Origin of the sequence: Pseudocitrobacter cyperus (assembly GCF_039889165.1) — a bacterium.
Lineage (GTDB): Bacteria > Pseudomonadota > Gammaproteobacteria > Enterobacterales > Enterobacteriaceae > Pseudocitrobacter > Pseudocitrobacter cyperus.
Map to the genome: position 1 here is coordinate 1,146,375 of NZ_JAYMYY010000001.1, position 112,271 is coordinate 1,258,645.

120 protein-coding genes and 4 pseudogenes (2 of these 124 cut by a window edge) are annotated in these 112,271 nt (G+C 53.8%); 50 read left to right on the plus strand and 74 right to left on the minus strand.

Features of this window, described 5'->3' with window-relative positions:
• The 7 genes from potH to VSR74_RS05580 all read right to left on the minus strand — a co-directional run.
• On the minus strand, positions 1-14 hold the 5' end (the start) of the coding sequence (potH, locus tag VSR74_RS05550; protein WP_347793789.1) for a putrescine ABC transporter permease PotH. It extends 940 nt beyond the left edge of the window; 14 of the gene's 954 nt are visible here — the first part of the coding sequence; it begins with the start codon at positions 12-14; the stop codon falls past the left edge of the window.
• 9 nt (positions 15-23) lie between these two features.
• Positions 24-1,157 (minus strand): putrescine ABC transporter ATP-binding subunit PotG, encoded by a 1,134-nt coding sequence (gene potG / locus VSR74_RS05555; RefSeq protein ID WP_347793790.1) that lies wholly within the window; start codon positions 1,155-1,157, stop codon positions 24-26.
• A 101-nt stretch (positions 1,158-1,258) separates the two neighbouring features.
• A complete protein-coding gene (gene potF, locus VSR74_RS05560) occupies positions 1,259-2,371 on the minus strand; it encodes a spermidine/putrescine ABC transporter substrate-binding protein PotF (protein ID WP_347793791.1) in 1,113 nt (370 codons plus the stop codon).
• 403 nt (positions 2,372-2,774) lie between these two features.
• Positions 2,775-3,257 carry a type III secretion system chaperone family protein gene (locus VSR74_RS05565; protein WP_347793792.1) on the minus strand — a complete coding sequence of 161 codons (483 nt, stop codon included), beginning with the start codon at positions 3,255-3,257 and terminating at the stop codon, positions 2,775-2,777.
• Positions 3,258-3,375: 118 nt separating this feature from the next.
• Positions 3,376-4,278: a 30S ribosomal protein S6--L-glutamate ligase gene (gene rimK / locus VSR74_RS05570; RefSeq protein ID WP_347793793.1), complete on the minus strand. Its 903-nt coding sequence runs from the start codon at positions 4,276-4,278 to the stop codon at positions 3,376-3,378.
• An 81-nt stretch (positions 4,279-4,359) separates the two neighbouring features.
• The gene (gene nfsA, locus VSR74_RS05575) at positions 4,360-5,082 is read right to left on the minus strand and encodes a nitroreductase NfsA (RefSeq protein WP_347794359.1); all 723 of its coding nucleotides are present in this window, start codon (positions 5,080-5,082) and stop codon (positions 4,360-4,362) included.
• On the minus strand, positions 5,066-5,356 hold the full coding sequence (locus VSR74_RS05580; RefSeq protein ID WP_347793794.1) for a DUF1418 family protein: 291 nt from the start codon (positions 5,354-5,356) through the stop codon (positions 5,066-5,068). Before VSR74_RS05580 ends, nfsA begins: the two co-directional genes overlap by 17 nt.
• Positions 5,357-5,558: 202 nt before the next feature.
• Between VSR74_RS05580 and VSR74_RS05585 the strand changes: the two genes are divergently transcribed.
• Entirely contained in the window at positions 5,559-5,822 is a 264-nt protein-coding gene (locus VSR74_RS05585; RefSeq protein WP_347793795.1) for a GrxA family glutaredoxin, read from the plus strand.
• Between the two features lie 29 nt (positions 5,823-5,851).
• Here the strand turns inward: VSR74_RS05585 and VSR74_RS05590 are convergent, their stop codons facing one another.
• On the minus strand, positions 5,852-6,226 hold the full coding sequence (locus tag VSR74_RS05590) for an inner membrane protein YbjM (protein WP_347793796.1): 375 nt from the start codon (positions 6,224-6,226) through the stop codon (positions 5,852-5,854).
• Between the two features lie 274 nt (positions 6,227-6,500).
• Between VSR74_RS05590 and VSR74_RS05595 the strand changes: the two genes are divergently transcribed.
• A complete protein-coding gene (locus VSR74_RS05595) occupies positions 6,501-8,186 on the plus strand; it encodes an aspartate:alanine antiporter (RefSeq protein WP_347793797.1) in 1,686 nt (561 codons plus the stop codon).
• A 160-nt stretch (positions 8,187-8,346) separates the two neighbouring features.
• Here VSR74_RS05595 and VSR74_RS05600 read toward each other — a convergent pair whose 3' ends face one another.
• Positions 8,347-8,895: a TetR/AcrR family transcriptional regulator gene (locus tag VSR74_RS05600; protein ID WP_347793798.1), complete on the minus strand. Its 549-nt coding sequence runs from the start codon at positions 8,893-8,895 to the stop codon at positions 8,347-8,349.
• Between the two features lie 75 nt (positions 8,896-8,970).
• Here VSR74_RS05600 and VSR74_RS05605 point away from each other — a divergent pair, with 75 nt between their 5' ends.
• Together VSR74_RS05605 and VSR74_RS05610 are read left to right on the plus strand one after the other, a co-directional pair.
• Positions 8,971-10,179 (plus strand): MFS transporter, encoded by a 1,209-nt coding sequence (locus VSR74_RS05605; RefSeq protein ID WP_411914226.1) that lies wholly within the window; start codon positions 8,971-8,973, stop codon positions 10,177-10,179.
• A complete protein-coding gene (locus tag VSR74_RS05610; protein ID WP_347793800.1) occupies positions 10,176-10,988 on the plus strand; it encodes a Cof-type HAD-IIB family hydrolase in 813 nt (270 codons plus the stop codon). Before VSR74_RS05605 ends, VSR74_RS05610 begins: the two co-directional genes overlap by 4 nt.
• Before the next feature lie 35 nt (positions 10,989-11,023).
• Here the strand turns inward: VSR74_RS05610 and VSR74_RS05615 are convergent, their stop codons facing one another.
• On the minus strand, positions 11,024-12,256 hold the full coding sequence (locus tag VSR74_RS05615) for an MFS transporter (RefSeq protein ID WP_347793801.1): 1,233 nt from the start codon (positions 12,254-12,256) through the stop codon (positions 11,024-11,026).
• Positions 12,257-12,522: 266 nt separating this feature from the next.
• On the opposite strand from VSR74_RS05615, the gene ybjG reads away from it, so the two are divergent.
• Positions 12,523-13,131, plus strand: a complete 609-nt coding sequence (ybjG, locus tag VSR74_RS05620) for an undecaprenyl-diphosphate phosphatase (RefSeq protein WP_347793802.1) — start codon at positions 12,523-12,525, stop codon at positions 13,129-13,131.
• 69 nt (positions 13,132-13,200) lie between these two features.
• Entirely contained in the window at positions 13,201-13,959 is a 759-nt protein-coding gene (gene deoR / locus VSR74_RS05625; protein ID WP_347793803.1) for a DNA-binding transcriptional repressor DeoR, read from the plus strand.
• Positions 13,960-14,030: 71 nt separating this feature from the next.
• Here the strand turns inward: deoR and VSR74_RS05630 are convergent, their stop codons facing one another.
• From VSR74_RS05630 to dacC, 3 genes are all read right to left on the minus strand, one after another.
• On the minus strand, positions 14,031-14,243 hold the full coding sequence (locus VSR74_RS05630; protein WP_347793804.1) for a hypothetical protein: 213 nt from the start codon (positions 14,241-14,243) through the stop codon (positions 14,031-14,033).
• On the minus strand, positions 14,240-14,452 hold the full coding sequence (locus VSR74_RS05635; protein WP_347793805.1) for a DUF4177 domain-containing protein: 213 nt from the start codon (positions 14,450-14,452) through the stop codon (positions 14,240-14,242). The genes VSR74_RS05630 and VSR74_RS05635 overlap by 4 nt, the downstream gene beginning before the upstream one ends.
• Positions 14,453-14,629: 177 nt before the next feature.
• Positions 14,630-15,832, minus strand: coding sequence for a serine-type D-Ala-D-Ala carboxypeptidase (gene dacC / locus VSR74_RS05640; protein WP_347793806.1), 1,203 nt, complete (start codon positions 15,830-15,832; stop codon positions 14,630-14,632).
• A gap of 240 nt (positions 15,833-16,072) precedes the next feature.
• On the opposite strand from dacC, the gene VSR74_RS05645 reads away from it, so the two are divergent.
• Positions 16,073-16,699, plus strand: coding sequence for a glutathione S-transferase family protein (locus VSR74_RS05645; protein ID WP_347793807.1), 627 nt, complete (start codon positions 16,073-16,075; stop codon positions 16,697-16,699).
• Between the two features lie 46 nt (positions 16,700-16,745).
• Here VSR74_RS05645 and VSR74_RS05650 read toward each other — a convergent pair whose 3' ends face one another.
• Both VSR74_RS05650 and VSR74_RS05655 read right to left on the minus strand, forming a co-directional pair.
• Complete coding sequence (locus VSR74_RS05650; RefSeq protein ID WP_347793808.1) at positions 16,746-17,858, minus strand: PQQ-dependent sugar dehydrogenase; 1,113 nt, start codon at positions 17,856-17,858, stop codon at positions 16,746-16,748.
• 108 nt (positions 17,859-17,966) lie between these two features.
• Positions 17,967-18,350 (minus strand): biofilm formation regulator BssR, encoded by a 384-nt coding sequence (locus tag VSR74_RS05655; protein ID WP_347793809.1) that lies wholly within the window; start codon positions 18,348-18,350, stop codon positions 17,967-17,969.
• Between the two features lie 229 nt (positions 18,351-18,579).
• On the opposite strand from VSR74_RS05655, the gene rimO reads away from it, so the two are divergent.
• The 3 genes from rimO (at position 18,580) to VSR74_RS05670 (ending at position 21,145) form a co-directional block, all read left to right on the plus strand.
• Positions 18,580-19,887 (plus strand): 30S ribosomal protein S12 methylthiotransferase RimO, encoded by a 1,308-nt coding sequence (gene rimO, locus VSR74_RS05660; protein WP_347793810.1) that lies wholly within the window; start codon positions 18,580-18,582, stop codon positions 19,885-19,887.
• A 192-nt stretch (positions 19,888-20,079) separates the two neighbouring features.
• Complete coding sequence (locus VSR74_RS05665; protein ID WP_347793811.1) at positions 20,080-20,562, plus strand: cold-shock protein; 483 nt, start codon at positions 20,080-20,082, stop codon at positions 20,560-20,562.
• Between the two features lie 43 nt (positions 20,563-20,605).
• The gene (locus VSR74_RS05670) at positions 20,606-21,145 is read left to right on the plus strand and encodes a DUF2058 domain-containing protein (protein ID WP_347793812.1); all 540 of its coding nucleotides are present in this window, start codon (positions 20,606-20,608) and stop codon (positions 21,143-21,145) included.
• Positions 21,146-21,242: 97 nt separating this feature from the next.
• Here the strand turns inward: VSR74_RS05670 and VSR74_RS05675 are convergent, their stop codons facing one another.
• From VSR74_RS05675 to iaaA, 6 genes are all read right to left on the minus strand, one after another.
• The gene (locus VSR74_RS05675; RefSeq protein ID WP_347793813.1) at positions 21,243-22,478 is read right to left on the minus strand and encodes a hypothetical protein; all 1,236 of its coding nucleotides are present in this window, start codon (positions 22,476-22,478) and stop codon (positions 21,243-21,245) included.
• A 343-nt stretch (positions 22,479-22,821) separates the two neighbouring features.
• Entirely contained in the window at positions 22,822-23,733 is a 912-nt protein-coding gene (gsiD, locus tag VSR74_RS05680) for a glutathione ABC transporter permease GsiD (RefSeq protein ID WP_347793814.1), read from the minus strand.
• A complete protein-coding gene (gene gsiC / locus VSR74_RS05685; protein ID WP_347793815.1) occupies positions 23,734-24,654 on the minus strand; it encodes a glutathione ABC transporter permease GsiC in 921 nt (306 codons plus the stop codon).
• Between the two features lie 51 nt (positions 24,655-24,705).
• Positions 24,706-26,244, minus strand: a complete 1,539-nt coding sequence (gsiB, locus tag VSR74_RS05690) for a glutathione ABC transporter substrate-binding protein GsiB (protein ID WP_347793816.1) — start codon at positions 26,242-26,244, stop codon at positions 24,706-24,708.
• Positions 26,245-26,276: 32 nt separating this feature from the next.
• A complete protein-coding gene (gene gsiA, locus VSR74_RS05695; protein ID WP_347793817.1) occupies positions 26,277-28,124 on the minus strand; it encodes a glutathione ABC transporter ATP-binding protein GsiA in 1,848 nt (615 codons plus the stop codon).
• Between the two features lie 12 nt (positions 28,125-28,136).
• The gene (gene iaaA, locus VSR74_RS05700) at positions 28,137-29,075 is read right to left on the minus strand and encodes a beta-aspartyl-peptidase (protein WP_347793818.1); all 939 of its coding nucleotides are present in this window, start codon (positions 29,073-29,075) and stop codon (positions 28,137-28,139) included.
• Positions 29,076-29,238: 163 nt separating this feature from the next.
• Between iaaA and moeA the strand changes: the two genes are divergently transcribed.
• Together moeA and moeB are read left to right on the plus strand one after the other, a co-directional pair.
• On the plus strand, positions 29,239-30,474 hold the full coding sequence (gene moeA, locus VSR74_RS05705; RefSeq protein ID WP_347793819.1) for a molybdopterin molybdotransferase MoeA: 1,236 nt from the start codon (positions 29,239-29,241) through the stop codon (positions 30,472-30,474).
• Positions 30,474-31,223, plus strand: a complete 750-nt coding sequence (moeB, locus tag VSR74_RS05710) for a molybdopterin-synthase adenylyltransferase MoeB (protein ID WP_347793820.1) — start codon at positions 30,474-30,476, stop codon at positions 31,221-31,223. Before moeA ends, moeB begins: the two co-directional genes overlap by 1 nt.
• Before the next feature lie 44 nt (positions 31,224-31,267).
• Here moeB and VSR74_RS05715 read toward each other — a convergent pair whose 3' ends face one another.
• From VSR74_RS05715 to VSR74_RS05740, 6 genes are all read right to left on the minus strand, one after another.
• Positions 31,268-31,948: an oligogalacturonate-specific porin KdgM family protein gene (locus VSR74_RS05715; RefSeq protein WP_347793821.1), complete on the minus strand. Its 681-nt coding sequence runs from the start codon at positions 31,946-31,948 to the stop codon at positions 31,268-31,270.
• A 335-nt stretch (positions 31,949-32,283) separates the two neighbouring features.
• On the minus strand, positions 32,284-33,441 hold the full coding sequence (locus VSR74_RS05720) for an alginate lyase family protein (RefSeq protein ID WP_347793822.1): 1,158 nt from the start codon (positions 33,439-33,441) through the stop codon (positions 32,284-32,286).
• A 5-nt stretch (positions 33,442-33,446) separates the two neighbouring features.
• A complete protein-coding gene (locus tag VSR74_RS05725; RefSeq protein WP_347793823.1) occupies positions 33,447-34,538 on the minus strand; it encodes an ABC transporter ATP-binding protein in 1,092 nt (363 codons plus the stop codon).
• A gap of 10 nt (positions 34,539-34,548) precedes the next feature.
• Positions 34,549-35,388: a carbohydrate ABC transporter permease gene (locus tag VSR74_RS05730; RefSeq protein WP_347793824.1), complete on the minus strand. Its 840-nt coding sequence runs from the start codon at positions 35,386-35,388 to the stop codon at positions 34,549-34,551.
• 9 nt (positions 35,389-35,397) lie between these two features.
• A complete protein-coding gene (locus VSR74_RS05735; protein ID WP_347793825.1) occupies positions 35,398-36,339 on the minus strand; it encodes a carbohydrate ABC transporter permease in 942 nt (313 codons plus the stop codon).
• Between the two features lie 11 nt (positions 36,340-36,350).
• Entirely contained in the window at positions 36,351-37,640 is a 1,290-nt protein-coding gene (locus VSR74_RS05740) for an ABC transporter substrate-binding protein (protein WP_347793826.1), read from the minus strand.
• 506 nt (positions 37,641-38,146) lie between these two features.
• Between VSR74_RS05740 and VSR74_RS05745 the strand changes: the two genes are divergently transcribed.
• Complete coding sequence (locus VSR74_RS05745) at positions 38,147-39,376, plus strand: alginate lyase family protein (protein WP_411914227.1); 1,230 nt, start codon at positions 38,147-38,149, stop codon at positions 39,374-39,376.
• A 19-nt stretch (positions 39,377-39,395) separates the two neighbouring features.
• Positions 39,396-41,387: a heparinase II/III domain-containing protein gene (locus VSR74_RS05750; protein ID WP_347793827.1), complete on the plus strand. Its 1,992-nt coding sequence runs from the start codon at positions 39,396-39,398 to the stop codon at positions 41,385-41,387.
• A gap of 40 nt (positions 41,388-41,427) precedes the next feature.
• Here the strand turns inward: VSR74_RS05750 and fsa are convergent, their stop codons facing one another.
• Entirely contained in the window at positions 41,428-42,090 is a 663-nt protein-coding gene (fsa, locus tag VSR74_RS05755) for a fructose-6-phosphate aldolase (protein WP_347793828.1), read from the minus strand.
• Between the two features lie 133 nt (positions 42,091-42,223).
• On the opposite strand from fsa, the gene VSR74_RS05760 reads away from it, so the two are divergent.
• The 5 genes from VSR74_RS05760 to VSR74_RS05780 all read left to right on the plus strand — a co-directional run bounded on the left by VSR74_RS05760 (position 42,224) and on the right by VSR74_RS05780 (position 49,006).
• Positions 42,224-43,123, plus strand: a complete 900-nt coding sequence (locus VSR74_RS05760) for a glycyl-radical enzyme activating protein (RefSeq protein WP_347793829.1) — start codon at positions 42,224-42,226, stop codon at positions 43,121-43,123.
• A gap of 4 nt (positions 43,124-43,127) precedes the next feature.
• Complete coding sequence (locus VSR74_RS05765; protein ID WP_347793830.1) at positions 43,128-45,560, plus strand: formate C-acetyltransferase/glycerol dehydratase family glycyl radical enzyme; 2,433 nt, start codon at positions 43,128-43,130, stop codon at positions 45,558-45,560.
• 188 nt (positions 45,561-45,748) lie between these two features.
• Positions 45,749-46,687: an Rpn family recombination-promoting nuclease/putative transposase gene (locus tag VSR74_RS05770; RefSeq protein WP_347793831.1), complete on the plus strand. Its 939-nt coding sequence runs from the start codon at positions 45,749-45,751 to the stop codon at positions 46,685-46,687.
• Positions 46,688-46,776: 89 nt separating this feature from the next.
• The gene (locus VSR74_RS05775) at positions 46,777-47,592 is read left to right on the plus strand and encodes a Cof-type HAD-IIB family hydrolase (protein WP_347793832.1); all 816 of its coding nucleotides are present in this window, start codon (positions 46,777-46,779) and stop codon (positions 47,590-47,592) included.
• A 148-nt stretch (positions 47,593-47,740) separates the two neighbouring features.
• Positions 47,741-49,006 (plus strand): DUF1479 domain-containing protein, encoded by a 1,266-nt coding sequence (locus tag VSR74_RS05780; RefSeq protein WP_347793833.1) that lies wholly within the window; start codon positions 47,741-47,743, stop codon positions 49,004-49,006.
• On the opposite strand, the gene VSR74_RS05785 is transcribed toward VSR74_RS05780, so the two are convergent.
• Positions 48,973-50,076 carry a LacI family DNA-binding transcriptional regulator gene (locus VSR74_RS05785; protein WP_347793834.1) on the minus strand — a complete coding sequence of 368 codons (1,104 nt, stop codon included), beginning with the start codon at positions 50,074-50,076 and terminating at the stop codon, positions 48,973-48,975. The two genes, VSR74_RS05780 and VSR74_RS05785, sit on opposite strands and share 34 nt — an antisense overlap.
• A 297-nt stretch (positions 50,077-50,373) precedes the next feature.
• Here VSR74_RS05785 and VSR74_RS05790 point away from each other — a divergent pair, with 297 nt between their 5' ends.
• Together VSR74_RS05790 and VSR74_RS05795 are read left to right on the plus strand one after the other, a co-directional pair.
• Positions 50,374-51,675, plus strand: a complete 1,302-nt coding sequence (locus tag VSR74_RS05790) for an MFS transporter (protein WP_347793835.1) — start codon at positions 50,374-50,376, stop codon at positions 51,673-51,675.
• A gap of 14 nt (positions 51,676-51,689) precedes the next feature.
• Complete coding sequence (locus tag VSR74_RS05795; RefSeq protein ID WP_347793836.1) at positions 51,690-54,059, plus strand: glycoside hydrolase family 31 protein; 2,370 nt, start codon at positions 51,690-51,692, stop codon at positions 54,057-54,059.
• A gap of 456 nt (positions 54,060-54,515) precedes the next feature.
• On the opposite strand, the gene VSR74_RS05800 is transcribed toward VSR74_RS05795, so the two are convergent.
• Positions 54,516-56,300, minus strand: coding sequence for a M48 family metallopeptidase (locus VSR74_RS05800; RefSeq protein ID WP_347793837.1), 1,785 nt, complete (start codon positions 56,298-56,300; stop codon positions 54,516-54,518).
• Positions 56,301-56,641: 341 nt separating this feature from the next.
• Entirely contained in the window at positions 56,642-58,234 is a 1,593-nt protein-coding gene (locus VSR74_RS05805; RefSeq protein WP_347793838.1) for an ABC-F family ATPase, read from the minus strand.
• A gap of 217 nt (positions 58,235-58,451) precedes the next feature.
• On the opposite strand from VSR74_RS05805, the gene ldtB reads away from it, so the two are divergent.
• On the plus strand, positions 58,452-59,372 hold the full coding sequence (gene ldtB / locus VSR74_RS05810) for a L,D-transpeptidase (protein ID WP_347793839.1): 921 nt from the start codon (positions 58,452-58,454) through the stop codon (positions 59,370-59,372).
• A gap of 148 nt (positions 59,373-59,520) precedes the next feature.
• Here ldtB and VSR74_RS05815 read toward each other — a convergent pair whose 3' ends face one another.
• The 4 genes from VSR74_RS05815 to mntR all read right to left on the minus strand — a co-directional run bounded on the left by VSR74_RS05815 (position 59,521) and on the right by mntR (position 63,331).
• Entirely contained in the window at positions 59,521-60,237 is a 717-nt protein-coding gene (locus VSR74_RS05815) for a GntR family transcriptional regulator (RefSeq protein ID WP_347793840.1), read from the minus strand.
• A 20-nt stretch (positions 60,238-60,257) separates the two neighbouring features.
• Positions 60,258-61,634: a glycoside hydrolase family 1 protein gene (locus tag VSR74_RS05820; RefSeq protein WP_347794361.1), complete on the minus strand. Its 1,377-nt coding sequence runs from the start codon at positions 61,632-61,634 to the stop codon at positions 60,258-60,260.
• 108 nt (positions 61,635-61,742) lie between these two features.
• Entirely contained in the window at positions 61,743-62,861 is a 1,119-nt protein-coding gene (locus tag VSR74_RS05825) for an anion transporter (RefSeq protein ID WP_347793841.1), read from the minus strand.
• Positions 62,858-63,331, minus strand: coding sequence for a manganese-binding transcriptional regulator MntR (mntR, locus tag VSR74_RS05830; protein WP_347793842.1), 474 nt, complete (start codon positions 63,329-63,331; stop codon positions 62,858-62,860). The genes VSR74_RS05825 and mntR overlap by 4 nt, the downstream gene beginning before the upstream one ends.
• A 181-nt stretch (positions 63,332-63,512) precedes the next feature.
• On the opposite strand from mntR, the gene mntS reads away from it, so the two are divergent.
• Together mntS and VSR74_RS05840 are read left to right on the plus strand one after the other, a co-directional pair.
• Positions 63,513-63,638 carry a manganase accumulation protein MntS gene (gene mntS / locus VSR74_RS05835; protein WP_347793843.1) on the plus strand — a complete coding sequence of 42 codons (126 nt, stop codon included), beginning with the start codon at positions 63,513-63,515 and terminating at the stop codon, positions 63,636-63,638.
• 282 nt (positions 63,639-63,920) lie between these two features.
• A complete protein-coding gene (locus VSR74_RS05840; RefSeq protein WP_347794362.1) occupies positions 63,921-65,504 on the plus strand; it encodes a phosphoethanolamine transferase in 1,584 nt (527 codons plus the stop codon).
• A gap of 91 nt (positions 65,505-65,595) precedes the next feature.
• Here VSR74_RS05840 and ompX read toward each other — a convergent pair whose 3' ends face one another.
• Positions 65,596-66,108, minus strand: a complete 513-nt coding sequence (gene ompX / locus VSR74_RS05845; protein ID WP_015965202.1) for an outer membrane protein OmpX — start codon at positions 66,106-66,108, stop codon at positions 65,596-65,598.
• Positions 66,109-66,462: 354 nt separating this feature from the next.
• Between ompX and rhtA the strand changes: the two genes are divergently transcribed.
• From rhtA to ybiO, 6 genes and pseudogenes are all read left to right on the plus strand, one after another.
• Positions 66,463-67,350, plus strand: coding sequence for a threonine/homoserine exporter RhtA (gene rhtA, locus VSR74_RS05850; RefSeq protein WP_347793844.1), 888 nt, complete (start codon positions 66,463-66,465; stop codon positions 67,348-67,350).
• 115 nt (positions 67,351-67,465) lie between these two features.
• A complete protein-coding gene (gene dps / locus VSR74_RS05855; protein ID WP_347793845.1) occupies positions 67,466-67,969 on the plus strand; it encodes a DNA starvation/stationary phase protection protein Dps in 504 nt (167 codons plus the stop codon).
• 363 nt (positions 67,970-68,332) lie between these two features.
• Positions 68,333-69,079, plus strand: coding sequence for a glutamine ABC transporter substrate-binding protein GlnH (glnH, locus tag VSR74_RS05860; protein WP_347793846.1), 747 nt, complete (start codon positions 68,333-68,335; stop codon positions 69,077-69,079).
• A gap of 102 nt (positions 69,080-69,181) precedes the next feature.
• A complete protein-coding gene (gene glnP / locus VSR74_RS05865) occupies positions 69,182-69,841 on the plus strand; it encodes a glutamine ABC transporter permease GlnP (RefSeq protein ID WP_347793847.1) in 660 nt (219 codons plus the stop codon).
• Positions 69,838-70,560 (plus strand): glutamine ABC transporter ATP-binding protein GlnQ, encoded by a 723-nt coding sequence (gene glnQ / locus VSR74_RS05870; protein ID WP_347793848.1) that lies wholly within the window; start codon positions 69,838-69,840, stop codon positions 70,558-70,560. The genes glnP and glnQ overlap by 4 nt, the downstream gene beginning before the upstream one ends.
• A gap of 138 nt (positions 70,561-70,698) precedes the next feature.
• Positions 70,699-72,345 (plus strand): annotated as a pseudogene (gene ybiO / locus VSR74_RS05875) (mechanosensitive channel protein); the annotation flags it as partial.
• Between the two features lie 78 nt (positions 72,346-72,423).
• On the opposite strand, the gene VSR74_RS05880 reads toward ybiO, so the two are convergent.
• Complete coding sequence (locus VSR74_RS05880) at positions 72,424-73,005, minus strand: recombinase family protein (RefSeq protein ID WP_109549650.1); 582 nt, start codon at positions 73,003-73,005, stop codon at positions 72,424-72,426.
• On the opposite strand from VSR74_RS05880, the gene VSR74_RS05885 reads away from it, so the two are divergent.
• Positions 72,995-73,693 (plus strand): glycine-rich domain-containing protein, encoded by a 699-nt coding sequence (locus tag VSR74_RS05885; RefSeq protein WP_347793849.1) that lies wholly within the window; start codon positions 72,995-72,997, stop codon positions 73,691-73,693. The two genes, VSR74_RS05880 and VSR74_RS05885, sit on opposite strands and share 11 nt — an antisense overlap.
• A 141-nt stretch (positions 73,694-73,834) precedes the next feature.
• On the opposite strand, the gene VSR74_RS05890 is transcribed toward VSR74_RS05885, so the two are convergent.
• The 33 genes and pseudogenes from VSR74_RS05890 to VSR74_RS06045 all read right to left on the minus strand — a co-directional run bounded on the left by VSR74_RS05890 (position 73,835) and on the right by VSR74_RS06045 (position 96,723).
• Positions 73,835-74,266: a tail fiber assembly protein gene (locus tag VSR74_RS05890; RefSeq protein ID WP_347793850.1), complete on the minus strand. Its 432-nt coding sequence runs from the start codon at positions 74,264-74,266 to the stop codon at positions 73,835-73,837.
• 3 nt (positions 74,267-74,269) lie between these two features.
• Positions 74,270-75,124 (minus strand): gp53-like domain-containing protein, encoded by an 855-nt coding sequence (locus VSR74_RS05895; RefSeq protein ID WP_347793851.1) that lies wholly within the window; start codon positions 75,122-75,124, stop codon positions 74,270-74,272.
• Between the two features lie 2 nt (positions 75,125-75,126).
• Entirely contained in the window at positions 75,127-75,705 is a 579-nt protein-coding gene (locus VSR74_RS05900; protein WP_032636409.1) for a phage tail protein I, read from the minus strand.
• Positions 75,698-76,801, minus strand: coding sequence for a baseplate assembly protein (locus VSR74_RS05905; protein WP_057057553.1), 1,104 nt, complete (start codon positions 76,799-76,801; stop codon positions 75,698-75,700). The genes VSR74_RS05900 and VSR74_RS05905 overlap by 8 nt, the downstream gene beginning before the upstream one ends.
• Positions 76,792-77,139, minus strand: coding sequence for a GPW/gp25 family protein (locus VSR74_RS05910; protein ID WP_347793852.1), 348 nt, complete (start codon positions 77,137-77,139; stop codon positions 76,792-76,794). The genes VSR74_RS05905 and VSR74_RS05910 overlap by 10 nt, the downstream gene beginning before the upstream one ends.
• A 54-nt stretch (positions 77,140-77,193) precedes the next feature.
• Positions 77,194-77,706 carry a phage baseplate assembly protein V gene (locus VSR74_RS05915; RefSeq protein ID WP_347793853.1) on the minus strand — a complete coding sequence of 171 codons (513 nt, stop codon included), beginning with the start codon at positions 77,704-77,706 and terminating at the stop codon, positions 77,194-77,196.
• On the minus strand, positions 77,706-78,875 hold the full coding sequence (locus tag VSR74_RS05920) for a phage late control D family protein (protein ID WP_064352616.1): 1,170 nt from the start codon (positions 78,873-78,875) through the stop codon (positions 77,706-77,708). The genes VSR74_RS05915 and VSR74_RS05920 overlap by 1 nt, the downstream gene beginning before the upstream one ends.
• Complete coding sequence (locus VSR74_RS05925) at positions 78,863-79,075, minus strand: tail protein X (protein WP_021544461.1); 213 nt, start codon at positions 79,073-79,075, stop codon at positions 78,863-78,865. The genes VSR74_RS05920 and VSR74_RS05925 overlap by 13 nt, the downstream gene beginning before the upstream one ends.
• Positions 79,075-79,959 carry a phage tail protein gene (locus VSR74_RS05930; RefSeq protein WP_347793854.1) on the minus strand — a complete coding sequence of 295 codons (885 nt, stop codon included), beginning with the start codon at positions 79,957-79,959 and terminating at the stop codon, positions 79,075-79,077. The genes VSR74_RS05925 and VSR74_RS05930 overlap by 1 nt, the downstream gene beginning before the upstream one ends.
• Positions 79,959-80,222: pseudogene (locus VSR74_RS23230) on the minus strand (phage tail tape measure protein); the annotation flags it as partial. The gene VSR74_RS05930 and the pseudogene VSR74_RS23230, both read right to left, overlap by 1 nt.
• A gap of 129 nt (positions 80,223-80,351) precedes the next feature.
• Positions 80,352-82,625: pseudogene (locus VSR74_RS05935) on the minus strand (phage tail tape measure protein); the annotation flags it as partial.
• 92 nt (positions 82,626-82,717) lie between these two features.
• Entirely contained in the window at positions 82,718-82,855 is a 138-nt protein-coding gene (locus VSR74_RS05940; protein WP_094948383.1) for a GpE family phage tail protein, read from the minus strand.
• A complete protein-coding gene (locus tag VSR74_RS05945) occupies positions 82,821-83,135 on the minus strand; it encodes a phage tail assembly protein (RefSeq protein WP_000084225.1) in 315 nt (104 codons plus the stop codon). The genes VSR74_RS05940 and VSR74_RS05945 overlap by 35 nt, the downstream gene beginning before the upstream one ends.
• A 98-nt stretch (positions 83,136-83,233) precedes the next feature.
• Entirely contained in the window at positions 83,234-83,515 is a 282-nt protein-coding gene (locus VSR74_RS05950) for a hypothetical protein (RefSeq protein ID WP_032438844.1), read from the minus strand.
• Positions 83,505-83,798, minus strand: a complete 294-nt coding sequence (locus VSR74_RS05955) for a Gp49 family protein (RefSeq protein ID WP_347793856.1) — start codon at positions 83,796-83,798, stop codon at positions 83,505-83,507. Before VSR74_RS05955 ends, VSR74_RS05950 begins: the two co-directional genes overlap by 11 nt.
• A 2-nt stretch (positions 83,799-83,800) precedes the next feature.
• Entirely contained in the window at positions 83,801-84,325 is a 525-nt protein-coding gene (locus VSR74_RS05960) for a phage major tail tube protein (RefSeq protein ID WP_162837902.1), read from the minus strand.
• Positions 84,322-85,749 carry a phage tail sheath subtilisin-like domain-containing protein gene (locus VSR74_RS05965; RefSeq protein WP_095908143.1) on the minus strand — a complete coding sequence of 476 codons (1,428 nt, stop codon included), beginning with the start codon at positions 85,747-85,749 and terminating at the stop codon, positions 84,322-84,324. Before VSR74_RS05965 ends, VSR74_RS05960 begins: the two co-directional genes overlap by 4 nt.
• Positions 85,739-85,990, minus strand: coding sequence for a hypothetical protein (locus VSR74_RS05970; protein ID WP_181654693.1), 252 nt, complete (start codon positions 85,988-85,990; stop codon positions 85,739-85,741). The genes VSR74_RS05965 and VSR74_RS05970 overlap by 11 nt, the downstream gene beginning before the upstream one ends.
• Entirely contained in the window at positions 85,990-86,454 is a 465-nt protein-coding gene (locus VSR74_RS05975) for a Gp37 family protein (RefSeq protein ID WP_347793857.1), read from the minus strand. Before VSR74_RS05975 ends, VSR74_RS05970 begins: the two co-directional genes overlap by 1 nt.
• Positions 86,454-86,900: a gp436 family protein gene (locus VSR74_RS05980; RefSeq protein ID WP_006687293.1), complete on the minus strand. Its 447-nt coding sequence runs from the start codon at positions 86,898-86,900 to the stop codon at positions 86,454-86,456. The genes VSR74_RS05975 and VSR74_RS05980 overlap by 1 nt, the downstream gene beginning before the upstream one ends.
• 1 nt (position 86,901) lies before the next feature.
• Positions 86,902-87,258 carry a DUF2190 family protein gene (locus VSR74_RS05985; RefSeq protein ID WP_347793858.1) on the minus strand — a complete coding sequence of 119 codons (357 nt, stop codon included), beginning with the start codon at positions 87,256-87,258 and terminating at the stop codon, positions 86,902-86,904.
• 10 nt (positions 87,259-87,268) lie between these two features.
• Entirely contained in the window at positions 87,269-88,222 is a 954-nt protein-coding gene (locus tag VSR74_RS05990; RefSeq protein WP_123360484.1) for a hypothetical protein, read from the minus strand.
• 13 nt (positions 88,223-88,235) lie between these two features.
• Positions 88,236-89,333 carry a peptidase gene (locus tag VSR74_RS05995; RefSeq protein ID WP_347793859.1) on the minus strand — a complete coding sequence of 366 codons (1,098 nt, stop codon included), beginning with the start codon at positions 89,331-89,333 and terminating at the stop codon, positions 88,236-88,238.
• Between the two features lie 214 nt (positions 89,334-89,547).
• On the minus strand, positions 89,548-90,006 hold the full coding sequence (locus VSR74_RS06000; protein ID WP_000135510.1) for a phage virion morphogenesis protein: 459 nt from the start codon (positions 90,004-90,006) through the stop codon (positions 89,548-89,550).
• Positions 90,007-90,008: 2 nt separating this feature from the next.
• Positions 90,009-90,830, minus strand: coding sequence for a phage head morphogenesis protein (locus VSR74_RS06005; protein WP_347793860.1), 822 nt, complete (start codon positions 90,828-90,830; stop codon positions 90,009-90,011).
• The gene (locus VSR74_RS06010) at positions 90,811-92,307 is read right to left on the minus strand and encodes a DUF935 domain-containing protein (RefSeq protein ID WP_347793861.1); all 1,497 of its coding nucleotides are present in this window, start codon (positions 92,305-92,307) and stop codon (positions 90,811-90,813) included. The genes VSR74_RS06005 and VSR74_RS06010 overlap by 20 nt, the downstream gene beginning before the upstream one ends.
• Positions 92,307-93,830 carry a hypothetical protein gene (locus VSR74_RS06015; RefSeq protein WP_023304065.1) on the minus strand — a complete coding sequence of 508 codons (1,524 nt, stop codon included), beginning with the start codon at positions 93,828-93,830 and terminating at the stop codon, positions 92,307-92,309. The genes VSR74_RS06010 and VSR74_RS06015 overlap by 1 nt, the downstream gene beginning before the upstream one ends.
• Positions 93,827-94,372, minus strand: coding sequence for a DUF3486 family protein (locus tag VSR74_RS06020; RefSeq protein ID WP_000124057.1), 546 nt, complete (start codon positions 94,370-94,372; stop codon positions 93,827-93,829). The genes VSR74_RS06015 and VSR74_RS06020 overlap by 4 nt, the downstream gene beginning before the upstream one ends.
• A complete protein-coding gene (locus VSR74_RS06025) occupies positions 94,372-94,683 on the minus strand; it encodes a hypothetical protein (protein ID WP_048822605.1) in 312 nt (103 codons plus the stop codon). Before VSR74_RS06025 ends, VSR74_RS06020 begins: the two co-directional genes overlap by 1 nt.
• Complete coding sequence (locus VSR74_RS06030) at positions 94,676-95,008, minus strand: hypothetical protein (RefSeq protein WP_322837701.1); 333 nt, start codon at positions 95,006-95,008, stop codon at positions 94,676-94,678. Before VSR74_RS06030 ends, VSR74_RS06025 begins: the two co-directional genes overlap by 8 nt.
• Positions 95,005-95,619: a hypothetical protein gene (locus VSR74_RS06035; protein WP_411914228.1), complete on the minus strand. Its 615-nt coding sequence runs from the start codon at positions 95,617-95,619 to the stop codon at positions 95,005-95,007. The genes VSR74_RS06030 and VSR74_RS06035 overlap by 4 nt, the downstream gene beginning before the upstream one ends.
• 28 nt (positions 95,620-95,647) lie before the next feature.
• On the minus strand, positions 95,648-96,370 hold the full coding sequence (locus VSR74_RS06040; protein ID WP_347793863.1) for a transglycosylase SLT domain-containing protein: 723 nt from the start codon (positions 96,368-96,370) through the stop codon (positions 95,648-95,650).
• Positions 96,371-96,372: 2 nt separating this feature from the next.
• Positions 96,373-96,723, minus strand: coding sequence for a putative holin (locus VSR74_RS06045; RefSeq protein WP_016191696.1), 351 nt, complete (start codon positions 96,721-96,723; stop codon positions 96,373-96,375).
• A gap of 179 nt (positions 96,724-96,902) precedes the next feature.
• Between VSR74_RS06045 and VSR74_RS06050 the strand changes: the two genes are divergently transcribed.
• Entirely contained in the window at positions 96,903-97,160 is a 258-nt protein-coding gene (locus VSR74_RS06050) for a hypothetical protein (protein ID WP_347793864.1), read from the plus strand.
• A gap of 20 nt (positions 97,161-97,180) precedes the next feature.
• Here the strand turns inward: VSR74_RS06050 and VSR74_RS06055 are convergent, their stop codons facing one another.
• Positions 97,181-97,741: a DUF2441 domain-containing protein gene (locus VSR74_RS06055; protein WP_120262320.1), complete on the minus strand. Its 561-nt coding sequence runs from the start codon at positions 97,739-97,741 to the stop codon at positions 97,181-97,183.
• A gap of 249 nt (positions 97,742-97,990) precedes the next feature.
• Here VSR74_RS06055 and VSR74_RS06060 point away from each other — a divergent pair, with 249 nt between their 5' ends.
• Positions 97,991-98,761 carry a DNA adenine methylase gene (locus tag VSR74_RS06060; RefSeq protein WP_347793865.1) on the plus strand — a complete coding sequence of 257 codons (771 nt, stop codon included), beginning with the start codon at positions 97,991-97,993 and terminating at the stop codon, positions 98,759-98,761.
• A 59-nt stretch (positions 98,762-98,820) separates the two neighbouring features.
• Here VSR74_RS06060 and VSR74_RS06065 read toward each other — a convergent pair whose 3' ends face one another.
• A complete protein-coding gene (locus tag VSR74_RS06065) occupies positions 98,821-99,252 on the minus strand; it encodes a hypothetical protein (RefSeq protein ID WP_347793866.1) in 432 nt (143 codons plus the stop codon).
• A gap of 35 nt (positions 99,253-99,287) precedes the next feature.
• Entirely contained in the window at positions 99,288-99,698 is a 411-nt protein-coding gene (locus VSR74_RS06070; RefSeq protein ID WP_057060452.1) for a helix-turn-helix transcriptional regulator, read from the minus strand.
• An 89-nt stretch (positions 99,699-99,787) separates the two neighbouring features.
• On the opposite strand from VSR74_RS06070, the gene VSR74_RS06075 reads away from it, so the two are divergent.
• The 14 genes and pseudogenes from VSR74_RS06075 to VSR74_RS06140 all read left to right on the plus strand — a co-directional run.
• The gene (locus VSR74_RS06075) at positions 99,788-100,012 is read left to right on the plus strand and encodes a helix-turn-helix domain-containing protein (protein WP_032636378.1); all 225 of its coding nucleotides are present in this window, start codon (positions 99,788-99,790) and stop codon (positions 100,010-100,012) included.
• Positions 100,009-100,314: a helix-turn-helix domain-containing protein gene (locus VSR74_RS06080; RefSeq protein ID WP_020803508.1), complete on the plus strand. Its 306-nt coding sequence runs from the start codon at positions 100,009-100,011 to the stop codon at positions 100,312-100,314. The genes VSR74_RS06075 and VSR74_RS06080 overlap by 4 nt, the downstream gene beginning before the upstream one ends.
• Before the next feature lie 9 nt (positions 100,315-100,323).
• Positions 100,324-101,235, plus strand: a complete 912-nt coding sequence (locus tag VSR74_RS06085) for a DUF3102 domain-containing protein (RefSeq protein ID WP_347793867.1) — start codon at positions 100,324-100,326, stop codon at positions 101,233-101,235.
• Positions 101,236-101,238: 3 nt separating this feature from the next.
• The gene (locus VSR74_RS06090) at positions 101,239-103,008 is read left to right on the plus strand and encodes an integrase (protein WP_347793868.1); all 1,770 of its coding nucleotides are present in this window, start codon (positions 101,239-101,241) and stop codon (positions 103,006-103,008) included.
• A 10-nt stretch (positions 103,009-103,018) separates the two neighbouring features.
• Positions 103,019-104,185, plus strand: a complete 1,167-nt coding sequence (locus tag VSR74_RS06095) for an ExeA family protein (protein ID WP_347793869.1) — start codon at positions 103,019-103,021, stop codon at positions 104,183-104,185.
• 2 nt (positions 104,186-104,187) lie between these two features.
• Entirely contained in the window at positions 104,188-104,457 is a 270-nt protein-coding gene (locus VSR74_RS06100; protein WP_347793870.1) for a hypothetical protein, read from the plus strand.
• Positions 104,458-104,474: 17 nt separating this feature from the next.
• The gene (locus tag VSR74_RS06105; protein WP_006118595.1) at positions 104,475-105,086 is read left to right on the plus strand and encodes a DUF3164 family protein; all 612 of its coding nucleotides are present in this window, start codon (positions 104,475-104,477) and stop codon (positions 105,084-105,086) included.
• 79 nt (positions 105,087-105,165) lie between these two features.
• Complete coding sequence (locus VSR74_RS06110) at positions 105,166-105,354, plus strand: hypothetical protein (RefSeq protein ID WP_055312239.1); 189 nt, start codon at positions 105,166-105,168, stop codon at positions 105,352-105,354.
• A complete protein-coding gene (locus VSR74_RS06115) occupies positions 105,351-105,647 on the plus strand; it encodes a nucleoside triphosphate pyrophosphohydrolase family protein (RefSeq protein WP_032438819.1) in 297 nt (98 codons plus the stop codon). Before VSR74_RS06110 ends, VSR74_RS06115 begins: the two co-directional genes overlap by 4 nt.
• Complete coding sequence (locus VSR74_RS06120; protein ID WP_055312237.1) at positions 105,634-106,323, plus strand: DUF2786 domain-containing protein; 690 nt, start codon at positions 105,634-105,636, stop codon at positions 106,321-106,323. The genes VSR74_RS06115 and VSR74_RS06120 overlap by 14 nt, the downstream gene beginning before the upstream one ends.
• Positions 106,320-106,535 (plus strand): hypothetical protein, encoded by a 216-nt coding sequence (locus VSR74_RS06125; RefSeq protein WP_347793871.1) that lies wholly within the window; start codon positions 106,320-106,322, stop codon positions 106,533-106,535. The genes VSR74_RS06120 and VSR74_RS06125 overlap by 4 nt, the downstream gene beginning before the upstream one ends.
• Positions 106,525-106,953, plus strand: coding sequence for a gp16 family protein (locus VSR74_RS06130; protein ID WP_347793872.1), 429 nt, complete (start codon positions 106,525-106,527; stop codon positions 106,951-106,953). The genes VSR74_RS06125 and VSR74_RS06130 overlap by 11 nt, the downstream gene beginning before the upstream one ends.
• The gene (locus VSR74_RS06135) at positions 106,950-107,339 is read left to right on the plus strand and encodes a Mor transcription activator family protein (protein WP_001281697.1); all 390 of its coding nucleotides are present in this window, start codon (positions 106,950-106,952) and stop codon (positions 107,337-107,339) included. Before VSR74_RS06130 ends, VSR74_RS06135 begins: the two co-directional genes overlap by 4 nt.
• Before the next feature lie 161 nt (positions 107,340-107,500).
• Positions 107,501-108,079: pseudogene (locus tag VSR74_RS06140) on the plus strand (mechanosensitive ion channel domain-containing protein); the annotation flags it as partial.
• On the opposite strand, the gene rlmF reads toward VSR74_RS06140, so the two are convergent.
• Entirely contained in the window at positions 108,076-109,002 is a 927-nt protein-coding gene (gene rlmF / locus VSR74_RS06145; RefSeq protein WP_347793873.1) for a 23S rRNA (adenine(1618)-N(6))-methyltransferase RlmF, read from the minus strand. The pseudogene VSR74_RS06140 and the gene rlmF overlap by 4 nt on opposite strands.
• Positions 109,003-109,096: 94 nt before the next feature.
• Here rlmF and VSR74_RS06150 point away from each other — a divergent pair, with 94 nt between their 5' ends.
• The 3 genes from VSR74_RS06150 to VSR74_RS06160 form a co-directional block, all read left to right on the plus strand.
• The gene (locus VSR74_RS06150; protein ID WP_347793874.1) at positions 109,097-109,714 is read left to right on the plus strand and encodes a flavin reductase family protein; all 618 of its coding nucleotides are present in this window, start codon (positions 109,097-109,099) and stop codon (positions 109,712-109,714) included.
• A gap of 160 nt (positions 109,715-109,874) precedes the next feature.
• Entirely contained in the window at positions 109,875-110,138 is a 264-nt protein-coding gene (gene mcbA / locus VSR74_RS06155; protein ID WP_347793875.1) for a DUF1471 family periplasmic protein McbA, read from the plus strand.
• A 292-nt stretch (positions 110,139-110,430) separates the two neighbouring features.
• Positions 110,431-112,271, plus strand: partial view of a catecholate siderophore receptor Fiu gene (locus VSR74_RS06160; RefSeq protein WP_347793876.1) — the 5' portion only. It continues 445 nt past the right edge of the window; only the first 1,841 of its 2,286 coding nucleotides appear in the window; it begins with the start codon at positions 110,431-110,433; the stop codon falls past the right edge of the window.

A 112,271-nucleotide genomic window follows, 5' to 3' on the forward strand; every position in this document is an offset into this window, starting at 1 on the left:
TCTAAAGCACCCATTCGCCCTCCTTACACCGTCAGAACGACACAGCTATCAGCATCCCAGCACAGACGTACTTCATCGCCCCAGGTCGGTAACCCTTTCCGGTAGCGATGCGCATTCTGTAGCTGCGCGCTGATCATCTGCCCGCTTTTCAAACGCACATGATAAATAGAGAGGTCGCCGAGGTAGGCAATGTGCACCACTTCCCCCACGGCAAAGTTGTAGCCACTGGCAGGTGGCGTCTCGCAAAGCATAATTTTTTCCGGGCGCAGCGCGACGTAGACCGGCACGTTGTCTACCACCGAGGCATCAACGTCCACCTTCAGCGGATGCACCAGCCCCGGAGAGTCAATCACCAGGCCATCCTCTTCACGCACTTTCAGCAGTCCCTCAAAGACATTCACCGAGCCGATAAACTCCGCGCTATAGCGGGTAGTCGGATGCTCGTAAATCTCCTCAGGCTCGCCTATCTGCACAAACTTCCCACGATTCATGATGGCGATACGTCCGGCCATCGTCATCGCCTCTTCCTGGTCATGAGTCACCATCACACAGGTGGCGCCGACGCGTTCCAGAATATCGACAACTTCCAGTTGCATGCGGTCACGCAGCTTTTTATCCAGCGCGCCCATGGGCTCATCAAGCAACAGCAATTTAGGCCGTTTGGCGAGGCTTCTTGCCAGCGCCACGCGCTGACGCTGGCCGCCGGAAAGCTGATGCGGCTTGCGTTTGGCATACTCCTGCATATGCACCAGCGCCAGCATTTCGGCGACGCGGGAGTTTATTTCCGCTTTTGGCAATTTGTCCTGCTTCAGGCCAAAGGCAATGTTCTGCTCTACCGTCATATGCGGGAACAGCGCGTAGGACTGAAACATCATGTTGATCGGACGCTGATACGGCGGAACATGCGCGAGGTCGACGCCATCAAGCATGATTTGCCCACTGCTCGGCTGCTCAAAACCCGCCAGCATACGCAGAAGCGTCGACTTTCCGCAGCCGGAAGCGCCCAGCAGTGCAAATATTTCGCCTTTGTAAATGGTGAGACTGACGTCATCAACGGCGTGCTGGCCATCATAGGATTTCGTCAGATTACGGATCTCCAGCAGCGGGGTAAGCGCTTTACGGATTTTCGCCTGTGGGAGGGGGGTCGCGTCGTTCAATGGGTGCTCTCCGGCATAAAAACATACTCGATATGGCCCGGTCGCCATACGAAAAACGGCTTTGTCACCCGCCCGACAGCGCACATCGGGCGGGTATCGTCTTATTTACCGCTTTTAACTTTAGTCCACGCGCGAGTACGCACGCGGTCGATCTTCGGCTCCTGTACCTTCAGGGTGAAGAGCCTGGCGAAAACATCCGGTGGCGGATAAATACCAGGATTATTACGGATAGCCTCACTGACCAGCGGCGTGGACGCTTTATTGGCGTTAGCGTAGAACACATGATCGCTGATATGCGCCACGACTTCCGGTTTCATCAGGTAGTTGAGGAACTGATAAGCTTCTTCTTTGTTTTTAGCATCGGCAGGCATCGCGAAGACATCAAAGAAGGCCATCGCCCCCTCTTTCGGGATACTGAACGAGACGTTTACGCCATTCTTCGCTTCTTTTGCGCGGTTAGCCGCCTGCCAGACATCACCCGCCCAACCAATGGCGACACAGATGTCGCCATTGGCCAGGTCATTGATGTATTGCGAAGAGTGGAAGTAACGAATATTCGGGCGCAGTTTGAGCAGCAGATCCGTCGCCGGGCCGGTGTAATCATCCGCTTTGGTGCTGTTCGGATCTTTGCCCAGATAATTCAGCACCGTGGCGAACACCTCTTCAGGCGCATCGAGGAAAGAGACGCCACAGCTCTTCAGCTTTTCCAGATTTTCGGGTTTCAGGATCAGATCCCAACTGTTTACCGGCGCATCCGCGCCCAGCGCTGCTTTCACTTTATCGACGTTGTAACCAATACCGGTGGTTGCCCACATATAGGGCATGGCATATTTGTTGTCCGGATCGTGCTTCGCAACCAGCTTCAGCACTTCCGGGTCGAGATTTTTCCAGTTGGGGAGTTTACTTTTGTCCAGCGGCTGGAAGACGCCCGCCGTTAACTGACGCTCCAGAAAGCTTGCCGACGGCACGACCAGGTCAAAACCGGTACTGCCCGCCATCAGTTTCCCTTCCAGAACTTCGTTGGAATCGAAAACATCATAAACCACTTTAATTCCGGTCTCTTTTTCAAAATTCGCCACCGTATCCGGCGCGATATAGTCAGACCAGTTATAGATATGCAGCGTTTTTTGTTCCGCAGCGAGCGCACTGGCCGTGGTGGCCATCAACACCCCCGTGACCAGACCTGTTAACCATTTTTTACTGAAAGCGGCCATATCTCTTTTCCTTCTCAACGTCCGTTAACATTTGGACCAAAACTACGCAGTCGGAGGCATGCAAAATTCATGCATATTTTTTGTACTGCATTGAAGAAGAAAAAGATCCTCTCGCTGCAGCCATTGCTCGCTTAACGGATGCAAAAACCTCGCCAGATCGGTAAAAATTCTGGTCTCTGAGGGGGATCATCCGGGTATCGCAAGAATAACTGTAGCCAGAGATAGAGGCCATAGCTCGGCGTTAAAAACGCCTTTTATCAATTTTTTATGCAAGATCACTTTATCTGATAGGCCAAAAGGCGCCTTCAGGTAGTGAATGAAACTTTAAATTAAGGTTACAGACGGGATAAAAGAACGTGATACGCAGCCCCTCTGGCAGTGGCTGCGTTATTCCGTGGCGGGATCAGTGAAGAAAGTGGTATTGAACCTCTTCCGCAGGTTGCTCTTCCTCTTCTTCTGCTTTAAACAGCAACTGCTGGGCAAAAGCTTCCAGGATGACCATCGACACCTGCTCCTCGCTCTGACGCATAAACGCGACGAACTGCTCGTAAGTGACGCCCACGGTCGCCGATAAAGACTGGCATACGACCAGTTTTGGCAAATTATCATCCTGTATATCGATGAATGCTTTGACCGTCAGCGAGCTGGCGTTGATCGCCGAGAGATCCGCCGACATGGCTAACAGAGCTGAAGGGCGAATTTCCGCCAACGCAGAAAAGAGGATCGTGTTATCAATAAGGTCGATTTTCGCGTCAAAAACGCCATCAAAATTTTGCATATGCGGCAGGTGCAACGCCTGACAGGTATCGCACTCAAAGAAGCTAATGCCTGATTCGTCGAGCCACTGACGTAACGTATCCAGACCCGGGACGACGAGAGAATCCATATGACCTATGACCTCATGCGGTATAAAACAGAAGAATGCCAGGCTGTATACCCGGCACAGATTGGCTATAGCTTACTCAAAAATGAATCCGCATACCACGAAAGCTGCAAAAACAGCCTTAGCCGCCCATTTTCAGACAAAAACCAGGATGCGCCTGACGCTCAATCCACTCGATCATTTTGCCCGCAATATCAACGCCGGTGGTCGTTTCGATACCTTCCAGCCCCGGAGACGCGTTGACTTCCATCACCAGCGGGCCACGTTTAGCGCGCAGAATATCTACCCCCGCCACATCCAGCCCGAGCGTTTGCGCTGCCTGCACGGCTATCTCACGTTCACGCGGGGTAATATCCGCCACCGTCGCCATCCCGCCACGATGCAAATTAGAGCGAAAATCGCCCTCTTTCGCCCGTCGTTCAATGGCGGCCACGACGCGATCGCCGACCACGAGACAGCGAATATCACGGCCTTTCGCCTCTTCGATATACTCTTGCACCAGAATATGCGCGTTCAGGCCGCGAAAGGCATCAATCACGCTTTCCGCCGCCTGGCGCGTTTCCGCCAGCACCACACCAATCCCCTGAGTGCCTTCCACCAGTTTCACCACCAGCGGCGCGCCGCCTACCATCGCGATCAAATCGCTGGTGTCATCGGGGGAGTGGGCAATGCCGGTCACCGGCAGGTCGATACCCTGGCGCGCCAGCAGTTGCAGCGAACGCAGCTTGTCGCGCGCGCGAGTGATGGCAACAGATTCATTAAGCGGATAGCTGCCCAGCAATTCAAACTGACGCAGCGCCGCCGTACCGTAAAAGGTGATAGCCGACCCCACCCGCGGGATCACCGCATCATAATGGGGAAGCTTGCGCCCTTTATAGTGAATCGAGGACGCTGACGGACTAATGTTCATATAACAGGAGAGCGGGTCGAGTATTTCGACAATATGACCACGCTTCATCGCTGCTTCACGCAGACGCTTACAGGAATAGAGCGTTCCATCCCGGGACAAAATGGCAATTTTCACCCTTTACCTCGCTAAAAACCCTGAATAACCCCGAGTATGATACACATGCCGCCAGGCCGAATATATGCGGATTTTTATCGCTTAACGCGTCGCCCACCCCTGCTTGTGCAGGTAGTCGAGAATAAACGGGCGGTTCTCTTTAATGATGGTGCGACGAATATGATCGCTCCAGGTATCACGACGATTATTGCTGCCGCGAGACAGGTAATACTCCGCAAGCTGCTCGTCATACTTCGCCAGTTCGCCTGCGTCCAGCGGCTGATAGTGATTTTCATGCACCACAATCGAGGCCGGTAAGCGCGGCTTAATGTCCGGATTGCTGTCCGGCCAGCCAAGGCACAGGCCAAACAGCGGCAGCACATGTTTTGGCAGCTTCAGCAATTCAGTTACCGCCTCAATACTGTTACGAATGCCGCCGATATAAACGCCGCCCAGCCCCAGTGACTCCGCCGCGGTGAAGGCATTTTGCCCCATCAGCGCGGTGTCGACGACGCCCAGCAGCAGTTGCTCCGCCAGGCCCAGTTGCGCATCCGGACAGATTTGCAGGTGACGATTGAAATCAGCGCAAAATACCCAGAACTCCGCCGCCTGTGCCACATGCTGCTGACCGCCGGTCAACTCAACCAGTTGCGCGCGCATCGTTTTGTCCGTAATGCGGATAATCGAGCTGCATTGTAAAAAGCTGGAACTGGAAGCCGCCTGAGCGCTGGCAATAATTGCTGCGCGTTGCTCATCGCTGATGGGCTTATCGGTAAACTGGCGAATAGAACGATGGCTGAGAAGCAGATCAATGGTCGGCGTCATCATGTTTTTCCTTATCTGGCTTAGGAGGCGTTTTGGTATTACGCCCCATCAGTTGTGGTGCAACGGTTTGCGCCATGCCCCAAAACAGGGCAAAGGCGGCGGGGAGCATCAGGATTATTCCGGCAAAAATCATCACCACCGCCGCCCCCTGGCTGGAGACGGGCGCAGGCAACGTGACATAGTCGTTGAGCGAGAGCCACGCGGCTCCCAGCAACACCATGCCTATCGCTTCCAGAATTAAAACGCTTTTGGGTAACGACCCGAGCGAACGCATGCGTCCTCCGCTTAACCGTGCTGAAATGTCAGAACTCAAGTCTATCTCAGCCGCCGCGATTGTTGCAGGGCATTTCGCCACACATAGTCAGAATGAATTGAAGCAACAGGCAGAATCTTCTTTCCCATTACGCGTAAGGGCGTCATGATGACGCCCTTCGCCGTCAGGCTGAAATGATATTTTTAAGTTGAGGAGAGAAACGATGTTCACCGTAATTTTTGGTCGCCCGGGTTGTCCGTACTGTGTTCGCGCAAAAGAACTGGCTGAAAAACTGACGCAGGAACGCGACGACTTCAACTACCGCTACGTTGATATTCACGCGGAAGGCATCAGCAAAGCTGACCTGGAAAAAACAGTAGGCAAACCGGTTGAGACTGTGCCGCAGATCTTCGTCGATCAGCAACACATTGGCGGGTGCGCAGATTTTGAAGCCTGGGCAAAAGAGACGCTGGGTCTTTACGCCTGATTTCCCGACGCCCATCAACAGGGTGGGCGTCAGGCATTACGATTTTTCAGCCGTAATAGCGCAGTCACAAACAGAAAGCACAGCGCACCCAGCGCGCACCAGAACACCGCACTGAATAACCACGCCAGCTCCTGCCAGAACGAACGCTCAGAGTAGAAAAACAGCCGCATCATCACCAGACACAAAGGTGCCGCAAGGATCGCCCCGACCAACGGCCGCAACAACCGTCTTCCAGGAGAGATAAAGCTCGCCACCGCGCCGGGGATCAAAAAGAACAATAACCCCAGTTCAGGCGCACCAGAGGCACGAAACGCCCCTTTCATGTGCAACAGCAATGAAAAGAAAACCACGATAAAAAGCAGGAAACAGCAGATCACGCCGGTCCAGCCGCGTTCAGATCTCAAAAGATCCTCCTGAAAAATTCTCTATCAAACTCAACATTTCACCCGTCGGGCGCCCAGTCAGATAAAGCATCTGGCATTCCGTGCCAAAACACTTAAGTACAAAAAGCGATTGTTGCTAGCCGAAGTGATAAGGAACGATTAAACTAACGGCTTCAATTTTTTGGTTATTTTGTAGGTACAGAACAGAGGCATTTACGCGGCTGTCTGAACCAAAACATTAGACTAAATAACCATCTCTTTCAACAAGTTACTGGTAAACAAGAAGTTAGTCTCCGTGAATATAAACGTCGCAGATTTGTTAAATGGGAATTACATCCTGTTATTATTCGTGGTGCTGGCACTTGGCCTTTGCCTGGGGAAATTACGTCTGGGTTCCGTTCAACTCGGTAATTCTATTGGCGTTTTAGTCGTCTCCCTGTTATTAGGCCAGCAGCATTTCAGTATTAACACCGATGCGCTCAATCTCGGCTTTATGCTGTTTATTTTCTGCGTTGGCGTAGAAGCCGGGCCTAACTTTTTTTCAATTTTCTTCCGCGACGGCAAAAATTATCTGATGCTGGCGCTGGTGATGGTCGGCAGCGCGCTGCTGATCGCCCTGGGTCTGGGTAAGCTGTTCGGCTGGGACATCGGCCTGACGGCGGGCATGCTGGCTGGCTCAATGACGTCGACGCCAGTGCTGGTTGGCGCAGGCGATACGCTACGCCACTCAGGGATGGAACCCGGGTTGTTGGCCATTGCCCAGGATCACCTGAGCCTCGGCTACGCCCTCACCTATCTGATTGGCCTGGTGAGCCTGATTGTTGGCGCGCGCTATCTGCCTAAACTGCAACATCAGGATCTGCAAACCAGCGCCCAGCAAATTGCCCGTGAACGTGGGCTGGATACAGACAGCAACCGTAAAGTCTATCTCCCGGTTATTCGCGCCTATCGCGTTGGCCCGGAACTGGTGGCGTGGGCTGACGGCAAAAACCTGCGCGAACTTGGGATCTACCGCCAGACCGGCTGCTATATCGAGCGCATCCGCCGCAACGGTATTCTGGCAAACCCGGACGGCGACGCTGTTCTGCAAATGGGCGACGAAATTGCCCTCGTCGGTTATCCGGACGCCCACGCGCGTCTCGACCCAAGCTTCCGTAATGGTAAAGAGGTCTTCGACCGCGACCTGCTCGACATGCGCATCGTGACTGAAGAGATCGTCGTTAAGAACCACAATGCCGTCGGTCGCCGCCTGGCACAGCTCAAACTGACCGACCACGGTTGCTTCCTTAACCGCGTGATCCGCAGCCAAATCGAAATGCCTATCGACGACAACGTCGTACTGAACAAAGGTGACGTCCTTCAGGTCAGCGGCGACGCGCGACGCGTGAAAACAGTTGCCGATCGCATCGGCTTCGTCTCTATTCACAGCCAGGTCACCGACCTGCTGGCCTTCTGCGCCTTCTTTATCGTTGGCCTGATGATCGGCATGATCACCTTCCAGTTCAGCAACTTTAGCTTTGGCATCGGCAACGCCGCGGGCCTGCTGTTTGCCGGCATCATGCTCGGTTTCCTGCGTGCAAACCATCCGACTTTTGGTTACATCCCGCAGGGCGCGCTGAATATGGTAAAAGAGTTCGGCCTGATGGTGTTTATGGCAGGCGTCGGCTTAAGCGCAGGCAGCGGTATCGGCCATAGTTTGGGTGCCGTCGGCGGGCAGATGCTGATTGCCGGGCTTATCGTCAGCCTGGTTCCGGTAGTGATCAGCTTCCTGTTTGGCGCATATATCCTGCGAATGAACCGCGCCCTGCTGTTCGGCGCGATTATGGGCGCACGTACCTGTGCACCGGCAATGGAAATCATCAGCGATACAGCCCGAAGCAACATTCCTGCGCTCGGCTACGCCGGAACCTACGCCATCGCTAACGTATTGTTAACCCTGGCAGGTACGCTAATTATCATCATCTGGCCTGGGCTAGGATAATTCTTAGACTTAATTGTTTAGAAAAATTTTTGGGGATACAGAGAACTTTTCGCATAAGCGTCAGTCATAACTTATGCCACTGCTTTTCTTTGATGTCCCCATTTTGTGGAGCCCATCAACCCCGCCAGATTTGGTTCAAGGTTGATGGGTTTTTTGTTTTCTACATCCCCTCTCCCGCAATCCGCCCCACCTTCTCCCGTATCTGCGCCTTCGTCAGCGGCTGGCGGTCGGTGACGAAATGCAGCGTCATGCCTTCAATAAAGGCATCCAGCGCGCGGGCGGTGGCCGGGTCGAACCACTGTTCCAGCGTTTGCTGGCTGCGCTGCATCCAGTTTTGCATTACGCCTTTTAAGGCGGGTCGGTTGCTGGCGAAAGCATACAACTGATACATCAATGTCATATTACGCGGCGTCGTCACTTCACTGCTGAAGATAAGCTGGGTGATGGCGTCACAGGCCTGCGCTCGGTTCTCCACTTTGCGGAAAAAGTCGCGATACTCCTGCGACATACGCTCGGTAAATACGGTGAATGCCTCCACCAGCAGCGCCTCAATGCCGTCGAAGTAATAGGTCATCGAGCCCAGCGGGACGTCCGCATAACTGGCAATCTTGCGGTGCGTTACCGCGCTGATACCATGGGCAGAAATCGTTTCCAGCGTGGCGTCCAGGATATGTTCCCGACGCTGCGGGTCGTTGGGTCGGCGAGCCATATTTCTCCTCGTTTGTTTATGTACAAATGTACATAGCCTTGCTAGTGTTGTCGCATTATTTCTTTATTTATGCGAATGGATAACCACGTGACGCCCCGCAAAGCCCTTCAGTTGCGCATGTATGCGCTGTTTATGTTCTTCTTTTTACCGGGTTTACTGATGGCTTCCTGGGCCACGCGCACGCCTGCTATCCGCGATATTTTATCGCTGTCGACGGCTGAAATGGGCATTGTGCTGTTCGGGCTGTCGGTCGGGTCGATGAGCGGTATTCTGTGTTCAGCCCCGTTAGTGAAGCGTTTTGGTACACGTAAGGTGATCCGTACCACCATGTCCTGCGCGGTCATCGGGATGTTTATTTTAAGCATCGCGCTCTGGTTCAGCTCCGCCTGGATCTTCGCGGCCGGCCTGGCCGTATTTGGCGGGAGTTTTGGCGCAGCAGAAGTGGCGATTAACGTCGAAGGGGCGGCCGTAGAACAGGAGATGCAAAAAACCGTGCTGCCGATGATGCATGGTTTTTACAGCTTCGGCACCCTGGTGGGCGCAGGTGTCGGGATGGCGCTTACCGCCTTCGGTTTGCCCGCCATGTTGCACATCGGGCTGGCGGCGTTAGTGGGGATTGCCCCCATCGCCATTGCCATTCGGGCGATCCCGGATGGGACAGGCAAAAACGCCGCCGATGGTACGCAGCATAACGAAAAAGGTGTCCCTTTCTGGCGTGATATGCAGTTGATGCTGATTGGCGTGGTTGTGCTGGCGATGGCGTTCGCCGAAGGTTCTGCAAACGACTGGTTGCCGTTACTGATGGTTGACGGGCACGGTTTTAGCCCAAAATCCGGTGCGCTGATCTACGCCGGTTTCACACTGGGGATGACCATTGGGCGTTTCACCGGCGGTTGGTTCATCGATCGCTACAGCCGTGTAACGGTCGTCCGCGCCAGCGCGCTGATGGGTGCACTCGGCATTGCGCTAATTATCTTTGTGGATGTTGACTGGGTAGCGGGTGTATCGGTCATTCTGTGGGGGCTGGGCGCATCGCTGGGCTTCCCGTTAACGATTTCCGCGGCCAGCGATACCGGCCCCGATGCCCCGACGCGCGTCAGCGTGGTGGCCACGACAGGTTATCTTGCATTTCTTGTCGGGCCGCCGCTGCTGGGATTCCTCGGTGAACATTACGGTCTGCGCAGCGCCATGCTCGCGGTACTGGCGCTGGTACTGGTTGCTGCCCTGGTCGCACGAGCGGTCGCCAAACCTGAACCCAACGTTGTGATGGAGAATAATGGATGAGTATTAAACTAATTGCAGTCGACATGGATGGCACCTTCCTCAGCGATACAAAAACGTATAATCGCGAGCGCTTCCTTGATCAGTATCAGCGTATGAAACAACAGGGGATCCGCTTCGTCGTCGCCAGCGGTAACCAGTACTATCAGCTCATCTCTTTCTTCCCGGAGATAGTCGATGAAATTGCTTTCGTTGCCGAAAACGGCGGCTGGGTCGTCGACGCGGGGGAAGATATCTTCAATAGCAGTATCCCTTCACGCCACTTCCGGGATGTAGTCCGTTTTCTGCAAACCCATACTGAACTGGAAATCATCGCCTGTGGTAAACAGAGTGCCTATACGCTGAAAAGCTATAATAATGGGTTTAAAGAAATCGCCGCTCGCTACTATCATCGTCTTGAACAGGTCGATAACTTCGACAATATTAACGACACTTTCCTCAAGTTTGGCCTCAACGTACCCGACACGCTGGTGCCTGAGATGCAAAAACTGATTCATGCGGAAGTGGGCGATATGCTCACCGCCGTCACCACGGGTCACGGCAGCATCGATCTTATCGTTCCGGGCGTCCACAAAGCGAACGGGCTGCGACTGCTTCAGGCGCGCTGGGGAGTGGATGACAGCGAAGTGCTGGCCTTTGGCGACAGCGGCAATGACATTGAAATGTTGCAGCAGTCCGGTTACGGCTTTGCGATGGCCAATGCTTCCGACGTGGTGAAATCCGTCGCAAAATATCGTGCGGCGCATAATAACGAAGAAGGCGTACTGGACGTTATTGAAAAAGCACTTAACGGTGAAGCGCCGTTCGCCTGAAAGATGCCCGGCAGAATAGCCGGGCACAGATATGATTACGGCTGGTTGCTACTACCTACGTTCCGATCCTTAAGAAAGAACACAACCGCCACCAGCCACAGCACGCCGTTCGCCAGGTTAAAGAGGCTGAACAGGCCATTTCCGCCCTGCAGGTACATATGCTTGCTCAGTTCAATGCCGACAGTAAAAATCAGCATCTGCAACATGCCCATCGCCGCAGAGACGGTGCCTTTACTCATATCGCTTGCAAATAAGGTCAAACGCACCAGCCCCGCATTTGCCACACCAATACCAAATGCATAAACACTCAGCCCCGCCGTCATCCACAAATAGGCGTGGGAGGAGACCACCGTTGCCGCCGCAGCAAGAATGAGCCCGGCCATAATCGGCCAGCCGCCCATGATGATCAATGAACGCACGGAACGACGTGACGTCAGGCGCGCGAGTGTCAGATTACCGGCAATCAGCGCGCCGAAAATAGGCACCTGCAACAGGCCGTACTCATAACTGCTGGCCTGCTCGCCGCTGATAATAATCACCGGCGACTGCGCAATCCACGCCAGTAGCGGCAGGCTGACGAACCCCGTCGCCAGCGCCCCGGCGAGGAAACGTCCGTTCTTCAGCACCTGCGCATAATCACGCCCCAGCTCACCCAGAGAGAGTTTTTCACCAATACGTGTCGCCGTTTCCGGCATTGCGCGGAACAAGCCGCCAAAAGCGACAACAGAAAGTAGCGCGAACAGCACGAACATGCCTTCCCACGGGGCAACATGAACCCACGCCGCCCCGACCAGCGGGCCGAGTAGTGGCGCAATCAACGCCACGTTCGCCATCAGCGCGGTGATTTTAATACAGGTTGCTTCGTCGAAGGATTCCTGAATCGCTGCGTAGCCCACTGCGCCGATAAAGCACAAGCTGACTCCCTGCAGGAAACGCAGGAAAATAAACTGTTCAATGTTCTGCACCAGCAGCGTGGCAAGACAGGTGACGATAAACCAGACCACGCCGGTTAACATCACCGGACGACGGCCAATACGATCCGACAGCGGCCCAAGCAGCCACTGTAAGAACATCCCACCGGCCATATAGGCTGTCATCGAGGTGGGAACCCACTCATTGCCCGCATTGAATTGATCCACCACAGCCAGCATGCCCGGCTGGATCATATCGTTGCCGATATAGGTAGAAAATTCGTACAGCACCAGACAGAGCGGAAAAAGCAGCGCCTGACGGCCCAGACGTTTGCCGGAAAGAGAGGTATGACTCATTGCGAATAGCTAACTCAGTATAAAAGAGGCGCAGTTTAATCAAAGCCACGTAGTGACGATAGTAAATTATCGCTCACACGTAATATTTTCGCACATTTTCACTCGTTTAAGGTTTGCTTAACCTTGCCTGCGTATACTGAGGCAAATTCAAAGAGTTAGTTTAAATTGCTCGCAAGCGCCGGTGGAATTAAGACAATCCCCCTTTACCGCTGCGGTTAAGCTTTTTAAGGTATCGGTCATTAATCTGTCATAAAAGTCTGGATGTTATGCTGGAAACCCTGAATCACGAACTCTTTGCGCTGATTAATGCCACGCCGGCTTCAGCGCAATGGCTGATAGCCCTCGCGACCTTTATCGCCCGCGACCTCATCTCAATCGTCCCCTTTCTGGCCGTTGCGCTCTGGCTATGGGGGCCGAAGCAGCATGTCTGCGCGCAGCGCCAGTTGGTGGTAAAAACTGCGCTGGCGATTGCCGTCAGCCTGACGCTTTCATGGGTTATCGGTCATCTGTTCCCGCACGATCGCCCCTTTGTCGAGGGCATGGGTTACAACTTCCTGCCCCATGCGGCAGATGATTCTTTCCCAAGCGATCACGGCACGGTGATTTTCACCTTTGCGCTGGCATTCCTGCTCTGGCATCGTCTGTGGTCTGGCGCAGTACTGATGGCAATTGCCTGCGCGATTGCCTGGTCGCGCGTTTATCTGGGCGTTCACTGGCCGATGGATATGCTCGGCGGTTTCATCAGCGGGCTTATTGGCTGCCTGACCTCACAGATGCTCTGGCACCGTTTTGGCGCACAAGTATACCTGCGTCTACAATCGCTCTATCGCATGCTGTTTTCCCTGCCCATCCGTAAAGGCTGGGTGCGTGACTAAGCCGTCAGGCGCAGGTAATATGGCAGGCTGACTCCGGCGCCCTGCCGGAGCTGGCCCGGTAGAGGAAACATGGAAACACGACGCGACGATCGGATTGGTCAACTCATTCAGGCATTAAAGCGCAGCGATAAACTGCATCTTAAAGAAGCCGCAGCACTGCTGGGCGTTTCAGAAATGACGGTTCGCCGTGACCTGAACAGCCAAAGCGGGCCTGTCGTGCTGCTTGGCGGATATATTGTTCTTGAGCCGCGCAGCGCTTCACATTATCTGTTAAGCGATCAAAAAACGCGTCTGGTGGATGAAAAGAAGCGCGCGTCCCAGCATGCTGCGCAGTTGTTGAAAGCACACCAGATGGCCTTTTTTGACTGCGGTACGACGACACCGTGGATCATTGACGCTATTGATAATGAGCTGCCTTTTACCGGCGTTTGCTATTCACTGAATACCTTTCTGGCGTTGCAGGAAAAACCACACTGTAAGGTCATCCTCTGCGGCGGTGAATTTCACGCCAGTAACGCGATTTTTAAACCGCTAAGTGAACAGGATACGCTGACCCATCTCTGCCCGGATATCGCCTTTTATTCAGCGGCTGGCATCGACATTGTTCAGGGTGCAACCTGCTTTAATCTCGAAGAATTACCAGTAAAACACTGGGCGATGCGTCAGGCGCGCTACCACGTGCTGGTGGCGGATCACAGTAAATTTGGTAAGGTACGCCCGGCAAGAATGGGGGCGCTGGAGAAGTTTGATGTACTGGTAAGTGATGCAGCACCGGAACGGGCTTTACTGGATTACTGCAAAGAAAAGAATATTGAAATGGTGTGGTAAACGTGAGAGTTAGCATCATACGGATGACACCGTATGATGCTAATTACGCGTTCAGGTGACGAATAATATATTTAGTCTATATATCCATCGTCTTTCATTTTGGTGTTTTCACAATATTCTCGTCGACATAAACCGACAACCAATACCACGACATCCAGTACGCCAGCGGTGATGGATATTTTAATAAATGTCCAGCCATTAAGCGGGACGAACCATAACTGAATCAGCGCCAGACATGACCATGCCACCAAAATTACCAGACAGACAATGATGGTTTTTTTCATATGTCTCTTTCAAGAATAATGACATAAGCTTCACGCATAAAAAATAGCAGCATGCGGCGATTATCCTTTTCCATCGTCACGACTCGCCAACCCTCTTTGGCATTTTTATTCAGAAAATCACTTAATTTAACAGGATTGACTTTTGAACCACCCAGAAGCAGGCTTCCCAGCATACCCTCTTGATATATAACAGCTTTATATTCCTTCACGAGCGTCTCTCTAATAAAAATAAATAATAGTCGGAAATTCTCTTATTCACTAAAAATAAGAATGTGCCAACCTAATGGCCGTACTATTATCGGGGTGAGTCAACGAGAGACAATTTAGAAAATCTTAATGACATGTTAAGAAAAAACGGGCGAAGAATTTCGCCCGTTTTGAAGGGATTAAGAGAACCAGCTACCAAACCATTCGTGGAATTTCATCAGCACGAAGTCGAGTATCCGGTTAAAGAAACCGCCCTCTTCCACCGCTTCCATAACAATCAGCGGACGCTGTTCGATGGTTTTGTCATTCAGTTTGAAGTCGATAGTACCGACCACCTGGCCTTTGGTCAGCGGCGCGGTCAGTTGCGGTTGCGTCAGGGTATAACTGGCTTTCAGGTTCTTCAGTTGCCCTTTCGGGATGGTGATCGAGCCTGCTTCACCGGCGCCAAGTTTTGCCTCACGAGTATCGCCGTACCAGACGCGTTGGGTGATAAAAGTAGCATCCGGTTTAATCGGCGTCACCGTTTCGAAGAAACGGAAGCCCCAGGTCAGCAATTTTTCCGACTCATTAAAACGAATACGATCCGTTTTCGTGCCAAGAACCACCGAAATCAATCGCATTTCCCCCTGATTCGCGGATGCGACCAGGTTATACCCCGCCCCTGCCGTGGTACCGGTTTTCACGCCATCCACGTTCAGGCTTGAACTCCACAGCAGACGGTTACGGTTCGGCTGGCGGATGTTGTTAAAGGTGAACTCTTTCTCTTTATGAATCGCATACTCTTCCGGCACATCGTGGATCATCGCTTTGGTCAGCAATGCCATGTCGCGCGCGGTACTGAACTGCCCCGGTGCATCAAGGCCGTGCACCGTTTTAAAGGTGGTATTAGTGAGGCCAATTTTCTGCGCATAGCTATTCATCAGACTGACGAAAGAGTCCTGGCTGCCCGCCACAAAGTCGGCGATAGCGATACTGGCGTCGTTCCCGGACTGGATAATCACCCCTTTATTGAGGTTCTCAACCGAGACCTGTTCGCCAGGTTTCAGGAACATCACCGATGAACCACGTAGTGCCGGATTACCCGTCGCCCATGCGTCTTTACCGATAGTCACCATATCGGTCGGTTTAATTTTCCCCGCCTTCAGCGCCTGGCCCACAACATAGCTGGTCATGATTTTGGTCAGACTTGCCGGATCCAGCTTTTCGTCCGCGTTCCCTTCGGTCAACACTTTACCGCTGGAGTAGTCCATCAGGATCCACGCTCGCGCATCAATTGACGGCGCGTCGGGAAGTTGTTCCGCCGCCTGCACCGCAGGCGCGACAAGAAGTAAAAGAGCAGAGCCCGTCACCAGGCCACGAAGGGAAAAAGCATTACGCGTCATAAAAGCCACCCAAGTATCCATTCCAAAAAAACACGCCACTACCGTAACCGTGCTGCACCAGGCGGTGAGTAATAACGTACAAACTCTCTTAAAGAAACAGTAAGTTGGTAAAGTTTTTTAAGTTTACGCAAGATCCCGGCGATGTGCGAAAAACCTGAACAATTTTTTGATCAAGATTGCCTAACGCGCAAGTTTGAATCACCATGCTGATACGTACAAATACGAAATGCAGGGGTGGTTATGATTACGCTGTGGGGAAGAAATAACTCAACAAACGTGAAAAAAGTTCGCTGGTCGCTGGAAGAACTGGAGCTGCCTTATCAGCAGATTATGGCGGGCATGGAGTTTGGCTTAAATCACGACGCCGAATTTCTGGCACTCAATCCCAATGGGCTGGTGCCGCTACTGAAAGATGATGAAGCCGGAATTGTACTCTGGGAGTCCAATACCATCGTGCGTTATTTAGTGGCGCAGTATGGTCAGGGGCGTCTCTGGCAGAACGCCCCGGTAAAACGCGCACAGGGTGAGAAGTGGATGGACTGGGCCAATGGCACGCTTTCCCCCACACATCGTCTGATTCTGATGGGCCTGGTGCGCACTCCGCCGGAAAAGCGCGACCAGACGCTGATTGATAAGGCCATCGCCGAATGTGAACCGCTGCTGACTATCCTCGATGCTGAACTGGCGAAACACAACTGGTTATCCGGCGATGAATTTGGCGTGGGCGATATCGCCGTCGCACCGTTCATATACAACCTGCTGGAGGCCGTGAAAACCTGGCAGCCGCATCCGCATCTGACACGCTGGTATCAACAACTTGCTGAACGCCCGGCATTTCAGAATGTGGTGATGATCCCCGTTACCTGATGTCGCTCAGGTGACGAGGCTACGGGAAACGCCGCCACATCATGCGTTAATGTTGAGGACTCACTTTTAGCAACTCGCCGTCGGACTCATCGGTTAAGACATAGAGATAACCATCGGGCCCGACGCGAACATCACGGATGCGCTGTTTGCGATCGCCGAGTATCCTTGACTCCTCAGTCACCTTATCGCCCTCAACCTGCATAACAATCACTGATTCATCCTTCAGCGCGCCAATAAACAGCCTGTGCTGCCATTGGGGAAAGGTCTTCGCATCGTAAAACGCCATGCCGCTCAGTGCGGGAGATTTTTTCCAGACAAACAGCGGCGGCTCTGTTCCGGCGGCCGTTTCCCCTTTCGCTTCAGGGATAGGCAACCCGCTGTAGTTAATGCCGTGCGTCGCCAGCGGCCAGCCATAATTTTTCCCCGCTTGCGGAATATTGATTTCGTCCCCACCACGCGGGCCATGCTCGTTCAGCCACAACGCATCACTCCATGGGTTCATCGCCATTCCCTGCGGATTACGGATACCGTAAGACCAGATTTCCGGGCGCGCCCCGGGTTGCTTCACAAATGGATTGTCCTCGGGCACCTTGCCGTCTTCCGTCAGACGCACCACTTTGCCCTGCAATTTATCGAGATCCTGCGCGGTGCTACGCTGGTTATTTTCGCCAAGACCAATGAAAAGATGGCCTTTGCCGTCAAATACCAGTCTGCCACCGAAATGATTGCCGGTAGAGAGCTTCGGCATCTGGCGAAACATGACGTTAAAATCGGTCAACCGTTGGTTATCTTCGCTTAATTTACCGTAACCCACGGCCGTTCCTGCGTTACCGTTATCATCCGCTTCTGCAAAACTCAGCCAGACGCGACGTGATTGTGCAAAATCGGGCGCCAGCACAACATCCAGCAACCCCCCCTGGCCATTCGCCCACACCTGCGGCACGCCCGCTATCGGCGCAGAAAGCCCTTTTCCCGCCTGCCAGTGTCGTAACTCGCCGCCGCGTAGTGTAATCAACAGTCCGCGATCATCGGGCAAAAAAGCCAGCGACCAGGGATGATTCAGCTTGTTCTGAAGCACTTCGACATTCACCCCCGCAGCCTGAACGGAAGTCACATAAAGCAGAGAACTCAAGGTAAGAGAAAGAAAAACCCGCCGCATAGCCCACTCCGGTTGCCGCCATTGTTTGGCTTAAGGGTAGACAACGTCATTGATAATGCGGGGATTTTTACAAAACCTTTAACAGGGGGGTATCTCTCCCCCCTGAGGTCAGGCGTGCAAATGATGGGTGTGACCATTCATATTTCGAATGCTTTCACTCAACGTGGTCAAACAGCGTTCGAGCGATTCCACGTTCACGGCGATGGAGGTCGGGCAGTCATGGTGCCCGGTCATCAAACACACAGCCGCAGAAGCGATAGCCTCGCCTGCCTGCCGCAAAGCATCCCTTTCTTTTGGCGTTGCGGACTGTATCAGATGTGGTGCCTTGCTGCGCAATTCACCACATAAATCAAACAAGTTAGTACGCAGATGCTCGTTGTCGCTGACTGACATATATCCCTTCGCTTTTCTGAGTTGCAGGTAAGCGTCGAGATCGATGCGCGCATTGATGATTTTACTCACCATATTGCGTTTCAGCGTCATTACACTCATGTGATTTCCTCCCCTCCTCATCCATTTGGCATATTTATTATAAGGTCATTTTTTGTACAGAATGATGCGTGAGGTCAATAATTGAATCACGAATACGCCACAAAAACATTTTCTCTACAGCACCACTCTTCCCCTCTCTACCGGTCAAAAAATGGTGGATAACGTCTCTGGTCGTCCCGCTGCGCCGTATGTATAATCTCCCGATTCCGAGCAATGAATAGTATATAAAATGAGCAAAATTGGTTTTGTATCGTTGGGCTGCCCGAAAAACCTGGTGGATTCCGAACGTATTTTAACGGAGCTGCGTACTGAAGGTTACGACGTGGTGCCCAGCTATGATGATGCTGATATGGTCATCGTCAATACCTGCGGTTTTATCGACAGCGCCGTCCAGGAATCTCTGGAAGCGATTGGCGAAGCCTTAAAAGAGAACGGCAAGGTTATCGTCACCGGCTGCCTGGGCGCGAAAGAAGACCAGATTCGTGAAGTGCATCCAAAAGTGCTGGAAATCACCGGCCCGCACAGCTATGAACAGGTACTGGAGCACGTCCACCACTACGCGCCAAAGCCGCAGCACAACCCGTTCACCAGCCTGGTGCCGGAACAGGGCGTGAAGCTGACGCCGCGCCACTATGCCTATCTTAAAATTTCCGAAGGCTGCAACCACCGCTGCACCTTCTGTATTATTCCGTCCATGCGTGGCGATCTTGACAGCCGCCCAATCGGCGACGTGCTCTCTGAAGCCAAACGTCTGGCTGACGCGGGAGTAAAAGAGCTTCTGGTCATTTCTCAGGACACCTCCGCTTATGGCGTCGATGTAAAACATCGCACAGGTTTCCACAACGGTTCTCCGGTGAAAACCAGCATGGTTAGCCTGTGTGAAGAGCTGGCAAAACTGGGCATCTGGGTGCGTCTGCACTATGTCTATCCGTATCCGCATGTCGACGACGTGATCCCGCTGATGGCGGAAGGCAAAATCCTGCCGTACCTCGATATTCCTATGCAGCACGCCAGCCCGCGGATTCTGAAACTGATGAAACGTCCGGGCTCCGTCGACCGCCAGTTGGTACGCATCAAACAGTGGCGTGAAATCTGCCCGGAACTGACCCTGCGTTCGACCTTTATCGTCGGCTTCCCGGGTGAAACGGAAGAAGATTTCCAGATGCTGCTCGATTTCCTGAAAGAAGCGCGTCTCGATCGCGTCGGCTGTTTCCAGTACAGCCCGGTTGAAGGCGCCAGCGCCAACGATCTTCCGGATCAGGTGCCGGATGACGTGAAAGAAGATCGCTGGAACCGCTTTATGCAACTGCAACAGAAAATCTCAGCAGAGCGTTTGCAGGAAAAAGTGGGCCGCGAAATCATGGTCATTATCGATGAAGTCGACGAAGAAGGCGCGATTGGCCGCAGCATGGCCGATGCCCCGGAAATCGACGGCGCAGTCTATCTGAACGGTGAAACGAAGGTGAAACCGGGCGACATTATCCGCGCAATGGTGGATAACGCCGACGAATATGACCTGTGGGCTAGCCGGGTTTAAGCATCTTTCAGAAAGAACCAAAGCCAGGCTCCAGCGCCTGGCTTTTTTATTTTCCTGACAGAAAGCAACAGTTAAAATTCCACCTTCTGGCCTTTCTCAGCCAGACTTAACTTAAGGCATGGTCTGCGCAGGCAATGTGCATTAAACTGCGCGCTGCAAAAATTGAGTAGATAAACGATTAATCAGGCGGTAATGGCGATGAACGGAACAATCACAACGTGGTTTCAGGATAAAGGTTTTGGATTTATCAAAGACGAGAACGGCGACAATCGCTATTTTCATGTGATTAAGGTCGCCAATCCTGATCTTATTAAGAAAGATGCAGCGGTAACCTTTGAGCCTACAACCAATAACAAAGGGCTCTCCGCCTACGCGGTCAAAGTCCTCCCGGAAAGCAAATATATCTACATTGCAGGCGAACGCCTGAAGCTCACCTCTATCAAGTCTTACGTGGTGTTCAGCGAAGATGTGCCTGCCGATACCCGTATCGATAAAGAGAACGCCGTGCTCTCCGTAGGCCTGCTGATGAACAGTATTCGACCAAAATCAGAATCAAAGCCCGGTGAAACGCGTTCACTGAAAAAACTGGCCATCACCACCTTTCAGGGAACGACGCACATCTTCTCGGCAGATGAAATTGATATCGATGCCACGGTGAAAATGCTGAAGGTTTAAGCCTTACACGCATCCCCTGATACTTAACGGATTGATAAGCAAGATGACGAAACTTACCTTACAAGAGCAGATGCTTAAAGCGGGCTTAGTGACCAGCAAAAAAATGGCCAAAGTCCAGAGAACGGCAAAGAAATCACGCGTTCAGGCGCGTGAGGCTCGTGAAGCGGTTGAAGAAAACAAAAAAGCGCAGCTTGAGCGTGACAAGCAGCTTAGCGAGCAGCAAAAACAGGCGGTTTTATCGAAAGAGCTTAAAGCTCAGGTGAAACAACTGATTGAAATGAACAGAATTACCATTAATAAAGGTAATATTGATTTTAACTTTACCGACGGCAATCTGATTAAAAAAGTGGTTGTCGATAAAGTGACGCAAACTCAATTGATTAATGGCCGTCTCGCGATTGCACGTCTGGCGGCAGATAACAATGGCGAACCGCAATACGCGATTATCCCGGCAAGCGTGGCGGATAAAATCGCCCAGCGTGACGCCGGAAGCATTGTGTTAAACAGCGCGCTGAGTCAGGAAGAGCAGGATGAAGACGATCCGTATGCTGATTTTAAAGTGCCTGATGATCTGATGTGGTAAGAGTCAATTAAACCATGTCGTTAAAAAAAGAAAGCCCCGCAGGGCTTTCTTTTAACCTGCCAACAGTCGGCAGGTTAACATTTTTCGCAACGCCGTATCAGAATGAACGGTGGAAGTTAACCAGCGGCAGCACCGGTACCGTTGCGTTCATCGCCACGTTGATCACCCCAATCTGCAGACCTTCCAGGTGTTTCGTGGCGTTAATCAGGCCAAACTGGAAGTTAGTGGTATCCGCATAGTTAAAGGCACCAAAATCGCTGGAGCTACTGCCAGAAGTGACGTTGATAGCACCGATGTTAGAACCGGTTACGTTTTCGGAAGTCACGTTGACGGCACCCATGTTCAGGCCATTAACGCTCCCGCCGTTGAAGTTAACCGCCCCCAGGTTCATACCGGTAACATTGTTCGCAACGTTAAAACCACCCAGGTTGAAACCGGTCATATCGTTAGTGCGGTTGAACGCAGCCATATTAAAACCAGTGGTGTTTTCAGACCAGTTGAACGCTGTAATATTAGCCCCGACCGTTTCTTTCGATTTGTTAAACGGGGCAATGTTAAGACCGGTCATATTTTCAGATACGTTGACGGCGGCCACGTTCATCCCTTTGATGTCGCCTTCGCTCCAGTTGGCAATACCACCGACGTTCAGGCCTTCAACATTTCGGCTGTGGTTCGCAATAGTGACGTTGGCACCGGTAATATCTTTCTCAACCCAGTTGAATGGGCTGACGTTAAAACCTTTCATGTCGCCGCCGATATAGTTACCAATACCCGCAACGTTCATCCCTCTCATGGTGCCTTCGGTATAGTTACCCAGCCCCGCAATATTCAGCCCGTACATACGGCCTTTATTATAGTTGCCAAGCGCGGCAACGTTCATGCCGTTAATATCGCCAGTGCCATTCAGGTTTCCTGCTGCCGTCGCCGCGCCAATATTCAGGCCGTTAATCTCGTCAGCAGCGCTATAGAGACCGACACTGGCGCCGTTCATCACGCCGACCTGGTTTGCCAGGCTGATGTTCAAACCGTTGTCTTCACCACCGTGCCAGTTGAATAAGCCAATAGCGGCACCATTCACACCATTACGAACATGAGAGCCCGCAGCAGCACCGAGCTGGAAACCATTGACCTGATCCATTTCCGTATAACCGAGAATCGGCAGATCGAAACCGTTTACCGTACCGGTGTCGCTGTAGAATAAAGAGCTCTGGAAGCCGTTAACTTCAGCATCGGTAGAGAGATTTTTTACCGATGCTAATTGTACCGGGGTAGCAAAACTTGCCGTAGAAAACATTGCGCATGAAATAAATAGAGCGAGAGTTGAACGTTTCATTTTGTACTTCCTTTGTTTCAACATAAAAGCCGCTTAGCGGCATCATAATTCAGACAAAACTTATTCTTAATATAATGTTGACTTAGTAAGCTAAGGAAATATTTGCGAAATGTGCTTTAAAACATGCAATTAGTGCTCTATCAAATGTAACAAAATAATAATAAATATGTCACCGAGAATTTTTTAACTTATTAATCAAAGCACCTTTCACAAAAGGTGCTGATTAAAATAAAAAAATCAACAATCATTATTTTACATCAATCTTTTTACATGCATTTAAAATAACGCATGGTGAGTAAATAGTTTCTAATAATAACGCAGCCTATTTTATTTCCCGGCTAAATTATCCCTTTATTTTTGGATCCAGCGCATCGCGCAGTCCGTCACCAAGCAGGTTAAACGCCAGCACCGTCAGGAAGATGGCGATTGCCGGGAAAAGTGCGACGTGTGGTGACATCACCATATCGGCGCGTGCTTCGTTGAGCATCGCTCCCCACTCCGGCGTCGGCGGCTGCGCGCCGAGGCCGAGGAACGAGAGGCTGGCGGCGGAAATAATCGACACGCCGATACGCATGGTGAAATAGACCACAATCGACGACACCGTGCCCGGCAGAATATGGTGAAAAATGATGGTCATATCGTTCGCGCCAATACTGCGCGCAGATTCAATAAACGTCTGCTGCTTAAGCACCAGTGTATTGCCGCGTACCAGGCGGGCAAAGGCGGGAACAGAAAAGATAGCCACGGCGATAATCACATTGGTCATGCCGCTTCCCATCACCGCCACCACCGCAATCGCCAGTAAAATCCCCGGAAAGGCGAACAGCACATCGCAGATCCGCATGATCACACGATCCCACCAGCCTTCATAATAACCCGCCAGCAGCCCGAGAACGGTACCTGCCAGTGCGCCAATCAGCACGGCAAATACGCCCGCCGCCAGCGAGATCTGTGCGCCGACCAGCACACGGCTGAAGATATCCCGCCCCAAAGAATCGACCCCGAACCAGTGCATCAACGACGGCCCTTCATTAAGCCGATCATAGTCAAAGTAGTTTTCCGCATCGAAGGGGGCAATCCATGGCGCGACCAACGCCACCGCAATCAACAGCAGAATAAAGATACCCGCCGCCATCGCCACCGGCTGATGACGGAAACGACGCCAAAATTCACGCCACGGCGTGCGGGGTTGCATAGCGCCGATGGTCGGCATGGCATTCATCGCGGCCTGACGGCGCCAGTTCAGTAATCGCACTTATTTATACCTGATAGCCGGGTTAATGGCGGCGTAGAGCACATCCACCACTAAGTTGATAAGAATAAATTCCAGCGAAAAGAGCAGTACTTCCGCCTGGATCACCGGGTAATCGCGCATTTCAACCGAGTCGACCAGCAGACGCCCAAGCCCTGGCCAGTTAAAGACTTTCTCCACCACGATGGAGCCGCCAAGCAGAAAGCCAAACTGTAATCCCATCATCGTGACCACCGGGATCATCGCATTGCGCAAGCCGTGTTTGAGCACCACCTGCCGTTCGCTAACACCTTTGGCGCGCGCGGTGCGCATATAATCTTCGTTAAGCACATCGACAAACGAGGCGCGGGTAAAGCGCGCCATCACCGCAGCCACCGCCGCACCAAGCGTCAGCGAAGGCAGAATGTAATGTCGCCAGCTATCCGCCCCCACCGTGGGGAGCCACCCAAGTTCGACGGAGAAGATCTGCATCAGCAGCATCCCCAGCGCGAAGGCCGGAAAAGAGATCCCGGTGACGGCAATCGCCATGCCGAGACGATCCGGCCAGCGGTTGCGCCATACAGCAGCGACGATGCCCATCGCCATACCGAAAATAACCGCCCAGACCATACTGGCGAGCGTTAACCACAGGGTCGGCATAAAGCGGCTGGCAATCTCTTCCGAAACCGGACGGCGTGAGACCATCGACAGCCCAAAGTCGCCCTGAACCGCGTTAGTGATGTAGTGCCAGAACTGCACATACAGCGGCTGATCGAGCCCCAGTTGTTGGCGCACCAGCGCAATCACTTCGGCGTCTGCTTCCGGCCCGGCAATCAACCGCGCCGGATCGCCCGGCAGCATATGAACAAAAAGAAACACCAGCACCGCCACAATCAGCAGCGTCGGGATAAGCCCCAGCAGGCGTTTAATCACATAGTTGAGCATGACTCTCCTTGCGCTCTGCCCCCTGCGCCGTTCAGGCACAGGGGGCAGGCCTTACTTCAAATCCGCCTCATCGAAACTAAACCCGGTATCCGGCATGATATAGAAACCAGTCAGCTTTTTGCTGTGCGCGGATACCAGTTTCTCGACCACCAGCGGCACCCACGGCGACTCTTTCCAGATAGTGTCCTGCGCCGCTTTATAGAGACTCGCTTTCTGCTGGTTATCCGTGGTTTTCAGCGCGTCGGTCAGGTCTTTATCCACCTGCGGATTGCTGTAAAACGCGGTGTTAAAGAGCGTTGGCGGCCAGTTCTGCGAAGCAAACAGCGGTGACAGCGCCCAGTCAGCTTCTCCGGTTGAAGCCGACCAGCCCGTGTAGAACATACGCACACCGCTCTCTTTCTGCCCTTTTCCTTCAACTTCCGCAGCTCGCTGCCCGGCATCCATCGCCGTGACCTGCGCTTTAATGCCCACCTGCGCCAGTTGTTGCTGAGTAAACTGCAACACTTTCTGCGCGGTACTGTGATTATGCGATGACCACAGCGTAGTACTGAAGCCGTTCGGATAGCCCGCTTCTTTCAGCAGTTCACGCGCTTTCGCAGGATCGTACTTCCACGGCTGATAACTTTGCGCATAAGCAATCGACGGCGGTACTACGCCGGTTGCAGGCGTGGCGTAGCCCGCAAAGGCCACCTTCACCAGCGCCTGGCGGTTAATCGCGTAGTTAATCGCCTCGCGCACCTTCGGGTTATCGAAGGGTTTCTGCGTCACGTTCATGCTGATATAGCGCTGCATAATCGACGGGCTGGCCACCAGTTCGAGACTGGCGTTTTTCGCCAGCAGCGGCGCCTGTTCGTAAGGGATCGGGAAAGCAAACTGTGCTTCACCCGTTTGCAGCATCGCCGCGCGGGTATTGTTATCGACCACCGGTCGCCAGGTGATGGAATCCAGCTTCGGTAGCCCTTTCTGCCAGTAATCGGCAAATTTCTTCACCTTGACAAAATCGGTCTGATTCCAGGTTTCAAGCTGGTACGGGCCGGTGCCGACCGGATGGAAACCAATCTCATTGCCATATTTTTTCAGCGCCGCCGGAGAGATCATCGCCGTCGCCGGGTGAGCAAGGATATTGATAAACGCCGAGAATGGCTGCTTCAGGGTGATTTTGACGGTGTTTGCATCCACCGCCTCGGTTTTGGCGATATTTTTATAGAGGTTATAACGCTTGAGATGATTTTCCGGGTTGCTGGCACGGTCGAGGTTGGCCTTTACCGCTTCAGCGTTGAAATTGGTGCCATCCTGGAACTTCACGCCTTCACGAAGCTTTAGGGTGTAAATCAGGCCGTCGTCGGAAACCGTGTAACTTTCCGCCAGCACATTCTGCACTTTCATCTCTTTATCAAGGCCAAACAGCCCCTGATAGAAGGATTTCGCCACCGCCTGCGACAAAGTGTCGTTGGCGTCATACGGATCGAGGGTGGTGAAGTTGGAGCCAACGGCGACCACCACATCTTTGGCAGCAAACACCGGAGAGGCAGCCAGCGCGGAGGCCACGCCCAGCGCCAGAAGCCATTTACCTGATACACGTTGTGTCATGTTTTTCTCCTGAAGTACCCTGTCTGTCGTTTTTATCCTCGCAGGAGCGCATTCGCCGCCGGTTCGCAGGCGACAAAATGCCCTGGCGAAACCTGCTGCAACGGAACGCTCACCACCGCTTCTCCCCGCTTATAGATATTTCCCGGTAATTCGTCTGAGAGCAGCACGCGCTGCGGACGACGATGCGCGGGGTCTGCAACCGGAACGGCATCCAGTAATTTGCGGGTGTAAGGGTGCTGCGGATTTTCAAAGACGGCGCGCCGGGGGCCAATTTCAACAATTCTGCCCCGGTACATCACCGCTACACGGTGGCTGATGCGCTCCACCACCGCCATATCATGTGAAATAAACAGAAACGCGATGCCCATCTCCCGCTGTAAGGAAAGCAGAAGATTAATAATTTGCGCGCGAATGGAAACGTCCAGCGCTGAAACCGATTCGTCAGCAATCACCACTTTTGGCTCCAGCGCCAGTGCGCGGGCGATACAGATACGCTGCCTCTGGCCGCCGGAAAATTCATGCGGATAGCGCCAGGCGTGTTCCGGCTGTAACCCTACGCGCTCCAGCAGCCAGGCGACGCGTTGCTGCGCGGCTTCGCCCTCCAGCTTTTTGTGGATACGCAGCGGCTCCATAATTGAGAAGCCCACCGTATGGCGCGGGTCGAGCGAGGCGTAGGGATCCTGAAAGATAAACTGAATATCGCGGCGCAGCGGCTGAAGCTGATGCGCCGACAGCGTATCAATTCGTTTACCGTCAAAGGTAATGGTGCCGCCCTGCGTCTCCACCAGCCGCAACAGTGCGCGTCCGGTGGTCGACTTCCCACAGCCAGATTCGCCGACCAGCGCCAGGGTTTCACCCGGCCAGAGGTCGAAACTGACATCCTCCACCGCATGCACCTCGCGGGTGACGCGGTTAAGCCAGCCGCTGCGCAAATCGAAGCGCGCGACCAGATTACGCACCTGCAGGATAGGGTCGCCCGCCACTACCGTGTTTTGTTCCACTGGCGGGCGTTGCAGCGCATCAGGCTCAGGGAAATGGCGCGGTAAATCGCTGCCGCGCATTTCACCCAGTTTCGGTACCGCCGCCAGCAGCTTGCGGGTATAGGGATGCTTCGGCGCGGCGAAGATTTCCGCCACGCTGCCGGTCTCGACCGCCTCCCCCTGATACATCACCAGCACCCGGTCGGCAATTTCCGCCACCACCCCCATGTCGTGGGTAATAAAGATGACCCCCATCGACATCTCTTTTTGCAGCACGTCGATAAGCTGTAAAATTTGCGCCTGAATAGTGACGTCCAGCGCCGTTGTGGGCTCATCGGCAATCAGCACCGCCGGGCGACAGGAGAGCGCCATCGCAATCATCACCCGCTGGCGCATGCCGCCGGAAAGCTGATGCGGATAACGCCCCAGCATTGTCTGCGCTTCGGGAATGCGCACCTGTTCGAGCATTTTTTTCGCTTCCACCAGCGCCTCGACGCGCCCCACGCCCTGATGCAGGCGGATAGACTCGGCAATCTGTTCGCCAATCGTGAATACCGGGTTGAGCGAGGTCATCGGCTCCTGGAAAATCATGACGATATCCGCGCCGCGTATTTTGCGCATCCGGGTTGCCGACTGCTCTGCTATCTCAATGACGTCACGGCTGCGGCGACGCAGCAGCATCTGTTTACTGCGAACGCGGACGTTTTCCCCGCCCAGCAGGCGCATCAACGCCAGCGCCGTCACCGATTTTCCGGAGCCCGACTCCCCGACGATCGCCAGCGTTTCTCCGCGCTTAAGCGTAAAGCTAAGCTGGCGAACGGCCTGCTGTTGGCCAAACGCCACGTTAAGATCCTGGACGCTCAGCACATTTCCCGCGTCAAGGTGTTCAGAGTGCGGCAAGCAACGTCCCCTCTATTCCCGATAAATGCCAATAGTCGGCGTATCGCCCGCATAAGCCCAGGCGCGATACATACCTTCACTGTTAAACGGCAGTGCGACGTTGCCTTCGCTATCAATAGCGATCAGGCCGCCGCTGCCGCCGAGCGCGGGCAATTTTTCCATCACCACGCGTTCACAGGCGTCGTGCAAACTTAAGTGGGCATATTCCATCAACGCTGCAATATCGTAGGCCGCCTGCGCGCGGATAAACACTTCCCCGGTGCCGGTACAGGAGACCGCAACGTTAGCGTTATTGGCATAACACCCGGCGCCGACCAGCGGGCTGTCACCGACACGCCCTGGCTGTTTGTTGGTCATGCCGCCCGTCGAGGTGGCTGCCGCCAGGTTGCCGTGTTTATCAAGCGCCACAGCGCCGACGGTGCCCATTTTCGTGCGCTCATCAAGCGGAGCATCATGGTCGAGACTGATTGCCCCTTGCATTTTCGCGTCCTGTAACTGCTGAAAACGTTCCGCTGTGGAGAAGATAGCATTTTCCACTAATGCCATACCCTGTTGCGTGGCGAACGCTTCAGCGCCTTCGCCAATCAACAAGACGTGCGGGCTCTTTTCCAGCACCTGACGCGCCGCCAGCACCGGGTTACGCAGATGTTTTACCCCTGCCACCGCACCCGCGTTGAGCGAATAGCCGTCCATCACGCAGGCATCCAGCTCATGAGTTTCATCGGCAGTAAACACCGAGCCGATTCCGGCGTTAAACAGCGGGCACTCTTCCAGTTGGCGCACGGCTTCAGTCACAACATCAAGGGCGCTTGCGTCTTCTTCCAGCATTTTCTGCGCATGTTCAACGATAAGAGATAGCGCCTCGACATACTCCAGTTCCTTCTGCGCCGAAAACTGCGAGCGGGTAATCGCTCCAGCCCCGCCATGAATCGCAATCACTGCCTTTGCCATGGATTCTTCATTGCCTATCATTAAAAAACTTTATCTATAAATATCATTATAGTGGCAGCAAACCTATTCGATTTTTGAATAAAGATACGCCTCTGGTGGAATACAGCGGGGCGCGCTTTTCTGCCATAATGGGCGGATTCGATGTTTTCCCAGGAGTTTACCCATGGATTTTACTGCCGGCCTAATCCCGCTTGATGCGGCGCTGAGCCAGATGCTCGAAAGAATTACGCCGCTTAATGCGACAGAGTCCCTTCCTCTTGTTCAGGCCTTTGGCCGCATCACGGCACGCGATGTCATCTCGCCGCTCGATGTCCCGGGTTTCGATAACTCCGCGATGGACGGTTACGCCGTGCGCCTGAGCGACCTCGCCACCGACGCACCGCTGATGGTCGCGGGTAAAGCTTTCGCCGGTCAGCCGTATCACGGCGAATGGCCTGCCGGAAGCTGCATTCGCATTATGACCGGTGCGCCGGTTCCTGCGGGCTGTGATGCCGTGGTGATGCAGGAAGAGACGGAACAAACCGACGCGGGCGTGCGTTTCACAGCCCCGGTTAAAGCGGGCCAAAATATCCGCCGCCGCGGTGAAGATATTGCAGACGGCGCGGTGGTTTTCCCGGCAGGCACCCGCCTGACGGTCGCGGAGCTGCCAGTGCTGGCGTCGCTCGGCATTGCCAACGTTGAGGTAGTACGCAAAATCCGCGTCGCGCTGTTCTCCACCGGTGATGAACTACAACTTCCCGGCCAGCCGCTGGGCGATGGTCAGATTTATGATACCAATCGTCTGGCTGTGCATCTGATGCTCGAACAGCTTGGCTGTGACGTCATTAACCTCGGTATTATCCGCGACGATCCGCAGCAATTACGCCAGACGTTTATCCAGGCCGACCGCGAAGCGGATGTCGTGATTAGCTCCGGCGGCGTTTCTGTCGGCGAAGCGGACTACACCAAAACGATTCTCGACGAACTGGGCGAAATCGGTTTCTGGAAACTGGCTATCAAACCGGGCAAACCCTTCGCCTTTGGCAAACTGAGCCAGAGCTGGTTCTGCGGCCTGCCGGGCAACCCGGTTTCGGCTGCCCTCACCTTCTATCAACTGGTTCAGCCACTGCTGGCAAAACTGAGCGGTTTTACCGGCTCAACTCAGGCGCCGCGTCTGCGTGTGCGCGCTGCGTCACGGCTGAAAAAATCACCGGGACGACTCGATTTCCAGCGCGGTATTTTGCAGCGCGACGCCAGTGGCGAGCTCACCGTCACCACCACCGGTCATCAGGGTTCACATATTTTTAGCTCCTTCAGCCAGGGCAACTGCTTTATCGTGCTGGAGCGTGAACGCGGCCATGTGGAAGCCGGCGAATGGGTGGAAGTGGAACCCTTTAACCATCTGCTGGGAGGCCTGTGATGGCAGCGGAACTCAGCGATGCGGAGATGATGCGCTATAACCGGCAAATCATTCTGCGCGGCTTTGATTTCGACGGCCAGGAGCGGCTAAAAGAGGCGAAAGTGCTGGTCGTGGGTCTGGGCGGCCTCGGATGTGCGGCGACCCAGTACCTCGCCGCTGCGGGCGTCGGGCAACTGACATTGGTCGATTTCGATACCGTCGCCCTCTCAAACCTTCAGCGTCAAACGCTGCACAGCGACGCCACTATTGGCCAGCCCAAGGTAGATTCCGCGCGCGATGCGCTCTCGCGCATCAATCCCCATACAGTACTGGTGACGCATAATGCGCTGCTTGATGATGAGGCGCTGTGGGCATTGATTGCGCAGCACGATCTGGTGCTCGACTGCACCGATAACGTCGCGGTGCGTAACCAGCTCAATGCAGGCTGTTTTCGCCACAAGACGCCGCTGGTTTCCGGCGCGGCAATCCGCATGGAGGGGCAAATCAGCGTCTTTACCTGGCAGGAGGGTGAGCCCTGCTATCGTTGCCTGAGCCGTCTGTTTGGCGAGAATGCCCTCACCTGCGTGGAGGCGGGCGTGATGTCGCCGCTGATTGGCGTGATAGGTTCGTTACAGGCGATGGAAGCCATCAAAGTGCTGACCCACTACGGCACACCTGCCGCCGGAAAAATCGTGATGTATGATGCGATGACCTGTCAGTTTCGTGAAATGAAGCTGATGCGTAACCCCGGCTGTGAAGTGTGCGGTTAGGCACACGGCGTGTCAGGCAAGCCCTTGCCTGACACGCGCCTGGTTTAGAACGAGTACTGGATCCCAACACGGTAACGAGTCTGGCGTTCATCCGTACTCGAACGCACTGACACATTCCCCAACTGTACGTATGGCTTCCAGTTTTTATCGATACTGTAAGCAACTTTTAAGTCCAGCTCATAATCGTCTTTGCCATTATTAAAGCGATCATAGTCGTCGCTCTTTTTATATAAGTAGTTGCCTTCAAACGTCCACTCTTTGATCTTATACCCCAGCCACAGGTCGCCACGGTTGACATGTTCGTCCTCTTTGCCTGAGGAAGTATCGCGGGTATATTCGTAGCGATAACGCGCGGCGACATAAAAGCCATTATCAAACGTATATTGACCACGAATATAAGGCTTATAAATCGCTTTTGACGATGATGTTTCCAGGGCAAAACCAGGCTGAACGGTAAAACCTGGCGCAGCAGTAAACTGATAGCTCACGACATATTCATCACCATTATCGACAACATCGGTATATGCTTTATTTGGCTGATCGCCGCCCGATTTCACTTTCCCCTCAATCGAAATACCGAAGCCATTGGCAAAGCGGTGAGAGATTAACAGACGATCTTTCTGCACCTTACTGTCATCGGTATATTCATGGCGATAATCAATAGTGACGGCACTTGCTGACGCGCTCACCAGGGCAAGCGCAATAAGGGTTGCAACTTTTTTCATTCAATAATCCTCTGGGTATAAAAATAAGCGGCTAATATATTTTTTTTAAAGTAATAAATCCCTATTACCTAATGTGAAGACACTAAGTATTCCGCAGACATTTATCCTGTACTACAAGACCGATGTTAAATACAAAAAACACCCTTGTCATTGCACTAGAAATAAAAATGAGATCGCTATCAACTTAAAATGAAATATTATTTCATTTTAAGTTAGTTGAAAAATACATAACTCGAAATGATTTATAATCATTACCCATAAGAATTTTATAAGATACAAAAAAAGAACCCGGATTAACCGGGTTCTTTAGTAGATTAACGAAAGACTTGTAAAAATCAGCTCCTGCGTATCGGCGGGCACCACATCAAATGCTCTTTCAGGCTCAGTGTTTCCTGTGGAAATGTCGTCAATAAATCGCGATATTGCTCGGCATATTTATGATAGCCCCGCAACGTCTGTAGCAGAACGCGTGTTGCACTATCCCAGACGATACCCTGTAGATCGCTGTATGGCCATAAATCCGGCTCGCGAATGAACGGTACCAGATAATCGATACCCTTTTTCACACCTCGCCCATCGCGAATATGATTCCAGCGATCGATTTCCACATGTTCCGCATATCGGTTCAATAACAAATGCGCTTCCAGATTAAACAGCGAATAATGGAAGGGAATAGTACGTTCCAGTTCCATGGTCTGCTTCCCATCCTGATCTATCTGCGCGGCCATTCGCTGAGTGAATCCTTGCTCGATAATCCGCGCCACCAGCCCCTTATCACCATAAAACAGCGCATTCACCGTCCGCTGCACGTCATACCAGGTACCGTGATTGTTATGCCAGACATATTCTGAATGTCCGATATCGCTGTAATACATCCAGTGGTTGAAATCGCGGAACCACTGGTGCAGCCCGATAATATCGTCCGTATCCAGCACCCCGGCTGGCGATATCAGGCCAATCGTATCTATCACCATCCATAACAGCCGCGTATCAATAAGCCCGGTTCCTCTGCCGGAAACCACGCCGGGAATGGCCTGTCCATAATTGAGATGCGGCGTCATCCGCGTATCGCTATCAAGGAACCAGCAGCGAATCTGTACTGCTGCGGCCTGAGCGTACTGTTTTTGCCCGGTGAAATACCAGGCGAGCCCCAGCGTCAGGCAACGCTCGCACATACGTATAATACGCGTGGTATCCGTATCATTATTTTCGCACTGTGGATTCGTATGCCCATCACGACGGATATAAGGCAGACCATTCGGCCTGCGCGGATTGGGCCACCAGTAGGTGCCCAGGCTGTAGTAATCATGGGCATCGCCGCTCGCCGGACGTAACTTTTTATGCACCACACTCTCTGGCGCCAGGCGCTTTAAACCGTCCGCATCGCTTACCAGCCGGCTAAGCGCTAGCTGAAGCGGTGAAAAAGGCTGCTTCAACCCCTGCCGGGCATTCTCCAGGCAGGTTTCGTCAAGGGTGTAGAGTTTTATCGCCACGGTGCTTATTCCCCCTTGTCGGCAATACGTTCACCCGATGCCGCATCAAACAGATGCACCCCGGAAAGCTTTGGCTGCAACCACACTTTGTCCCCCTCTTTTACCGCCAGACGCTGCTTGAACACCGAGGTAAATGCGCCTCCGCCGGTATCGCAGAAGAGCTGCATATCTGAACCGGTATTTTCAATGGCCGTGATTACCGCACCCAGGGCATCTTCCTGCTCCTGGTTGACCACATTCACCTGCTCCGGGCGAATGGTATAGACCACCTGTTGACCATTTTTCACCTTGAGTGAGCCTGGCAAACGCAGTAATGAACCATCACGCAGGCGCAGTTGAGCGATATCGCCGTTAAGCACAATTTCACCTGGCAACTGATTAATTTCTGGCGAGCCGATGAAACCGGCAACAAACAAATTTGCCGGGCGATCGTAGAGTTCCAGCGGTGTCCCGGCCTGCTCAATACGCCCATCGCGCAATACCACAATCATTTGTCCCATGGTCATGGCTTCTATCTGATCGTGGGTGACATAAACAGAAGTGGTTTTCAGACGGCGGTGTAGTTCGCGGATCTCACCGCGAACCTGAGTACGCAATTTGGCATCCAGGTTAGAGAGCGGTTCATCGAACAGGAAAACCTGCGGTTTACGCACGATAGCGCGCCCCATCGCGACACGCTGCCGCTGCCCGCCGGAGAGATCTTTCGGCAAACGCTCCAGCAGCGGCGTTAGGTTCAAAAGTTCTGCTGCCTCTTCAACCTTCTGATTAATTTCTGTTTTCGGCAACTTCGCCATTTTCAGTGCGAAGCCCATGTTTTCGCGTACCGTCATTTGTGGATAGAGCGCATAGCTCTGAAAAACCATCGCGATGTCACGCAGTTTGGGTTCCACATCGGTTACGACACGTTCATTGATGTGGATATCGCCTTCGGAAATCTCCTCCAGCCCGGCAATCATGCGCAGCAGCGTCGATTTCCCGCAGCCGCTTGGCCCCACCAGCACGCAGAACTCGCCATCCGGAATCGTCAATGAGACATTTTTAATCACATGCGCATCGCCATAAGATTTACGAACATTGTTCAGAACAACCGATCCCATTGCAGACTCCTTATCCTTTAACCGCGCCGGACATAATCCCGCGGTTGAAATGTTTTTGCAGACCCAGATACACGATGATGCTCGGCAACATAGCCAGCAGCGTAATGGCGATGAAAATGTTCGGCGTGATACTTTCATCCGTGCGCAGCGACCCCAGAATCACCGGAATAGTGTTCAGGCTGTCCTGGTTAATGACAATCAGCGGCAACAGATACTGATCCCAAATCATGATGAAACCAAAAGTCACCACCGTGCCCAACGCCGGTTTCACCAGCGGCAGGATGACGTGGAAAAAGATTTGCCATTCATTCGCACCGTCGATACGCGCGGCTTCTTCCAGCTCTTTTGGGATGGCCGACATAAATTCAGTCAGTACGAAGATTGAGAATGCCCAGCCCACCACCGGCAGGATCATGCCCAGGTAACTGTTGTACAACGAGGCATCAATCAGCGGCAGGCGCCAGTTGATTATCATATACAACGGAATAGCGATGACCTCTTCCGGCAACATCATCGTCGAGAGAATAATCAGGCTCACCAGCGCCACGCCGCGGAATTTTTTTCGCGCCAGCGCGTAAGCCGCAAGGGCGCTGACGGAGACCTGCAAAATCGTGCCGAAAAAAACCACCAGAATAGAGTTCAGCAAATATTGCCAGACGCCGATGTCTTGCCAGGCGAAGATAAAGTTCTCCAGTGAGAAGGATTTCGGCCAGGCTAATAGTTCGCCGGGTTTCACCGGCGCACCGCTGAATGCCGTGGCAACAATGCCCCAGAAGGGCCCAACAAAGACGATCAACAGCAACAGATAGATACACCAGCGCCCTGCCGTGTCCCAACGCTTACTTAACATGCTGTCTCCTTAGTAACGCGCAATGCGTTTCTTTAACGTCAGGTGGCAAATCGTCAGTACCACGGTAAAGGCGAACAGCAGGAACGATACGGCGGAGGCATAGCCATAGTCGAACTGCTCAAAGCCCAGTTTGTAGATATGCGTCATGATCATTTCGGTGGCGTTAGACGGCCCGCCGCCGGTGGTGGCATAGACCTCAGCAAACACGCGAAAACCGCGGATAAACGACAGCATCAACACCACCGATAGCGCGGGGATCATCCCCGGCAGCGTGACATAGCGCAGGCGATTCCACCAGTTTGCGCCATCGACATTCGCCGCGTCGTACAGGTCTCGGCTGATGCCCGCCAACCCGGCAATGAAAATCACCATGTTATAGGGCACGGCTTTCCAGATATGCAGCAGCATGATGACCCACAGCGCCTGGTCACTGCTGGCGAGGAACCCTTGATCCGCCACGCCAAACCAGCTCAGGATGTGGTTCACCACCCCATTTGGCGTGGGGTTAAACAGAATGCGCCACATCTCAGCCACGATCGCCGCACTGGTCACTGCGGGTAAAAAGATGGCGGTTCGGATGAAGCGTAAATGGCGCGCGGGGCCTTCAAGCAGCATCGCAAGAAAAAAAGCCAGCACGGCGGCAACGACCATCGTTACCAGCACGTACAGGAAGGTATTCGCCACAGCGGCATGCAGTTCGGCATCAGCAAATGCGCGGGCGAAGTTTGCCCCACCGACCCACTCATTAGGCTGGTTGAAATTCACCTTATAAAAGCTCATCACCAGCCCCTGAATCATGGGGATGAATTTAAACCAGGTGAAAATAATCAGCGCCGGAGCAAGGAAGAGCCAGGGAATAATTGCCCGTTTACGTGCGGGCGTCAGCCACAAGACGCCGTCACCGGCGTCTTTCCTTTGTGGTGTCGCCATTTTACTCTCATGTAATGTCATTGACCGCGACCTCAATTAGCCAGCACATTTTGTTTCGCCAGTTCCTGATTAAGCTTCTCGTTCATGACCGTCAGTTCTTTATTAATGTCGCCTGAACAATCGGAGAAAATACGGTTAAAGCCTTCCGCCGTCACCTGACGCGCAGGCGTCCAGTTAGGGATTTGCGGGACATAGCGGCCATGGCTGCTATAGAGTGCTGCAAATGTGTTCCAGCGCGGATCCTGATAGACCTGCTCAACGTTGACGTTTTTATTCACCGGCAGACGTACCACAGGAATATTCTTTGTGCCTTTACCCATGCCGATCTCCTGGCCTTCACGGGAGATCATAAATTCAATAAATTTACGCGCGTCCTCTTTTTGCTGGCTGCTTTTCATCATAAAAACGGTGGTACCTTCAGCCAGCGTGGCTTCATTTTTGGGGCCCTGAAGCGTGACGATTTCGTAGTTATCTTTGCCGGGGTCTTTATCCATCAGCGCAATATGATAAGGGCCGGTGAAAAACATACCGGACTGTCCGGAGCGGAACGAGGGGATCACATCCGCCGTTGTCGCATTGATAGCCCCAGGCTGCGTGACTTTCTCGCACAGTAACGTGCGAATAAACTGTGTCGCCTGCGCGACCTGCGGGGTATTCATCGTGGCAGTAAATTTATCGCCTTTTTTCGCCACATAATCACCGCCCGCCTGCCAGATAAAGCTGCTCATAAACCAACTGGCATACCCACGCGTCGTGGAGCCGGGGACGATGAACCCATAAGTATCCTGCTTACCGTTGCCATCGGGATCCTGGTGAGTGAATGCTTTCGCCAATGCCAGAACATCGTCCCAGGTTTTTGGCTGCGGAAGGCCCAGCTTTTCACGCCAGTCTTTACGAACCATCAGGGCGAAAGTTTGTGCCGAGGTGGGTACCCCGTAATACTTTCCGTCAGCATATCGGGTGCTCTCCCAGGCCGTTGGAAAGAGATCCTGACTGCCCTTGATGGACTCGGGTTTGATCTCGTCAACGATGCCCAACTGGATAAACTGCCCGAGCGCGGTCGCGTCATTAAAGATAAGATCGGGTAAAGCGTTTCCCGCCGCCGCCCGCGCCAGACGTTGTTCAAAATCGGTCGTTGCGTTGAAATACTCAATTTTGATCCCGGTTTTCTTCTCAAAGGCTTCCGCCTCATTTTTATAGATATTTTTTGAGTCATTACTCGCACGGATCCAGACATTCAGCGTTGTGCTGGCAAAGGTCTGCCCACAACCCAGACCTAATGCTGTTAACAAAAGTAACGAGCGGAGTTTATTTCCAGACATTTTCATATCCTTTTATTGTAGGTCGATGAGGTATTATCGATTCGCTTATAACATGCGAAACAAATATTACCCCTCATTTAATAGAATGCTTTTTTCAAACACAACGGGGCAAAATAGAAATAGCGTTTCGAAATTAAAAAATTAGCTTTGGATCACACAAAAATATGGTTAAATTTTAACCAATAAAAAATAGGTGATACTTATCAGTAACATACAAAATAACGCATTTAATTTAAATTTTTTAATTTTTTTGATATTCGCGATATTACGTGATGCAAGCCGCATTTCTCTCGCCATTTTCGTTCTCTTGCACCAGTAAAGATCTACATCACATTTTTTCCCGCAAGCTCTTTTACACTGCGAAAAATTAATTCCGCAACATTGTTTTATGCAGCATTTAAATACTGCACAGCATTTTTTTGTATTTTTTTTACAGTGACGCTTTGATGGGGTTGAAAAATATTTTTTTCGGCCACTATCCCGACATTAACCAGAGGTATAAAAGAATGAATATCGCAAAATACAGTGGGGCTTTAAGTTTGACAGTGCTGTCACTCGCTATCAGCACTTCGCTTTATGCTGCAACGGTAATAAAACCCGCCATCCTGTCGCCGGACGAACTGGCGTACAGCCAACAGCAGATTACGGCTCAAGCTCCGGCCTTCGTCCATGCCCGCGATGCGCTGGTAAAACGTGCCGATGCCGCGCTGACGCACCCTTTATTTTCCGTCATGGACAAAACGTTAGTCGCCGTAAGCGGCGATAAACACGACTACTATAGTTTTCCCCCCTACTGGTGGCCCGATCCGGATAAAAAAGACGGCCTGCCTTATATCCGCAAAGATGGCGAAACAAACCCTGCGGCCAACAGCGACGCCACGGATAAAAATCGTCTGGTAAAAATGAGCAACGACGTTTACACGCTCACACTTGCCTGGTACTTCACGCAGGATAAACGCTACGCCGAAAAAGCGACCGCGCAAATCAATAGCTGGTTCCTTAACCCGCAGACGAAAATGAATGCCAGTCTGCAATATGCGCAGGCCATTCCGGGGATCAACAACGGGCGCGGCATTGGCATTATCGATAGCCGTGCGCTGGTCGATGTGGTCGATGCCATTGAACTGCTGCACGGCACACAACAGCTTTCCGACGCCGATTATCGCAAACTTCAGTCGTGGTATGGCGATTTCTGGCACTGGATGATGACCAGCCAGAACGGTTTCGAAGAGCAGAACTGGCATAATAACCATGGCACCTGGTTTGACCTTCAGGCAGCCACCTTCGCCTGGTTTAGCGGGAAACCCGAAGAGGCGAAAAAGCAACTGCAAATCACCCAGCTTCGCCGAATCGCCGGACATTTCGACATGCAGGGCCGCCAGACGGCCGAACTCGAACGGACTCGCCCATGGCACTACAGCAACTTTAATCTTGAGGCCTACAGCCGCTTAGGACGTCTGGGCGAAAAAGTGGGGGTCGATATCTGGAACTTCACCCTCGACGATCACAGCCTGCGCAACGGCTACGCGTATATCGCACAGTTTGTCGATGGCACAACGGCCTGGCCGTGGAAAGACATCGACAAGTGGGATGATAAAAAAGCCCTGTTTAATGTTTCTACCGCTGCTCACGCCTGGCCTGACGATACGACATTCTCCCAAAAGGCACGCTGGCTGCAGGCGAAATACCCTGACGATATCACCACCCTAACCAGCCCACTGCCGCTTGCTCATTGATGTAAAGGATAAGCCGACTATGAAGCAATTTATTCATCGCTGGGATGCGATCCGCGAACGAGCCTTACGCAGTTCCCAGGTTGAAGCGTTAATCGAGCGTCTGGAACCTGTTCTCAGCGCCCCCGCACAGGTGCCAGAAACGGGGATAGCCAGTTGGAACCTCTACTATTTTTGCCCCGATCACGGCGTCAGACTGGTTTGGGATCGCCACTCCCCCACTCAACATCGCTGCCCCATTGATGACGTTCTGTTTAGCGGCGAGCCTTACGACAGCGCATGGTGGCGCGAGATGAACGGGCGTAACGCCCGGATGTGTTATCAGTCTGGCCTGCTGTGGCGGCTGACTGGCGAACACCGCTATATGCAGCGAACGGCGGAAATACTCTCCCGCTATGCGGATTACTACCCGGGCTATCAGGTGCATGGCAACATACCGCATAACGGCCCAGGAAAGATGAATGCGCAAACCCTGTGCGAAGCCAACTGTTTACTGGATATGGCGCTGGGCTACGATTTTATCGCCGATGCGCTATCGCCCACCGAACAGCAGCATATTTGTCAGCAACTGCTGCGCGAAGCCGCCACCTTTTTAATGGCCCATCGCAGCCCGCAAATGCATAACCACGAGGTGAAAATTAGCGCCGCAATTGCGGTTATCGGCTTTATCCTTGAAGACGATGCGTTGATTGATTTTGCCGTCAATCAACCTTACGGCCTGCGCTGGCAGCTTGAGCATGGCCTGCTGAAGGAAGGGTTGTGGTTCGAAGGCTCTATTCATTATCACTACTATGCACTTCAGGGATTTATAGCCTTTGAAAAACTGGCCCACGACACCCGCTGGAGTTTACAGCACCTTCCGTACTATCGGCAGATGCTGGATTTCCCCCTTACCCTGCTTATGCCGGATGGCACATTCCCCCGCCTGAATGACTGTATCGCGGGCCAGGAAACGCTGCATCATCGCGATATTTATGAGTTTGCCTGGTTTTTGTATCACGCGCCGCGCTATGCCCAGGTGCTGAACTTCCTCGGCGAAGAGACGCAGGATATGGACACCGTGCTGTGGCGCGACACCGCGTTACCTGACCTGTGCGAACCGCTGATTCCGGAGCGCTCGATCTATGCCCCTGGTGCGGGAATAAGCCTGTGGCGAAAACCGCAGAATGGCCAGGCGGTGCTGATCAAACATTCACCCTATGGCGGCGAACACGATCATTACGATCGCCTGAGCGTGTTGATTTGGGATAAGCACTTCCCCCTTCTGCCGGATCTCGGTACCACCGGATACGGGGCGAAAATGCATTATGCCTACTACAAGAACAGCGCGACGCATAACACTCTCAGCGTAAATCAAACCAATCAACCCCCCGCCACACCGCAGATCTCCGGCTGGCACCAGGGAGAAGATTACTTCTGGCTGGATAGCCACGTTGACTGGCGACAACCCGCGCCGCAGCTCAATAGCCATACGCGCGTGGAATGGGATAGCGATGCCTGGAAAGATATTCAGTTCAGGCGGCGGATTTTATGGGTGGGAAATACGCTGGTTGACCTCTCTACGGTAGAAAACCCGCACCAGCAACAGCTTGACTGGGCATTGCATCTGGATGCGCAGGCGATTGATCCACAAGGGCAATCGGCAACATTCGCCACAACAGGCCCCCTCAGCATCCTGCGCAATAGCAAGGTTCTCCCCCTTGTCGGTTTTCAGCGTTGTTTATTTGCCCACAGAAAGGGAGAGGTCGCATTGTGGCTGGCAGGAGACGGAGAGCGCTGGCAGGGTAACGCGCCAGGCAACCCGGCGATTAGCGATCTGAGCTATGTGATATTACGTAGCCGACAAAAAAATGCGCAGTTTGTTGCTGTGTGGGATTTTGATACAACCCGCCCAATCACAGAGCTTAAACTCAGGCAAGACGAAGAAGGCTGGTATCTGACCTGCTGGCGGGGAGAAACCGTCAGCCAGTTTATGCTACCTGCCTCTGCGGGGCGTGATCCAGCCCTGGAATGACAAGATATCCTCCCGACAGCGCCCGCCGTCGGGAGTAAAATCACAAGGACGTGCGGCCAAACGCCGATTGCCAGTCCTGTTCAAATTTCGCCACCGCCGCGTCAACAGCCGGATAGCTGATGAGCTGCTGAGCGACATCCAGCGGCAGAGTGACCGATTTACAGCCAGCCAGCAGGCAATCCAGCGCCTGACGCGGCGTTTTAAAACTGGCCGCCAGCACTTTTGCCCGCGGTGCATGCAGCGTCAGCAGTTCCTGTAATTCACATACGGTTTGAATACCGTTACCGCCCTGAGCATCGATACGGTTCACATAGGGGGCGACATACTCCGCGCCCGCCAGCGCCGACAGCAACCCCTGCGCCGCACCGTAAACGGCGGTACCGAGCGTCGGAATACCCTCTTCTTTCAGCAGTTTAATCGCTGCAAGGCCTTCTGCCGTTACCGGCACTTTCACAACCAGATCCGGGATAATGGCCCGCAGTTTATGGGCATCCGCCACCATGCCATCGGCGGTGGTTGCCATCACCTGCGCAAACAGGCGGCCTTTCCCCTCCATCGCGTCGTACAACTCCGGCAGCAAAACATCGAGCTGTTTCTTTCCTGCGGCAACAATACTTGGGTTAGTTGTCACCCCCGCCAGAGGGAAAATTCGCGCCAGTTTTTTAACTGCCGCTACATCAGAAGTGTCGAGATAGAGTTCCATCGCCGTTCCTTAAATCGTGACATTTAGCATGCTTTAACACTACCACGAGGATACCTCTCCTTTAGTTGATTTACGTCAAAGAGACTTTCATTCGAAAGTCATTTAATCTTTATACGAAACACGAGGGGAATGTATGATTTTCAATATTCAGCGCTATTCTACCCATGACGGCCCAGGCATCCGCACCGTGGTATTCCTCAAAGGATGCTCACTCGGCTGCCGCTGGTGCCAGAACCCCGAGAGCCGCTCACGGCAGCAGGATCTGCTGTTTGATCCACGCCTGTGTCTGGAGGGTTGCGACCTCTGCCAGCAGGCCGCTCCGGCGGTGATTGAACGTGCGCTGAATGGGTTACTCATCCACCGTGAGAAGCTGACTGAAACGGATCTTGCCGCACTCAACGACTGCTGCCCGACGCAGGCGCTGACGGTTTGTGGCGAGGAGAAAAGCGTCGAAGAGATTATGGCGAGCGTTCTGCGTGATAAACCCTTTTACGATCGCAGCGGCGGCGGGATGACGCTTTCCGGCGGCGAGCCGTTTATGAATCCGGAACTGGCGCTGGCGCTCCTGAAAAATGCCCACCAGCAAGGCATACACACTGCTGTGGAAACCTGCCTGCATGTACCATGGCGCTACCTCGAACCCGCGTTGCCATACATCGACCTCTTCCTTGCTGACCTTAAACATGTCGACGACGCGCGCTTCAAAACATGGACTGATGGTTCCGCCAGACGTGTTCTTGATAACCTGCAACGCCTCGCCGCCGCAGGCAAAAAAATGACCATCCGCGTTCCGCTGATTCAGGGGTTTAACGCCGATATCGATTCCATTAAAGCCATTACCGAATTTGCTGCCGACAAACTGAGCGCGCAGGAGATTCACTTTTTGCCGTATCACACGCTGGGCATCAATAAATATTCGCTGCTCGGCCAACCCTACAATGCCCCCGACAAGCCGCTCGACGACCCGGAATTGCTGGATTTTGCCCTGCAGTATGCCCGCGAAAAAGGCTTAACGGCGACCCTACGAGGATAATCTGATGACCACTCTGACTCTCGATAAACTCACCGACCGTATCAAAACGCACAAATCTGCACTGATAAATATCGTTAAACCGCCGGTCTGTACCGAACGCGCGCGCCACTACACTGAAGCTTATCAGCAACATCTGGATAAACCGATTCCGGTACGCCGCGCGCTGGCGCTGGCGCATCACCTGGCGGAACGCACCATCTGGATCAAGCATGACGAATTGATTATCGGTAATCAGGCAAGTGAAGTGCGAGCGGCGCCGATCTTCCCGGAATATACCGTAAGCTGGATCGAGAAAGAAATTGACTCTCTGGCGGATCGCCCGGGGGCAGGTTTCGCGGTCAGTGAAGAAAACAAACGCGTGTTGCATGAAGTATGCCCCTGGTGGCGCGGCCAGACGGTACAGGATCGCTGCTACGGCATGTTCACCGATGAGCAAAAAGCGCTGCTGGCAACCGGGATAATCAAAGCGGAAGGCAATATGACCTCCGGCGACGCCCACCTGGCGGTGAATTTCCCGCTGCTGCTGGAAAAAGGCCTCGACGGCATGCGCGCAAAAGTGGCCGAACGTCGCTCGAGAATTAACCTGACCGTGCTGGATGACCTGCACGGCGAACAGTTTCTGAAAGCGATTGATATCGTACTTGACGCCGTCAGCCTGCATATCGTTCGCTTTGCCGAACTGGCGCGCAAGATGGCGGCAGAAGAAACCCGCGAAAGCCGCCGCGACGAACTGCTGGCGATGGCGGAAAACTGCGATATCATCGCCCACCAGCCGCCGAAAACCTTCTGGCAGGCGCTACAACTCTGCTACTTCATCCAGTTGATCCTGCAGATCGAGTCCAACGGGCACTCCGTCTCCTTTGCCCGTATGGATCAGTATCTCTATCCCTACTACCGCCGCGACGTCGAACTGGAACAGACACTGGATCGCGAACACGCCATTGAACTGTTGCATAGCTGCTGGCTGAAGCTGCTGGAAGTTAACAAAATCCGCTCCGGCTCCCACTCCAAAGCCTCTGCCGGAAGTCCGCTGTATCAGAACGTCACTATCGGCGGGCAAAAACTGGTCAATGGCGAAGCGCAGGATGCGGTCAACCCGCTCTCTTATGCGATCCTGGAATCCTGCGGCCGCCTGCGCTCCACCCAGCCCAACCTGAGCGTGCGCTATCATGCGGGGATGAGCAACGATTTCCTCGACGCCTGTGTACAGGTGATCCGTTGCGGCTTCGGCATGCCAGCGTTTAACAACGATGAGATCGTTATTCCGGAATTTATCAAACTGGGCGTTGAGCAGCAGGATGCGTATGACTATGCGGCGATCGGCTGTATCGAAACCGCCGTCGGCGGCAAATGGGGCTATCGCTGCACCGGCATGAGCTTTATCAACTTCGCTCGCGTGATGCTGGCGGCAATGGAAGGCGGCCGCGACGCCACCAGCGGCACGGTGTTCCTGCTGCAGGAGCATGCGCTATCGAAAGGTAATTTCAGCAGTTTCGAACAGATGCTTGCCGACTGGGATACGCAAATCCGCTACTACACCCGTAAATCAATTGAGATTGAGTACGTGGTCGACACCATGCTGGAGGAGAACGTTCATGACATCCTCTGCTCGGCGCTGGTGGATGATTGCATCGAACGGGCGAAGAGCATCAAACAGGGCGGTGCGAAATATGACTGGGTTTCCGGCCTTCAGGTAGGCATCGCTAACCTTGGCAACAGCCTGGCGGCGGTAAAAAAACTGGTCTTCGATCAGGGGCTGATTGGCCAGCAGGAACTGGCGAAAGCGCTGGCGGAAGATTACGAAGGGCTGACGCATGAACAGCTTCGTCAACGCCTGATCAACGGCGCGCCGAAGTACGGCAACGATGACGATAGCGTCGATACCCTGCTGGCGCGCGCCTACCAGACCTATATCGACGAACTAAAGCAGTATCACAACCCGCGCCATGGTCGCGGCCCGATTGGCGGCAACTACTACGCAGGCACCTCGTCCATCTCCGCGAACGTGCCGTTTGGCGCGCAGACGATGGCAACACCGGATGGGCGTAAAGCCAAAACCCCGCTGGCAGAAGGCGCAAGCCCGGCCTCCGGTACAGACCATCTCGGGCCGACCGCAGTAATTAGCTCCGTCGGAAAACTGCCGACCTCAGCTATCCTCGGCGGCGTGTTGCTGAATCAGAAGCTAAACCCGGCGACGCTTGATAATGAGAGCGATAAGCAGAAACTGATGGTGCTGTTACGTACTTTCTTTGAAGTACATAAAGGCTGGCATATCCAGTACAACATCGTCTCCCGTGAAACGCTGCTGGAAGCCAAAAAACATCCGGAGCAATACCGCGATCTCGTGGTGCGTGTCGCCGGCTACTCAGCATTCTTCACCGCCCTGTCGCCGGACGCTCAGGACGACATTATTGCCCGTACTGAGCACACGTTATAAATCAATTCTGCCCGGTAGCACTACGCTCACCGGGACTACCGCCGGGTAAAGGCTTATCGCCGCCCGGCGTTTTTATGTTCGTTGAGGGAGGTTTTCCGAGCATCCTCGCAGGAAAGAGCACGCAAAATCACACTTCATTTCGCAGATGTTAGAGTCTGTCCATCTTAATCAAACAGGCACGGACAGCCATGAAAGCCAAATTTCCCTCAACACCTCACGATGCCATCTTCAAGACGTTTTTGCGCCACGGTGAAACCGCGCGTGATTTTCTGGAAACGCATCTGCCACCCTTTTTGCGACCACATTGCGATCTCGATACCCTGAAACTGGAACCAGAAAGTTTTCTTGATGAGAAACTGCGATCCCGCTATTCCGACGTGCTCTACTCCCTGCAAACCGGAAATGGCGCAGGATACATCTATGTCATCATCGAACACCAAAGCTCTCCTGACGATCATATGGCTTTTCGCCTGATGCGCTATGCCGTCGCCGCCATGCAGCGCCATCTGGATATCGGCTATAAAAAGATTCCCCTGGTGATCCCGATTTTGTTCTATCACGGTGAGGAGACGCCCTATCCTCATTCAATGGACTGGACTGATGAATTTGACAATCCTGAACTGGCCCGCCAGATCTTCTACCGCGCATTTCCGCTGGTGGACATCACTGTCACGCCCGATGACGCTATCATGCAACATCGCCGAATCGCGCTACTGGAACTGCTGCAAAAACATATTCGCCAGCGCGATCTCACAGGTTTACTTGAGCAACTGGTCACCCTTTTATTGTTGGGATACACTACCGAAACGCAGTTGAAAGCGTTAGTTAACTATATGTTCCTCGAAGGAAATACCGAGAACTGTAGCGCATTGCTGGAAAAGCTGGCGCAGCGTGCGCCGAAGCATAAGGAGACGTTGATGACAATCGCAGAACAGCTTGAGCAAAAGGGACGACAGCAGGGGCTTAAAGAAGGCAGAGAAGAAGGAAGAGAAGAAGGAAGAGAAGAAGGCCAGCATATCGCCTCCCTGCGCATCGCGAAAAAACTGCTAAAAGAGGGGCTGGATATACAAAAAGTGAGTTTGATTACCGGCCTCGCTCCGGAAGAATTTAAGACCTGTAGCCATTGATGTTTTACTTTCATATGAAATAAATTTGTGGATGCGGTCACATTGTAATTAGAATGTTTCTGGTCGCAGTTACATCAGGAGCACTGAGTATGACCGTAAAAGTGATCGTCACCGATATGGACGGAACTTTTCTTAATGACGCCAAAAAATACGATCGTGACCGTTTTCTGGCGCAGTTTGAACAGCTTCAACAGCGTGGTATTGAGTTCGTCGTCGCCAGCGGAAATCAATATTATCAGCTTATTACCTTCTTCCCGGAAATTCAGAATCGCATCTCTTTCGTCGCCGAAAATGGCGCACTGGTGTATGAGCACGGGCAACAGCTTTTCCACGGTGAGCTGACGCACCACGAATCACAAATCGTGATTGCTGAACTACTGAAAGACAAGACGCTGAATTTCGTGGCCTGTGGGCTGGAGAGTGCTTATGTCAGCGAGGACGCCCCGGAGGCGTTCGTCGCGCTGATGTCAAAGCATTACTATCGCCTGAAGCGCGTGGCGAGCTATGCGGATATCGACGATAAGCTATTTAAATTCTCGCTTAACCTGTCCGATGAACAGATCCCGTTGCTGATTGATAAACTGCGCGTCGCGCTCGACGGCGTGATGAAGCCTGTCACCAGCGGCTTTGGCTTTATCGACCTGATTATTCCCGGCCTGCACAAAGCCAACGGTATCAGCCGCCTGCTTAAGCGCTGGGATATCTCGCCGCAATCATGTGTGGCCATCGGCGATAGCGGCAACGATGCCGAAATGTTGAAGCTCGTTAAATATTCGTTTGCCATGGCGAATGCGGGTGAAGCAATCAAAACAATCTCACGCTATGCCACTGACGACAATAACCATGACGGTGCGCTGAATGTCATTCAGGCGGTACTGGACGGTCACTCCCCCTTCGATAGCTGATCCTTTGCGCCGGGTCTGACCCGGCGTTGCTCTCCCTCTTCATCGCTTTGTGCCACTCCTCATTTTTTAAACTTGCATTAACTAAATTTTAACTTAAAGTATCACTTGTAATCATTTTTACTTTCGAATGAAAGATTGCGAGGTTGATATGGCTCTTACCTTTACCCACGACACACTGCCTGCCGATCCCAAATCGGCTATCCGCCAGATGAAAGCCGCCCTGCGCGCGCAACTCGGCGATGTACAGCAGGTGTTCAACGAACTGACTGCAAAAATTGAAGCCCGTGTTGCTGAAATAGAAGCAAGAAAAGCGCAGGGTTTACCGGTATGGCCGGAAATTTCCTTCGCGGATATTGCATCCGGTACCGTCAGCGAAGCGACTCGCGCCGAAATTAAACGCCGGGGTTGCGCCGTCATCAAAGGCCACTTCCCGCGTGAACAGGCGCTGGCATGGGATCGTTCAATGCTGGATTACCTCGATGCCAACCACTTCGACGATATCTATAAGGGGCCTGGTGATAGCTTCTTCGGCTCGCTGGAGGCCTCGCGCCCGGAAATCTATCCCATTTACTGGTCACAGGCGCAAATGCAGGCAAGGCAGAGCGATAGCATGGCTGCGGCGCAGTCCTTTCTCAATCGCCTGTGGCAGGTTGAAGGGGGAGGAAAAAAGTGGTTTAACCCCGATATCAGCGTGATCTACCCGGATCGCATCCGCCGCCGTCCGCCAGGCACCACGTCTAAAGGGCTTGGCGCCCACACGGATTCCGGCGCGCTGGAGCGCTGGTTACTGCCCGCTTATCAGCAGGTGTTCGCCAGCGTCTTTAACGGCAATATCGAGGAATACGATCCCTGGAACGCCGCACACCGAACTGACGTCGAAGAATACACTGTGGATAACACCACCAAATGCTCTGTTTTTCGTACTTTCCAGGGCTGGACGGCGCTCTCCGATATGATCCCGGGTCAGGGTCTATTACACGTGGTGCCAATTCCGGAAGCGATGGCGTATGTTCTGCTACGCCCACTGCTCGATGATGTGCCTGAAGATGAACTCTGCGGTGTTGCGCCAGGTAGAGTGTTGCCTATTTCAGAGAAATGGCATCCTCTGCTGCTCAAAGCGTTGACGTCCATTCCGGCACTGGAAGCCGGTGACTCAGTATGGTGGCACTGCGATGTCATTCACGCCGTCGCGCCGGTCGAAAATCAGCAAGGCTGGGGGAACGTGATGTATATCCCCGCAGCGCCAATGTGCGAGAAAAACCTCGCCTACGCCCATAAAGTGCGCGCCGCGCTGGAGACGGGCGTGTCACCCGGCGACTTCCCCCGGGAGGATTATGAAGCCAACTGGGAGGGACGCTTTACGCTGGATGATTTAAACATTCACGGCAAACGGGCGTTAGGCATAGAGGAGTAGTTGTCATACAGCCCTTCGTTCTCCACGGCGGAGTGCCCTTTCCCGGGTCGCACCCGCCGTACTGATTCACGTACTGCCAAACGCCCATGCAGCAGCAATGACCCCACCGGCGCATCCGGGCGGATCAGCCGCTGTTGCAGCATTTGTACCGCTTCACTGCCCAACTCATCACGCGGCACATGCACCGCCGTCAGCGGTACATCTTCAATGGCCGCCAGATTAAAACCATCAATGCTCATTACCGAGATATCTTGTGGCACACGCAGCCCTCGCTGAGTCAGCGCATTAATGGCCCCCGCCGCCATGAAATCACTGCCGACCAGTAGCGCGCTCGGCAAGGCCTGCCCTTTTCGCGCATCCAGCCAGTCGCCCACTTTCTCTTCCGCCGCTTTGGCGCTGAAACTGTGGATATTCAGCAGGTCTCTGTCACGGTCAAAGTTCAGGTTATGCTGCGCCCATGACTCGCGGATCCCTGCCAGGCGTTGCTCCATTGTGTACCGACGCAAGCACATCACATTCAGCACTTCCCGATGCCCCATCTCAAACAGATAGCGGGCGGCAAATGCGCCAATCATGCGGTGATCCGGGGCAATCGCTGGTAAACGCATACGTTCATCGCGACAGTTGATCAGTACACAGGGTTTGCCAAGATCGGCGGCGAGATCGTGAATATGCGGATCGTCAATACCGAGCAGGATCGCAGCTTGTGTTTCCACCTCGTTCATCCGCGAGAGAAATAGCGTCGGGTCGCTATCATTTTCTTCCAGCGGACAGTAGCGCAGCCGCACTTCATGCGGGGCAAGCGCTTTGCTGATGCTCTGAATCACGCGGTAGTAAAAAATATCCGAACGTTCATCGAATGCCCTCGGTGGCGCGAACACCAGCAGGCTGTTAAGCAACAAACGCCCCGCCGCCATCCCTTCCATCACCCCCAGTTCACGCGCAGCGGTAAGTACCTGTTCGCGCGCTCGCACGCTGGTATTGGCCTTTCCCGCCAGTACGCGTGAAACGGTGCTGGCAGAGAGTCCGGTTCGCCCGGCAATCTCGGCAATTTTCAGCTTCTTTTCCATTTTGTGATCCGTTTCAAATTCGCAAATGAAAGAATTTTCATAAAGCACAAGCCCTATGTAATAAGGCTTAAGGCAAGCATGGGTAATGTATCTCAGAGTTTTATGAAAAAACGTGCACAAAACCTCCTTTCCCTGGCTTTTTTTGTCTCTTAGTCTGAATTGGTAGAACAACTTCCATACAAGAATAGCGGAAGCTTCTAAAACTAAATAATAAACATATCAAAGGTTAACAAGATTGGTGTGACAACTCTCCACGGAGTTGCCCACCTTATCCTACAAAATTCTGTGGAGATCCCCATGAGTCAGGGCATCAATAACGATATGACCGTCAGCAAAACCCGCCGGGTGGTGAAAAACCTGCGCTGGTGGATGCTTATTCTCTTTTTACTTGGCGTTACCGTTAACTACATCACCCGTAACTCGCTGGGTATTCTGGCGCCGGAGCTGAAAACCAGCCTCGGGATCACAACCGAACAATACTCCTGGATTGTGGGTGCCTTCCAGATTGCCTATACCCTGTTTCAGCCTCTGTGTGGCTGGTTAATTGACGTTATTGGCCTGAAACTTGGCTTTATGATTTGTGCCTCACTATGGGCGCTGGCTTGCTTGCTGCATGCCGGAGCGGGAAGCTGGCTACATCTGGCTATCCTGCGTTTCTTTATGGGGGGCGCGGAAGCGGCGGCTACCCCGGCAAACGCCAAAACCATCGGCGAGTGGTTCCCGAAAACCGAGCGCCCGATTGCCGCCGGTTGGGCCGGGGTGGGCTTCTCCGTGGGTGCGATGCTGGCTCCCCCCATCATCTATTTCGCCCATGCGTCGTTCGGCTGGCAGGGCGCGTTTATGTTTACCGGCGTACTGGCCGGGCTGTGGGTGGTGCTGTGGTGGGCGTTCTATCACAATCCGGAAAAACATCCGAATCTGAGCAAAAGTGAGCTGGAGTATATCCGCCAGGATAACGAAGCGCCGCCAGTCAAACTCCCTTTCCTGACAGCGCTGAAAACGGTTGGCAAGAACAAACGCTTTTACGGTATCGCGATCCCTGCTTTTATGGCTGAACCTGCCTGGGCCGTATTCAGCTTCTGGATGCCGCTCTACTTCGCCAAACAGTACAACATGGATCTCAAGCAGATAGCCCTGTTCGCCTGGTTGCCCTTTCTGGCCGCAGACCTGGGTAGCGTCGCGAGCGGCTATTTAACCCGCCTCTATACACGTCTGTTCGGGTGCTCGCGCATCAACTCTACGGTTGCCAGCTCCGTGACGGGCGCATTCATGATGATTTCGCTGGCGGTGGTCGCCCTCACCAAAGATCCGATTTTTGCCGTGGTGCTGATGTCCATCGGCGGCTTTGGCCATCAGATTATTTCCTGCATGCTCAGCGCACTCGTTGTGGAGTCATTCGATAAAGGTCAGATGGCAACCGTCAACGGCATGCGCGGCTCAGCCGCGTGGATTGCCAGCTTCCTCTTTTCTCTGATTATCGGGATTACCGCCGACAAAATCGGCTTCAACCCGCTGTTTATCGCCATGGGATTCTTCGACCTGATTGGCGCCTGTTTCCTGGTGGCATTTATTGCTGAACGTCGCGCAAAACGCGCCTGAGAGTGGATGTAAAAATGAAAACGTTGAAAAACTGGGCCCTACAAAAACAGTCTGCCCATCACGCTGAATTGCTGGTCGATGGCCAGCACACACTGTGCCTCTATGTACTGGAAGAGAATCTGTTCCGCGTGCTGATAAAACGCAAAGGCGAGCTGGCGCTGGACAGAACCTGGAGTATTGCCCCTCAGCAGGATGTACCGTGGGAAGGTCGACATCGTGACGATCTCAGCGGCTTTACCCTGCCTGCCTGGACGCTCACGGAACAGGACAATACGCTTATCGTCGCCAGCGATTCACTACGTGTAACCGTCCACCAGCCGCTGTGGCTGGAGTGGCACTACCGTAACGCGGCTGGCGAATGGCTACCGCTGGTGAATGACCGCCCGACCAGCGCCTATTTGCTGAATGCGCACGGCGACGGCGTGGCTCACTACCAGAGCCGCCGTAAAGACGAACGTTTTTATGGTTTGGGTGATAAAGCGGGCGATTTGCAACGCAACGGCAAGCGCTATGAAATGCGCAATCTGGATGCGATGGGCTACAACGCCGTCAGCACCGACCCACTGTATAAGCACATTCCGTTTACTATTACTCGCCGCGACGACATCAGTTTCGGCCTGTTTTACGACAATCTGAGCAGTTGCTGGCTGGATCTCGGTAATGAGATCGATAACTACCACACAGCCTACCGTCGCTGGCAGGCTGAAGCGGGTGATATCGATTACTATATGTTCACCGGTGAGCGCGTGCTTGATGTCACCAAAGCTTTTGTGCGCCTGACCGGGAAAACCCTGTTCGGCCCGAAGTGGAGCCTTGGCTACAGCGGTTCCACCATGCACTATACCGATGCGCCGGACGCGCAAAACCAACTGATGAACTTTATTCGCTTGTGCGACGAGCACGCGATCCCGTGCGACTCTTTCCAGCTTTCATCCGGCTATACATCAATAAACGGCAAGCGCTATGTGTTCAACTGGAACAATGAGAAGGTGCCACAGCCGAAAGTGATGAGCCAGGCGTTTCACGATGCGGGGCTGCATCTGGCCGCCAATATCAAACCTTGTCTGTTGCAGGATCATCCGCGCTACGCAGAAGTCGCGGAACAGGGATTATTTATCCGTGATTCAGAGAAAGACGAACCAGAACGTTCCAGCTTCTGGGACGATGAAGGATCTCATCTCGATTTCACCAACCCGCAGGCTGTTGCCTGGTGGCAGAATGGCGTAACCACACAGTTGCTGGAGATGGGCATTGACTCCACCTGGAATGACAACAACGAATATGAAGTGTGGGACGGTGAAGCGCGTTGCCATGGCTTTGGCAACGAGATAGCCATTAAACACATCCGCCCGGTGATGCCGCTACTCATGATGCGCGCCTCGCTGGAAGCACAGCAACGTTTTGCGCCAGATAAGCGCCCGTATCTGATCTCCCGCTCCGGCTGCGCAGGGATGCAGCGTTACGTCCAGACCTGGAGCGGCGACAATCGCACCAACTGGGATACCCTGCGTTACAACACCCGTATGGGGCTGGGAATGAGCCTGTCTGGTCTCTATAACCTCGGCCACGATGTCGGAGGGTTCTCTGGCGATAAGCCCGACCCGGAACTGTTTGTCCGCTGGGTGCAGAACGGCGTGATGCATCCGCGCTTCACCATTCATTCGTGGAATGACGACCATACGGTGAACGAACCGTGGATGTATCCGGCAGTCACACCGGCTATCCGCAGCGCCATTGAGCTACGTTACCGCCTTCTGCCCTATTTCTATACCCTGATGTGGCAGGCGCATGTGGACGATGAGCCTATGTTGCGCCCGACCTTCCTCGACCACGAGCATGACGCGCAGACCTTCGAAGAATGCGACGATTTCCTGCTGGGCCGTGATTTACTGGTGGCAAGCGTTGTCGAGCCAGGCCTGCGTGAACGCCGCGTCTGGCTGCCTGATAATGAAACCGGCTGGTACGATTTTTACACCCAGGAGTGGTTCTCCGGCGGCCAGTGGATAACCCGCGATGCACCGCTGGAAAAACTGCCGCTGCTGGTTCGCGCCGGTGCCGCCCTGCCGCTTAGCGAGCGCATCACCTTTGTCAGCGCCAAAGACGATGATACCCGTGAACTCAAACTCTTCCCGGTTAAAGGTGTAGGCACCACATCCGGCGTGCTGTTCGAAGATGACGGCGAATCGTGGGGTTATCAGAACGGCAATGCGCTGTGGGTGGAATGGGAAATGGCGTGTAATGCCACTACCATCGATCTTACGATTAGCGCCCGCGGTGACTATCGTCCGGGCTGGAAAACATTAACGATTTCTCAGCCCAGGGATGAGAAACGCCAGCTACGCGTCAACGGTCAGTTAATTAACGAGTGGAAATTCACGGAATAAAGCTTTAAAAAAGAGAGCGGCCCAATGGTGGGCCGCTCTCTTTTCACTACCCTCTATTTTTCCATTAGCGATCACACATTTGCTACGCATCATTATATTATCCTGCCGCACCGCGAAATGATTCAGCACATTCAAACGCATCAATAAATATCATATTTGAAATAAATTTATTCACGGAAAATATAATGAAAGTAAAACAGGGTATAGTAATGGCGGTATTGTCCGCCGCATGTTTCAGTCCCGGCGTACAGGCAGAGACTGTTCCCCCCGTTCAGGGCTTACATACCGTTGGCACAAAACGGGATCGAGAATTTTCGCTGGCGCAGTAATGAATAGTGTTCTCCTGGAATCAGAAACCATTCCTTTCTCAAAATTGAAAATTTTACTGCCTCCTGCCCGATGGGACAATTCAGACAATGCCGGGCCAGGCCCGGCATCACAGCAAAAACAAATCTACTATTTGCTCAATTCCGCACGCGCGTGAGCAGATGCAATATATTGCCCCACGATCTGCGACATCGTTACAGCATCGAGCTTAACTTTTTGCCCCTCTTCTTCGCACCAGGGGCTGCTTACGACGACAACGACCCGGCTTTCCTGAGGTTCATAACGGAATACCTGCATAAAGCGTTTGGTGGTGATATTCAGCTTATTGCCATTGCGCACATAGAGATGGAGCATCGCGACGCCGGAGTTGACGACGACCTCATAACGTTCAACATATTCCAGCGGTAGTGGCTGTGGAAGATAGAGGCTGGTAATGCTTTGCGGCGTCAATGTGAACAACGGCTGACGCGACCGCTGTAATGCCACCCGCCCCATCATACCCAGCGGGAGACCTATCAGCGTCAATAGCCAGCATATCGCGCTAAGGTGTTGAAAGAGCACCAGATAGCCCCCGCCAATTATCAGCACAATACCCACGATCATCATGGTCCATGCCATCGATGAGGAAGACCATATAGCCTTAGTTTCTGTCGCCAGTGCTGCTTCAGCCTCGATTTCCTCGCGTATCTTGGCGCGCACTGGTTCAATCTCCTGAGATATCTCACAAGATAATGCGCTGGCAACGGGCGCGAATAACGCGGGGAAGAAGAGGTTCTCTTCTGGCGCAACGGCACGAGAGGCTTGTATCAGCAATTCTTCATTGAGTGAAAGATTCAGGGCGGTGATACGCGCGCGGGTCGTGGGATGGCTATCCATCGGATGCGCAATTTCACTGTCGATGCTGGCAAGAACATCAAGCGGCCCCAGCTTTTGCAACGCAGACATCAGATCTTCCGTCCAATTGTTACTGATCTTCCGCCCGCGAAGAACGTCTTCCAGGAAGCGCTCAACGGGTTCACTCAGCGCCGATATTCTCAGCAATGCGCTAGCAAAGGCCGAAGAGGATGATACGCGAGCCCCGGTTTCATCGGCGGCCAGTTCACGGATACGGCTCCAGTGGTTCACCGTCTCATGGAAGGTTTGTAAAAACCACATCGCCATATCCAGTGCGGAATAGAGTACCAGGCGGTCTATCCAGGCATCCTGCATGTTTTTGGCCATCTGTTGCAGGCTATTTTGCATGCCTGCATAGAGGGGGGCGAAGCGCAGGCTGTACTGCGTATCCTCACCGGTAAAATGACCTAACTCATGCCCCACGACGGCGGCGATCTCCGCTTCGTTAAGGAGTGACAGATACGTCAGCGGTAAATAGAGTGTATTCCCCGTTAAGCGCTCGCCCTTTTCAACCTGGACGGGATTGGCCGTGACATAAAAGCAGTCAAAAAACCCCACGACAATGTTATCCGGTGGCGTAAGCTGCGCCTGAGAGGTAAGGCTCCGAACCCACAGCCAGAGTTCAGGTGCCTGCATTTCCGGCAGATTGACACCTATCACCCGCGAATCTTCAGGCTTAAACAGGGCAAAGCATTTACGCACAGAAAAGAAACTTTTAATGATCATCCACAATATGGCAAATACAGCTAATATCATGCCGAACAGCAATTTTATACCGCCGCCATTCATCTCTACGTGTCCCATGGCCCAGATAATTTCTGAGAGCACTAACGCGACGCTCGCAAGGCCGCAGAAAAGGATTTCGCCAACCATCATGAAGGGCAGTAGTCGGCGGCAGAGAGTAAATTTTTGAATGAGGACATCCTGGGAACGTCGCGAAGTGCGTGCACTGGCCTTACACACCATCACTGCGCTTGCCAGGATAAACATCGCCACCAGACTCAGGAAAAGCGCCAGCATGGCTAATCCAAACTGGATTATTTCTATACCATCAGCATTATCACTTACTCGCCAGCATTTCCATATTCCATATATAAAGAGAAACAAAGGGGGGTAAAAAAGATTAATTACTCTTTTTCTGTCCATAGAAAACGTCATCCATTTAAATTAACAATATTCCTGAAGAATAGAACTATAAAAAACTATTTATTCAATTTATAAATTACGCTTATGGCAATCATTATAAATCAATAATGAGTTTATATCAGACTTTGTTTGATTTTATTTAATAAGAAACGAATTGAAGGAAGAAAAAAAGAGGCTGGAAATGCATAGCGTACTTTGCATTTCCAGCCATCCAGTTACTCGATACCTTTACTACGCAGGTAATCTTCATAGTTACCGGTGAAGTCAATCACGCGCTCCGGCGTAATCTCAATCACACGCGTGGCAAGCGAGCTCACAAATTCACGGTCGTGAGAGACGAAGATCAATGTGCCAGGATACATCTCCAGCGCCATGTTCAGGGATTCAATCGATTCCATATCCAGGTGGTTAGTCGGTTCATCCATCACCAGCACATTCGGTTTTTCCATCATCAGCTTACCGAACAGCATGCGGCCCTTCTCACCACCGGAAAGTACTTTCGCCGGCTTCTTGATATCGTCCTGGCTGAACAGCAGACGTCCCAGAATGCTGCGCACCGCCTGTTCGTCATCGCCTTCCTGTTTCCACTGGCTCATCCAGTCGAAGACAGTCAGATCATTTTCAAACTCAAACTCATGATCCTGCGCGTAGTAGCCAATTTGCGCGTTTTCCGACCATTTCACCGTTCCCGCGTCCGGCGTCAAATCGCCCACCAGGGTTTTCATGAGCGTGGATTTACCCACACCGTTGGTTCCCAGAATCGCCAGCCTCTCACCGACTTCCAGCAGGAGTTTTACCCCTTTAAACAGCGGGCCGTTATCAAAGCCTTTGCTGAGACCTTCCACTTCCAGCGCGTTACGGAACAGCTTCTTATCCTGTTCGAAGCGAATGAACGGGTTCTGGCGGCTGGACGCTTTCACTTCGTCGAGTTTGATTTTATCAATCTGACGTGCGCGAGAAGTTGCCTGACGGGATTTAGACGCGTTGGCGCTAAAACGACTGACGAAGGATTGCAGGTCAGCGATCTGCGCTTTTTTCTTGGCGTTATCGGCCAGCAGACGTTCGCGCGCCTGCGTCGCGGCTGTCATGTACTCGTCGTAGTTACCGGCGTAAACGCGCAGTTCACCGTAGTCGAGATCCGCCATGTGAGTGCAGACCATATTCAGGAAGTGACGGTCGTGCGAAATGATGATCATGGTGCTGTCACGTTCGTTCAGCACCTGCTCCAGCCAGCGGATGGTGTCGATGTCCAGGTTGTTCGTTGGTTCATCAAGCAGCAGAATATCCGGGTTAGAGAACAGCGCCTGTGCCAGCAGCACACGCAGTTTCCAGCCGGGCGCAACTTCACTCATAGGGCCATAATGCTGTTCCAGCGGAATACCCACGCCCAACAGCAGTTCACCGGCGCGCGCTTCAGCAGAATAGCCATCCATTTCACCATAGAGCACTTCCAGATCGGCCACTTTATAGCCGTCTTCTTCGCTCATTTCCGGCAGGGCATAGATGCGGTCACGCTCTTGTTTGACTTCCCACAGCTCTCCATGCCCCATGATGACCGTATCCAGAACGCTGAACTCTTCAAACGCGAACTGATCCTGACGCAATTTACCAATACGTTCATTCGGATCGAGAGAGACGTTGCCCAGCGTCGGCTCAAGGTCGCCGCCGAGGATTTTCATAAAGGTGGATTTGCCGCTCCCGTTAGCGCCAATCAGGCCGTAACGGTTGCCGCCGCCAAATTTGACGGAGATGTTTTCGAACAGCGGCTTACTGCCAAACTGCATGGTAACGTTGCTGGTAACTAACACGGAAGTATCCTGAGGAATGTGACAAACCGCCTATTCTGCCACAATTCTGAATTAAAATCGCCCGCCTTCGTCGCGGGCTAAACTGTCACAGAAGTGAAAAAAATGTGATTTCGTACACATCCTAATTCCATGGCGAGGGGAATGCACATATAATGCGCTCCCATCAATCATCCAATTTTCCAACCACAGCCTGAGTGGCACTGATATTTCACACAACATGAAAATAAAATTAACCACACTTTTCGCTGCGGCGCTTGCTGTCGTAGGATTCTGTAAAACAGCCTCCGCCGTGACCTATCCGTTGCCGACGGATGGTAGCCGGGTCATTGGTCAAAATCAGGTGATCACCATCCCTGAAAACAACAAACAGCCGCTGGAGTACTTTGCGGCCCAGTATCAGATGGGTCTCTCCAACATGCTGGAAGCGAACCCGGGCGTGGATACCTATCTGCCGAAGGGCGGCACTGTGCTGACCATCCCTCAGCAGTTGATTCTGCCGGATACCGTACATGAAGGGATTGTCATCAACAGCGCGGAAATGCGTCTGTATTACTACCCGAAAGGCACTAACACGGTGATCGTGCTGCCGATTGGTATCGGCCAGTTGGGTAAAGACACCCCAATTAACTGGACGACTAAAGTTGAACGTAAAAAAGCAGGCCCAACCTGGACGCCGACTGCCAAGATGCATGCAGAATATGCGGCAGCAGGCAACCCGCTTCCGGCCGTCGTTCCGGCTGGCCCGGATAACCCGATGGGTCTGTATGCGCTGTATATCGGTCGCCTGTATGCCATTCACGGTACCAACGCCAACTTCGGTATCGGCCTGCGTGTAAGCCACGGCTGTGTGCGTCTGCGTAACGAAGACATCAAATTCCTGTTCGAGAGCGTGCCGGTTGGTACCCGCGTACAGTTTATTGATGAGCCGGTTAAAGCGACCACCGAACCAGATGGCAGCCGCTTTATCGAAGTTCACAACCCGCTGTCTACCACTGAAGCACAGTTTGAAGGCGGCGAAACCGTGCCGGTGGTTCTGAACTCTGCGGTACAGAAAGTCACGTCTCAGTCTGACGTTGACCAGGACGTGCTGAATCAGGCGATTCAGAACCGTGCCGGTATACCGATTCGTCTGAACTGATTTGGTTCAGATGCAAAAATGGCGAAGCTGATGCTTCGCCATTTTTTTTGGGCATGAGTGCGTTTTTTTCCCCTCTCCCCAACGAGCACAGTCGGTTCCCTCTCTCTGTGGGAGAGGGTTAGGGTGAGGGCACCAGCGCGCACTCCCCTCACCCGTTATTCACCATCACAAACCCGCCGTGATCGTAACGATAATGGCAGTGCGCATACTCCAGCGGCGTACCGTCTTCCAGATAGATAACCTGCTCCAGTTCCAGCACCGGGTCAGTCTCGTCGCAGTTGAGATACTCTCTGTCGCGAACATCCGGTTTACAGGCGCGCACCACACGGTAAGCGCCCATCATTTTTAATCCCAGCGTTTCACGCACGTAGCGGAATACTGAGCTTTCCAGATGCGATTTATTAAGCCCCGGCACCAGGGCAACGGGCATTACCGTCATATCCAGCGATATCGGTTCACCGTTGACCAAACGCAGGCGGATAAAGTCGTAAACCGGCGCGTCCGCGCCGATCATCAGCGCGGTTTGCTCTTTCTCATCCGCAAAACGCAGTTCAAACTGAATCACCTGGCTTGTCACCTCGCCAAGATGTCGCCAGGTTTCCGTCGCACCGTAATAGTCGCTACCTGAGACATCCCACTGCGAAATCTGGTTGACGTTTTTGCGTACAAACGTCCCCTGCCCCTGGCGAGCGTAGATAAGCCCCTCCACAATCAACTGACGCATCGCCTGTTGAATGGTCATCCTGCTGGTATTAAATTCGGCCGCCAGCGCCAGTTGATCGGGCAGCGGTTGTGTGGCCGGATAGTGCTGGCTCAAAATACGCTGCTTAATTTCCTGCGCGATGGAGAGATACTTCGCCGCCATCCTCTGCTCCTGTATCGGTGTTACATCGCTTCGCCGTTGCTGTGGATCACCCGCTTAAGCCACGCGTAGCTTTTCTTCGGCACACGACGTAAATCCTTCAAATCATGGTTTTCACGGTTCACATACACCACGCCGTAGCGCTTACGCATGTCGCCCTGGGAGCTGAGGATATCAATTAACCCCCATCCCAGATAGCCCACGACCTGCGCGCCATCTTCGAACATTGCCGCTTTCATCGCATTGATATGGTCACGATGATAGGCGATACGGTAATCATCAGCGATGGGCGTTTCGCCATCCCAGGACTCAATCACCCCAATGCCGTTTTCAATCGGGAACACCGGTAAGCGCCAGTCGTTATAGTAGCGGGTGATGATGCTGCGAAAGCCGAGCGGGTCAATCTGCCAGTTCCATTCAGTCGCCTTCAGGTGCGGATTCGGGGTATCACCGAACACCATATAGTTGTTCACGCTTGTCCCTTCCGGTATGGGCTCGCTGCTTAACGTGCGGCTGGCGTAGTAGCTGAAGGCCAGGTAGTCATTTTTGAGCGTCGCCAGTACAGCGAGATCCTCATCGCGATAAATATCCCGCAGCCCTTCACGTTCGACAAATGCCATCACTTCCGGGCTGTAACCCTGCCCGCTAAACGCACGTAACAGATTCTGATTAAAGAACTCATCCAACTGACGGGCGCAGAAAACATCGCGTGGCTTGCAGGTGGCGGGATAAACCTGAGCATGCGCCAGCATGCCGCCCATCAGCCTGCCGGGTTTGTTCTGATGCAGATAGTGCGTCAGGTGGGCGTGGGCCATCATGACGTGGTGCTGAATCTGGTAGAGCTCGCGCAGGGTTTTCTCACCCTGCATATAGCCGGAAATCAAAAATGCTTCCGGCATATGGTAGAGATTTTGCTCGTTAAAGGTGAGCCACCAGGTAACCTGATCGCCAAAACAGTCGATCATCTTTTTACCGTAACGGATAAACGCTTCCATCACCCGACGATCGGTAAAACCGTTATATTTTTCCGCCAGCGCCAGCGGCATGTCGAAGTGGTAGAGGCAGATCATCGGCGCAATACCCCGCGACAGTAACGCATCAATAAAGCGCTGATAAAACGCGATCCCCTCTTCATTAAACTCGCCGTCACCGTCGGGGCAGACACGGCTCCAGGCGATCTGGAAGCGGTAACAGGTCATCCCCAGATCCTGCATTAAATCAAAATCTTCTTCGAAGCGATGATAGCTATCGGTGGCAACTTTCCAGTCAGAGGTGTTCTCTTTCGGCTCGCGAATGTCATAAACCGACATCCCTTTCCCGCCCTCGTCCCATGCCCCTTCGGTCTGCATGCTGGAAACAGAGTTTCCCCACAAAAATCCTTCTGGCAGTTTGTTCATCAGCGCGTCCTCAGCAATATGACTAGTCAAATAAAGTATATGACTAGTCATATTGAAAAAAGGCGCAAAAGGCAATGGATCGGCTCACTTTTTGTGAGCCTATCCTAAAGATCAAGCATAATTAAGGAGATGCAGCAGCCCGTAAGCGACCAGCGCCGCCCAGAGCAACAGGGGCAGAGAGTACAAATGGAAACGCCACCAGATCCGGCGGTCGTTGGCCATACGCAGGGCGATAAGATTAGCCAGCGACCCGGGCAGCAGCCCGAAACCGCCGACATTGACCGCCCATGCCAGCAGCGTGGAGGGCGGCACATAGTTCAGCAGCAGAATGGTGGAAGGCACATTACTGATCACCTGCGACAGCCCTATCGCGGTCAGCCACAGCGAACCGTCTGACAGTTGCTCGACACCGTGCAAAAGATCCTGCAATGCAGGCAACTGCGTCAGCAGGTGAACATCGATAAACATCGCCATAAAGACCAACAGCAGCGTCCAGTCAACGCTATAAACTACACGCCGCTCAAGTAACAGAAACCCCGCCGCCACGCAAGCCAGCCCCCACAGTTCAAATCGCATTTCCAGCGCGGCAAGAAAGACCAGATAGAACGCCAGACAGCTCCACACCAGCTTTGGCCGCCACGACGGGGTCGCATCGCTGCTCTGAAACTGCAATTTTTTAGCAGGGAAACACAACCAGCTCAACAGCAGTATGCTCGCCATCATCGCCAGCGCCAGCGGCAACATTTGCAGGGTGAAAGCCGGAAAGCTCAGACCCGATCGCCCCCACAGTAAAATATTCTGTGGGTTACCGATAGGCGTCAGCAGCGAACCGGCGTTCACCGCCAGCGCTTCAAAAATGATCAAACGGTTCACCGGAATGGCGCACCATTTTTTGAGCGTCAGGGTCAGCGGGACAACGATAAACAGCGCGACATCATTGGTCAGAAAGGTCGACAGCACAGCCGCCGCCAGCACCATAAAGAGTGCCAGTTGCCGCTCGGTGACAAAACGGCGCACCATCTTACGCCCGAGCACATCAAAATAGCCGCTCTGCTCGACACCTTTGGTCAACAGCATCAAACCACTAAGGGTAATAATGGTGTGCCAGTCAATCGCCGCGGGCCATCGCGTCGGGGCAAAGGGAACCAGAAAAGAGAGAATAACGCCAATAAGCAGCAGCAAATGCAGAAAACGATCGTGCGCCAGCGATCGAACAAAAGGTAGCGTCATTCAACGTACTGCCCATTTTTTTCCGTAAACAAACGGAACACTTCCAGCGTCTCTTCGCTGACATGGTGTTCGATTCCTTCGGCGTCGCGACGGGCGATATCCGGGCTTATGCCCAGCGCCATTAAGAAACTTTCAACAATCTGGTGGCGCTCGCGACTCTCCTGCGCCAGCTTCTCGCCTTCCGGCGTTAAAAACACACCACGCCAGGGGATCTGTTCAATCAACCCGACCCCCGCCAGACGTTTGAGCATTTTCGCGACCGTCGGCTGTGAAACGCCAAGCCGGGCAGCCATATCGACCTGACGCGCCTCGCCTGATTCACGAATCAGATCAGAAATCAGCTCAACATAGTCGTCTATCAGCTCCCGACGGTGCGCTTCCCGTACCTGGCGGAACCCTTCAACGTGTTCTTCCACATTAACCAGTTGCGTCACTTTTTGGGTCGTCGGCTTACCTGCACGGCGGTTCATGGCACTTCCTCATCAGGGTGACGCATCAAAGCATCTTATAAATTGCCCATATTGTAATGGATCGTGCTCTGAGTACAAAAATTTAACGTTTAGCCATAGCTATATAATATAGCCTGTGCTATATCTGTATGTAATGCAGACACTCATCAGGGAATGACGAGCGCAAAAGCAGGAGGTTACAATGAACGAATTGAAGAGGTGTTTACGCGTGTTTAGTCACTCTCCTTTTAAAGTCCGCTTAATGCTGATCAACATGTTGTGCGACATGATCAACACGAAACCGCAGCAGGACAACAAACCCAACTAACGCGGCGTCGCGGTACGACGCTCTGTTTTTTTCGCTTCTTTTTGTGCCCAGACTAACCCGGCGTGTATAAAACCCCCACATTTCTTCCGCTTTTGTAATCACCTTCGCAAAACATTTTGTTATGGGTAGTTGACCTAAAACAGCGCGCGCTTTATCTTCGTCCGGCCCTGCACTTTTGCGGCTCGCAGATGCGGAGCTTCCCCCCTTCTCTATACGCAATAATGTCCGGCAAAAGCCCCTTGACGCCAGGGGACGCACATGGCGTTTTTATAGTTGCGATTTATGAATGTCACGCTGAAAGAAACTCTCGCCGCCCGTGGACTCGCGCTGAATCCGTGGACGGGTCTCTATTTCCTGCAAGCACTACTGATCAACCTGGCGCTGGGTTACCCCTTCAGCCTGTTGTACGCGGTGGCGTTTACCTGCGTGCTACATCTCCTGTGGCAAGCTGCGCCGAAAGTACAAAAAGTCGTGCTGGGCCTCTACTCACTGGTAGCCGCCCTCTATTTTCCGTTCAGCCAGGCCTACGGTTCGCCGAACTTTAATACCCTGCTGGCGCTGCATTCGACGAACATCGAAGAGTCTACCGAGATGTTCACTATTTTCCCCTGGTACAGCTATCTGGTGGCGCTGTTTATTTTTGCGCTTGGCGTGATTGCTGTGCGCAGGAAGGCAGGCCCGGTGAAACGCTGGGGTAAGATGGAAACTCTGTGTCTGATTTTCAGCGTCGGCACCTTTTTTGTGCAGCCGATTCAAAACCTCGCCTGGGGCGGCGTGTTTAAGCTCAAAGATACGGGGTATCCGGCTATTCGTTTTGTGAAAGACGTCATCGTCAACAATAACGAAGTTATTGACGAACAACAGCGTATGGCGCAGTTCGCGCAGATGAAAGACACCTGGACCGTGACTTCCGTTAAGCCCAAATACCATACCTATGTGGTGGTGATTGGCGAAAGCGCTCGTCGCGATGCGCTGGGCGCGTTCGGCGGCCACTGGGATAACACCCCATTCTCAAGCTCGGTAAATGGCTACCTGTTTAGCGATTATATCGCCGCCAGCGGCTCGACGCAGAAATCGCTGGGGCTAACGCTCAACCGGGTGGTCGACGGGAAACCACAATATCAGGATAACTTTGTGACTCTCGCCAACCGCGCAGGTTTTCAGACCTGGTGGTTCTCTAATCAGGGGCAAATCGGTGAATACGACACCGCTATCGCCAGCATTGCGAAACGCGCCGATGAAGTGCAGTTCCTTAAAAGCGGTGATTTTGAAGCCGATAAAAATACCCAGGATACCGCGTTACTGAAGATGACAGCACAGGTGTTTGCTGCGCAGCGCACTCAGCCGCAACTGATTGTGCTGCACCTGATGGGCTCACACCCGCAGGCCTGTGACCGCACACATGGCAAATACGATGTGTTTGTACAATCCAAAGAGACCTCCTGCTATCTCTATACTATGACGCAAACCGACGATTTGCTGCGCCAGCTCTACGATCAACTGCGTAACAGCGGCGACAGTTTCTCTCTGGTTTACTTCTCAGATCACGGTCTGGCGTTTAAGGAACGCGGCAAAGAGGTGCAATATCTGGCGCATGACGATAAGTTCCAGCAGAACTTCCAGGTGCCATTTATGGTGCTGTCGAGCGACGACAAAGCGCACAAGGTCATTAAAGCGCGCCGTTCTGCGAACGATTTCCTGAATTTCTTTACGCAATGGACGGGGATCAAGGCGAAAGAGATACGCTCACGCTATCGCTTTATCTCAGAACAGAAGGCGGGGCCGGTCTATATCACCAACTTCCAGTTGCAGAAGGTCGATTACAACCATCTCGGTACGGATCTGTTTTCGACGAAAAGCCGTTAAACGCAGATTGGCCTGGTAGCACCGCGCTGCCAGGCATTCGCAGGCAAAAAAAATCCGCCACAAGGGCGGATTTTTTACATCACCTAAGTGATTAGAAGCGGTAACCAACACCGGCAATCCAGGTGCCGACGTCAACGCTACGAATGCGAGACTGCTCGTAGGAGAAGTCCAGGGCAACGTTTTCGATCGGGTTGAACTGCAGGCCCGCACCGTAAGAGAAACCGTAATCGCTGGTGTCGTGTTTGTTCGGCAGATCAGCGGTCTGGAATTTACCGTAACCAACACCTACTACGCCGTAGATGCTCGCCCAGTCGTTCAGACGGTAAGCAGGGCCTGCGGTGATGCCGTAGTACTGTGATTTGTGATAATTGTTATCGCTGGAGCTACGGTCTTTTTCGGTGTAAGTAAAGGAACCGATAACGCCCAACGGTTGGTCGTCCATTTCATAGCGATATTTCAGGTTGAAACCGTTAGCTTTGTTAGCAACGCCCTGCATATCGCTCTGAGCGTAACCGCCAGTAACGGTAGAAGTTGCAGCTACTGCGGTACCTGCGGATACAGCCAGAACAGCGGCCAGTGCTGAAAGACATGCAATTTTTTTCATAACCACCTCAAATGTGCTTCAAGTAAATCCGTAAGTTTTAAATATATCAAAATTTGTTAGGAAACTCTTTCTAACTTGTGATGTCTAACCAGACCTTTGATGTAACCAAAAATTTCCGCGCATGGTTATCTCTTTCAAAAAACACAAGTTTTTCCGGAACTGGTGACTATTATCACACAACGATTTCGTCACAAAATTCCAGATAATTCCTAGTTTGACAGATTAATAATCCGTCGACTAAGGACATTCTAACGGTTCGCGGCCTGTTTTTTTTCAACAATTCCTCAACCGTAGCCTGGTATTTCATTTACACTGCCTTTTTTACTCCGTTTGACACAAATTGACAGGAAAAAGATGTCTGGCATGCTCCGTAAATCTTCTGCATGGATGCCCGTATGCGTTCTTATCATTTCGATGCTCTCTATCCAGAGCGGCGCATCGCTTGCTAAGTCGCTGTTTCCATTGATTGGCGCTCCGGGCGTTACCGCCCTGCGACTGGCATTTGGAACGCTGATTCTGGCAGTTATTTTTAAACCGTGGCGTCTGCGCTTTGTCAAAGAGCAGCGGTTGCCGCTGCTTTTCTACGGGCTTTCGCTGGGCGCGATGAACTATATGTTCTATCTCTCCATCCAGCGCATTCCGCTGGGGATTGCCGTTGCCCTGGAGTTCACCGGGCCGTTGGCCGTGGCGCTGTTTGCCTCTCGCCGCGCCGTGGACTTTATCTGGGTGATCCTCGCCGTACTCGGGCTGTGGTTTCTGTTGCCGTTGGGGCAAGATGTTGCGCATGTTGATCTCACCGGTGCCCTGCTGGCGCTGGGTGCAGGTGCGGGCTGGGCCATCTATATTCTAAGCGGGCAACGCGCCGGGGCTGAGCACGGCCCGGCAACGGTCGCGATGGGGTCGCTTATCGCAGCGGTGATTTTCGTCCCGCTCGGCGTCTTCCAGTCCATCGATGTTAGCTGGCACTGGTCAATCTTACCGTTGGGTTTGGCCATTGCGGTGCTCTCAACCGCACTGCCCTACTCGCTGGAGATGCTCGCCCTGACGCGCCTGCCAACACGAACCTTCGGTACGCTGATGAGCCTTGAACCCGGCCTTGCCGCCATTTCAGGTATGATCTTCCTCGGCGAAACGCTGACCGCCACGCAAACGCTGGCGCTGGCGGCAATTATTGCGGCATCAATGGGCTCGACCCTGACGATGCGCCGCGACACAAAAATCCAGAAAGTGGATGTAAGTTAAAGCTTAATGTCACTATTAAACCGATAGGCAGAGTCAGAATTTTCTATCCGTCACCCGGTGCTATACTTATCGCCAGTTAATACTGGAACGCAAAACATCAAGAGGATATGAGATTATGAGTACCGCTAAACTGGTTAAATCAAAAGCGTCTGATCTGCTTTATACCCGCAACGATGTCTCTGACAGTGAGAAAAAAAGCACTGTTGAGTTGCTGAATCGCCAGGTTATCCAGTTCATTGACCTGTCTCTGATTACCAAACAGGCTCACTGGAATATGCGCGGAGCTAACTTTATTGCCGTCCATGAAATGCTGGATGGCTTCAGGACAGCACTGACCGATCATCTGGATACTATGGCAGAGCGTGCTGTACAGCTCGGCGGCGTGGCGCTCGGCACCACCCAGGTGATTAACAGCAAAACACCGTTGAAAAGCTATCCGCTGGACATTCATACCGTACAAGACCACTTAAAAGAGCTGGCTGACCGCTACGCGATTGTGGCGAATGATGTACGTAATGCCATCGGTGAAGCAAAAGATGAAGATACCGCTGACATTCTGACCGCAGCATCCCGCGATCTGGATAAATTCCTGTGGTTCATCGAAGCTAACATCGAATAACCATAGGTTATTCTTATTCCCCCTCTCATCACCCTGATGAGAGGGGCTGCACCATCCAGGTGCACCTTCCTGTTAAAAATCCTCGCTAAAGTAAATCTTTTGTAATAATCACCTCACACAATCGTTAATAAAAGATTGTTTTGTCACCGTCACTTGCGTTAAAAAACAGCATGAATCGTAAAATACCGATCGTGCACCATAACAAAGCCCCAGAATGGTGCATCAAAAGCAGACGATCGCTGGATTCATACATTCCTTGCCTTCTCTTTTGTTAAAAAACAATGAGTTGAATAGTTGGCATGCTTTTTTCATAAAGTGTTCGTTCTCGCAGGGGATTGCCCCGTGGATATAAAAGGAAATGTTATGAAGTCTCTGTTTAAAGTTTCCCTGGCTGCACTGACCCTGGCGTTCGCCGTTTCTTCGCAGGCTGCGGAGAAGAAACTGGTAGTGGCAACCGATACGGCATTCGTTCCGTTTGAGTTCAAGCAGGGCGATAAATACGTCGGTTTTGACATTGATTTGTGGGCTGCTGTCGCGAAAGAGTTGAAACTGGACTACACCCTGAAACCGATGGATTTCAGCGGCATTATCCCGGCGCTGCAAACCAAAAATGTTGACCTGGCGCTGGCCGGTATCACTATCACTGAAGAGCGCAAAAAAGCGGTCGATTTCTCTGACGGCTACTACAAAAGCGGCCTGCTGGTGATGGTAAAAGCTAATAATAACGATGTGAAAAGCGTAAAAGACCTCGATGGTAAAGTGGTCGCGGTGAAGAGCGGCACTGGCTCCGTGGATTACGCGAAAGCGAATATCAAAACCAAAGATCTGCGTCAGTTCCCGAATATCGACAACGCCTATATGGAACTCGGTACCAACCGTGCTGATGCGGTACTGCACGATACGCCGAACATTCTGTATTTCATCAAAACCGCCGGTAACGGTCAGTTCAAAGCGGTAGGCGATTCTCTGGAAGCGCAGGACTACGGTATCGCCTTCTCTAAAGGCAGCGACGAACTGCGTGAGAAAGTGAATGGCGCACTGAAAACACTGCGCGAAAACGGCACCTATAACGAAATCTACAAAAAATGGTTCGGCACTGAGCCTAAATAAGATCGACTATCCCCGTGCCCGGTTGCGCGCTGCGCACCGGGCATGTTTTTTAGCTCACCGTTGATGAGCTGCTATTTTCCACCACGGTAACAGGAATACATTATGCAGTTTGACTGGAGCGTCATCTGGCCGGCCATCCCAATTTTGCTGGACGGCGCCAAAATGACTCTGTGGATTTCAATCCTTGGCCTCGCCGGGGGGATCGTTATCGGTCTGCTGGCCGGCCTGGCCCGCACCTATGGCGGCTGGATTGCCAACCACGTTGCGCTTATTTTTATCGAAGTGATCCGCGGAACGCCTATTGTCGTACAGGTGATGTATATCTACTTCGCCCTGCCGATGGCTTTCCCTGATATTCGTATCGATACGTTTACCGCGGCGGTGATAACCATCACCATTAACTCAGGTGCCTATATTGCGGAGATCACCCGTGGTTCAGTGCTCTCAATCCACAAGGGATTCAGCGAGGCCGGGCTGGCGCTGGGGCTTTCGCGCCGCGAAACCATCCGCCACGTCATTATGCCGCTGGCTCTGCGTCGTATGCTTCCCGCGCTCGGCAATCAGCTAATTATCAGCATCAAAGACACCTCGCTGTTTATCGTTATCGGTGCAGCCGAACTGACGCGTAGCGGCCAGGAAATTATCGCCGGCAACTTCCGCGCGCTGGAAATCTGGACCGCCGTTGGCGTGATCTATCTGATTATCACGCAGGTTCTGAATATCGTGCTCCGCATTCTTGAAAGAAGGATGAAAATCCTGTGATTGAATTTAAAAACGTTTCCAAGCACTTTGGCCAAACCCAGGTGCTGCATAATATCGATCTCAACGTTAAACAGGGCGAGGTGGTCGTGATCATCGGGCCATCCGGCTCCGGGAAATCAACCCTGCTGCGCTGTATTAACAAGCTGGAAGAGATTACCAGCGGCGATCTGTTCGTGGATGGCCTCAAGGTGAATGACCCGAAAGTGGACGAACGCCTGATTCGTCAGGAAGCGGGGATGGTGTTTCAGCAGTTCTATCTGTTCCCACATCTGACGGCGCTGGAGAACGTAATGTTTGGCCCGCTACGTGTGCGCGGCGCCCAGAAACCGGACGCCGAAAAGCTGGCGAAAGAACTACTGGCAAAAGTGGGCCTCGCGGAACGCGCGCATCACTACCCGTCTGAACTCTCCGGTGGCCAGCAACAGCGCGTGGCGATTGCCCGTGCGCTGGCAGTCAAACCGAAGATGATGCTGTTTGATGAGCCCACCTCTGCGCTTGACCCGGAGCTGCGCCACGAAGTGCTGAAAGTGATGCAGGATCTGGCGGAAGAAGGCATGACGATGGTTATCGTGACCCATGAAATCGGCTTTGCCGAGAAAGTGGCTTCTCGCCTGATCTTTATCGATAAAGGCCGCATCGCCGAAGACGGCGACCCGCAGGTTCTGGTGAAAAATCCGCCGAGCCAGCGTTTGCAGGAGTTTTTACAGCACGTTTCTTGATTTTCCCCAGTAACCTCTCCCTCTCCCTGTGGGAGAGGGCAACAGCGCGCCGAGTACCCGTATTTCTCCCAAAACCCCTCCCCCTTCTCCTCGCAATCTATACTTAACCCTTTGCGATTGTTGCTTTCGGAGGGACTCGTGCCATACATCCTGCTGTTTTTGCTCGCCCTTATCAGCACGCCGCTGCATGCGGTGACCATCCCCGGCGTAACATCGACCACCAGCGAAAGCGCCGCCAGCGAGCCCGATGCCGCACAGAAAAAAGCGGCCTATTCTGCGCTGGCCGATGTGCTGGAAAATGACACATCACGCCAGGAACTGATCGAACAGCTACGCCATGCCGCCGCAACACCGCCACCCGAAGCGGCTCCCACGCTGACGCCACCGGAGGTGAAAGAGGAAAAAACCGTACTGGAGAATGTGACCGATTTGACGCGTCACTATGGCGGAGAGTTCTCCTCACGCTTTGCCCAGCTCTGGCGCAATATCTCCACCGCGCCGCATAAACCGTTTCACACGGCGACCTTCTTCAATGCAGTGACTCATTTTCTGATGCTGGCAGCGCTGGTCTTTGCGTTCTATAGCCTTGTGCGCCTTTGCGCCCTGCCCCTGTACCGCAAAATGGGGCGCTGGGGGCGGCACAAAAACCGCGACCGCAGTAACTGGTTACATCTTCCGGCGATGATAACAGGCGCGCTGATTATCGATTTACTCCTGCTGGCGCTAACCCTATTTGTGGGTCAACTACTGAGTGACAATCTGAATGCCGGCAATCGCACAATCGCCTTCCAGCAGAGTCTGTTCCTCAATGCTTTCGCGATGATTGAATTTTTTAAAGCGCTGCTACGCCTGATTTTCTGCCCGCGAGTACCGGATCTGCGTCCCTTCTCCATTACCGATCAAACCGCACGCTACTGGAATTTACGCCTCAGCGCCCTGAGCAGCCTGATCGGTTACGGGCTGGTGGTCGCCGTACCGATTATCTCTAATCAGGTCAACGTGCAAGTGGGCGCAATGGCCAATGTGGTGATTATGCTCTCCATAACACTATGGGCGCTGTACCTGATTTTCCACAACAAAAAAGCGATAACGGAGGGACTGTTACATCTCGCCGATCGCTCACTGGCGTTTTTCAGTCTGTTTATTCGCGCCTTCGCGCTGGTCTGGCACTGGCTGGCAAGCGCCTATTTTATTGTGCTGTTCTTCTTCTCGTTGTTCGACCCCGGAAACAGCCTGAAATTTATGATGGGTGCCTCAGTCAAAAGCCTTGCCATCATGGGGCTTGCCGCGTTCATCTCCGGCATTTTGTCGCGCTGGATTGCCAAAACCATCACGCTCTCGCCACAGACGCAGCGTAACTACCCCGAACTACAAAAGCGCCTCAATGGCTGGCTCTCTGGCTCACTGAAAACGGCGCGTATTCTGGTGGTCTGTGTCGCCATTATGCTACTGCTCAGCGCCTGGGGATTATTCGATTTCTGGACATGGCTACATGACGATACCGGCGAAAAAACGGTAGATGTGTTGATCCGCATCGCCTTAATTCTGGTCTTCTCTGCGGTCGGCTGGACTGTGCTCGCCAGCCTCATAGAGAACCGGCTGACCTCCGATATTCATGGCCGCCCTTTACCCAGCGCGCGCACGCGCACGTTGCTGACGCTGTTTCGTAATGCGCTGGCGGTCGTCATCAGCACCATCACGGTGATGATTCTGCTTTCTGAAATTGGCGTAAATATCGCCCCGCTGCTGGCAGGCGCAGGCGCGCTGGGGCTGGCGATCTCTTTCTGATGCGCCGCGCGATAAATGCGCCCATTTCCGTGAGATAAATAGCATCGCTGCGGCGTTTCAATATTTGCAAAAGAATTACAATCCTACCGCGTCATCCTTTCTCTGACCATCTACCGGAAAATACCTGTACAACGTCGATAACCCCACTCCGTAGATAATGGCCAACTGCTGGCGGGTATGCCCCTTAACCAATAGCCGTGCAATCTGTTCTCGCTCATGCGGCTTTAATGCGTTGGGCCTTCCACCTATGCGTCCCTGTGCTCTGGCGGCTGCCAATCCGGCAAGTGTGCGTTCGACGATCAGCTCACGTTCCATCTCCGCCAGTGCCGACATCACATGGAAAAAGAAACGCCCCATGGCAGTGCTGGTATCAATACTGTCTGTTAAAGAGCGGAAGTGGGCACCGCGTTCATGTAACTCTGATATCAGTGCGATCAGGTTCTTAACGCTGCGCCCCAGCCTGTCCAGTTTCCACACGACCAGGGTGTCTCCGCTATTAACGCACTTTAAAGCGCGTTTCAGACCGGGACGACTGGCAACTTTTCCGCTCATACGGTCTTCAAAAATGCGGTCACAGTTTGCGCTTGTGAGTGCAATACGCTGTAAATCGCTGTTCTGGTCGATTGTTGATACGCGGATATAACCAATGACGGCCATCAATTCTCCTCCTCTATGTTGCGGTGGGAGGATTTTTACAGATTTCGCTATGTGTAACCGCTTTTCCAAAAACCTTGGTTTGCAAGATTCAAATCGAGGCATTCAGGGAAGTGTTATTTTTTCCGCTGCTGGCATATCAAACTGGAGTGTTCCCGATGTGGTGAAAAATGGCAGGCGCGTAAAAGTCACAGTGGTAGGTGGTGGTGGTGCTGGCGGGCGTGCTGTTGCTGGCGGTGGCGGTGGCGGTGGTGGGTTAGCATCAAAGCTTGTTGACCTGACTGGCGTTTCCAGTGTCACAATTACCGTTGGCGCTGGCGGTACTCCTGCCGCATTGGGTACATCAACAACCTCAGGTGGTGCGGGAGGATCGTCATCATTTGGAGGCTATTTATCAGCAACAGGTGGCGACGGCGGCTCAACTCCATCGGCAGGGAAAGGTGGTATAGGGGTCGGAGGAACACTAAATACCTCTCTTGGGCCAGGCTGTGCAGGAGCAATGGGTAGTGCGTATTGTAGTGGTTCTGGCGGTGGTGCAGGTGGCCCAGGTTCTGTTTCTTCGTCAGTAAATAACGGAACAAACGCAATCGGCCCAGGCGGAGGAGGTTCAGGTGCTGCGCAGGGGTCAGATACTTCGGTATCTTGCATTGCAGGTATCGGAAAACCGGGTTATGTATTAATTGAATGGTGATAATTATGTGGGCACGAATTGAAAATAACACGGTAATGGAATTAACCGATGTAAATCCAGAGGGACGTTTTCACCAATCGCTTATATGGGTTAAATGCCCCACTGATGTCGAGCAGGGCTATTTATATGATGGAAACGAATTTAAAGAACCGGAGGAACCGGCCAGTTGATATCAGGTGCGCTGGATATGTCCACAGATTCCAGCGCATCGAGATAATCCAGCCACTCGTTATACTGGGCCTTCTCGTCGTCTGTAAGTCGCCCCAGCGCAGCTTTACCCGGCCACTGCTTGCTGTTTATATACTCATTAGCCTGATCGATACGATACTGTTTTTCAGCTTCAGCTGCTGCTATTTCCTCCTCATGGCATAAAGGTGGAATGTCTACCCATGTCGGCATTCCATCCTCAGTAGCCCCACGAGTTTTACCCTCTGGTGGCATCCCCGAATATTCAGTGAATGTCTCATCTGAGACGGCTATGAGATCGTCAGGCCAGTTTCTACTCGCTTCATAAACATCTCTGAGCTCATCAGGGTAGAAAGCGTTATTTACTGCTGAATAAAAATAAGCCATTTATTAATACCCCACAGCAAAATAGTTAAACCCGCCAGCGCCGATGGATGATTCAGCGTTGGTTCCTGTCTGATAAGCGCGTAGCTGGAAATTAGTGCTCGTAAAATTCTGGGCGGTTAACGCAAAACCTTGACCTGTACCCCCAACACTCTGGTCTGTTGCAACAACACAAAGCGCCCTGGTTGGAAACGCAACCGGGAATGATACTGTTCCTGGGGATGTGTTCGTTGTGGCTATTGCCCATTGAAGAATTAACCCGCCTGGCAGGTATTGATACCCCGAATCGGCTCGCTGATTACCAAATGAAGACATGTCCGGAATCTGTCCGGAACCAGTGCCAACATTTTTTTTTGCCGCATCTCCTAAACGAAGGTTTTTGACAAAGAGATCAGGGTCAGGGATATCGGCACCATTCTGGTCTTTCGTCAGCTTGGTTGCCAGTGAGTTAAGGACTGTAGTCGCAAAGTTCGGATCGTTACCGAGGGCATCGGCCAACTCTTTAAGTGTATCCAGCGTTTCCGGAGCACTATCAGCAAGGGCCGCAAGCGCTCTGGCTACAAACTCTGTCGTTGCCAGCTTCTTGCTGTTGTCGTTATTTGCCGCCGTAGGCGCTGTCGGTGTGCCTGTGAATGTCGGGCTGGCTTTCATCGCATACTGAGTATGCGGGTCTGTTGCCGCCAGATGTGCAGCAAGGTCTGAGTCGCCTTTTTCAACCTTTTGTTTAAGGTATGACGTACGACTGGCCAGTTGTTTAGCCTGCCGATTAGAAATTCCGTCAGGCCCGCCCAGAACGGGGTCAGAGACCTCAATCTGGTAGATGCCTTCTTCCCACTGCGGGGTTTCAGGTAGGTTTGCCATAATTAACTGCTCCCGTGGTTATAGCTACCGTCATAGTTGACGGTGTTGTTGTAGCGAATGGCGACAGACTGATACTCAAGGCTCGCCAGATGGCAGCGGGCCGGAGCAAAGGCAGCGAGCGTCTGACGTAACAGTGCCGCCTGATCGTTAGTAATGGGCTGTTGAAGGATGACGCGATAGACCGCCCAGGCTTCTACATCGCCATGGACAAAAAGCCCGTTGTAAGTGTGTTTGCCGTCGTAGCCGATCTGGCCAGTGCCTTCAATCAGATCCACTTCGCCGAAGCCGAAACGGCGGATAATTTCCCGGATTGACCACGGCGTTCCTTTGTAGCGGTGCAGCTCGATAGCGGATTTGATAAGCATGCGGCGTACATCGTCCGACTCCGCAAGCTCCCAGCCATCGCCGAACAGTGAGAACTGCTCGCCCAGCCATGGCAGCGCGGAACTGTCGACGATATCGACGAGATAGACCATCAGTACGCTCAGGTCGATGTTATCCAGCCGCCCGGCCAGTCTTCCCAGCGTTCTGAGGCTGATATCACCCTCAAGCGGCGGCGGAAGTTGTAGCGGCTCAGCCATCGGATACTCCGGTCATGTTGAGAGTAATTGCGGTGCAGTTTGCCCATTCGTTTTCTGCCACCACCCGCAGTGCCGGTGTCACCAGTTCGACCTGATATACCCCGGAGACGGACAGCACGCTGATAATCTGGCTGGGAACAATATCGCGCCCCAGTGTGGCGGTACGGGATGCCACCCAGTTCTGAATGGCACTGTTAGCGTTGTCCTTTACCGAGTTGGCATCCTGGTCGCGGTAGATCGTGATATTGGCTTCAATGGCGTAATCCACCTGCAGAGGCGTTTTAACCCGCACGGTATCAGTGAGCGGTCTGACTTTTTCATCCGAACAGAAACTCTCTACCAGTGTGAGGATGCTGTCGTCCGGCAGGCCGGTACTGAGCAGCGGATACAGTTCTACAGTGCCGGGAACCGGGGAAAGCACGGCGACATCAACGATATTGGGATGGGCCTGCATGGCATGAAAGCGGTACGCCATACGGCTTCCGGCGTTAGTGAATGACTCCGGGGCAAGTTTGATACGCTCGCGGAGCCTGTCATTGTCTTCCTGCTCAGAACCGCCAGAACTGGCCGCCAGATTGGTCACCTGCAGGTCGACGTTATCAATCTCATCGAGCAACTGGCTGACCTGCGCAGGTTGCCAGCCGTTGCCAGCGGCTCCCGGTTCGGTACAGGTGGCCGTGGCATTGACCAGCAGCAATCCGGCTTTCAGCACCACGTCCGTATCGGTGGCAAAAATAATGCTGTCGGAAGCGCTGACGCGGGTGCCTGCCGGAATCAGCACATCAATGGCCAGTGCCTCATCCACGGAGAACTGGAGCGTGGTGGTGGCAGGCTGCGCGGCAAGACGGTATACACCGACCAGTTCACCGAGGTAATCAATCATCGGCTCACGGGCAAAGGCGACCAGATTCTGTTTGGCCGCTTCCTGCGCTGCCACCCTGACCAGCATTTCGCGGTATGCCCACAGGTCAATCAACAGGCGCTCAGCCTGAGCGGGGTACAGCGTTTTGCCGGTTGCAGCTTCGTACTGTGCAATCATTTCAGCCGTGATTTTGTCGGCATCACGTTCAATAAAGTCGGGTTCTGTCAGCGCCATAGCAGCTCCTGAGTCCGGGTCTGTCCGTCAGAGCCTTTCCAGCTCACCCGGAGCGTAAGATGTTCGCCGTCGACGGCGGGTTTTACCGACATCAGCTGGCAGCGAGGCTCCCAGCGGCGGATGGCATCGACGGATTCGCGCACCATATGCGGGATAGCCCGGTCGATGGGCCAGTCGATATAAAGATGCAGATTGCTGCCGAACTCCGGGCGATGCGGGTCGCTGCCGCGAGGAGTACGCAGGATGATTTGAATAGCCTGCCAGATATCATCCAGCCCCCGAACGATTTCGCCGGGGGCCTGCAGGGCCGGTTGCCAGAATACTGAGGTTGTTTTCATAGGGGCAGTATTGCCCCTGTGCGGGAACGCCGATATTAAAGGCGTTTAAGAAGGTCAGTGGGAGTGGTGATTGGAGTTCTGGCCGTCAGCAAAAATGTTACCTGTCGCATGGGCGTTCCCGTTGATTTCAAGGTTGCCGTTCACCGTGGTGGTGTCAGCGGTCAAATCAATGGTTTTTCCCTTCAGGCTGATACTTGCCGCAACCTCGATTACTACGCGCTCGATACCGCCTTTGACTGTCAGCGTATGGGTCGCGCGGTTATAGCTGAACTCTGCACCATCCGCGTATTTCGTGCCCCGGACGTTTTTGTCGCTGAACGGCGGTTTATCGACTTCTGAGTACACCGCGCCCAGAATGACACCATCCTCGCCGTTGGCATCAAGCAGCACCTCAACCTGCTCCCCCACGTCAGGGAGCCAGTAATCCTTGTTATCCTGGGTATTGCGCTGCAGCACGTTAAGCCAGTTAGTGCGCAGGTTATCGCATTCCGGCAGACGAACGCGGGCCTGAACCTTGTCGGCATCGACGGCGCTGACCGTACCGACCTGACGGGTGACGCCTGCCATTATTTCTTCTCCTTTATTACTGTGGACGTACTGCCGTCCGGTTTATAGACGGTCAGCGTCTGGGTTTTGCCGGTCTTTTTACCTTTCTTCGCCTTGCCCTGCGTGACCGGCCCTCGTGCCACTTCCAGTTCTGTGATGTAGCCGCTGTTACGGTCAAACGCATGGCGGGCAGTGGTTATCAGCCATGGCCCGGATAACTGACCAAAGCCCACCAGTTCAATTTTGTTGCCTGCAGTCAACTGGGGCGTCCCCATCAGCGTCAGCGAGCCGTTCTGCTGGTATTCGTTATGTCTGGCCAGCGCCGAATCTGCTTTAATCCGGGCGCTGTCCGGGTCACTGACGCGGCTGTTGACCTTCAGTGAGTCGGCACTGGTGACCTTACCGCCTTTGGTTTGTTTGTCGCTTTCGCTGGTACCGCCATCAGCTTCATAAACGATCAGCTTTTTATCGCTGCTCTTCTGGTGTTTTACCTTTGCTGATTTGTAGACGCGGTTGATGGTGTCACGCAGGGAAAAGCTGGCTACATCCTGCGGCTTCAACTGTTTTACCGGCTCCTGACCGCGCAGCGTGGCCAGATGGGAGAAAATCAGCTGGTCGCTGACCACTTTCACGGCATAACCATACTCGCTGGCCAGTCGGCGCAGGAAGCCCACGTCCGTTTCAGCATACTGGGTCACCCGGTCAATTTTGATGGACTCAATACTGCCAACCAGCTTCAGCTGATGCTTTTTGGCAATCCGTCCGGCGATGGCCGCCAGCGTGGTGCTCTCGAAACCACGACTGGATTTTGTCCGCAGGGCGTTGTTGACTGACGTGGCCACGCCCCGGATAGCGACAACGGACGCGGGCGAACTCACCTCGATCTCGTCTATAGAGAACGTACCGCAGGACAGCAGCTTCTCGCCCTGATAACCCATTTTCAGCGTCAGCGTGTCACCCTTGCCCGGATACCACTTATCCAGCCAGCGGCCATCGGTGTCGTCCAGCTCCACCTCAATGGTATCGGACTCGCTTTTGATGTTATCGCTGTAGGTTACGCGGGTGACATAGGGGGCGATATCGGTGGTGATGTTCTTCTGCAGATACCACAGCGTGAACACCGGACTAAGAACATCGCTGACGCCGGTTAACGCTGATGCGGCCTGTGCAGTGCTGTTTATCTCAGCCATGGGGCAATATCCTCTTCTGTACTGGCTTCTTCAGCCTCGATAACCGGAATCAGTAACAGCAGCCCGGAGGGCAGGACCGGCGTGATGGCTACGTGCGGATTGGCGGCAATTATCCGGGGATAGCCCAGCGGGTCGCCATAGTACTGCCATGCGAGAGAGTCCCAGCGCTCTCCGTCACGGGTGACATGTTCAAGAAACATCACACACTCCTCGCCAGTATTCTGGCTGCCATGGTGCTTAACCCCGGCGACATACGGGTGAAGGTGGTGCTGGCGGAGTTAAGCTGCCCGGAAACGGCGTCCAGCGCCGCCGCGATATTGCTGCCGTCCACTCCGCTCAGCGAAGACTGTGCCTGTTGTACATACGTGGCCGCATCACTGGTGGCTCTGGCCAGACTGATGGCATCAGGCATGGATTCAGAGAGCGCATTAAATGCCGGAATGCTCTGACCTAATGCCCCGGATACGTTGCCCAGCCCACTCATCAGCCCCGGTACGCGGGTCAGTGCAACGGCGGGGTTATCCTTCATTTTCTGCGCCACCCGAACGGCACTGAGGGTGGTCTGGAGAACAGACTGCGCCTGTTTGGCATAGTTGACGCCGTCGCGAACGTACTGCGCCACCCCGGAAGGTGAAGGAACGGCACCGGAGACCGCCCCGACGCCGGGAACCGTTGTGCGTATCGCCGGAGGCTGTAGCGGGTTTTTCGGGTCGCCGATGTACTCCCGGAGAGACGCTGTGGCATTGACAGCCAGCACGTTGCCGGTGCTGTCGGTTTGCTCGCTGGTCGCAGTAACATCGGTAATCACGAACCAGCCGCGATAGTCACCGTTGCCGAAGACCAGCGCCAGCGCCTGATGGGCCTTCATGGCCGTTCGCAGCCTCGCCAGCTCCACGTCGGGCACACAATAGTGCTGATGGAAGACCAGGCTTATCTGGATCTCGTCCAGCTTATCGCCAACGAACTGCAGGCCGGGCTTACCCTCGATACGGGGATGCTCCGCATAATCGACGCCGAACGTGGCCTCGAAGCCGTCCCAGTAGGTAATCAGTTCAAACTCAATATCACCCAGTACTGCAAACATCAGCTGTACCTCCTGCGTTGTTGCTGAGCCAGCAGACGCTCCAGCATTTTCTCCAGCTCATGCAGGCTCATATTCAGTGCGCCGGTCAACCCGACAGGCGCTGCGGTTTCTTTGCCATTGAGGAAAAACTGGGGATTAAAGCTGACCTTAATACCACCAGATGTTCCGCCACCGGATGCAGCTGCGCCACGGTCTGAATATCCCGCAGCCATAATTTCCGGCGACGGGATACGGGGAACATCCGGTGTCATTTCATTCGCCAGACGTTGTCCTGGTAAAAGTGATGCTCTGGTGGAGAGCGGGATAGCTGACATGGAAGACAAGCTATTAATCACGGCTCCGAGCGCATTTTTAGCAGACGACATAAACCCATTGATATCGAGCGACGGCATGCTGAAGCTGTTTTCCAGTATTTTTGGTCCCTGAATGCTAACGGGCATTTTGGGGAGCAGTTCACTGGCCATTCGCTGCCCGGCCAGCGCAGCCTGTGGTGTCGTGCGTTGCAGGCCAATAGCCGCTCCCTGCGCGATGTTGTCGCCAAAGCCCATGAATACCCGGCTTGGCGAATGGATACCCAGTTTTTCTTTAAACCAGCCGCCAACGCTGTCGCCCATGTCTGTGACGGTGGTTTTGAGCGACTCCCATTTATTTTTGATGCCGTTAATCAGGCCGTCGATAAGGTGACCACCGAAATCGGTGAACTTCGCTGGCAGATCAACGCCGAGATATTTCAGCGCAGCCGCAAAGGCTTTATAGAGCAGACCAACCGGCGACCAGTTAATCAGCAGCTTACCAATCCCCACGACACCGCCGTTAAACGCCTCTTTAATGTCAGCCCAGCGCTGTTTAAACCAACTGCTGACAGCCCCCCAGTTGCGATAAATAAGGTAAGCTGCTGCCGCGACGGCGGTGATGGCAAGACCAATGGGATTCATTAACAGTGCCCGGCCAATCCAGAGAACGGCACGCCCGGCGATCATAATGCCGCGAACCAGCCCACCTGACAGCACGCCTCCCAAAGTTCTGGCACCTCTGGCGACGGCGCTGAAGCCGGTCACCAGCCAGCGGAGCTTACCTCCTTCACCGAGTGCAAGCGTCAGCCGAAGCCAGTTAGCCCGCAGTAAAACGGCATTTTTCCAGACGTTAACAAAAGGGGAAATAAGGAGATTCAGCCCCAGCTTGAGACCGATAGTGGCCATCTTGAAAGCGAGTAATGCTCCTACAACCTTTATGGTGCCGCTGACGAGTTGCGGGTTTGCCGCTATCCATTTGCCGACACTGTCCATTAAAGGAATAAAAGTCTCACCCAGTTGGATCAAGGCCGGGCGTAGTGACTCACCAATGCTGATGGCTGCCTCGTTAAAACCAATCTGAGTTCTGCGCCAACGACCTTCGAGCGTATTATTTTGTTTTGCAGCATCCTTATCCAGCGTAGACATTGCTGACGGGGTATTCATTTCCTGCTTATTGGAAAGGTATTTATCCCAGCCCTGACGCATTGACAGTAAATGGTTAACGGTCTGAATATCAGTGAAGACTTCTGCCAGACCAAATGACTCCATTAGCTTCTGCTGGCCTTCCTGATCGCCTCTTGAGCCTGCTGCTTTCCATTGCTGTAAAAACGCCTTACCTTTACCGTCGATAAAACGGTTGGCAATCATCAGTGAGGCTTCATACTGTGAGAAGCCCTGAGCGACGTAATTCTGCATTGACCCCTGGTAATCCACCCCGGCTTTAGCATATTTCTGGATGGTATCTCCGCGCCCCATCGCCGCCAGCCAGTTTGACATATTGGTGACGGCCTCTTCCGCTGAGCCGCTGCCTTTACCAACTTCCAGACTGGCGACGATCTGGGTTATGGCATCTTTGCCGTAAATACCACGTGCAGCGAAGGCTTTGGCCATACCAGGTAACGCTTTCGCCATATCCTTCAGTTCAAACGAGCCTAGCTTAGCCCCGGTTGCCGCAATCCCAAACGCCTGCTCCAGTTCTTTGGCATCGGTAATTTTCAGTGCATCGCTAAAGGCGTAGGTCATTTTTGCGAGGTCAGTCATATCCGCTTTGGTGGCCGTGGCAGCTTTACCGAGCATCCCGGCAAAGGTCGCTGCCTGCTGCGGATTCATGCCATCGGCAACCAGTTGACCAACACCGCCCAACAGAGATTCCTGGAGCTGATTGACCTGCAGGGATGCCCGACGAATGGCAGTACCGATGGCCTGTTCCTGCCTTGAATCCAGATCACCAGTGACACTGATATCCCGCAACTGCGATTCAAACGAGGCATATTGTTTGACCGAGGCCATGACCGGTGCCCCCAGTGTTCTGCCGATGGCATAGGTTTCTGCTCCCTGGCCATAGAGCGCCATGCGGTTAGCTTTCAGCGCGTCACTGGTGGCTGATACTGCTGACAGACGGCGCTGCTGGCGTTCAATTTGCTCCATTGTGCGGCTTACCCGCAGCAGGTCGCTGTTGAGGCGCTGCATCCGGGAAGAACCCAACTGACCATAGCGTTCTGTTGCACGGGTTAAGGCGTTTTGGCGTTCCTGCAGGCGGCGCGATGTATCGCCCAGGGAATCTAGGGCGCGTCGGGTACCGCTGACGGCTGAGCGGAAGCTGCTCCCGACAATGCCGCCAATAATGACGCCGACTGAAAATTCACTGGCCACGGTGGTTATCCTCTGAAAGCGGAAAAACGGAAGGAAAATGTCTGAGAGCCATGCAGAACAGCCGCGAGTAGCGGCTGTTAAGTGATGAGGAGTTACTGATTATCGCCGAACTCGCTTCTGATTTGCTCTTCAGCCTGCTCCAGCCACATCTCCAGATCGTCAGTATCGAGGGCATCAATCTCCCCCGGCTGAAATCTAAACCACCTCGCCAGCAGCCCCTGCGCCTGCATCAGCGTTTTCGTCGCTCTTGCCCAGCCCAGTGACTTGCTGAAATCGTTTCTGCAGCTCCATGTAATCGGCAAGATCCATGTTATCGAGGTCTTCCGGGAGAATACCGGTGCTACGGGCAATCAGCGGTTCATCCCAGTCAGCCGGGTCTTTACTGATTTTGCGCACCTGCTTCAGGTCTTTGACCGTCAGGCGTTTCAGTTCAACCTGCTCAACTCTGGTGCCTGCAGCGGTGGTGAAGGGGTAAGACAGCTTAAAAGTATCTGATTGGGTCTGTGACATGATCGTGCTCCTGTGTAAGTTCAGAGCAGTATGTCTGGTGGTGGGACTGGCAGATATTAAAGGGGATTAAGAAGAAAGGGGCCGAAGCCCCTGTGATATCAGTGAGTGCGAAAGCCTTTGCAGTTACGCAGGAAGGCGATAAGAAGCGCCTTTCCTTCGGATTTGCCGATGCCGGTGAACCAGTGGTCAGGTGGCTCCCATGCCTCAATCAGGTCAGCCAGCTTCCGTGCTTTGGAGCGGGTGCAGTCAATCGGGTCATTGGTTTTACGGGTATTAAAAAGGTTTTCCACCCCCGGAATATCGAGGATGGTAAACCAGGTACCATTCCCCATGCCAATAGAACCACAGTTCCCACCTTTATCTTCGATCTCAACGGTCATCGTGGTTCCCCGATGCCTGCCGGGACTTCAGCCTGTACCCCTCAAACTGCCACAGCGCTTCAGTCGCATTGTGCTGCGCTTTAGCGATGGCCACCTTCCTGCCGGTCTCTTCATCAAACAGCCCCGGATGCGCCGTGGCGCTGAATCCACTGCTGACCATAAAGCCATCTGGCATCAGCGCGACAGCAATTGTCAGCGTGGTGCCCGCAAAGTGGTGGGTCTGATAACTCAGCGACGCCACCAGGTCGTCTATCGTTTTGCGCTCAACTTTGGGTACCACCATGATCACCCTCCGATATTGATGCGGTAATCAGTCAACTGGTCAACGCCGCCGACGCGGAAGATGTTGGCCAGATAGTCCAGCTCCAGCAGTTCTTCACCATCCAGTACCTGCTTGATATACGTGCAGGTGAAGCTACTGGAGAACTCGGCGTTCTCATGCTGTTTGAACGTCCCCAGCGGGTTCTTCTTGAACATGATCGTCAGGAAGGTGACCAGCGGAATTTCGTCAATCAGCCCCTGCGAACTGTAGCGCTGGACGCTGGAACGGCACTGCAGCGCCAGCGACTTATACGGGTTCGCAGCAGACAGCATCGCGTCGCGGTAAAAGCTGTTCCACTTGATCTCGCCCTCAAGCTTGTCGAAGCCTGCCGGGAGTTCCACCTTGCCCACCATCCCCAGCGCCTTATGCTCCTGCATGGTCATGGAGACGTCAGGCAGTTTGACCTCCTCGGCCCGGCCCAGCAGGTTAGCGCCATCCAGGTAGATGTTGGCATTCGTGATGCGGTTGATCTCAATCTTTGCCATCAGCTATTCCCCTTCAGGGTTAACAGGTATTCCGAGGTGATCTCGGTCTCAAACGTCAGCCGCTCCAGCGGCGGTGGCGGCGTGTATTTGTAGCTCAGCAACAGGTGACCGGCGGCCAGCTCCGTCTCTTCATTACGGGCCGGATCAAACCAGCAGCTGAAGCCCAGAAGCGCACCGTCGCCAATCAGCTTGCGACCGTAGGCGTTGACCGACTCCGTCAGCGCATCAATCAGTGCCTGGGTAATCGGCATGTCGATGTACTGCTGGCTGAAATAACGCAGGGACTCGTTGATAACATCACCGGTGCGGCGAACGTTCTCAAAGTTGCGCATATGGGTGACCGTTGGCCATGCTGCCGTCCGGTTCCCCCACAGACGCAGGCCGCTGCCGTAGCTGCTGAAGACCGTAGTTATGCCCTGTTCGTTAAGCAGGTTCACCTCACTCTGCGGGTCATCAATCATTGCCGACAGCTGGCGCTCCACGCCGGTGATACCCAGAATCTCCTGGTTGGAGGACGACCACCAGTAGCCCTTGTCCAGGTCGACCTTGGCACGCAGACCTGCAGCACGCTGGCTCAGCGGCTCCAGCCGTTCGCTGTTGGTGGCCGCGTCATACACCTTGACGTGCGGATAGCACAGACGGACGCGGTCGGAGCTGGTATTGAAGTTAATGGTGCCTTCCGGGCCACGCCCCGCCAGAGCCTGCGCAAAAGTGGTACCAATCGGCGCGTCGATGTAGGTCACCGCGCCCAGCTTCTCAGCCATGGCGATAAGCTCAACCGAGACGCTGTTCTGGGTGCAGAATACCGGGGCAATCAGAATTTTGGCGAAGTAGCCAAACAGGTTGAAGCTGTCGTTAAGCAGCTTCATGCCGGTACGGTTGCCTGCCGCGTTAACGGTACCGATGATATCGGCCGGGGTGACTTTGGTCGGATCAGCATAGTTATAGCTGGCCTTCACCGTTGCATCTGCAGCAATGCTTTTACCAAGGTTAGTAATCACCCCGGTCTGCGCATCAAGCGAGTAGTCCTGACCTTCCACATAAGGCTGACCGTCGCTGTCCGGTTTCAGTACCAGCTGCGCGACCACCGGATTAGCCAGCTGCGCCTTGCCCGTCGCCTTGTCGAATGTTACGTCTTCATCGGCCACAGCGGTTTTATGCACAGCCGGATCAAGTACGTTAATGACCAGAACGGTGCCTGCCCCATGGTCGTAGATCGCATCCAGTGCCTGCGGAATGGTAAAGCCAGTGAGCTGGCTGCCAAACGCCGCTGCATCTTTCTCAGACAGGCACTGCACCAGCGTATTGACGTCTCCCATTGGGGCGGTACCAATCAGGCCAATGACGGCGGATTTCACCGTTTTAACCGGGCGGGCACCGTTTTCCACCTCAATGGTTTCGACGCCATGCAGATAGTTAGCTGACATGGGAGTCCTCCGTTTTCACATCGCTGTCGCCGCCGTTCCTGCGCTTTGGTGACTGCACAGCCGGTGTGCTGGCGGGTTTATTCTCTTCAGATACCGGCGTCAGATGCTTCAGCGCCACCAGTACCTTCACATAGTCATGCTCCTCCGGCAGGGAAACATTCTTCCCCGGCCAGAGCAAGATTTCGGTTCCGTCCGACAGCGTGACGCCGCTGGCCGGGCCGGAATAGCGGTATTCTTTCATCACTCGCTTTCCTCATAGTTCACTTCGGTTAACAGCGGGCCGGACGGTAAATCGCTGTCTTCGATAAAGACGCTTTCGGTTGCGAAGTCGAGAGTGTACTGCCACAGCCCCTTGACCTCACCGATAAACACTTCACGGGTCAGCCAGATACGACGGCGGCAATTCGGCGGGGTGTAGCCACCGAGGATGCGGCGGACTGCATCCAGAACGTCAATCGCACCTCTTTTACCGTTGAGCTGGCGAAAGACCACCGTGACGCAGAGCTGGATAGTCTGAGGCTGGATCACCGCACCAATATCATCGGGTTTGTCGAAGCGCGAACCGGCATAGCTCAGCAGCAACGCCCCGACAGGATGATTCAGGCGGTATTCGGACGGCTTTTCCGGGAAGTACTCCACCTGCAGCTGGGGCAGCTTCTCGCGCAACCGGGCCAGCACCGCATCTAGGACGGGCAGAACGTTCATCAGTATTTCTCCAGTAAGCCGTCGCGCCCGCCAAAGGTGGGGCGGCGTGCCCGCGCCCGGATTTCACCGGACTCAGGCACATCCTTCTGAGTGGACTGCAGCCCCAGCGTCAGCTTACCGTCGCGGATAGCCTCAAGCTGACGCCGGGCCTCTTTGTTGTCGTCTTTGACGGTGTCAGGCAGATCACCTTCAGGACGACGGACATACAAGCGGTAACGCACCAGCGTGATGGCAATATCCCGCAGAACGGTAGGCACTTCTGCCAGCGGCAGGGTATAGCGGCCACGAAGGTGCGCATCAATCAACTCCCCGGCGTAGCGAACACAGCTGTCCACAACCGTCACATTCACCGTGGCAGGGGTGTCGAAATCCACGACCTCGTTAGTGAGCTGAATCAGCGTTGACTCAGGCACTTGTTCCTGTAAATCCGCCAGGGTGCAGTACATGTCACACCCCGCGCAGGATGCGGATAACGTCACCTTCGGCCAGTGCCTCATCCAGCGCAATCCCGGCAGAGATGCCCGCAGGGGTATCTTCCGTGGCGGCTGTCTGGGGAACGGCGCAGGCGTTTGCATCCGACTGGACGTTCTGCCCCTTAGCAATCGCGGCACCGGCCTCGACCGCAACAATACCCAGTACGTTGACCGGGGTTACATCACCGACAGCGGCATCCACCTCAGCCACGCCGAGCGCGACGGCTCCGGCCTGACAAGGTGCGTTATCGGCACCGACAAAGCGCTGTTGCATAAGCGCCGCGCTGGCCGTCACGGTAGTGGTCAGAATGACCTGCTGAGTTGTACCCATGACCGTCTCCTTATTTCACGATGTTGGTGACGAGATACCCGGCATCGCCACCGACCACGGCGACTTTGTAGATATCGGTATAACGGCAGTACTTCACCTTGCCGCCGACGCCATCATATTTGTCCGCCACCGGCATCCCTTTACGGCGCAGGGTGTAACCGAATGACGGCTCATTTTCGTCGGCGCTGTCAGTGCCCGGCTGGGGTTTGCCGACGTAATGCAGCATCAGGTTGTCGCGCCAGATATCGGTCGGGACTTTGTCCTTGTTTTGCGCATCTTTCATGGAGGTCATGGATACTGGCTCGCCGATCACCACATCTTCCATTTGGAAAAGGTCTTTCAGAATTTCGATGGTGATACGCTTGCGCTCGTTAGCACCAATCGCTGCCTGAATTGCCGGGTGGAACTTCAGTAGCGACATGACGCTGGCCCCCATGGTCATCAGGTTCGGACGCAGACCGGTAGCGTTACGTACCGCTTCAATCCCGCCCTCGATGATGCCAATCGGATCACCCTGGCCACCTGCCCAGCGTTCAGCCGCAGCCAGCGCTTTGACGTTAGCTGCACGGTAGACGTTTTTGTCCTGGGCCAGACGGGCCGCATATAGCTCGCGTTTGAGGTTGACGCCGCTGGTCACACGGCGAATGGCTTTGGCCTCTTCGTTGAACATCGACTCGGCCTGCTCGCGATAGTCCACCGGCGCGGCCAGATCGTGTTCGTTGAGAACCAGGTCCAGCTTGCCGGTTTTCTCGCGTACCAGAACGTTGCTGTCAGCCCCCACGGCACGCTCGGTGTCGTACTCAACAAAGGCGGATTTACCGAAGGTCGGAACGGTCACACCTTCCTTATCGGTCTGGACAATGGGGAAGATGCGCTCGCCGATGAACGCGGCATTTTTATAACCGCGAGCGATGCTGGTCAGCACCGGGTCAACAACGCGCTTACCCTTTAAATAGTCAGACATGTTCTCTCCTTAATTACAGGCAGCGGGAGACAGCAGCGTCGTAGCTGATGCCTTCTTTTTTCGACAGTTCCAGCGCTTTCTGATGCAGCGCCAGACGTTCCGGGTCGGCTTCAGCGAACTCTGCTGACGTCGTTTTGATATCCGTGTTCACGCGGTCTTTGGTCGCGTGCTCACTGAAATTCAGTACCGGGGCAGTGCCATCCAGCAGCGTCTTAAACGCCGTGGCCAGCGGGGTGCGGGTATCGCCCTCGGCGAACTCGACAGGCTTATCGCCACCGGCTACCGCATCAAGAATGGCAACAACAACCGGTTTTGCTGCCGGGGTCAGGCGACCCGCGCCGACCAGCTTCTCGGCAAAGGAGACGTTGTCCGCGTGCAGTTTTTCCTGCCGGGTTTTCGCTTCCTGCTCTGCCCGCTGGGCGGCTTCCGCTTTCAGACGCGTGTTTTCCGCCTGAATCGCTTTGATTTCATCATCAGTCATGGTGCTGTTCTCTTGTTGAGGGTTGGGATTGTGTTCACTGAAGTCCGGTTCAGACTTCCCGGTGTCGCGGTAAGCCTCTTCGCGCAGGGAGTCCACCTGCCATGAAGGAAGCACCTTGTCGGTCTCGTCCAGCCCGAACTGGGCGATCAGAAAATCGCGCAGACGCCCCCATAAAGAGGCATTGGTGATATCACTCCAGTCGGCAAACTCCACGACGCCTTCTTCTTTCTCACCAAACGAAACCTGCTTCAGCCCCTTAATGGAAGGTGGCTGCGCCCCCAGAAAGCCGACATGACGCAGGTAAAGCGTGCCGGGCTTCGGATTGTTCGGTGAGTCCGGGAGATAGAACGAGGCGGAGACCTTCTTGAAGCGCCCGTTGCCCACCAGTTCGGCAAACTGCGGGTCGAGCTGGTCAGGCTCAGCCAGCAGATCGCTTCCGTTAAGCGTCAGGGATTTCACCCAGCCCCATGCCGGGTCTTCCGTCTGGGGATGGCCAATAACGAGCGGTGCTTCGTGGACGGACGGATCGTAGGCTTTCACGCAGGCGGCAAGATCGCTTTGCGTGAACGGCAGTTTCTTGCCGTGCATATCGGTATGAGTACCGGCTTTAAAAATGTGAATGGCTTCCATTTTGCTGTCCCGCGTTACGTTGTCGGGGACAGTCTGTGGAAAAAGCATCAGCAGCGCTTTTAATCTGCTTTAGAAAAAATCGGGGGTATCAGTACGGGGAATGTCACGCTGCGGGCGAATAGTGGTGCGAAGCGGGGGCTGTAAAGCCTTTATAAAGGTAATACAGCCCCTCAGCGGCTGGCAATGATAAATCACCCGCCTGAAGAGACAACACTCAGCGACGGGCCGCTGCTTCAAGATGGCGGACAATCGTATCGAGGATGGGGACAACCACTTCAGGCTGCAGTTCACCGTCCCCCGTCAGCGGCAGGAACGGACGGGCAGGAAGTTCAACGGACTCATTACGTCCCGTTTTACCACCGAACTGGTGAATCGGCCCATAAACGACATTAGTGCCAACCGCTGCCTGCCGGTCGTCATGGTCGGTTGATACCGACCCCATCAGACGCCCGGTATCCTGCAGCGTTTGCCCGTCGCGCTCCTGCGCTGCCAGTGAGGGAGTCCACCCCGGACGCCCCTCATCGAGAAAGTTAAACTGCGTTTCCGCCAGCAGGGTTCCGGCGATTTTGCGCATCGCGGGTTCCAGGTCTGTGGCAGCAAGGTCCAGCGCACGAAGGCTCCGGCGCAGGGATTCATCGTTAATGGTGACATTGACCAGGTTATCGGAAGCCATCGTTATCCTCTCAGTTCCTGCTGTGCCAGCGGTTGAAGCGTACCCTGATAGCGGGCAAGGTCGGGACGGTATGCAGCCCCCGGCGCATAAGACCAGCCGACGTCGGTGGCCACCTTCGTGGTGCCGGTATTGAAGGTGGCGACGTTCTGCATCTCGCCTGTTTTCTCTGAGACCAGCTTCAGCTCCCATCCCAGAGCTGCGCCAGAACCTGACACCTTCAGGCCACGGGCACGCACATCCGCCGCGCTCAGGGCAATCACGCCACAACGGCAGCGCCAGCCGTTCGGCGGGTAGAACGCCTGCCAGAACGGGTCATCATAGCGCAGCACCAGACCATGCAGCGCCAGATGGCTCTTGCGGGTATGGCTGTCGTTGATGCCGGTATACATCCAGTACGGCCTGTCGTCGACGTTCTCCATCTGCTCAGCCCAGCGACCGGCGCTGTAGAGTACGGACATATTGGTGCGAAAGATGGTGTCGAGCCGCCACGGGCTGCCCTGCTGGATGGTGACCGGCTCGCCCGTTACCGGGTCGGTGGTGTCACGTGGCCCCCACCATCCCTTGCGCTGCAATTCTGGCTCCAGCTCCTTACGGAACCAGCGGTCTGTCTTCCCCTCATCCAGTGCCTGCTGCAGGCGGCTGCGGATATCTTCCAGGATATCAAGGCGGGTCACTTTGGCGACGGTAAAGGCGCGGGCATGGGCATCCTGCCACATCTCCTCCCAGTCCCACGTGAAGCTATACCCTTTGGACTTCAGGTAACTGATAGCCCGTTTGGGGGGCAGCGTCATGCAGTACGCCAGTTCAGCCGTTGTCACGCTCATGCAGACGCCCCCAGACAGTTGCAACAAACATAATCCGTGCCAGCCGTTCCTGCAGGTCTTCAGCGTTCATCTGTGGGTACAACTCGGCCAGTTCGCCCAGCAGCTCAGACGGGTTGACGCCATCTTCAACCCGCTTAAACAGAGGAGCCAGTACGGGTTCCAGCGTGCCATTTAACGTGCCTCCGTTCATCAGAATATCCAGCGCGTCGTCCAGGGCCTGCTGTGCCTGAATATCGGCATCAATGGCCTCGGCAAATGACAGCGGCAGCATGTTCTGCTGGCGTTCTGACGGTGGTGTCTCGTCAATATCGCCGTCCTGCAGCTGGTACTCACGCTTGAAGTATTGCGGGGTGAAGACCACACCGGCGCGGCTGAGTTTCTCGTCGCGGGTTGCCTGGGTATCGTCGACCGTTCCCTGTTCCCACATCTTCCAGACGGGGCTGGCTACATCGCCAAAGTTCATTGATACCGCCATCCTGATGGCCTGATTCACCGCGCTTTCCACGATATCAGCGTCAGCGTCACGGATATCATCGGTGACCTCCAGTCCGGCCTGCGCGGAGGCGCGGTTACTGTTGGCCTCGGTGGTCTGATTCTGCCCCAGCAGGGCGATGGAGATTTCACTGCGGGCAAGCGTTATCAGGTTCTGATAAATATCGCTGCTGTCGGCCTTGCCTGCGGCCTCCTTAATTTCAATAGAGGAATCGTCAGGGATAGCGGCCACCGCGTCTTCCACCATTGCCTCCATGGAATCCAGCAGCAGGTCAATCTCACCCTGGGCCGTCCCGCGCGGATGCTTGCCGATAACCCACGGTGAGCCGTACTTCTCGGCAAAGCGCACCCAGAATTTCATGCCGCCTTTTTTGAAGGTCACGGGCCAGAAGCACATCGACAAATCAGGGAAGCCATACGGGTTGTCGTAGGTCGCGTCCTGACGCGGTACCACGAACTTGTTCAGCGGTACCGGCTCGCCTTCAAGCCCGGCGTCTTTAGCACGAAAGCGCAGCAGATTGTCATTGTCGAACTGGAACCACTCCGGTGGCTTGCCCACGATATCTGCGATGCCCCAGGATTTAACAGAGCGTCCCCACATGACCTCACAGGGCTGATACCCGTAGAGAACGGCGTCGGTCATCTCGCCGATGATGCGGGACAAATCCAGATCGTCGAGCATATCCCGGATGAAGCTGAATACCCGCGCCGGGGCATGACCGCGCTCAAGACCACGCTCCAGCGACTTGACCGCCGCCTTGCGCCTGCGGATGCAACCGCCGACCAGCGGGTCGGTACGCAGCTCGCGATAGATGCGGATATCCCGGCCCTGAGATTTCAGAATGGGGTCAGGGTTAGGCAGGTACATCCCCAGCCCGAAGAAGTCGATGGAGCGGCTGCGCGAGGCGATCTGCTCCGTCAGCGTTTTATTGGGTTCGGCAAATTTGACGAACTCACTGGGTGAAACCCAGAGTCCACGGGCCATCAGTAATCCTCCAGCATACGGGCCGCCTGACGACGACGGCGTGAGCTTGCCTTCACCGGCCCTTTGTTAATTTCACGGCTGGCGAAGTACGCCAGCGCCAGTGCGATGGCTGAATCCCCGTGACGCTTGCCACTGTCAGACTTCGCTTTTGAGCGCTGTTCCGGCACGCGGGGAACGCCATTTACCACCTGAACGGCCCGCAGGTCATCCAGCGTGTCTTCATCCTTCGGTAAATCCACCAGGTTGCCATCTTCCAGCGCAGCCTTGACCGGCGGCATATGCTCGCGATACCAGTTTTCAGTTGGCATCACCTGCTTAACCCGGCTGGAGCCGTAGCGCTGCATGGCGTATTCGGCGAGGTAAGAGCCGTTACCACGGGCATCAAGCGCCGCCCCCATCAGGTTTGGCAGGCCGTCCATCAGGTACCAGGCGATTTGCTCCTGCTGTTTGAACGGCACGTTGCGCAGCTCCAGCACGAACGGCACGCGGCGAACCAGGTTCTTCTCCTGCAGCAGGGGATAGTCCACCGACAGGTCACCGCTGCGGCCAAAGTCGCGACCCAGGAAAGAACGTGCGTCAGCGGGGAGCGCCTCCAGCAACGGTTTCAGATGTGTATCAAGCCACTCCTGCGTCTCGCTCCAGCGGACGTCGTCGGGCTTCAGCTCGTAACCCTCCGGGCAGGTCAGGCGCAACACCGGCGTGCCAGCCGACATACGGGACTCAATCAGGGCGCGGGACAGCCAGGCTCCGCCACCGTTAGCCGGAACACAGTCAAGCTCCTCCGATGCACCGGCACCGTAGAATTTGTATACCGATGCCATCCACGCCTGCTCGGATGCTTGCGACCATTCTTTCCCGGTACGCAGGCAGACGCGGTGGAACAGCCCCTCGGACACAGCCTCCTGAAAAGTAATGCGATGTACGCTACCCCCCTGACGCCCGGCCCGGATATCACCGATAAGCGTATTGAACGGGTTATCGTCACCGTCATGGGTGGAGATAACGCGCACTTTACCGCCCCAGATAAGCATCGCCAGCGCCGCCTTCAGCAGTTCGTCCAGTTGCTCATGGAACGCCGCTTCGTCGATAACGATGATGCCCTGACGGCCACGCAGGTTAGACGGGCGGCTGGAGAGCGCGACGACACGAAAGCCGGAGTCAGGGAATTTGATGGTGTAGGTCTTGATATGCTTGTCGTCTTCGTCCTCTTCCCAGAAACCCTCTTCGATTTCACTGGCGGCATAGTTGAATGCCCGCGCCCACATCGCACACGCCTGGATATATTCGACGGTCATGTCCTGGTTATAGGCGATGTAATACACGTTCATCCCACCCGCAGGGGCTGAAGAGGCTGCGGTCAGCACGTCATCGGACGCCTCAGCCCAGGTGATACCGGTTCGGCGGCTCTTCTCAATTACCTTCAGCGGAGACGTGTCAGCCACCCAGCGCTGCTGGTAGGGCATCAGAACGGCGGGGATATCCAGCGCTGAGGTATCAGGCAAAACGGGAGCAAGCTGGCTCATGAGGCAATCCCCAGAATTTCACGACGCAGCGCCTGTACCGCATCGGTTGACAGTCCACCCTTACGGGCAATTTTCTCGGCGTTGCTGGCCGCCTGCTGCGCTCTGGCCCGGACTTCAGACTGGAACTTTTTGAGGTTGACGGAAGCACGGGACAGCGTGGCCACGTTCTTTGCAACCTTGGACAGCAGCGCCACGCGCTCTTTAGGGTCGACTTCGCCTTCTTCCGCTTCCTGCAGCTGGACGATGCTCTCGAACAGCTCGGTCTGAATCAGGGCGATCACCGCCTCCGAACGTGCATCCTGATCGTCAGCCGCACCTTCGGTCAGCATCCGGGCCGCTTCGGTGGCCGCACGGATAGCGCCATAGCGGCGCTCAATCTTCTGGCCATAACGATGGATAGCCGATTTGCTGATAACGTAACCCTGCTCACGCAGCAGGGACTCCAGCTCGTTATACCCGCTGAAGCCGGATTCAGTCAGCGCCCGCTCAAGCCAGCGACGCACGTCTTCCGGCAGCTTTTCTATCGTGCTGCGTCTGGCCATCATTCACTCCAGTACTTTTCCGGGCGGGCGATACCGGGGCCGCATTCCACGGTGTATTCCACCAGGTCGACGCCGAGCCGGGTCAGGTCGGCAAACCAGTCCCCGGAGGGTTTCTTCTCCAGATCTACCATCCTGCGGTCTGACAGATAATCCAGCTCACGGCGCAGTTCGAGCGGCGTGGTATCCGGGTAGATTGCGCGGGCCACGTCCAGCAGTAACGTTTCGCTGGCGGTGTACGGGCGGGTTTTGTTCAGAGCAACCAGCAGACTCCAGCGCAGGGATTCCCGGCGCACGCGCGTGATATCAACCATTACGACCTCCTGTATGACGGTACTGCTGTACCAGTTCCAGCTTGTTGTAGAGTGCGTCCAGCTTTGCTTCGATGACCGTCTGGCCCCGGATGTAATCTTCTCGTCGGACGTAGTTCAGCGGTAAATCTGCCTTAAACCGCATAAATTCTTTTTCCAGCTCGCCCCAGTTTGAGGCGGAGTGCTGCAGCGACTGCTCAAGAGAGGCGAACCGTGCCGCCTGACGCTCTTCCGCCTTACTGAATAACCACTTTGCTATCCCGCCGACAAAGCTCATAAAGGTGATGAGAAAGCCCACCACCGTCCAGAATTCAACCTGCAGCGTCATTTCTGTAATCCTTCCCGTTCGTCCAGCAGCCCGTTTATTTGGCTGCGCCAGATGCGGCACTGCTTCGCGTTGTCGATGATGTTGGCGAGGACGTCACGCTGGGAGACGCCTGAGTCGCGTAGCCAGGTGTCAGCGGCTTCAGGTTGCCCGGACGGTGCGCCAGTGCCGGTGCCAGCGGCGGCAGTTGCGTCTGAATGACCGGTGTTGACGGATGCGTTGTCATATCCGAGCGCGGCGTTGTACTGGCGCACGAAACCGCGAGTAAACACGCACTCAATGGGATGGCTCTTACCTTTTTCATCAATCCAGCGCTGTGTGACATCGTTAATTTGCCCCTGTAATTGTTTGTTCTGGCTCTCCAGTTGAGCAATCTGCTCAAGGTAACTGGCCTCGGCATGCCGCCCGGCTGCTACCTGCTCCTGATACCGTTTTGCCCAGGCCCGTAGCGCAGCGTTCTCAAGCGTTGCCTGCTCCGTTTTGTACGTGTCGAATGCTGACTGCAGCGTGCTGAGCGCCGCATCCCCGTCGCGTTTGGCATCATTGTGACCACCTCGATAACCCCAGTGGTACAGGCCATACAGCGCCCCGACTAAGGCAAGCGCGATTAACATGCTGCGCCATGGCAGTTTTTTTAGCAGGCTAGTCCACACAGCTGCCGCCTCCCCAGGTGAGATAACGGGGGGCCAGCTCCCGAAGGATACGCTGCGGGTAGTGGCGGTTCTCGCGCCAGTTGGCGGCGCTGCGCCCGGCATTGACCGTGGCGACATGACCAAACCAGCGGGTGCTGTCCAGCCCCTGCTGCGAGGCCAGCCTTTTGTCCCGCTGTACCCAGCCCAGACCGCCGTTATAGCCAGACAGAGTCATGGCCATGCGCTCACAGCCGTTGGCGGCGCTGACGCGCTGCCACAGCCAGCGGTCATAGCTAACCAGCGCCCGGATGGCCCACGCCGGATTAAACGGCTCACGGCTGTTAAGCCCCGGCATCAGTTGACTTATCCAGTCAGCGGTGGCGGGCATAAACTGCGCCAGCCCCTGAGCGCCAACCGGCGAAACCGCATCAGGTCGCCAGCCGCTTTCCTGATGCAGCTGCGCGGCGAAGTCGGCCACTGGCGCAGACATTCCCCATTCAAGCCGGGCATTACGGATCACATCGTCGCGATACTGCAGCGCGGCCTGCGGAGGCTGGGCTGCGCGGGCCTGACTGAAGAAGCCGCCACACCAGAGCAGCCAGGCAATAACCAGGTTGCCAGCGAGCTGCCACCAGAAGCTGTATTTATCGTTGCGTGGCTCGCCATGCTTGATGGCGGTTACGCCCAGACCAAAGGCAAGCAGGATGATGAGGGTGATTTGAGGCCAGTTCATGATTACAGCCCCGTCGCTACGGCCAGACAGACTGCGGCAACAATCAGCGCACGGCGGATTAGCGCAGCGGAAAAGACCAGGTGAAGGCCAGTCTGGACGGGGAAGCGACCATCAGCCATCAGCCTGTCATCATGCTTCAGGTACTGACCGGGACGGGCTTTGGGGAAAAGCGAACGGTCAAGCCAGTAGCCCAATACTGCCGCCAGCGTGATGAGTGACAGCTTGTAGACAACCACTGGCAGCTGCTGGGGCGATACAAGACCGATGGTGCCGAGCAGCAGCACTGAGGTCAGCAGCCAGCCGCTGAGACGGGGCTTTTTAACAGGGGGAATGAATTTTTTCAGGTTTTTCATGGTGCGTCTCCTTGTTGTGTGGGAGACAGCATCACAAATGTCGGGGGAAAGGGATTTTAAACAGCGTTAATAGTGATGCGATGGGGCAAAACGCATGATTACTTTGAAAGAACGACAAGACTGATGCACCAATACCTGGCTGGCCAACAACCACAGATATTTCTTTGAAGGGGAAACGTATGACTTCGGCAACTGCTAAATCCAGCTCACTCTGTCTGATGGGGATCACCTGCGATGAGTATGAAACTGCGGCAAAAATTTACACCCTCAGCGTCAATGCTGACAATCTTGCAGAGGCAATAAGAGAGATGCAAACCGCGCTTGAGCAGGTGGAGAAAACGCCACGAATACTCCATGAAAATAAGCTAAAAGGAATACTCATTGGACAGATAAGACTGACCATCAGCGCCAATCCAAAAAGCAGATCGGCTTGCTAACTATCTGGCCGTCATATTGCTCATTCCGTTACCCGCCTGCCTGTTGATGCCGGAAGAGGGATCAGTATCTCCCAGAATGGTTCTTCACCATTTGCATGTGCAAGACTTTTACCTGACCAGTAAAGATGCGCCCGACGATATATATCCAGAATCGGGCCATCACTGTTAAGCAGCCTCATATCACCACGGTGAACAGGGTTCTCGTTCCTTACTTCATATATCGGTGCTGTCCGTATTCCATCATCACCACGCTCATTGGCCAGCAATTCCCTGAATTGTTTAACCTCGCTGATTTCCTGACAGGCAAACAGCGACTGATATCGGGACGGTTTATCAGGAAAGTTGCTACGCCGTACAAGTTCAAGGATGAGACCAATCAGTAAGGCGCTGTCCCTTTGGTGGTCTTCATCGAAAAGCGCAGGATTATAGAGATAGTTATAGCCGTGCTTCGACAACCCATCGGGATGTATTTGATTAAGGAATTCAGCCAACTCCGGCTGTTTGGGGGTGTGGTGACGCAGCGTTATCTCATGAAATGGAAACAGACTCTTTGCAGAATCGAGCGTGTAATACTTTTCCAACGGAAGGTACATCCTTATCAAATCAGCTAAATGACGTGCTCTTATGCCGCCATCCAGTAAACCGCATTAATAGCCGCCGAACATCCCAAAACCGCATCCTGGCAGTGAAAGAACGACCAGTCCGGTGCTCGAACACCGGACTGGTCATCAACCCACAGGTATGCACTGTGAGCCGACCAGGGTTCAGTCAGTCTCGCGAGACCAGACTAGCCTGCCATATTTTCACTGATTGCAAAAGGCTTACGGATAATGAAAGAACAATCTTTACCCATCGTTCCATGGATTGGCGGCAAACGTCGTCTGGCTAAGCATATTCTGCCGCTGTTCCCGGCCCATACCTGCTATGTGGAGCCGTTCTGCGGAGCAGCTGCGCTCTATTTTCTTAAGACACCCAGCAAGATCGAAATCATTAACGATATCAACGGCGAGCTGGTGAATCTGTATCGGGTGGTAAAACATCACCTAGAAGAGTTTGTCCGCCAGTTCAAATGGGCACTGGTCAGCCGTCAGATTTACAAATGGCTGCAGGATACGCCGGAGGAGACACTCACCGACATACAGCGTGCGGCCCGGTTCTACTACCTGCAGAAACAGGCATTTGGAGGCAAGGTCGCCGATCACACATTCGGTACCTCTACAACCAGTGCGCCGCGCTTCAATCTGCTGCGTATTGAGGAAGAACTGTCGATGGCACACCTGCGCCTGTCGAGAACGCTGATTGAGCATCTGGACTGGCACCAGTGCATAGAGCGATATGATCGCCCGCATACGCTGTTCTACTGTGACCCACCTTACTGGGGAACGGAAGGCTATGGTGTGGAGTTCGGGCTGGAAAACTATGATCACATGGCAGAGCTGGCGCGGAGCACCAGAGGGAAGATGATTATATCGGTGAACGATATCCAGGAAATGCGGCAGGCGTTCAATGGACTGAACATTCAGACAGTTGATATCAGCTACAACTTGAAGGTCACAGGTAAAGCTACGCCACGGAAAGAATTGGTGATTTCTAACTTTTAACAGTTAGGTTGATGAAGGAGGTGTCACCTCTTAGCATCTCCTTCATCCAGCTAGCGGTTTTATTCTTTATTGAGTTTTAGGATCATATCCCCACTAGGGACATCCATTTTGTCGAGACAAACAGACTGGCAGGCTGATTTAGATATTTTAACTTCTTGCGCATTATTCGATATAAACAAAAAACAGTTATGCCCAGATGCAGCATAATCATTTGGAATATTATTGTCGTCTTTAATATGGAATTGCACTGTTGTTACTGGTCGTATGCTGTCCTCAGACACTTCAAATTTTTCGAAGTCAGCTGCGTATTTATCCAGTCCAGGACACTGTTGGCGAATAAAAGGCAACTCGCGCTTCACAATCGGATTATCGGTATTAACACTGAAGACTGAGTGCTCTACAGATGGGCTTTGAGCCTCAGCAGGGTCAGCATTATCGCCACACCCAGCCAAAAGAAATATCGTCGGTAAAAGAAACTTTCGTATAGTCATATTATTAACCCGTCAATGTTCTTAATGGGAACAAATTAGCCCACATTTTTTAAATTATTTAGCTGTGCGGACAGCTCTTGGATCTGTTTTTCCATCTCAATCACACGCTGTTTTTCTTCAGCGCCTCGCATAAGGTCTCGTCGAACCTCAGGGTCTAGCTGATTTAATAATTCAAGCATTTTAAGGTCCGCTTGACTGAAGCTTTGAGTTGCTGATTCAACCTTCGATACCTCCTCCTCTCCCTTACCTGTGAGTAACCAGTCAAGAGAGACTCCTCTCTCCTCGGCTATGTTTATGCAAATTGAATAAGGCACAGAGTCTCGCTTTCTCCAACTGGCTAAAGTCTGTCTGTTAACGTTCAGCACCCGAGCCAGCTCGCTGTCGTTATCAACATTAAACAGTGACATGAGTCGCAGAAGCACTGCATCAACGGCCTTTTTATTCATTTCAAATAAATCTCACTTGAGTTATTCATTTTGAATAAGTACACTTATTCATATTGAGTACATCATAACCCAATAGGAACACGGTGCATATGAACAAACAGCAAGTTCGAGCACGACTGGTTGAACGGGGCAGCAGCCTGCGTCAGTTCGCGCTTAACGCGGGCTATGAGCCACGAACAGTCACTCAAGCGGTAAGCCGCTGGGCTGGCAAAAATGAACTTCCTCGCGGACGTCTGACCTATCGCATTCTGCGTGATTTATCAGTCGTGATCGGCAAAGAAGTTACACCGGGCATTCTTCAGGAGGCGTCATGAGCAAAGCAAATGTATCCAGTTCTGGGTCTCGCATTCTGCGCGTTCTTAAAGCGTTGCGTGGTCACGCTCTGAATGGGGTTTCTAACGGTGAACTGGCATCAGCTCTGGGCGAGTCCCCGGCGAATATCAATCGGGCACTCAATACCCTTATCGAAGAGGGATTGGCCCTCAAACTGGATAACGGGCGTTTTGCCCCTGGAGTCCAGCTCTTACAAATCGCCATGGCGCACAGTACCGAAATGGCGCGGGCGCAGGATCGTATTAATGAAATCAACCAGCGTGTTATGGCTGGCAGTCGCTAAGGAGTTGAAATGGGACGCACAAAATCACAAACAGTTGAACTAATGGAAGATGCACCGCTGAGTGATGGCCTCAACGTTAATCTTAACGCCATGACCGAACATCGCCTTGAAATCATGCAGCAGTTTGGTGATGGGCTGCCGTATGAACGCGATCGTATTGTCCATGAAACACGTTTTTATATGGCCCAGAGTGCAGAAGCCATGCTAGAGGCGGGTAAGCGACTGGTAATTCTCAAGGAGAATGAACCTCACGGCGATTTTATAAATATTCTCGAAAATGACCTCGGCCTTGAGCCGCGCGTCGCACGCCGTATGATGCAGGCCAGTGTGAAATTTTTGGGTAATGGCGATCAGAATTCAAAACGGACAGCGCTGACCGTTTTAGGTAAGACCAAGTTGTATGAACTGATGGTTCTGGATGACGAAGAACTCGACGCATTAGCTGATGGTGGAACCGTCGCTGGGGCAACGCTTGATGATATTGATCGCATGACAAGCCGCGAACTGAAGGCTGCCCTACGCGAAGCCCGCGAAACCAACGCAGCACAACAACGTGTACTCGCCGACAAAAACGAAAAAATCGACTCACTCTCCACAAAACTGGAGAAGAAATCCCGTATCCAGCCACCCAAGCCTGACGAAGAAGTGAAGAAGATGCGCGCGGAAGTGACGGCGTTAGCGGTTGAGGCTGAATCTGCCATCGCCGTTCGACTGTCCAGCGCCTTTGAAACCCTGTGTGCATACTGCGCTGAAAACATGATTGATACACCCAGAGACTTCATGGCGGGTCTGGTCTGCCAGCTGGAAAGCACCGCGCGTAGTCTGCGCTCCACATTTGACCTGCCGGATGAGCCGACAGGTAACGCCGCCCCTTCATGGCTGACTGAACCGACGCCACAGATTAACGGGCAGGAGGCATAACCGATGAGTGCCGCCCTGACTGAACGACTGGTTTATGTTGCCCGCGCGGCACGTGACGCGGGGCATGGTAAGCGCGGTGCGATATACGACGCCGCCTGCGCTGAACTGGGCATGTCCCGCGCCACCCTGCTGCGCAAGCTGAAGGAGGTATCAGTGACTGACAAACGCAAAAAACGCGCCGATGCCGGGCGCAGCGCCCTGAGCCGCGACGAGGCCGCGCTGATCTCCGCCACGCTGCGCGAGGCCACCCGTAAGAACGGTAAACGCCTGTATTCCATCGCGGATGCGGTGGAGACTCTGCGGTCAAACGGCTTTATCACTGCTGGCAGAACGGACGAGGCCACAGGCGAGTTTTTCCCGCTGTCCGAGGACACCATCAGCCGCGCCCTGCGTAACTATGGTCTGCACCCTGAACAGCTTGACGCACCGGCCCCGTCATCCGAGATGGCCAGCCTGCATCCCAATCACGTCTGGGAGATTGATGCATCACTTTGTACGCTTTACTACCTGAGCAACGGCCATAAAGGGCTGCAGGTGATGGACAGCGCGAAGTTCTACAAGAACAAGCCTGCCAACCTTGCACGCATCGCCAGTGACCGCGTGTGGAGTTATGAGATCACCGACCATACCAGCGGCTGGATTTACGTTGAGTACGTGATGGGCGCGGAGTCCGGTGAAAACCTCTGTTCTGTTCTTATCAATGCCATGCAGGAGCGTGGCGGTGCTGACGTGCTGCACGGTGTGCCGAAAATACTCTACCTCGACCCCGGCTCGGCGAACACCGCTGGCATGACGAAAAACATGTGCCGTTCACTGGGTATCAACCTGATAGCGCACAAGCCGCATAACGCCCGCGCCACCGGGCAAGTGGAAAAGGCCCGTGACATTATCGAGCGCAAGCTGGAGCCGGGTCTCAAGTTCCAGCCGGTTCACAGTCTGGAAGAGCTGAACGCGCTGGCCGTGAAATGGCGCAGCCACTTTAACGCCACGGCAGTTCACAGCCGCCACGGTAAAACCCGCACGGATATCTGGCTGAAGATTACCGCTGACCAGCTGAAAAAAGCGCCATCCGTTGAGCTATGCCGTGAACTGGCGGTGGCCGCACCTGAACTCCGTAAGGTCACGCCAAAACTGCGCGTCTCGTTCCGGGGCAATGAGTTTGACGTTTCGACGGTACCGGGCGTACTGGTCGGCGAAAAACTGATGATTACCCGTAACCCGTGGCGCAGCGATGTGGCGCAGGTGGTACTGACCGGTGAGGATGGCCACGAGACGTTCTTCCTGGTTGAAGAGGTCAGAAAGAACGAGTTTGGCTTTGCCGAAAGCGCGGCGGTATTTGGCGAAAACTACAAAGTCCTGCCGGAGACCCCGGCGCAGACGGCTGCAAAAGAAATCGAAGAGCTGGTCACCGGCACCGATAACGCCGCGGATGCAGCTGCTGCACGCAAGGCGAAGGCGCTGCCGTTCGGCGGGCGACTTGACCCGTACAAACATATCGACGACACCACGCTTCCGGCCTATATGCCGAAGCGTGGTCAGGCTTCAGACGTACGCGGGCCGCGTATTGAGCAGCGTCCGATGACCCATGTGGAGGCCGCGAAAGCCCTGCGCGAGAAGTTCAGCGCTAACGGCCACACCTGGACGCCGGATCATTACCGCCAGTTAACGGCGCAGTACCCGGATGGCGTACCGGAAGCCACGCTGGATGAGGTCATGGTCACCCTGACCACTCCGGCCCGCAACAGCGTTATCAGCATCGTTAATGGTAACTGAGGAGGAAGGCATGCTGGTACTGAAGCAACAACTGAAAGAGGCACGCATCCCGCAGGCGGTGGTGGCAAGAGCCGTCGCCGTTTCCGAGGCCACGCTGGCCCAGATTGTGAACCATAACGAGTGGCCCCGCACCAGCACGGAGGAGGTGCGCCAGCGTCTGGCGTTATATCTGGAAAGTCAGGGGATTGATACAGCGAAGAGTTTTGATGCTGCACAGGGCGCTGCCACGCCCCGTACAGCGGGTACTACCGATAAAACCAACCTCAGTGAGGAAGAGAACATGTTACTCAAAAAGCAGGTGTTATTTCCAGCAACCAAAAAAGCGTTTGGCCTTTTCCGTGACCCGTTCGCCGATGAAGCCATGCAGGGCGCGGACGATGTGTTCACCACGCCGGATATCCGCTACGTGCGTGAGGCACTGTTCCAGACCGCCCGCCATGGTGGCTTTCTGGCGGTTATCGGCGAGTCTGGCGCGGGTAAATCCACGCTGCGCCGCGACCTGATTGAACGCGTCAACCGCGAGAACGCGCCGGTGATTGTTATCGAGCCATACATCATCGCCATGGAAGATAACGACGTGAAGGGCAAAACCCTGAAGGCGGCAGCTATCGCCGAGGCCATTATCAGCACCATCGCGCCACTGGAGAGCATCAAACGCAGCCAGGACGCCCGCTTCCGCCAGCTGCACCGCGTCCTGAAGTACAGCAGCCAGGCGGGTTTCAGCCACGTTCTGGTGATTGAGGAGGCCCACAGTCTGCCCATCCCGACGCTGAAGCACCTCAAACGCTTCTTTGAGCTGGAATCCGGCTTCAAAAAACTGCTGTCCATCGTGCTGATTGGCCAGCCTGAGCTGGCGGACAAACTGTCCGAACGCAACATGGAAGTCCGTGAGGTCGTCCAGCGCTGCGAGGTGGTTGAACTCCTGCCGCTGGACAACAGCCTCGAAGAGTTTCTGACGTTCAAACTGCAACGTGCCGGTAAGCAGCTGACCGACATCATGGACGCCAGCGCAGTGGAAGCCATCCGTGCCCGCCTGAGCAATCTGGGCAGCAACCGTAAAAGCATGGTCAGCCTGCTGTATCCGCTGGCCGTCAGTAACCTGGTGATAGCCGCCATGAATCTGGCTGCTGAAATCGGGGTTCCGCAGGTCAACGCTGACGTCGTCAAAGGGGTTTAAACATGAAATCCATCGCCGATATCAACCAGCAGATGTACAAAGTCCAGTCCGCCATTATGGCGCTCAACGCCATGAATCTCACAATACAGAGCGTGATGATTGCGGGCAGTAAGCCGGTTATCCGTATTGCCAGAAACGGACATTGCTACTGCCTGCTGGAACAGGGGAAAGCGAGTTATACCCATGTTGGCCATGACAGCTCAGGGCGCTTCCGTCAGGGCGTCTTTGAGTTGCATGGCTGCCGTATTACCTGGTCAGAGTCATTACATTAACCATAAGGTGAACAGAGATGAGCGAAGTAAATAAAGAAGACTACATGAAAGACCGCAAGGGGCGTCTGGTGCCGGTTGACCAGGTGTCTGACTATGACCTTGCGATGGATTCTTTCGTTAAAGAACAGGTTGCCGCCGCGAAAGTTAAACGCGATGAACTCAGCGACTTCAAGCGTCGTGCCTTTGACGAGTGCTATGCCTGGCTTGACCTTGTGGCCGAGAAGTACGGCAGAACGCGTGGCGGTGCCAAAGGCAACGTGACCTTCAGCAGCTTCGACGGTGCTCAGCAGATCACCATCCGCGTGCAGGAAACCCTGACCTTCGGGCCAGAGCTGCAGATTGCCAAAGATCTGATAGACGAGTGCGTCACCGAGTGGTCGGAAGGCGCAAATGCCAACCTGCGGGCCATCATCAGCGATGCTTTCCAGGTGGACAAAGAGGGCCAGCTTAATACCGGACGTATTCTTTCCCTGCGCCGCGTCAAGATTCAGGACGAGCGCTGGAACCGTGCTATGGAGGCCATATCGGAATCACTGCAGGTAGCAATGTCCAAAACCTATATTAATTTCCGGGAGAAAGATAAACACGGGAAGCTAATTAATATTCCGTTAGATATCGCTGCCATTTAATTTTAATTCAATTTCTTTTTTATTTCGGCGTCAGTGCCGTGGGCTTCTGCACGCCGAAAACAGCATTGAGGAATAAATCATGTCCATCAAATGTTCCAACTGTAAGAAAGGTATCACCACCCTGAAGTTCAGCGACGCCAGCGTCATTACCTCTGGCAAATACCATGTGCCAGCCGTCCTCATCACGCTGGTATGCCCTCACTGCAGCCAGCATTACTACACCGAAGTTCCGGCCATGGAGTTCATCCCCTGCGAGGCAAAAAAATGAAAGGCATGAAATTATATAACCGCTCCACTATATACAATCTGGCCCTGAAAACCTTTGGCCCCGAAGCACAGGCGCTGAAGCTGATGGAAGAAGCCGCCGAGCTGGCCGCTGCTGCCGCCCGCAACATGAACGGACTGGGCAGTGAAGTTGATCTGGCTGGCGAACTGGCTGACGTTGAAATCATGATTGAACAGTTCCGCCTCAACGGGATGGGCCTGATGATTGATTTTCATAAGCAGAAAAAGCTGGAACGCCTTGCCGAACGCCTGGGGGTGACTTATGCCGCAGAATAATGAAAAGCTGCTGGAGAAGTTAAAAAAGCTACTTGCGCTGGCTAAATCCGATAACCCCCATGAAGCGGCACTGGCACTGCAACGCGCCCAGAAACTGATGCAAGCCTATAACATCACCCAGGCTGACCTCGCACTCAGTGATATTGATGAAAGCGTCAGTAACTACTGGGCTGCAGGTAGCGTAAATCCGCCGCGTTACATGCTGGGTCTGCTGGACATTATCCAGGTGGCATTTGGCGTTAAGTCTATTATTCACTCCGGCTTTAAACCCAGCGTTGGCTTTTACGGTAATAAAGACCGGGTTGAACTGGCCTCATATACATGGGAGGTACTGGCCAGACAATTAATCATGGCCCGTAAAAACTATATTCGACAGCAGAATAAAAGGATCAAAAACACGACCAAGACCAGCCGTGGTGACAAATTTGCCGAAGGGTGGGTTCTGGCCGTGCGTAGCGAGGTTCATTTATTTGCTATGTCCCGTGAAGAACGGGAGCTGGCAAGCCTCTGGCTTGAACAAAAATACCCTGATTCAGGAACAACCTCTGGCCGCAAAGCCGGTAAATCCCGTGACGCGGACATGTCCCGCCACATCGGTTACAGAGAGGGAGAAAACGTCCGTCTGCATCAGCCTGTCAGCGGGCAGGAACAGCGGAAGCTGGGGAGTAGCTTATGATGGCTGAATCTATTGTATGTGCCCTGTTCTGGTATGGTCTCGTGGGGTGGTGTACCGCTGAACTACATCGCCGCTCAGGGGTTTACTCACGTTACAGCGGTGCCGGACACTGGATCAGTTGGGCCGTTATGTTCCTGTGCTGGCCTGTAGCGCTTCCTTTATATGTCGATTATATCGGTGGCGCAGGTAGAAGGAGCGGCGATGATGACTAGGCAGCGTCTTATTCAACTCATCCATATTGCCCGCAATGACCTCCAAATGGATGAGGACACCTACCGCCAGATGCTACAGGGGCTGACCGGCAAAGCCTCAACCAAAGGGATGGATACCCCACAGCTAAACCGCGTACTGGAATCCATGAAAAAGAAAGGCTTTCGCATTAAGCCTACCGGGAAAGCCAGGCCCGGCTTACCGCTGGATAGCCATCCGCAGTCAAAGAAAATCCGTGCGCTATGGCTTGAAATGGCTGCAGCAGGCGTCGTCCGTGACAGTTCAGAGCAGGCGCTGGCGCTATGGGTTAAACGGGAAACGGGCATCAGCGCGTTACGCTGGCTCAGCAATGAGCAGGCAAGTGGCGTGATTGAGAAACTGAAGAAGTGGCAGCGCAGAGCTGCGGGGGTGAAGCAATGAGCGACCTGAATCAGTTTCGTAGTAAAGGGCCGGAACTGTTGGTGGAACTGGCACAGCATACTTCTGAGACCGTCCGCGAGATTATTGATATCGAACCCGCTGTTGCCGACCAAATTGGTCAGGCTGTCGCGAACCGCATGATGCAGGTCTGGGGCGGACAAAACGTCTATTTTCCGATGGGCATGGTCTGGAAGGTCAGCCAGCGCGACCGGGAAATCTTCCTGGAGTTTGACGGGCGCAATCATCACGAACTGGCCCGCAAATTTGGTGTTTCACTACAGTGGGTTTACAGCGTGGTGAAGCGGGTCAGAAAAGAAGAACTGGATCGGATGCAGGGCAAACTGTTTGATGGCGAACCTGATGCCGATACGGGGAAAAAGGAGTAATATCTGCAATCAGGCTGGTACGAGTTCTGTTTTTTTCGGGCCGGTCTGATTTTCACATACTGTAAGGTTATTGCATATTCCATCCAGTCTCTTCCCATGTTGACCCAGTTCTTCCCATAATTATCTCACCTAGTCCCTGTCATTTATCTCAAGTCTAATCATCTTTCGGTGCGCAGACGCTGGTGAAAGATATTATTACCGGGGTGTTTATTCAGTTCGAGAATGGAATGAACACGGGTGACCTGGTCACCATTGGGCCGTTAACCGGCACCGTTGAACGTATGTCGATTCGCTCAGTGGGGGTTCGTCAGGATACCGGGGCTTACCACATTATTCCGTGGTCTTCGATCACGACTTTTGCCAACTTTGTGCGCGGAATTGGCTCCGTTGTGGCAAATTACGACGTCGACAGGCATGAAGAGACGGAAAAAGCCAACCAGGCGCTGAAAGCGGCGGTCGATGAGTTGATGCAAATGGACGATATTCGGGGGCTGGTTATCGGTGAACCGTCGTTTGCCGGGATAGTCGGGCTCACCAACACCGCCTTCACGCTACGCGTCACTTTCACCACGCTGCCGCTAAAACAGTGGTCGGTGCGCTTTGCGCTCGACAGTATGGTGAAAAAACACTTTGAACTCGCAGGCGTTCGCCCACCGGTACAGACGTATCAGGTGTTGCCAGCCCCGACGAATGCAACCCAACCGGAAACCGGGCTGCCGCCGGCGGAGCCGACGCTTTAGCGTTTACGCGCCAGGAAACGGCGACGCTGGTCGTCGTCCATAAAGGTCCAGGCAATGAAGCGGCTCTGCTTCTGCCCCTGGGCCATCTCCTTTTTCACCACTTTCACCGCGCCAACTTCGGTCAGTGCGCGGTAGAGCGGCGGCAGATTTTCGCCTTTCGACACCAGAGAAGTAAACCACATGACCTGACGGGCAAAGTCGCGGCTTTCAGCAATCATCTTTTTGATAAACGCGACTTCACCGCCTTCACACCACAGCTCCTGCTGCTGGCCGCCAAAATTCAGCGCGTCATTGCGATCCTGGCCCAGATTACGACGTTTGCGCTCGCCGCCTACCCGTGCCGCGGCGGCGGAATCATGGAACGGCGGGTTGCACAGGGTGGCATCGTACTGTTCATTCTTGTGAATAATGCCGTTGAACATGGATTCATTATCTTTCTGACGACGCAGGCGGATCATGCGCGTCAGTGACGGGTTGGCGCTGATGATGGCCTGTGCGCTGGCAAACGCCTGCGGGTGCGTCTCACTGCCGGTAAAACGCCAGCGATATTCATGCGCGCCAATCAGCGGATAGATACAGTTAGCCCCCACGCCGATATCCAGCACATTCGCGCCCTGCACCACATCGCCATTGTCATCGGTCAACAGATCGGCCAAATGGTGGATATAGTCCGCACGACCCGGCACCGGCGGGCATAAGAAGCCATCCGGAATATCCCACGAGCTCACACCATAAAAGTGCGCCAGCAGCGCTTTATTCAGGGTCTTCACCGCCAGTGGATCAGCGAAGTTAATAGTTTGCTCACCGGCCGGATTCAGGGTGATAAAACCACTCAGTTCCGGACTCGACTGGCACAACGCAGTAAGGTCGTAGCGGCTATGGTGACGGTTGCGCGGGTGTAAACCCGGTTTTTGGGCATTCATGACTTTCTCCTGTCTTAAGCGGCGTAAGATACCCGTTGACGGCGGCGCGGTAAATAAGGGACTCTGGAATACCTTTACAAATAACAGGTGCGTTATGTATTTCTATGAACCCTCTCAGGGACACGGGCTGCCGCACGACCCGCTCAACGCCATTGTTGGGCCACGCCCGATTGGCTGGATATCCTCGCAGGATGCGCAGGGGAAACGCAATCTCGCTCCCTACAGTTTCTTTAACTGTTTTAACTATCACCCGCCGATTATCGGCTTTGCCAGCAGCGGATGGAAAGATAGCGTACAGAACATTATGGAGACCAAAGAGTTTGTCTGGAACCTGACGACTCAGGATTTAGCCGTCGCCATGAACGAAACTTCGGCCACGCTGCCGCATGGGGACGATGAGTTTGTACGTGCGGGCTTAACCGCTGCAGCCAGTCGTGTCGTTCGTGCGCCACGCGTGGCGGAAAGCCCGGTCAATTTCGAATGCCGTTTATCCCAGTGCATCCAGTTAACATCCGCTGATGGCGTGCCTGTTGATACCTGGCTGGTGTTAGGCGAAGTGGTCGGTATTCATATTGATGAATCCCTGCTCGAAGAGGGTATCTATCAAACCGCCCGTGCAAAACCAGTGCTCCGTGCTGGCGGCCCGTCAGCCTACTACACCATCGATGAAGCTCACCGTTTCGATCTTATCCGCCCTGACTCACGTCGTTAGCAATGAAATCAGTCACTTGTATGTGGCTGATTTGTCAGCATTTCGTCAAGATTTTTCATTCGAAAAACCCCTTCGTCTTGCGCAATTTTTTGCGGATAAGCCCCCTTCACGACCACCTACACTTAGTGGGCTAACCCGTCGTAACCTGGAGGATTTTCCTATGAAGAGAAGTTTCGCCCTGCTCCTTGCAGGCGCGCTTGCCGTGGTTGCTTTCTCCGCTGTCGCAGCACCGCAACCCCTGGATGATAACAACACCGGGCAACTGCGCCCGGCCGGCACGGTTTCTGCCTCGGGCGCCAGTTCGCTGGATGACCTGGAAGCAAAACTGGCGGAAAAGGCGCAGAAAGAGGGAGCCAAAGGTTTCGTGGTGGAATCTGCGAGCGGCAACAATAAGATGTTCGGCACGGCAACCATTTATAAATGATGGCGACACACACACCCTAACCTGCCCGATAGCGCCCGCTTCGGGCAGTCTCTTTTTCAGCGTATCCCCGGAATACCCCCTGCCCCATTGTGCTTTATGTATAAAAAAAGAAGTTAATGTAAATTAATGTATTTATTTTTCCATAAATGAGTGTTAGAACGTTACGCGTTTGATAATGATTATCACAATCATTATCAAACACATTTATAAAATATGCTGTGACCAGGGCAATGACGTGCCCTGCTGTCATCGTAAAAACAGAATGCTAAAAAATTATAAGACGCTCAAAAATATGGATAATAATCGCAATTTGCCGTTTAACAGCTTTAGTTCACTGACTTTCTTTACAGGCATTTGTATCGGCTTAACCCCTGTTGGTCAGGCCGTTGCAGAGAGTAAAGATCAAAAACAGGGGGATACGCTGGTTGTTGAAGCGCAGACCCCCTCTCTCTACGCACCACAAAAATCCGCCGACCCGAAATTTAGTCGCCCGATCGCGGATACCACCCGTACCGTTACGGTCATCTCCGACCAGGTGTTAAAAGATCAGGGCGTCAACAACCTGACCGATGCATTGAAAAACGTGCCGGGCGTGGGTGCCTTTTTCGCCGGGGAAAACGGCAGTTCCTCAACCGGCGATGCCATTTATATGCGCGGCGCAGATACCTCAAACAGTATTTACGTCGATGGCGTGCGCGACATCGGCAGCGTATCGCGCGACACCTTTAATACTGAACAGGTCGAAGTGATCAAAGGCCCATCGGGAAGCGATTACGGCCGCAGCGCACCCACTGGTTCGATCAACATGATCAGCAAACAGCCGCGCCTTGATTCCGGGATCGACGCTTCCGCCAGCATCGGCAGCGCCTGGTTCCGCCGCGGCACGCTTGATATTAACGAAGCGATAGGTGAAACCTCCGCCGTGCGCCTGAATGTGATGGGCGAGAAAACCCACGATGCAGGCCGCGATAAAGTGCAGAACGAACGCTACGGCGTTGCGCCTTCTGTCGCTTTCGGCTTAGGCACAGAAAATCGCCTGTACCTGAACTACCTGCACGTTACCCAGCACAACACCCCGGATGGCGGGATCCCAACCATCGGTCTGCCGGGCTACTCGGCGCCCAATGCCGCGACATCCGCGCTTAATGGTTCCGGCAAGGTAAACACCAGTAACTTCTACGGGACGGATTCTGATTACGACGATTCCGCCACCGACACGGCCACCATGCGCTTCGAGCATGACATTAACGACACCACCACGATCCGCAACACTACGCGCTGGTCGCGGGTGAAGCAGGATTACCTGATGACAGCGGTGATGGGCGGCGCAAGCAATATTGGTATGCCAGACCCCAATAATGTCGGCACCTGGACCTGGACGCGCACACCGAATACCAAAGATGTGAGCAACAAAATCCTCACCAACCAGACCAACCTGACCTCGACGTTTTATACCGGCTCGGTCGGCCACGATATCAGCACAGGCGTAGAGTTCACCCGCGAAACGCAAACAAACTATGGCGTGAACGCTATCACCGCCCCGCCGGTCAATATCTACAGTCCGAACAGCAATATCAACGTGGGTAGCCTGCACCGTAACGGCGCGAACGCTAACGGCCAAACGGACACCTTTGGCATCTATGCGTTTGATACGCTGCAAATCACCCATGATTTCGAGCTAAATGGTGGTATCCGTCTGGATAACTATCGTACCGAATACGACAGCTCGACCGCCTGCGGCGGTTCCGGTCGTGGCGCATTAGCCTGCCCGAGCGGTACACCAAAAGGTTCGCCGATTAAAACGGTTGATACGGCGAAATCCGGTAATCTGGTGAACTGGAAGGCCGGGGCGCTCTATCACCTGACCGAACAGGGCAATATCTATGTGAACTATGCGATTTCCCAGCAGCCTCCGGGAGGCAGCAACTTCGCGCTGGCGCAGGGCGGCACAGGCAACAGCGCCAACCGCACGGACTTCAAACCGCAAAAAGCGAAAACCAGCGAAGTGGGTACCAAGTGGGAACTGTTTGATAAGCGCCTGCTGCTTACCGCCGCGCTGTTCCGCACCGATATTGAAAATGAAGTCGCCGAGAATGACGATGGCACTTACTCCCAGTACGGTAAAAAACGCGT

Excerpts from the sequence above, each read along its gene's own strand:
- VSR74_RS06000 (WP_000135510.1), bottom strand. The coding sequence starts at position 90,006 with ATGGCTTCCGATAACCTGGTCAATGTCACCATTAACGATGAATCCCTG.
- VSR74_RS05605 (WP_411914226.1), top strand. The coding sequence starts at position 8,971 with ATGGATAACCACGTGACGCCCCGCAAAGCCCTTCAGTTGCGCATGTAT.
- VSR74_RS05585 (WP_347793795.1), top strand. The coding sequence starts at position 5,559 with ATGTTCACCGTAATTTTTGGTCGCCCGGGTTGTCCGTACTGTGTTCGC.
- rhtA (WP_347793844.1), top strand. The coding sequence starts at position 66,463 with ATGTCTGGCATGCTCCGTAAATCTTCTGCATGGATGCCCGTATGCGTT.
- VSR74_RS05655 (WP_347793809.1), bottom strand. The coding sequence starts at position 18,350 with ATGAGTGTAATGACGCTGAAACGCAATATGGTGAGTAAAATCATCAAT.
- VSR74_RS05880 (WP_109549650.1), bottom strand. The coding sequence starts at position 73,005 with ATGGCCGTCATTGGTTATATCCGCGTATCAACAATCGACCAGAACAGC.
- VSR74_RS05790 (WP_347793835.1), top strand. The coding sequence starts at position 50,374 with ATGAGTCAGGGCATCAATAACGATATGACCGTCAGCAAAACCCGCCGG.
- VSR74_RS05985 (WP_347793858.1), bottom strand. The coding sequence starts at position 87,258 with ATGGGTACAACTCAGCAGGTCATTCTGACCACTACCGTGACGGCCAGC.
- VSR74_RS06105 (WP_006118595.1), top strand. The coding sequence starts at position 104,475 with ATGAGCGAAGTAAATAAAGAAGACTACATGAAAGACCGCAAGGGGCGT.
- VSR74_RS05970 (WP_181654693.1), bottom strand. The coding sequence starts at position 85,990 with ATGAAAGAATACCGCTATTCCGGCCCGGCCAGCGGCGTCACGCTGTCG.
- VSR74_RS06095 (WP_347793869.1), top strand. The coding sequence starts at position 103,019 with ATGCTGGTACTGAAGCAACAACTGAAAGAGGCACGCATCCCGCAGGCG.
- VSR74_RS05645 (WP_347793807.1), top strand. The coding sequence starts at position 16,073 with ATGATTACGCTGTGGGGAAGAAATAACTCAACAAACGTGAAAAAAGTT.
- VSR74_RS05895 (WP_347793851.1), bottom strand. The coding sequence starts at position 75,124 with ATGGCAAACCTACCTGAAACCCCGCAGTGGGAAGAAGGCATCTACCAG.
- VSR74_RS05770 (WP_347793831.1), top strand. The coding sequence starts at position 45,749 with ATGAAAGCCAAATTTCCCTCAACACCTCACGATGCCATCTTCAAGACG.
- VSR74_RS05670 (WP_347793812.1), top strand. The coding sequence starts at position 20,606 with ATGACGAAACTTACCTTACAAGAGCAGATGCTTAAAGCGGGCTTAGTG.
- VSR74_RS06015 (WP_023304065.1), bottom strand. The coding sequence starts at position 93,830 with ATGAGCCAGCTTGCTCCCGTTTTGCCTGATACCTCAGCGCTGGATATC.
- mntR (WP_347793842.1), bottom strand. The coding sequence starts at position 63,331 with ATGAACCGCCGTGCAGGTAAGCCGACGACCCAAAAAGTGACGCAACTG.
- VSR74_RS05910 (WP_347793852.1), bottom strand. The coding sequence starts at position 77,139 with ATGAAAACAACCTCAGTATTCTGGCAACCGGCCCTGCAGGCCCCCGGC.
- VSR74_RS05840 (WP_347794362.1), top strand. The coding sequence starts at position 63,921 with ATGAATGTCACGCTGAAAGAAACTCTCGCCGCCCGTGGACTCGCGCTG.
- VSR74_RS06150 (WP_347793874.1), top strand. The coding sequence starts at position 109,097 with ATGTATTTCTATGAACCCTCTCAGGGACACGGGCTGCCGCACGACCCG.
- VSR74_RS05995 (WP_347793859.1), bottom strand. The coding sequence starts at position 89,333 with ATGGAAGCCATTCACATTTTTAAAGCCGGTACTCATACCGATATGCAC.
- VSR74_RS05650 (WP_347793808.1), bottom strand. The coding sequence starts at position 17,858 with ATGCGGCGGGTTTTTCTTTCTCTTACCTTGAGTTCTCTGCTTTATGTG.
- VSR74_RS06125 (WP_347793871.1), top strand. The coding sequence starts at position 106,320 with ATGATGGCTGAATCTATTGTATGTGCCCTGTTCTGGTATGGTCTCGTG.
- moeB (WP_347793820.1), top strand. The coding sequence starts at position 30,474 with ATGGCAGCGGAACTCAGCGATGCGGAGATGATGCGCTATAACCGGCAA.
- VSR74_RS06085 (WP_347793867.1), top strand. The coding sequence starts at position 100,324 with ATGGGACGCACAAAATCACAAACAGTTGAACTAATGGAAGATGCACCG.
- VSR74_RS06135 (WP_001281697.1), top strand. The coding sequence starts at position 106,950 with ATGAGCGACCTGAATCAGTTTCGTAGTAAAGGGCCGGAACTGTTGGTG.
- VSR74_RS05980 (WP_006687293.1), bottom strand. The coding sequence starts at position 86,900 with ATGTACTGCACCCTGGCGGATTTACAGGAACAAGTGCCTGAGTCAACG.
- VSR74_RS06010 (WP_347793861.1), bottom strand. The coding sequence starts at position 92,307 with ATGGCCCGTGGACTCTGGGTTTCACCCAGTGAGTTCGTCAAATTTGCC.
- VSR74_RS05885 (WP_347793849.1), top strand. The coding sequence starts at position 72,995 with ATGACGGCCATCAATTCTCCTCCTCTATGTTGCGGTGGGAGGATTTTT.
- moeA (WP_347793819.1), top strand. The coding sequence starts at position 29,239 with ATGGATTTTACTGCCGGCCTAATCCCGCTTGATGCGGCGCTGAGCCAG.
- VSR74_RS05630 (WP_347793804.1), bottom strand. The coding sequence starts at position 14,243 with ATGAAAAAAACCATCATTGTCTGTCTGGTAATTTTGGTGGCATGGTCA.
- VSR74_RS06030 (WP_322837701.1), bottom strand. The coding sequence starts at position 95,008 with ATGACGCTGCAGGTTGAATTCTGGACGGTGGTGGGCTTTCTCATCACC.
- VSR74_RS05600 (WP_347793798.1), bottom strand. The coding sequence starts at position 8,895 with ATGGCTCGCCGACCCAACGACCCGCAGCGTCGGGAACATATCCTGGAC.
- dacC (WP_347793806.1), bottom strand. The coding sequence starts at position 15,832 with ATGACGCGTAATGCTTTTTCCCTTCGTGGCCTGGTGACGGGCTCTGCT.
- VSR74_RS06100 (WP_347793870.1), top strand. The coding sequence starts at position 104,188 with ATGAAATCCATCGCCGATATCAACCAGCAGATGTACAAAGTCCAGTCC.
- VSR74_RS06075 (WP_032636378.1), top strand. The coding sequence starts at position 99,788 with ATGAACAAACAGCAAGTTCGAGCACGACTGGTTGAACGGGGCAGCAGC.
- VSR74_RS05990 (WP_123360484.1), bottom strand. The coding sequence starts at position 88,222 with ATGTCTGACTATTTAAAGGGTAAGCGCGTTGTTGACCCGGTGCTGACC.
- VSR74_RS06005 (WP_347793860.1), bottom strand. The coding sequence starts at position 90,830 with ATGAGCGTGACAACGGCTGAACTGGCGTACTGCATGACGCTGCCCCCC.
- VSR74_RS06040 (WP_347793863.1), bottom strand. The coding sequence starts at position 96,370 with ATGAACTGGCCTCAAATCACCCTCATCATCCTGCTTGCCTTTGGTCTG.
- VSR74_RS05725 (WP_347793823.1), bottom strand. The coding sequence starts at position 34,538 with ATGGGATCGGTTGTTCTGAACAATGTTCGTAAATCTTATGGCGATGCG.
- VSR74_RS05765 (WP_347793830.1), top strand. The coding sequence starts at position 43,128 with ATGACCACTCTGACTCTCGATAAACTCACCGACCGTATCAAAACGCAC.
- ldtB (WP_347793839.1), top strand. The coding sequence starts at position 58,452 with ATGAAAATAAAATTAACCACACTTTTCGCTGCGGCGCTTGCTGTCGTA.
- VSR74_RS05580 (WP_347793794.1), bottom strand. The coding sequence starts at position 5,356 with ATGCGTTCGCTCGGGTCGTTACCCAAAAGCGTTTTAATTCTGGAAGCG.
- ompX (WP_015965202.1), bottom strand. The coding sequence starts at position 66,108 with ATGAAAAAAATTGCATGTCTTTCAGCACTGGCCGCTGTTCTGGCTGTA.
- VSR74_RS05900 (WP_032636409.1), bottom strand. The coding sequence starts at position 75,705 with ATGGCTGAGCCGCTACAACTTCCGCCGCCGCTTGAGGGTGATATCAGC.
- dps (WP_347793845.1), top strand. The coding sequence starts at position 67,466 with ATGAGTACCGCTAAACTGGTTAAATCAAAAGCGTCTGATCTGCTTTAT.
- VSR74_RS05740 (WP_347793826.1), bottom strand. The coding sequence starts at position 37,640 with ATGTCTGGAAATAAACTCCGCTCGTTACTTTTGTTAACAGCATTAGGT.
- VSR74_RS06080 (WP_020803508.1), top strand. The coding sequence starts at position 100,009 with ATGAGCAAAGCAAATGTATCCAGTTCTGGGTCTCGCATTCTGCGCGTT.
- VSR74_RS05795 (WP_347793836.1), top strand. The coding sequence starts at position 51,690 with ATGAAAACGTTGAAAAACTGGGCCCTACAAAAACAGTCTGCCCATCAC.
- rimO (WP_347793810.1), top strand. The coding sequence starts at position 18,580 with ATGAGCAAAATTGGTTTTGTATCGTTGGGCTGCCCGAAAAACCTGGTG.
- rlmF (WP_347793873.1), bottom strand. The coding sequence starts at position 109,002 with ATGAATGCCCAAAAACCGGGTTTACACCCGCGCAACCGTCACCATAGC.
- mntS (WP_347793843.1), top strand. The coding sequence starts at position 63,513 with ATGAACGAATTGAAGAGGTGTTTACGCGTGTTTAGTCACTCTCCTTTT.
- VSR74_RS06130 (WP_347793872.1), top strand. The coding sequence starts at position 106,525 with ATGATGACTAGGCAGCGTCTTATTCAACTCATCCATATTGCCCGCAAT.
- deoR (WP_347793803.1), top strand. The coding sequence starts at position 13,201 with ATGGAAACACGACGCGACGATCGGATTGGTCAACTCATTCAGGCATTA.
- VSR74_RS05925 (WP_021544461.1), bottom strand. The coding sequence starts at position 79,075 with ATGTTTCTTGAACATGTCACCCGTGACGGAGAGCGCTGGGACTCTCTC.
- VSR74_RS05920 (WP_064352616.1), bottom strand. The coding sequence starts at position 78,875 with ATGGCTGAGATAAACAGCACTGCACAGGCCGCATCAGCGTTAACCGGC.
- VSR74_RS05610 (WP_347793800.1), top strand. The coding sequence starts at position 10,176 with ATGAGTATTAAACTAATTGCAGTCGACATGGATGGCACCTTCCTCAGC.
- VSR74_RS05955 (WP_347793856.1), bottom strand. The coding sequence starts at position 83,798 with ATGGTGGTACCCAAAGTTGAGCGCAAAACGATAGACGACCTGGTGGCG.
- VSR74_RS06120 (WP_055312237.1), top strand. The coding sequence starts at position 105,634 with ATGCCGCAGAATAATGAAAAGCTGCTGGAGAAGTTAAAAAAGCTACTT.
- VSR74_RS05945 (WP_000084225.1), bottom strand. The coding sequence starts at position 83,135 with ATGTCACAGACCCAATCAGATACTTTTAAGCTGTCTTACCCCTTCACC.
- VSR74_RS05750 (WP_347793827.1), top strand. The coding sequence starts at position 39,396 with ATGAAGCAATTTATTCATCGCTGGGATGCGATCCGCGAACGAGCCTTA.
- VSR74_RS05745 (WP_411914227.1), top strand. The coding sequence starts at position 38,147 with ATGAATATCGCAAAATACAGTGGGGCTTTAAGTTTGACAGTGCTGTCA.
- VSR74_RS05675 (WP_347793813.1), bottom strand. The coding sequence starts at position 22,478 with ATGAAACGTTCAACTCTCGCTCTATTTATTTCATGCGCAATGTTTTCT.
- VSR74_RS06020 (WP_000124057.1), bottom strand. The coding sequence starts at position 94,372 with ATGGCCAGACGCAGCACGATAGAAAAGCTGCCGGAAGACGTGCGTCGC.
- VSR74_RS05890 (WP_347793850.1), bottom strand. The coding sequence starts at position 74,266 with ATGGCTTATTTTTATTCAGCAGTAAATAACGCTTTCTACCCTGATGAG.
- ybjG (WP_347793802.1), top strand. The coding sequence starts at position 12,523 with ATGCTGGAAACCCTGAATCACGAACTCTTTGCGCTGATTAATGCCACG.
- VSR74_RS05730 (WP_347793824.1), bottom strand. The coding sequence starts at position 35,388 with ATGTTAAGTAAGCGTTGGGACACGGCAGGGCGCTGGTGTATCTATCTG.
- VSR74_RS06070 (WP_057060452.1), bottom strand. The coding sequence starts at position 99,698 with ATGAATAAAAAGGCCGTTGATGCAGTGCTTCTGCGACTCATGTCACTG.
- VSR74_RS06110 (WP_055312239.1), top strand. The coding sequence starts at position 105,166 with ATGTCCATCAAATGTTCCAACTGTAAGAAAGGTATCACCACCCTGAAG.
- glnH (WP_347793846.1), top strand. The coding sequence starts at position 68,333 with ATGAAGTCTCTGTTTAAAGTTTCCCTGGCTGCACTGACCCTGGCGTTC.
- gsiC (WP_347793815.1), bottom strand. The coding sequence starts at position 24,654 with ATGCTCAACTATGTGATTAAACGCCTGCTGGGGCTTATCCCGACGCTG.
- iaaA (WP_347793818.1), bottom strand. The coding sequence starts at position 29,075 with ATGGCAAAGGCAGTGATTGCGATTCATGGCGGGGCTGGAGCGATTACC.
- VSR74_RS05715 (WP_347793821.1), bottom strand. The coding sequence starts at position 31,948 with ATGAAAAAAGTTGCAACCCTTATTGCGCTTGCCCTGGTGAGCGCGTCA.
- VSR74_RS05905 (WP_057057553.1), bottom strand. The coding sequence starts at position 76,801 with ATGGCGCTGACAGAACCCGACTTTATTGAACGTGATGCCGACAAAATC.
- VSR74_RS05930 (WP_347793854.1), bottom strand. The coding sequence starts at position 79,959 with ATGTTTGCAGTACTGGGTGATATTGAGTTTGAACTGATTACCTACTGG.
- VSR74_RS05975 (WP_347793857.1), bottom strand. The coding sequence starts at position 86,454 with ATGAACGTTCTGCCCGTCCTAGATGCGGTGCTGGCCCGGTTGCGCGAG.
- VSR74_RS06035 (WP_411914228.1), bottom strand. The coding sequence starts at position 95,619 with ATGTTAATCGCGCTTGCCTTAGTCGGGGCGCTGTATGGCCTGTACCAC.
- VSR74_RS05815 (WP_347793840.1), bottom strand. The coding sequence starts at position 60,237 with ATGGCGGCGAAGTATCTCTCCATCGCGCAGGAAATTAAGCAGCGTATT.
- glnP (WP_347793847.1), top strand. The coding sequence starts at position 69,182 with ATGCAGTTTGACTGGAGCGTCATCTGGCCGGCCATCCCAATTTTGCTG.
- VSR74_RS06045 (WP_016191696.1), bottom strand. The coding sequence starts at position 96,723 with ATGAAAAACCTGAAAAAATTCATTCCCCCTGTTAAAAAGCCCCGTCTC.
- VSR74_RS06065 (WP_347793866.1), bottom strand. The coding sequence starts at position 99,252 with ATGACTATACGAAAGTTTCTTTTACCGACGATATTTCTTTTGGCTGGG.
- VSR74_RS05775 (WP_347793832.1), top strand. The coding sequence starts at position 46,777 with ATGACCGTAAAAGTGATCGTCACCGATATGGACGGAACTTTTCTTAAT.
- nfsA (WP_347794359.1), bottom strand. The coding sequence starts at position 5,082 with ATGACGCCGACCATTGATCTGCTTCTCAGCCATCGTTCTATTCGCCAG.
- VSR74_RS05760 (WP_347793829.1), top strand. The coding sequence starts at position 42,224 with ATGATTTTCAATATTCAGCGCTATTCTACCCATGACGGCCCAGGCATC.
- VSR74_RS05735 (WP_347793825.1), bottom strand. The coding sequence starts at position 36,339 with ATGACATTACATGAGAGTAAAATGGCGACACCACAAAGGAAAGACGCC.
- VSR74_RS05800 (WP_347793837.1), bottom strand. The coding sequence starts at position 56,300 with ATGCTGGCGCTTTTCCTGAGTCTGGTGGCGATGTTTATCCTGGCAAGC.
- VSR74_RS05665 (WP_347793811.1), top strand. The coding sequence starts at position 20,080 with ATGGCGATGAACGGAACAATCACAACGTGGTTTCAGGATAAAGGTTTT.
- VSR74_RS06090 (WP_347793868.1), top strand. The coding sequence starts at position 101,239 with ATGAGTGCCGCCCTGACTGAACGACTGGTTTATGTTGCCCGCGCGGCA.
- VSR74_RS06050 (WP_347793864.1), top strand. The coding sequence starts at position 96,903 with ATGACTTCGGCAACTGCTAAATCCAGCTCACTCTGTCTGATGGGGATC.
- VSR74_RS05785 (WP_347793834.1), bottom strand. The coding sequence starts at position 50,076 with ATGGAAAAGAAGCTGAAAATTGCCGAGATTGCCGGGCGAACCGGACTC.
- VSR74_RS05780 (WP_347793833.1), top strand. The coding sequence starts at position 47,741 with ATGGCTCTTACCTTTACCCACGACACACTGCCTGCCGATCCCAAATCG.
- VSR74_RS05565 (WP_347793792.1), bottom strand. The coding sequence starts at position 3,257 with ATGGATTCTCTCGTCGTCCCGGGTCTGGATACGTTACGTCAGTGGCTC.
- mcbA (WP_347793875.1), top strand. The coding sequence starts at position 109,875 with ATGAAGAGAAGTTTCGCCCTGCTCCTTGCAGGCGCGCTTGCCGTGGTT.
- potF (WP_347793791.1), bottom strand. The coding sequence starts at position 2,371 with ATGGCCGCTTTCAGTAAAAAATGGTTAACAGGTCTGGTCACGGGGGTG.
- VSR74_RS06060 (WP_347793865.1), top strand. The coding sequence starts at position 97,991 with ATGAAAGAACAATCTTTACCCATCGTTCCATGGATTGGCGGCAAACGT.
- VSR74_RS05940 (WP_094948383.1), bottom strand. The coding sequence starts at position 82,855 with ATGCAGGCGCAGGGGCTGCTGGCGAGGTGGTTTAGATTTCAGCCGGGG.
- VSR74_RS05615 (WP_347793801.1), bottom strand. The coding sequence starts at position 12,256 with ATGAGTCATACCTCTCTTTCCGGCAAACGTCTGGGCCGTCAGGCGCTG.
- VSR74_RS05950 (WP_032438844.1), bottom strand. The coding sequence starts at position 83,515 with ATGACCGTTGAGATCGAAGATAAAGGTGGGAACTGTGGTTCTATTGGC.
- gsiB (WP_347793816.1), bottom strand. The coding sequence starts at position 26,244 with ATGACACAACGTGTATCAGGTAAATGGCTTCTGGCGCTGGGCGTGGCC.
- VSR74_RS05965 (WP_095908143.1), bottom strand. The coding sequence starts at position 85,749 with ATGTCAGCTAACTATCTGCATGGCGTCGAAACCATTGAGGTGGAAAAC.
- VSR74_RS05915 (WP_347793853.1), bottom strand. The coding sequence starts at position 77,706 with ATGGCAGGCGTCACCCGTCAGGTCGGTACGGTCAGCGCCGTCGATGCC.
- VSR74_RS06025 (WP_048822605.1), bottom strand. The coding sequence starts at position 94,683 with ATGGTTGATATCACGCGCGTGCGCCGGGAATCCCTGCGCTGGAGTCTG.
- VSR74_RS06115 (WP_032438819.1), top strand. The coding sequence starts at position 105,351 with ATGAAAGGCATGAAATTATATAACCGCTCCACTATATACAATCTGGCC.
- fsa (WP_347793828.1), bottom strand. The coding sequence starts at position 42,090 with ATGGAACTCTATCTCGACACTTCTGATGTAGCGGCAGTTAAAAAACTG.
- VSR74_RS05825 (WP_347793841.1), bottom strand. The coding sequence starts at position 62,861 with ATGACGCTACCTTTTGTTCGATCGCTGGCGCACGATCGTTTTCTGCAT.